The organism is Vibrio sp. Vb1574, assembly GCF_033338675.1.
Genome location: NZ_JAWOTC010000009.1, coordinates 38,078 through 149,491, shown reverse-complemented (window position 1 = coordinate 149,491; position 111,414 = coordinate 38,078). Strand labels below are relative to the sequence as shown.

Below are 111,414 nucleotides of genomic sequence, written 5' to 3'. Positions count from 1 at the left end.
TGAGTAGTTTTACAGGCAAAGCCGAAACGGATGATAACCACCTACTGAAGTAGGTGGTTTAGGGCTGAAAACAAAAAAATCCGATACTCGATATTTTTGAATATCGGATTTTTATTGCGTTATCGAGCTAACCAAATTCTCGCTAGTATTCCTATCGGAGTAGTAACGCCAGTTGTGACGGAGGAAATTTCACCATTTCTTAAAACATAAATGGTTGGGGTCACGCTAATTTTCCATTCACGCATAATATCGCTTGAAGGATCGTTTATATTTTCGAAACGATATTCTTTTGCCCTCATAAACTGCGCCACACGCTCATTCGGTCCCGACGAGCCAGAAATGCCAACTACGGTGTAGTCATCACTCAGCCAGCTCACGCTTGGGCTTACAAATTTACAAGCGGGACACCAAGTCGCCCAAAAATAAACAACGACAGGTTGTTCATAACTTTGCGCGATTGCATCGAAGTATTCACCATCGCTCAATACGGAGCTCAATGGTGGAGCCTCCTGTTTAGGAATATCTTTGGTGCGATACCAATCCATCGCGATAGAAATAACGGTGACAATGAGCACCATCTGTACGATTTGAACGAGCCAATATCGGACTGTTCTACGCTGCTTTGTCGAACTCATTGAATGGATCCCCCACTCGCTTGTTTCACGGCGCTTAAAACAACATCATCAGTCAGAATCACGGGTAACGGGATACCTTGTGGCGCCGCCGGGCCATAGACGATGTTAAACGGCACACCGTAACGCCCATGAGCTCGTAAAAAGTCCGTTACCGAGCCGTCCGGATGTGTCCAATCCCCTTTTAACGTCGCCACATTAGGGCTTTGTAGCAATGAGTAGACAGGATCTTGCCAGATCACACCGATCTTGTTCGCTTTACACGTGACACACCAATCCGCAGTGACATCCACAAACACCACTCGCCCATTATTGACGTGATCTTCAATCGCCGAGTTAGAAAGCTTCTGCCACGCCAAGTCCTCAGGAAGCGGTGTCGCCCATTGGTCGGCAGTGATACTACCAAGTAGCAGCCCGCCAGCAATTAAGATAAGCGATGCAGAGCCGGATAGCACGAGTGCTTTATCGCCATGAACGCGTTTAACGCGAATCATCAGAACAATAAACGCGACTAAACCGGCGAAAATGACCCAAAACACTGGGAGGTGATTGGCCATCAAAGACAGTAGCCAAACGCTGGTGGCCAACATCATCACACCAAATACGTTTTTGACCACGTTCATCCACTGACCCGGCTTCGGCAATTTAAGCGCAATACTTGGGAAAATTGCCACCATAATCCAAGGCAGTGCCATACCCAATGCTAATGCTGTAAAGGTTGCAAATAACGTTAATACGTCGGCACCCAAGGCAAACGCCACGGCCGTTCCTAGAAAAGGCGCGGAGCAAGGCGTCGCAAGCAATGTAGCAAACATACCTTGAACATAGTGACCAACTAGGGAGTTATCACCTTTCGAGGCCAGCCATGTATTGGTACCCGATGATAGACGGACTTCAAACAGCCCCAGCATATTGGCCCCAAACAAAGTGGTGACCAACACCATCAAACCTAAGAACCAAGGGCTTTGAAATTGCACGCCCCAGCCAATGGCATTACCTGTTAGCTTAAGCACCAAAATAAAACCAGCGAGAATCCAGAACGACGTTAATATACCAAGTGACGAGGCAACAAACTGAGCGCGAATTTGACGACGCTCGATACCTTGAGCGGCAACAATACTACTTAGCTTCATCCCCAAAACCGGAAGAACGCAAGGCATAATGTTAAGAATTAAACCGCCGAGCAACGCGAATAGAAAAACACTCGTTAGAGACGTGCTCGGCAACGGTTCAACTATTGCCTCAGCAGTTGCTTGAGTGGTTTCTTCTGCTAGTAAATTGGTGTCTTTGATGGTCACAAACAGCGACTGACCATCTAACTCCACATCGCCCAGCCAAGTATCAACGATATAGCTCGCGGTGACGATGTTTCCTTCTTGATGCATTCCTTCAAGCTTGAAGCTATAGTCTCGCGTTGCTTCATCGACACCATCCACCAGCACTTGTGGTTGTTGCCAACCCTGACTGTTCTGTAGCTTGATTTGTAGTTTCGATTGGTTCGCATCCCAACTCGCCTGAGTAACATCAATAAACGGCGATGGCTGCGGCACGTTACTCACTGCTTGAGCGTAACTGAACATCACGCCTTCATCGACTGTTAGATCAGAAGGCAAGAACGTCAATTGAATTTGATAGTCGGTCAGCACACAAATCGTCGTACAAGAAGAAAGTGTCAGTACCGCATCAATCGTGACAGGTCTGGACATGTCTTCGACGTGCAGCGTCATGGGGAACAAAGTATCGCCTTTATACCCAAGAGTCTCGATACCTAATAGTTCGAATTTTTGTGGGTGCGGCCATTGCCAATCCACTTTGGATAAATTTTGTGAATTTTGCCAATCAATAGATGGTGCTACGCCGCCCTCACCAGGTGAACGCCAGTAAGTTTTCCAGTCTCCGGTTAACTTGACATCCAAATAACCTGTAAGTGTTTTGGCTTGCGGATCTTGTTGACCAGTGAGCACAAAGCGCGTTTGCACTGGAGGATGTTGTGGGTTGGTTAGCCAACCTGTATCAGTAGTTTGAGCTGAAATACTCAGAGAGAGCAAACTCAAAGCAAGCGTCATAAAAAACATGAACGCAAACTGAGTCAGTTTAGTAATTTGATTCATAGTGATTCCTAGTTAAAAGACAAAGGTGCTAAATAACTGACGCTAGTGGTCAGAAAGCACGCTTTTATTCTCGGAACACACAGAAAGTCAGATGGACTCGATACTTACGGCCTATCGGTTCCGTCCAATGTTGCGCACCAATATAGGCACTGCACAACCAAATTGCCGAAGCAAAAAGACCGACAAACAGAACAACAATAAATACATCGAGTTGATGTTGAGAAAACTGAATTAACTTTTCAGACAATTCGCACTTGCTAGTTTCTTTAGTATCAATCGACTTGACGCTCGAACGCTCATCAGCAAGTGAAACCGCGGGCGATTCCGTCTCATATTTCATAGAGCATGACGATGCAAAACCTGAATTTTGCATCAGACACACAACGACCACCCAGCCAATAATCGCCAGTAGCCATTTTGCCCGCTTATGTGGCGTGTGATGTCGTTTAGTCAACAAACTCATAAGAATTCAGATAAAGTAAGAACGAAGAAGATAATACGCGAGTCGTCATAAAGCTCAAGTTGTATCCTCTAAATAGCCTTAAGAGGCTTCACTCGCTAAGCTTTAATCTAACTTGCCATAAATATATGCCAACTCTGCGACGGTTTTTGCCGAGAACTTCTTCAATAGATTAGCTCGGTGTACTTCAACCGTTCGCATTGCTATGCAAAGTTCGTCAGCAATACGAATGTTGCGCTTTCCTTCAATGATCAAACGTAAAATGTCTTTTTCTCTAGGTGTGAGCGATTCATAAGCCGATTTAGCTGCTGCCATATCGAGGTTTGTGGCAGACTGCGCCTGTCCCTGTAAAATGGCTCGTGCCAGTTCATCGCCTTTGACTGGCTTTTGGAAGAAATTGACCGCCCCAGCTTGCAATGCATCGACCGCCATCGGGACATCACCATGCCCTGTCAGATAAATAACGGCTAACGGGCTGTTGGCTTTATTTAAAACTTGGTGCACTTGCTGACCACGAAGGTTGGGCATTCGGCTATCAAGGATCACGCATCCGGCCTGATGAATGTTCACTTTATCGAGAAAAGATTGCCCATCAGCAAAAGTCGTCACCTTGAACTCATGCTCTTCCAGCATAAAAGCGAGCGAGTCACGCACCGATTCATCATCATCGACTACAAAAACAGGTAGCTGCTTTTCACCGCTGCTCATTGAATGCTCCTATGCCTAGTTCAGATTAGTTTGATATGGAAACACAAGCTCAACCAAACAACCATGTGGTGCTGTCGAGCTGATGACAAACTCGCCACCATGCATTTCCATCACATCGCGACAAATGGTTAACCCTAGCCCAAGCCCTTCTTCTTTGCTACTCACAAACGCTTGAGTCGGATTCTCTTGCTGCAACCCTGTACCATTGTCTAACACTCGAATAGAGAGTTGATTGATTTGGTAATCGCAATGCAGGGCAATTTTACCTTGATAACCTGATGAGTGATATTTCTCTTGGAACAAAGTACACGCATCAATCGCGTTGCTGATCACATTAACTAAAACCTGTTGTACGCCAACTGCATCGACAAGTAACGGACGAATGTTCCCTTCTGTACTGGCCACAAGAGAAATGTTTTGCTTCTGCATCCGAAAATGGAGTAACTCAATCGTGTCATCAATGAGTACTTGAAGATCGCACGGCGCTTTGTCGACACTACGCTTGCGGATCAACGTTCTTAAGCGCTGAATAATTGCATCGGCTCGTTCAACTTGGCCCTGTATTTTCTCAAGCACTGGGACAATATCTTCATGAGGGCGCTTTTTGGCCAAGCGAAGTAACCCACCTTCACTGTAATTACGAATGGCTGCCAGCGGTTGATTTAATTCATGAGCCAGACTGCTGCCAATTTCCCCGACAATCGCCACTCTTTGCGAATGTTCTAACTGCTCGCTTTTCTCTTTCAGCCTTAGCGATGTCAGTTCTAATGCTTGTTTGCTTTTGCTAAAACGATACTCAAGCCAAAAGTGGTACGCGTTCAATACAATCACAAACATGAACAGTGCCCACGCCCATTCTTGATGACTGCGCAACCAGCGCAGCGCCTCACTCCACCAAGGTTGCTGCAATGGATGTAGATCCAACGCCTGATAGAGTTTATCGATGCTCAACAAGCTAACTGGCGATGTCCAGCCTGACGCGCCAGCGGCAATAATGGCGGGGTGCTCTGGCGGCATAGCAAGTAAGACTTGCGCGATTTTTTTCGCCAGAAGAGACGAGCCGCGTTCTGTTTTGGCAAACGACCAGTTTGGATATAACGGCGTAGAAACAGCGCACGAAGAATGTTCATTTGGCTGTTGGTTTAAGACTCGAAAATCACCGTGCTGTAACAGACCTTCATTTTGCATCTGTTCCAGTAGACAAGCAGGCACGACAGCGGCTTCAACATTGCCGTCACGTAATTGGTAGAGATTGGCATCAATTGGGAAACCGAGATAGCGAACATCCGCAAAAAAATCATTCGGATCGAGTCCCATTTCCACGATTTGATAGCGCAGGGTCAGATAACCACCAAACGCTTTTTCTGATACCGCCGCAACAGGACGTCCTGAGACATCTTGCACCGTTTGATAACTTGAATTGGCTCGAATCACCAGCGCCGAACCAATGCCGTAATTCGAGTTTTGTGGTGCTCTGCTGGTTAGCGTTGCCATCCACGACAGCGCGTATTGCCTGCCCAACCGCACTGCCTGACCTGGGTTGGTTAAGATGAAATTCATCTTCTGAAACTTCACCGCTTCGCCCATTTCATCCAAGTTAAGGGGATGAAGGACAAAATGCACATCGGAAATTTGCTGATTGAGCCAATCAATGGTCGGTTGCCATCTCTGCTCGGCATAAAGATGGCCGCGTATCGCTAACACGCCCACTTCGACTTTTTTCTTGACCTGTGGCTGCTCTGCTTTTTGCTCTTGCAGATCTGCTTGTTCAGAAACTGCGCCGTGAGCCAAAGATGCAAAGGCAACTAAGCAAAGAATCCAAAGCTGAAGCCACAGTGCTTTTTTCATGATGAGTCGAATCGTTCCGTCAAGAGAGTACGACAAGAATAACAGCTACCTTCCCTAAACCACATTTGTTTTAGATCAAGTTTGATCTGAGTATGTGGAAATCCACAATATAAGCCTCGCAGTGCATTTCTCACAATGGAATCAGTCAATTCAAATACAACAAAAAAAGCAGGTGAGTTATGGATTCCACCAAACGTCGCTTTCTCAGCGCGGTCACAGCCGGAGCCGCGTTAATTCCAGTCGCAGGCATTGGCACGGCAACTGCGGGAAACATTATTCGAAATAACCAGTCCGCTGACCGAAAAGGGCAAGTCGGCAAGCGTTATGCCATGGTGATAGATTTGCGTAAATGTGTCGGATGCCAGGCTTGCACTGTGGGTTGCAGCATCGAGAACCAAGCGCCAATTGGTCAATTCCGAACCACCGTAAAGCAATACGAAGTTACGTTAGATGATGGCTCTACAGCCACGCGAGAAGCAAAAGCCTTTATGCTACCGCGCCTTTGTAACCACTGCGACAACCCACCTTGCGTGGCAGTGTGTCCGGTTCAAGCAACCTTTCAGCGCGAAGATGGCATTGTCATGGTGGATAACAGCCGCTGCGTCGCCTGCGCGTACTGCGTACAAGCTTGCCCTTACGATGCTCGTTTTATCAATGAAGACACCCTCACCGCAGATAAGTGCACCTTCTGTGCGCATCGTCTAGAGCAAGGCCTATTGCCTGCCTGCGTGGAGACCTGTGTTGGCGGTGCGCGTGTGATTGGTGATTTAAATGATCCAACAAGCGAGATTCGCCGCTTAATCACAGAACATCAGGACGACATCAAAGTGCTGAAACCCAATGAAGGTACCAATCCACACGTGTTTTATATCGGCATGGATGAACGCTTCACCAGCCACATCGACGGGCAGCCAGCTATTTACGACCCACAAGGAGAGCGAGCATGAACATCACCGAAGTGTTAGTCCAACCTCAAGCGATGGCTTGGCTCCCGTGGGCGGTACAGTATTTCTTCTACATCGGTTCGGCTTATGCGGCTGCTATTTTATTCCTAATCGCCCTATTATTTGAAAAACACACCAGCCACAGACTGCGCGCTGCGCTTGTGCTGACGCTGGCCATCGGCGCCATCGTGGGGCCATTAGCGTTAACTGGTGATTTACACCAACCGGGACGCGCATGGCATTTTTACGCGCACATCACACCGTGGTCATGGATGTCTTTAGGATCTCTTTTCTTGCCTGTTTTCTCAGGTTTAGCGGTAGTGACTGCATGGCTGTATCTCCGCCAGGATCTGATCAACTTACGTAATCAGCCAGGGAAAGTACTGCCTCTAATTTCAAAGCTGTCACTGGGTGAATGGGTGCTCTCTCGTAGAGCCATGCTTATGGTATCTGCCATCACAGTGCTATCAGGCATCACCATTGCAGTCTACACAGGGGCTGAAATTGCGGTCGTTAAATCGCGCTCTTTATGGCACCAACCCGCGTCACCAATTCTTTGGTTTGTCACTGCATTTATGGGCGCGGTCGGATTTTCTCTGCTGATTTGGTTACTGCTGCCTAGTCAGTCAAAGACGCTGACATCTGGCGATACTAATTTACTGAAAAAATCAGTGGTTACCAGCGGTGTATTAACGCTGATACTGCTACCGATTTGGGCATCCAACGATTCCGCATTTTCGCTCTATTCTAGCGAACAATGGATGCACAACATTGCCCTGCTCACTTTTGTCGTTTTAGGTTGTGTTTTGCTCGCTTTCATCTTCTTGCGCGATACCAAAAAGTCCGCATCAGCCAGATTTCGTCACGTCATAGGGCTCAGTTTTGTGTCTGCTGCCGCACTGGAAAGTGCATGGCTGATTCGCTGGTTTACCATCATGGAAGTGCAAACCATCGCCAAGTTCGATGCAGGGCTGTATCCATACCAACTCACTATGGATGGAAATGGCTGGATAGGCATTATCGGCATGCTCGGATTATGGCTTGCACTGGCACTGCTCGGTTCGGAGCTGGTTCAGCCAAAACAAAAGATCGAAGTAAAAGCCTCATCACCCACCTTAACTGAACGCTAATCAAAGAGGATTTCATCATGGATAACAAACGCCGTCAGTTTTTGAAATCAGGCATTGCAGTGGGTGGGCTTGGCGCATTCGCTGCGGGTTACGCCACCACCACCAAACACATGGTCGAGGGTGCGCTCGAAGGCACTGCGGGAGAAAAAACGCGTGATATTCACCACGGTAACTCGCTTGAACCAGAGTACACGGTCAACAGCAAAGGCAACCTAATCCCTAATCCAAATCAGCGCGTTGCACCATCGATGTGCTTTGGTTGTTGGTCACTGTGCGGATTGCGTGTACGCATTGATAACCGCAACGACGAGATTTTGCGTATTACTGGCAACCCATATCACCCACTCTCTCATCAGCAACACATTCCGTTCGAAACGCCAGTCAAAGATGCTTATTTAAGTTTGGCAGGAGAAGCGGGCCTTGACGGTCGTTCAACAGCATGCGCACGTGGCAATGGGATGCTAGAAATTCGCAACAGCCCGTACCGCATTACTCAGCCACTGAAACGAGTTGGAAAACGCGGCGAAGGAAAATGGATTCCGATCAGCTACGAGCAATTGATAGAAGAAATCGTAGAAGGTGGTGATTTATTTGGTGAAGGCCATGTTGATGGCTTACGCGACATTCACGATTTAACAACGCCCGTAGATCCTGAAAACCCAGAATATGGACCGAAAGCCAACCAATTGTTAATGACCAACGCCGGTAACGAAGGCCGAGACGACATATTCAAACGCTTCGCGTTCAACAGCTATGGTACACGTAACTTTGGGCATCACGGCTCTTACTGCGGCTACGCATTTCGTGCTGGCAGCGGCGCATTTATGAACGACTTAGATAAGAACGCACACTTAAAGCCAGATTTTGATAATGCGGAATACATCATCTTCATCGGTATGTCGCCAGCTCAAGCGGGCAACCCTTTTAAGCGTCAGGCGCGCCAACTCGCCAATGCGCGAACAGAAGGTAGCTTGGAATACTCCATCATCACGCCAAGTTTGCCTGCGGGTTCATCGAGCTTGGCTGCCGGTGACAACAACCGCTGGATACCAATCAAACCGGGCACCGACTCTGCCCTCGTGCTTGGTATGATCCAGTGGATCATCGAAAACCAACGATACAACAAAACCTTCTTGGCGCAGCCGGGGGCAAACGCGATGAAACGAGCCGGCACCGCGCACTGGTGTAATGCTACGCATCTCGTGATAAGCGATAATCAGCACCCGAGAAACGGCACGTTTTTACGCGCGTCGGACTTGAATCTGCCATTCGAGGGCGAAGCGTTGTCTGACTCCGACCCGTACGTCATCGTGGATGAGCAAAGCGGCGAATTTGGTGTTCATACCCAAGCTGAGGAAGCGGCACTGTTTGTCGATAAAACGGTTTCGCTTGCATCGGGCGAAGTGCGCGTAAAATCGTCTCTACAAAGACTCAAAGAAGAGGCGTTCAAATACAGCCTTGCGTTCTACAGCCAACAATGTGAAATCCCTGTCGAACAAATTGTTGAACTAGCAAAGCGCTTTACCAGTCACGGAACAAAAGCGGTGGTCGATACCCACGGTGGCAACATGCACACCAATGGGTTCTATAACTCGTTTACTATCATGATGCTCAATGCGTTGATTGGTAATATCAACATGAAAGGCGGCGCGATGGCCAAAGCGGGTGGCTATCCAACTTCCGCTGCGGGTCCTCGTTACGACTTCACCAAATTTGTTGGCAAAGTCGGCCCGAAAGGCGTCTTTTTATCGCGCAGTAAATTCCCATACCACAAAACCAGCGAATACAAACGTCGCGTTGAGGCTGGTGAATCCCCTTATCCAACTCGCGCGCCTTGGTATCCGTTTGCCGCGCCACTGCTGACAGAGCACCTATCTGCGGCTATTGATGGGTATCCATACCGCGTAAAAGCGTGGATCAACCACATGGCGAACCCAATGTATGGTGTACCCGGTTTGAAAACGCTGCTGGAAGACAAGCTTAAAGATCCAAAACAACTCGGTTTGATTGTGTCTGTTGATGCGTTCATTAACGAAACCACCGCGTTGTCGGATTATATTGTACCTGACACGGTCACCTACGAAAGCTGGGGTATGGCAACGCCTTGGCACGACGTTCCGGTGAAAACCGTCACCGCTCGTTGGCCGATTGTGGAAGCGCGAACAGAGAAAACCGCCGATGGTCGTTCGATTTGCTTAGAAAACTTTTTGATTGATGTCGCCAAGAAAATGCAACTAGGCGGCTTTGGTGACAACGCGATTCAAGATGCGCAAGGGAATTGGCACGCTCTCCACAGCGCTGAAGATTTCTACTTACGTTCCGCGGCAAACTTGGCTTATGTGAAAGGCGGGGTGCCTGAAGTTTCGGCAGAAGACATTGCGTGGTCCGGCCTAGAGCGTTTAATGCCAGCCATGCAGAAGACGCTGACAGCGGATGAGATGAAACGTGTGGCGTTTATTTTTGCTCGCGGTGGACGTTTTGAAAATGCAACCGAAGCGTATCAAGGTGAGCAAATGAAGCACAAATGGACACGACCTGTCGCGATATGGAATGAACGTGTCGGCAGCGCAAGAAACACCATGACCGGTGATTTCTACACGGGTTGCCCAACATGGCATCCACAAAAACTGGCCGATGGCACATCAATGGAAGACCAGTTCCCAAGCTCAGAATGGCCTTTCAGCCTGACGAACTTTAAATCCAACATTCACAGTGCGGTATCCAACCTATCGCCAAGGTTGAACTCGATTAAAGGCGTAAACCCAGTGTACATCCATCCAATCGATGCCGAGCGTGCGGGCATTAAAACGGGTGATGAGTTTGTTATCGAGACACCATCTGCAAGCACCAAAGCACTTGCGATGATAGTCAGCGGGATTAGCCCTAGCACACTCGGATTTGAACATGGGTTTGGTCATACAGAGCTAGGACAACGCTCGCACTGGATCGGCGATAAACAACAACCCGTAAAAACGCGCAGCCAAGATGGCGTCAACATTAACGACATTGGCTTAATTGATCCTACCCGAGAAGGTAAAGGTGTATTGTTGGATTGGGTAGTGGGCGCGGCGGCACGTCAGTCCCTGCCGGCCAAAATCCGCAAAGCGTAACGCCGCACGTTAAGACGTCTCTACCACTTAGAGCTGCCGATTTGTGCAGCTCTTCACCACTTTGTTTTTATCGCTTATAGAACAACCAATAAAAACAAATACGGCCATTTACACTTATTAAATATGTGGAAATCCACAATACCTTTCATTATTGGCAAGGCCGACAATATCGTCCATGTGACTACCAAGTAGCACTTAGACATATTAATAAAAATTAAAGTGAGTCAGCATGTCAAAAATTCTTCCAGTGGTGGTGGCCTGTTTGTTAGCAACCACTATGGGCGCAAGCGCCTCGTCTATTCCGGAAAAAGCCAGCGTATGTAGCGGTTGTCACGGCCAAGATGGCATGGGACAGCCAAATATCGCGCCTATGATCGCTGGTTTAAACGCGAATTATCTCAACACTCAAATCGAACTATTCCTTAGTGGCGAACGCCAAAATGTGGTCATGCAAGGCATGGCGAAGGAACTCAGCGATCCCGCAGATCGGAAGGAAGTGATGGAGTACTTTGCTAACCTCCCGAGCTATGAGTTCACGAATCCAGAACAACGCGGCGACCAAGCTGATATTCGTAACCCGTATCGTAAATTAATTTTCCAAGGCGATTGGGATAGAAACATTCCAGCTTGCGCAACTTGTCATGGAGCCAGCGGTATGGGCGTCGACAAGTTCCCTCGCCTCGCAAGCCAACATGCTGATTACTTAAAAACGCAATTGATGGCATGGAAAAACGGCACTCGCAGTGGTGACCCGCTCAATATGATGGGGACCATCGCAAAAAATCTCACTGACGAAGAGATTGAAAACCTTTCGTACTACTTTGCCTCATTACGTTACTAGGAGCAGACATGAAACGTTTCTATTCTTTGTTCGCATTGCCTTTCATTTCTACGCTCGTACTAGCTAACGATCCGTTACCGGACCGCCAGAAAGAGCTACCTGCGATAGAAAAAGAAAAGCACGGTGAATACTTAAAACCGCGTGATCTCAGTACAATTCCAAACACCGCATTTGGTGAGCAAGTAAAACGCGGTTACTCGCTCTTTGTTAACTCACAACAAATGCGCGGAAAATACGTTGGCAACGAACAAAACTGTGTGAACTGCCATATGGAGGCAGGACGAAAAGCAAACGCTGCGCCACTGTGGGCAGCTTACATGGCATACCCGGCATATCGTAAGAAAAACGATCGCGTAAACAGCTATGCTGACCGTATCCAGGGTTGTTTCGAGTATTCCATGAACGGTAAAGCGCCCGCTTACGATTCGACAGAAATTGTTGCCCTTAGTGCTTACGCCTACTGGTTAGCAATGGGCGGCTTGCTTGACAAACATGGTATGGCGGATGAACCCATTCCAGAGCTAGACGCAAAAACGTTGCAAATTGGTGGAAAAGCAAGAGACTTCCCGTTGCCCGAAGCCATCGCACAAGCATTACCAATTGAAAAGCGGGGTAACCTCTCTGGGCGTGGCTACCCAAAAATCGCCGCCCCTGAGCAAGAACCATCAATAGAGCGAGGCGCATTGGTCTACGAAAAGAACTGTGAAACTTGCCATCGCGCCGACGGTTCAGGCATCAAAGACACCAACGACTATTCATACATTCCACCACTTTGGGGCGAATATGCGTATAACTGGGGCGCAGGTATGCACCGGATTAACACTGCAGCCTATTTTATTTACGAAAACATGCCGCTTGGGAAAAGTGTGCAGCTGACAGAGCAAGAAGCTTGGGATGTCGCAGCATACGTCAACAGCCATGAGCGTCCACAAGATCCTCGATTCAAAGGCAATGTCACCGCAAACGCGGAGAAATATCACCAGCACCAAGGCTATTACGGCAAAACGCTCAACGGTACGCAAGTCGGGGCCAATGCCTTTAAGAGCGGAACGGTCAAGTAAAGTACAACTAAGCACCTTAAATAAAATGCTCTTTTTCCCTGCTCAGATTATCTGGGCAGGGTTACTTACCCTTAAAAACAAGTAATTACCCCTCCACAGACAAGCAATATCACATTATTTTCGGCTTCCAACATACTCATCTTCGCCGTAAAATCTTGTACCAAACGCGACTTCGTTTATGTCTTAGCTCTCCCATATGCTCTAATGCCAAAAGTAAGAAACTCGTAAACTCCTGAATCAAAACAAGCGTGCCTAGTGAAAAAAGAGTATTCTTAAAGCAAATGAATCTAAAACCTACCCGATGAGTATTCAACCTAATTCCCGTCAGTTAATTTCATGCGAAGAGTGCGGCCTTGTTGTTCGCATTCCCGATATCGAACAGGGGCAAAAAGCACAATGTCCTCGATGTTCGCATTCGCTGACTAAGGTGAATGCCAAGCCTTACCAAAGCGTGATCGCCATATCATCGGCATGTTTGATCATGTTAGTGCTAAGCATTTCTTTCCCTTTTATGTCGTTCAGCGTGCAAGGGTTGTCGCAAGAGATCACCTTGTTGCACGCTGCCAAAATGCTGGCTGAGTTTCAAAATGTGCTTTTGGGTGTGCTGTTACTCGCAACAGTTATCGTTTTACCTGCAATCTATGTTGGCCTCATTCTCTTTCTTCACCTTGAAGCATTAAAAGCACGTAAACATACCCCCTCTAAAAAGCAGCAACGAATGGCAAAAGTTTTATGCCGTCTTCTGTTTCGAGTCGAACCCTGGTTAATGGTGGATGTCTTTTTGATTGGCGTGTTGGTCAGCTTAATTAAAATCGCTTCCCTCGCAGACATAGGAATGGGCACTTCATTCTGGGCGTTTTGTGTATATACCGTTCTGGTAGTCAAATGCATATCAATGGTCGACAAAAGCTGGCTCTGGGGACACTTTATTCCAGCTATCGAGCTCTCTGATGTAAAAGAGGGTGACACGCACCATAACCACAACCATATTGGTTGTCATACGTGTCACCAGCTCAACCCTATTGAAGCTAAAAAACACCAACACTGCATTCGTTGTAAAAGCCCTATTCACAAATACAACCCCGCAGATAATTTACAAAAAGCTTGGGCGCTTTTGTTTGCTTCAGTCATTTTCTATATCCCTGCAAACCTCTACCCTATGATGTACACCGTAAGCCTTGGACATGCAGAAGGTTCAACTATCATGGAGGGGGTAATATTGCTTTGGCATTTAGGTTCTTACCCTATTGCGATGGTAATTTTCTTTGCTAGCGTATTTATTCCAATGGCGAAAATGCTGGCACTCGCGTGGCTGTATTACAATGCGCAAAAAGCGCGATATCTTCCGCACGAAGAGAGTATTTCACGCTTAAAGATCTACCGCATAACTGAGTTTATTGGTCGTTGGTCTATGATCGATATCTTCGTCGTCGCGGTCTTAGTTGCACTGGTTCAACTGCAAAACTTAATGGCGATTTATCCAGGTCCTGCTGCGCTCTCTTTCGCGGCAGTGGTCATTTTTACTATGCTTTCTGCAATGATATTTGACTCACGTTTGTTGTGGCAATTGCCACAAAACGAAGTGCAGGAGCCGATTTCTGACAACTTAAACGAGAAAGCCAAATATGAGTGATGAGAACAACGTAACCGCTCAAATAAAACCGCAAAAGCAGATTTCTGCGATATGGATTGTCCCGATCCTTGCGCTAGCCATGGGAGCGTGGATGCTGTTCCAATATATCAACAGTACAGGCCCACAAATTACTCTCCAACTGCCAACCGCAGATGGGATTGAGGTTGGCAAAACCGAAATCCGAGCATTGAATGTAAAAGTCGGACTGATTACTGAAGTCACTCTCAGTGAAAATTACGATCACATCATCGCTAAGGCACAAATGAACAAGGATGCAGAACGCATGCTGCGAGATGACACCATGTTTTGGGTGGTGAAGCCTCGTATTGGCCGTGATGGCGTTTCAGGTTTAGAGACCTTGCTCTCTGGCGCTTACATCCAACTTCAACCGGGTAAATCTAAGATAGAGAAAGAGCGCTTTACGGTCTTAGATGTTCCCCCAGTGGCCTCTCCTGATGCAGAGGGGTTACGCCTTGTGTTAACACACCGCGAGGCTGGTAAGCTAGGCGTTGGTGACCCCGTCATTTATAAAGGCTTTACGGTTGGTCGTGTAGAGAAAACCAGCTTTGATGTTGACACTCGCAAAGCGTTATACCAACTCTTTATTTTCAAGCCTTATGACAGCTTAGTGCGCACTCGTACCAAGTTCTGGCTGAATTCTGGCGTAGATTTACAGCTCAACGCTGAAGGGTTCGAAGTCAAGTTTGGCTCATTAGAGAGCATGCTAACGGGTGGTGTTACCTTCGATACCGTTCCAGGTCTTGAATCCGGTGAACAGCTCACTGAAAATATGGTCAACTTCCGCTTGTACGATGATATTAAACAACTTCGAGAAGGCATGTACGATGATTATATTGAATTCGTTATGCTTTTTGATGAATCGGTACGAGGACTTAAACGTAAGGCACCTGTCGAATATCGAGGCTTGAGAATTGGTACTGTGATGCGTGTACCAATGCGACTTCCAACCCCAGAAGAGAACTTTTCTGCGAAAAAAATCCCTGTATTGGTACGTATCGAGCTCGGCCGTGTTTATGGCGATTTCCAATCCCAATCTTTACCAATGTTAAAAGATAAATTGAAGAGTGAGTTTGCTAAAGGCCTACGTGGTACTTTAAAAACAGGTAACTTATTAACAGGCGCACTGTATGTTGACGCCGACTTCTATCCAAACGACGAGCCTTACGTACCGAGTAAGTTTGCTGATTTAGATGTTTTCCCAACCATGCGTGGTGGTTTTGCGCAGGTTCAGCGCCAAGTGAACGACTTCCTAAATAAGATTAATAACTTACCAATGGAAGAAACACTAGACTCTCTCAATTCAACGTTAAAAACGTCTGAAAAAACGTTAGCTTCAGCAGAACGCGTGGCGGACAGTATTGATAAACTTTTGAATCAAAAAGAGACGCAAGAGATCCCAACAGATATTCGCCAAAGCTTACAGCAATTACAAAAAACACTCGATGGTTATGGGCCCAACTCAACCATGTACAGCGAAATGGAAGCCACGCTAAAAGAATTAGAAAGCGTGATGACAGAGTTTAAACCCGTACTTAAACAGCTAAACGAAAAGCCAAACTCTCTCGTGTTTGGAGAAGATGAAATCAGTGACCCAATACCAGTTAAAGGCAAAAACTAATGAAACGAGTATTCTTTCTGTCTATCGCGCTATTTGTCGGTCTAACGGGTTGCAGTAGCGCTCCGCAAACTAAAGGAGCTATGTACCTTCTACCTAAGGCGGAACCAGTGACGCTGAGCTCTTCTGATATCGCTCAGCGCCCAACTTTAGTTGTTCGTCCAGTGACATTGGCGAGTTATTTGAATGATAATGGCATTGTTTATCGAACCTCTGAGACCCAAGTTATTCAGGCGAAGCACAATCAATGGGCGCACAGTATTTCTGAGCAAATCACTCAGAGAGTCGTCGCGGAACTACGTCACAAGCAAAGTCATTACTGGCCGACTGAAATGAATAATCTGTTGGATCAAAGCGGTGAAGCCAAACTCCAGCTTACGTTAAATAAATTTAATGGCAGCTACAAAGGTAATATCGAAATTGAGGGGGAATGGTTACTCATTAATGCCGAAGGTAAGGTAGAAAACAGCGCGCCAATACAAATCTCACAGCCGCTTCAAGATGAGGGCTATGAAGCGCTCGTCAACGCTTTATCCATAGGCTTAGAAAGCCTAACCTCAGACATTGCCAAACAACTCTAAGTCAATGTTAATTACAGGGAAGCAAGTTGCTTCCCTTTTTTATGCAGAGTGTAGCGACTTCTACTAAGCTGAAAGCTGACGAAAAGCCGAAAAGGAAATTGGATGAAACCATGTAACCTGCTATCACTCTCCTCACTCATTCTTGTATTACCTACATCAGTAGCGCTCTCAGCCGAGACACAAGAATCTCGTTGGCGAAATAGCATAGAAGTGTACATGCTAGGACTGAATATCCACGGGGATACCAGTATTGGTCGCTTTTCATCAGAGGTGGATGTCGATCCTAAGTTCATCGTAGACCACCTCGATATTGGGGCGATGTTGCGATTCGAGAGTATTTACCAAAGTAAGTGGGGCTACTACATAGATTATAGTTTCATGAACTTAAGTGGTGATGTTAATAATATCAAGGGCGCTCTGCCTAACGCTCGTTATCGTGCGGACATCGAAATACGGCAAGGTGTTCTAGAAGCAAAGGCATTCCAACGCGAACAATATTCATTTGGTAAACTGGATTATATGTTTGGATTACGTTGGTGGGACAATGACATCACCGGCAAGCTGTATCGTAATGACAACCGGGTACTAGAAGATAGACTGTCATTACAAGAAGATTGGGTCGATTTTTTAGTTGGCTTGCGACTCATTGATGAATTGAGCGAAAACTGGCGATTTCATGCCAGCATCGACGCCGGACTTGGCAACGATACTCACTTCACTTATGCCATTCAAACTGGTGTTCGTTATAGCTTTAACGAATGGTCTGATCTCAACTTAGCTTACAAGTCGACCTGGGTCGATTACAAAAATGAAGAGGTATTTGAATATGATACGGCTTCTCAAGGGCTTTTAGTCGGACTTGGCTTTTACTTTTGATTAGGTTGAACCCTAGCCTATATTCAAGCGTTGTAACTTGTACCAACTCTAGGTACACGTCTAGTGCCACGTTACAGATGCTTAAATAAGGCAAATTGATCTTCATCAGACTATAAATTGCTCTTCGGTGCTACTCTCTGTCACAAAATATAAAACCCCACTCTATGACCTCATATAGGTCTTGTTGATAAGGTTCCCGAATAGCAATGTCGATTAACATTTCCGATTTAACCACCGCCCTAAATAAGGTGGAGCATATTCATAAAGTGCAGCTTGAAAACGTACATCAGTTCTTCAAAGCAAACGAAGCTTTCTCGTTGCAAACATTCAGCCAGCTGATATCAAGCGACTCGCTTGATGATCGATTTAAAACCATCGATAAAGCGTTCTCTTTGCTTGGTGATGCAAAAACCTACCTTTTAGAAGCGTCTTACCTTATTAAGTAAAAAAGAAAGCCCCGATAAAATTCATTACCGGGGCTATCATTTTCTATCTAAACTACTGATTTACAATTTGTAACGATCATCAATTACCGTTAATTCTGGGAAGGTTTTACCCTCGTCCATCGCTTCTTCTGTCTCTTCTTTTACTTGGTTATCAATCCAGAAATTACCGATATCCATTGGATGAAGCACCCATTCTGTCGCTTTTGTCATGCCATTTTTAGGAATTTTAACCCAGCGCCAATGAGCAACTCGAGAATAAGGCACCATGTAGCCAGGAACGATGATATTCGCTTTGCTGACATAGTTTTGGATTTGATGCGACAAGTCGTAACGTTTCTCCTGATCAAATTCAGAGTCATACGCTTCAATTAACTTGTCTAGCTCAGGGCTGCTGTAGTTGGTGTGAGCATTCGTTTGTGGTCGATTTGCATTATCCGAGTGTAGGTATTCCCAATACGCAGGGATCTCACCAGAGCCCATATTCAAAAACGCTAGCTGATGCTTTTTCTCAAGAATGTATTTAAACGCAGATGAGCCATCCACCAAGTTTAACGTGAACTCAAGACCAGCAAGTTTCGCTTGCTCTTTCAGGTATGCAATACGCGGTGTCCAAGAGTTGTATCCGTAGGTGATGGCAAAGCTCAAGCGTTGACCCTTGTCGTTAACACGAATACCATCTGCGCCCACTTTGTCAAAGCCCGCTTTTTCGAAGTGTTTAACCGCCGCATCAGCATCAAACTTTGGCGGTGTATTGTTAGGATCATCGTATTCGCCATGACCAAAGCCGAGTCCATGCGGTTTACGTGAATAATCTCCACGCATGATGTTTTCAATCATGCCGTCATAGTCAGTGGCTGCCATAACACCTTTACGCACTTCTAGGTTATCCAACATCGGCATCGCTGTGTTCATCCAAAGACCACCAGCTCCTTGCGGTGCTTCGTTAAAGCCCCAGTACTTTTGGATATAGCCTTTTTTGTACACATCACTATTGGTTTTGTCATGCCAAAAGCTTGGTAGCACCATCTCAAAGTAGTCTAAGTTGCCTTTCTCAAAGTGCTTCATGGCAATATCAGGATCGCGAATCACCTTAATGCGAACCTTTTCAACGTTATAACGGTTTTTATAGTAGCGGTTGTTGTATCCCCACCAATCTTCACCGACATGTTTGAATGTCACGCTCTTACCTTTCTTCACTTGATCAATGTAGTAAGGCGCTGCGGTTGGCTCAGATTTAAAGTTAAACTTTCTGACGAAGTTATCAGGCATGCCATCGTTATTTGCGTCCTTTTCTCCTTCAAAGAAGTGTTCAGGACGAGGCTGAAAACCATTACTTGGCATGTTAATCATAACCATAAGTGAGTCATGACTTTGAGCTACAGCAAGGTTGACTTTGATCATGTAGTCATCAATTTTTTCAACACTCACAATACTGTTTGTGAAGAAGTCGTTATACCACGGATCGATAATGTCTTTTGACGTGTAGTACTTCATCATAAAGACGTAATCATCTGCTGTAATTTTTTCACCATCTGACCACTCGGCCGTTTCGTCGAGTTTAAAGAATACGGTTTTGTTGTCCTCTCCAAATGCCCATGACTTAGCAAGTTGAGGGATCCATTTGCCAGTATTTGGATGACGCTGAGCCAGTTTTGGTGAACCATCCATTAAGTATTGGCGCAAACCTGAGTTCGCATCTGGACCAACACTTCGTAATGTTTGCGGAAAGCTCTGAATGTAAGTGCGATAGGTGCCACCTCGTACCGCCTCTTCAGAGGCAAATAGAGGTTCGTTGTTGTTTGAAATCCATTCGATATCAGCTGGCAATTCTGCCGCACTCAGTTGAAAACTGGCAGCGGTCAGTGTTGCTAGTACTGAAAATGGCAGTTTTTTAGTCATGTTTCTTCCTTGTTGTGTTTGCGCACTAAGGTCGTAACAAGGAAGACAGCGTGTGAAAGCTCACAGAAAGCTGCGATTTAAAATACGCAGATAGGAAATAATAGGAACGTAATATGAAGTGACGTCCTGCCAGCTTCTATATTAATTTCAAAGAGTTTCACTAGGTCATCCTAGACCTTACAACGCAGTGAATGCATCTTCGCCATAGTATTCTTTAGACATTTGTAACGCAAGCCATCAATAACACATGGTTGCATTTTCGAGGCATCACAGTGAGTTATGTTACAAAAGTGTGATCGGCATAGTACCAAGCCCTACTTTACTCAGAATAAACCGCAGAACCTTTATCTCAATTGGCCCCGATATACCAGTTAAAGCGAGTAAATGATCAGACATAGCTGGTTAAAAGGAATGGTTGTTTACCGCGATCAGTATTTTCATTCGATGTAAAAAGTGAGGCACCTTAGCCTCACTTTTCTCCATACAATCGAGACAGTGCTTACATTTTAGATAAGCTCTCATTTATCGACTTCAGCACTTCTGCAGGATTTGACGCTTGAGTGATAGGGCGACCAATCACAAGATAATCTGAACCTGATTGGATAGCGTCTACTGGCGTCATGATACGGCGTTGGTCACCTTGTTCTGAGCCAGCAGGTCGAATACCAGGGGTCACTAATTTAAATTCTTGGCCTAGTTCGCTCTTCAGTAATGAGGACTCTTGCGCTGAACATACGACACCATCTAAGCCTGCGTTTTTGGTCAAGGTTGCTAGACGAATAACTTGCTCCTGAGGCGCAACATTCAAACCAATACCAGCTAAATCACTTTGTTCCATACTGGTTAGTACCGTTACACCGATAAGAAGTGGACGATCTTTACCATATGGCTCAAGAATTTCACGTGATGCCGTCATCATACGCTCACCACCGCTCGCGTGTACGTTCACCATCCATACACCCATTTCAGCCGCAGCGCGAACTGCTTTCGAACAGGTGTTTGGAATATCGTGAAATTTTAAATCTAGGAATACAGAGAAACCACGTTTATGGAGTTCACGTACAAAATCAGGACCAAATAGCGTAAACATCTCCTTGCCAACTTTTAGTCGGCATGACGCAGGATCAATTCTATCTACAAACGCAAGTGCATCTGCTTGGTTATCATAATCCAGTGCGACAATAACTTTTTGGTCGATCATTTCATCTCCTAACTGTTTTGGTTCTTATTAAATAAAAAGTTAAAAAAATGCAGCGGACAGAAACTCTGCCAGCTGCATTAAGAATTATTCACCATCCAATCCGCGGATTGGCTTGATCGTCCCCCATCCTTTACAGGACGGACAATGCCAATAAAGGGAATGGGTAGAAAATCCACACTTCCGGCATCGGTAATGCGGTTTCACTTTTAACTGTTCACCCACCATCGCTTGTAGTGTTGATAGGCTGTCTTTCGCTCGACCATCTTCTGCTTCTGCAATGTGGTAGTCTATTAAACGGTAGAAGCCCTTCATGGTTGGGTTTTTCAGCAATTGTTTCGTCAGTAACTCTTGAGCAGCCCCAACGTTCTCGTGATGAGCAACTAATTGAGCCAACATCAACTCGGCTGATACGCCTGCTTTCTTATCAATGCAAGCTCGCAGAAATTCGACAAGTTCATCTTCCTGACCCAGATGATGATAGCATTCTGCAATAGTTGGCAAGACATCACTGATAAAGTCTTTATCTTGCTCAAGTACCCCTGTCAGATATTTGATGGTGTGCTTATAGTCTTCAGACTCTAGGTAAATTCGTCCCAAAGCAATACTTGCTCGAACACACTTCGGGTCTTCCGCTAACGCTTTTTTAAAATGCTGTATTGCCTTATTAGTATTCCCATCAGCTTGGTCGAGCATGGCTATTTCACACCAAAAATGGGCAATATTTGCACGCATCCTTGAGCGTTTATTACCTAACTTAGCCAATTGGTTCGCGTAATAAATCGCCTTTTCCCATTCTCGTGTTTGCTGATAAATGGTCACTAATTGTTGAAGAGCCGCCTCTTTGTAATCTGGCTCTTCGACTAACTGTTCAAAGATTTTCTCTGCACGATCAAGAAAACCAGAGACCATGTAGTCTTTCGCTAACTGTTGAAGGGCGAGGTTCTTTTGGTCCAGTGTTAAGCCTGAACGAGAAATAAGATTTTGGTGAATTCTGATTGCGCGGTCGACTTCACCACGAGACCGGAACAAGTTACCCAACGCAAGGTGAGTATCGATGGTCTCGTTATCAACTTGGAGCAATTCAATAAAGTGATCGACAGCCTTATCTGATTGGTCAGAGAGCAGCAGATTAAGACCCGTCATATACTGACGAGAGATTTGATGAGATTGCTTCTGCTTGTCTTGCTGAGCGCTGCGATGCCCCATATACCAGCCATACGCAGCAGCTATAGGCAACAACAAGAAGAGTAGTTCAAGCATTAAAGTTAAGCCTTATCCTTATGCCTGTTTTTCAATGGCTGGCTTATCAGCAGCGTTGTTTGATTCAGTTGGTTCGTACTTTTTCAGTTTTTTCTTTAAACGACGGACCTGTAGCTGAGTTTTCAGTTGGATGCTACCAAAGATAACCCACGCTAAAGCAAAGCCAACCACAAATACTACACCTAATAGCGTAGATAAGTGGAACTCTCCTTTTGCTAGAAGATAGTTAAAAGTCACGAGCTCTTGGTTTTGGGAACCTAACGCCAATGCAATTAAAAAGAGAGCTAAAACAGCAACGATTTTTATAATTTTCATGTTACATCACCCTTCTAGGAGTAAGTCGGTAAGATTATGCAGGAAAATGCTTCTTCAGACTACGTATATTAGCAATAATCTATACCCAAGTAACCTCAAGATGCTTAGTTTGTAGACATGCTTAGAAGTTAAAGTTATTTGGGTATAGAAAGCAGCAAGGAAAACGGCTGAATCCACAATTAGATTAGTAAACGATCTTGGATGTATGACTAACTTGGATACATTACAAAAAAGCGGCATACACAAACGTATGCCGCTTTTTTCAAACTAATAAGAGTGCATTAACCAATATTTACACGCTCACGAAGTTCTTTACCAGGTTTGAAATGTGGAACGTATTTACCTTCCAATTCCACTTTATCGCCCGTTTTAGGGTTACGACCTACGCGAGGCTCGCGGTAATGAAGAGAAAAACTACCAAAGCCACGGATCTCGATACGGTCACCGCTCTCTAGTGTAGAGGCCATGTGCTCTAAAATATCTTTTACAGCATCCTCTACCTCTTTCGCTGATAAGTGTGTTTGCTCAGCGCAGAGTCTTTCAATCAGTTCAGACTTAGTCATAGTTGCCCTCTTTGAGTATCTTTATCACTTATTATAGTAAGTAATACTAATTCCAACAAACACTTGCTGACAATTCTAGACAAATTTTATGCAAAATGCGCAATGAAGAAATGCCTTTTATTAAGATAGTTTACTGTCATTAGTATTACTACTTAAATATGACCAAATATAAAAAAGGAGCCTTGCGGCTCCTTTTTTGCTTAAGCGAGTATATTATTCGCCTTTAGCAGCTTTGAAAGCGTCAGCCATTGCGTTACCGAATGCATTGTCATCTTGCTTGTTGATAGATGCCATTGCTTCTTGCTCGTCAGCTTCGTCTTTAGCTTTGATAGATAGGTTGATTACGCGGTTCTTACGGTCTACACCTGTGAACTTCGCTTCAACAACATCACCAGCGCTTAGGATTAGAGAAGCATCTTCTACGCGATCGCGTGATACTTCAGAAGCACGGATGTAACCTTCAACGCCTTCTGCGATTTCAACAGTAGCGCCTTTAGCGTCAACAGCAGTTACAGTAGCGTTAACTAGAACACCTTTCTTGTTGTCAGCAACGTAAGCATTGAATGGGTCATTTTCCATTTGCTTGATGCCTAGAGAGATGCGCTCACGCTCAGCGTCTACTGCTAGAACAACTGCAGAGATCTCGTCGCCTTTCTTGTACTCACGTACAGCTTCTTCGCCAGCAACATTCCAAGAAATGTCAGATAGGTGAACTAGACCGTCGATGCCGCCTTCTAGACCGATGAAGATACCGAAGTCAGTGATAGACTTGATCTTACCAGTAACTTTGTCGCCTTTAGCTTGTGCTTCAGCGAATGACTGCCATGGGTTAGCTTTACACTGTTTCAGACCTAGAGAGATACGACGACGTTCTTCGTCGATTTCAAGAACCATAACCTCAACTTCGTCGCCAACATTAACAACTTTAGAAGGGTGGATGTTCTTGTTAGTCCAATCCATTTCTGAAACGTGAACTAGACCTTCAACGCCTTCTTCGATTTCAACGAAGCAGCCGTAGTCAGTTAGGTTAGTTACGCGACCAGTTAGTTTGTGACCTTCTGGGTAACGCTTAGCGATTGCTACCCATGGATCTTCGCCTAGTTGCTTAAGACCTAGTGATACGCGAGTACGCTCACGGTCGAACTTAAGAACTTTAACTTGGATCTCGTCACCAACGTTAACGATTTCAGATGGGTGCTTAACGCGCTTCCAAGCCATATCAGTGATATGTAGAAGACCGTCAACGCCACCTAGGTCAACGAACGCACCGTAGTCAGTAAGGTTCTTAACGATACCTTTAACTTCAGAACCTTCTTGTAGAGTTTCTAGAAGCTCGTCACGCTCAACGCTGTTCTCTGATTCGATAACTGCACGACGTGAAACAACTACGTTGTTACGTTTTTGGTCAAGTTTGATAACTTTGAACTCTAGCTCTTTGTTTTCTAGGTGAGCAGTGTCGCGGATTGGACGTACGTCTACTAGAGAGCCAGGAAGGAAAGCACGGATACCGTTTAGTTCAACAGTGAAACCGCCTTTAACTTTACCGTTGATGATACCAACAACAGTTTCAGCTTCTTCGTAAGCTTTCTCAAGTACGATCCAAGCTTCGTGACGCTTAGCTTTCTCACGAGAAAGTTGAGTTTCACCGAAACCATCTTCAACAGCGTCTAGAGCTACGTCTACTTCAGCGCCAACTTCAACTTCAAGTTCGCCAGCAGCGTTCTTGAACTGTTCAGCAGGGATAGCAGATTCAGACTTAAGACCAGCGTCAACAAGAACGAAACCGTTCTCGATAGCTACTACAGTACCTTTAACGATGCTGCCTTGTTGGAATTCTGTTTCGTTTAGAAACTCTTCAAAGAGTTGAGCAAAAGATTCAGTCATTTAATTAATCTTCAATAAATTAAACTTCCACGGGTATCCTACCGCATGGGGTTATTAAATTCGCCAGTCATCATCCTTGCGACCAACGCTCTTAGCCTAGTCGAGTATTATTACTCAGCTAGCTTCGATTCGATATATTGTAGTGCCTTTTCTACTACTTCGTCGATAGTCATCGACGTAGAATCTAGCACAAGCGCATCCTCAGCAGGGCGTAATGGCGCCACTGGGCGGTTACGATCTCGGTCGTCACGCTCTTGGATCTCGCTTAAAAGGTCAGCAAATCTAACATCTAACCCTTTCTCTTGCAACTGTTTAAGGCGTCGATTTGCACGCTCTTCAGCACTCGCATCAAGGAAGATTTTTGCTTGCGCACTCGGGAATACAATTGTGCCCATATCACGACCATCAGCAACCAGACCCGGAGCGGTCTCAAATGCACGCTGACGACGTAGTAATGCTTCACGAACACGTGGCAAAGCCGCAACTTTAGATGCTGCCATACCCGTTTCTTCTTTACGAAGCTCCCCTGACACGTCTTCGCCTTCTAGAATGACCTTAACTAAGTCACCTTCCGCGATAAATTGAACGTCTAGGTGGGTTGCTAGTGGGACAAGAGCATCTTCTGACTCGGTGTCGACACCGTGGTGAATCGCAGCGAGTGCAAGTACACGATAAATTGCGCCAGAATCTAAGAGTTGGAAACCCAACTTTTTCGCCAGCAACATACATAAAGTGCCTTTACCTGCACCACTAGGTCCATCTACGGTTACAACCGGAGTTTGAGAGGACATGTTCTTCTCCACCAATAGTTTCTTTTCAGCAATTTGCTCGGTTTTCGAGGCGCACATTATACGGGTAATCAGTCTTTGGAGCGAGGAAAAATGTCGTGTAAAGCATTACACCTAATGCGTAATTGGATTCATCAATAAACATAAAGTTCAACAAAAACGGCGAGAGCTTCCGCCCTCGCCGTTTTAAATGTCATGAACTTAAGCTCGATTAAACAATCGGCTTTTGACCACGCTCAGCTAACTTTAAAATCACACTATCAGCGACTTTACCCGCCACACCTGCTAGCTTGTCGGCCAGTTTTTTCTTTTGTACATAATGCACAGAAAGTACAGTTTTATCTTTGCATGCCGCAACAACGATATCATCAGATGTACTAATGTCATCCACCAAACCAAGCTCTTTCGCTTGTGTACCGAACCAGTGCTCACCAGTGGCTACTTTGTCTAGGTCCAAACTAGGGCGACGCTCACGAATGAAGTCTTTAAACAAGACATGTGTTTCTTCAAGTTCTTGCTTAAACTTATCGCGCGCTTTATCGGTATTCTCACCGAACATCGTTAGCGTGCGTTTATATTCACCCGCTGTTAGTTGTTCGTACTCAATGTCATGTTTCTTCAACAGTTTGTTGAAGTTAGGAATTTGTGCGATAACGCCAATAGACCCCACAATTGCAAATGGTGCAGAAACAATCTTATCTGCTACACATGCCATCATGTAACCGCCACTTGCCGCAACTTTGTCAACAGAGATGGTCAGAGGAAGACCCGCAGCTTTGATTCGGTCCAGTTGAGAAGAGGCAAGGCCGTAACCATGAACCATACCACCGCCAGACTCTAAGCGAAGTAACACTTCATCACCTTCACGTGCGACAGCCAAAATAGCGGTGATTTCTTCACGTAGAGACGCGACTTCTTTTGCGTCTATGCTACCGTTGAAATCAAGAACAAATAGGTGTGGTTCACGCTTGCTATCTAATGAACCGTCTTTGCTCGCTTGTTTGATTTCTTTCTCGCGAGATTTGTTCTTCTCTTTTTCTTCTTTCTTGACGGCTTTATCTCGAGCCTTGATGAAAGCATCGTCATGCAAATGATGCTCTAACTGCTCAACAGATTGTTTGTGTTGCTCTGAAAGGTTGGTAATCTCTAACTCCCCTTTCGCCGCACCCGATTTGCCACCAGCCGATTTTGCAATAATGAGCAGAACAATTATCGCAGCAACCACCGTGATAATTTTGGCCAGAAACAGACCATAATCTAATAAAAATTCCAACGAGAGCTCCTTTATCTCATTTCAGATGACGTTAGTATGTTACGCAGAAACATCAGCGAGAAGGCAGCGCGGTTTGTAACCACTTGTTCTGATTGATAGCATACCTAACGAAAGTTCTGGAATTGGTATAACACATGAATTGGTGTATTGTAACCATCTTGTCACGATTACCAAGATTTTCCATTGAGAAACAGGCGTTTTTTAGCGTCAATTAACTATCATGGACCCTCTTACAATAATAAGGATTTATCGCCGTGAACTACTCCGTTTCAGCTGATGCTCTAAAAGGTAAAGTCATTCTTGTTACTGGCGCTGGTAATGGCATCGGCCGTCAAGCCGCGCTTTCTTATGCCGAGCACGGTGCAACTGTTATTCTCTTGGGTAGAAATGTGCAAAACCTTGAATCTATCTATGATGAGATTGAAGCTGCTGGCTATCCACAAGCTGCTATCATTCCATTGGATCTCAAGGGTGCAACTCAGCAGAATTACATTGATATGGCAGAGACAATCGAAGGACAGTTTGGTCGCTTGGATGGTCTATTACACAACGCAGGTGTCTTGAGTTCGCTGTGTCCATTTGATCAAATCAAAGAGGAAGACTTCGACGATATCATGCAGATCAACGTGAAAGCCGAAGTGCTAATGACTCAAGCACTACTGCCTGTGATGCGTAAATCAGAAGCTGGGCGTATTATCTTTACCTCTTCAACCGTCGGCCACTCTGGCCGCGCATTCTGGGGGCCATACGCTATCTCTAAATTTGCCGTAGAAGGCATGATGCAAGTTTTAGCTGACGAGCTGAGTGATACACCGATCCGCGTTAACGCAATTAACCCTGGTGCCACTCGTACTCGCATGCGTGAAAAAGCATATCCGGGTGAAGATGCGAATACTCTCAAAACGCCACTGGATATCATGCCGCTATATTTGCACTTAATGGATCCTGCGGTTACCGATGTGAACGGTCAGTGCATCGACGCTCAACCGAAGCGTAAATAACTCATTCAGGTTACCTCACATAATCGATTGAAAAGGCAGCAAACGCTGCCTTTTTCATTTCTCTCTTCATAAAAATCTTGCGACTTTCTCCCACAGAAATATACTGTATGTATATACAGGTACTTATTATGCAAGATATTATTCAGAACTTAAAAAGCCAACACCTTGTTTGGCAAGCAAATTTAACGAAAGCAGATCCTCAGCAGTTGCAGACTAGTTCCGGTTTTTCTGAATTAGATGATTTGCTCGGCGGAGGCTTTCCACCTCATGGCGTAGTGGAGATGGAATCTATTGGTAGTATTGGTGAATTGCGTTTGCTCGCTCCTTATTTAAAAGCCACCCAGACCAATGGTGTGACTGCATTTATTCAACCTCCCGCGTTAGTGAATTCTCTGTTCTTACACTACATCGGTTTGGATATAAACCAAGTGTGGGTTGTTACTCCAACTCACCCCAAAGATGCTCTTTGGGCTGCAGAGCAATGTCTGAAAAGTGGGGTATGCAGTAATGTTTTGTTATGGCAAGAAGAGCTTGAAATACATCAAGTGAAACGCTTACAGGTAGCGAGTGAACAAGGTACTTGCCCTCTCTTTATGCTTAAAACAGATACTATCAACCGCTTGTCTTTGCCTGTGTCACTCAGTTTAAAACTGAAAGGCGACGAGCAAGGGATTCATGTTGAAGTGCTGAAAAGGAAAGGAGGCTGGAATAGAGGTAGCGTTAGTATCGGATTCCAACACCATTACCCGCAACTGGTGAAACCATCATCTGAAACTGTGCACTCGACTGTGGTCAATTTCCCACTGGCGAACCAAGGTTAGTGATATGGCTCTGTGGATTTACTTGCACTTCCCTCGCCTGCAGCTAGACGCACTCTTTGGTGATAACCAAGAACAACCCGTGGTGATTGTCGAAAGCCAACGTTGCCAGATTATTCAATACAACGAGATTGCCGAACAACAAGGCACTAAGCCAGGTATGGGCCTAGGCAGTGCTGCGTCCTTGTGTCGAGATTTACAAGTGCATCCTTATCATCCGCACACCGAATGGAGCAAGTTACAAGAAATTGCTCAATGGCTGTATTTGATCACATCTGACGTTGTGTTGATGCCAAACCAAGGTATTTTGCTGCGTGCTACTCCAATGCTCGCTCTGTATGAAGGGTTTGAAAACTATTGGAACAAAGTCAGAGCTCACTTATCGGAGCTGAAACTGAGTTTTCAATTCGGATGTGGTTTTTCGCCTTTTGCTGCCAAATTGATGGCATTATCAGGAGCGAACGTCATCAGCGAAGACAAATCTGCCATACAAAAAGCCTTATCACCAATACCGTTAACACTGACAGATTTATCAAACGCTACCGTAGAGAAGTTACAACGTGTAGGTGTCACCACATTGCAAAACCTGCTTGAACTGCCATTGCAAGACATCGCACGACGCTTTGATATCGATTTGGTGAACTATGTTGGTCGACTGACTGGGCAGTTTAAACACCCTGTCGACTTTTATCACCCTACCGAATCCTTCCAAGTTTATTTAGAGCTGTTGTTTGAGATCGAAAACGTTCAGTGGATTGAAAAGCCGTTGGCCAAATTACTTCGTCAACTCGAAATCTTTCTTAAATTAAGAGATAAGGTCGCTTTTGAACTGTGTTTAACACTCCACCAGCGTGAGAAACAAGAGCAACACCTTCAACTCACTTCTGCGCAAGGTGATTACCTATGTCAGCGTTGGCAACAGTTAGCGAGTTTGAGCTTAGAGTCACTCTCGCTTAATGGCCCAGTCACAGGGCTAACGTTAAAAGTCATCCGTCAAGGTGAGCCTCTTAGTGCATCACGCGATCTCTTTGCTGGGCAGAAAGGAAACATGAATGCTTTAGAGCTGCTCTCTTTACTGCAAGCTAAATTGGGAAAAAGTGCCGTTTTAAAACCCAATATTGCTTGCGATCCTAGACCAGAAAAGGCCAGTCAGTATCGCCCTGCTGATGCTCCGGATGAAAAGGGGCACGCCATACCATCCATACTACGCCCAGCAATGCAATTACCGACTCCCATTGTATTGCAAGAGCAAGTTTCTTTGGTCCACGGACCTGAGCGAATAGTTTCTGGGTGGTGGGATGGTGATGAGATCATGCGTGATTACTACATTGCACACACCAAGCAAGGCCGCTGGTTATGGATATTTCGCGATCAGCACAAGCACTGGTTTCTTCATGGCTATTTTTGTTAAATCGACAGTTATTTTTGTTGGGTCATTATGAGTTACGCGGAACTATTTTGTCAGTCTAACTTCTCTTTTTTGACTGGGGCTTCTCATGCAGAAGAGCTGGTACTCCAAGCTGCTTTCTATCGCTATCAAGCTCTAGCTATAACGGATGAATGTTCAGTCGCGGGCGTTGTCAAAGCCCATGCGACCATCGAACAACATAAACTCGATATCAAACAAATCGTTGGAAGTATGTTTTGGTTAAATGATGAATGCCAAATCGTACTGCTTTGCCCTTGTCGCAAGGCTTATGCCGAGTTGTGTCGTATCATCACAAACGCAAGGAGACGCAGTGAAAAAGGCAACTATCAACTGTTCGAATGGGATTTGATGTCGGTTCGACATTGTTTGGTATTGTGGCTGCCCACACATCAAGAGAGTGATCACTATTGGGGGCGCTGGCTCAATCAACACCACGCTAATCGTTTGTGGGTAGCGATTCAGCGCCATTTGAGTAACAACGATACTGAGTACATTGCGCACTGCGAGCAGTTAGCACATGAATTTCAATTACCTATAACTGCCTGCGGAGGCGTTCTCATGCATGATGTTGAACGCTTGCCATTACAGCATGTACTTACTGCTATAAAGCATGGGTGTAGCGTCGATAAACTCGGTTTTGATCGTATTTCGAATACAGAGCGAGCGCTTCGTCCTTTTAAAAAGTTGATTCGGATTTACAAACCAGAATGGCTGGAAGAAAGCACTTACATCGCCGATTTATGCGAGTTTAAGCTCTCAGATTTAAAATACGAATATCCTACCGAGCTGATCCCAGATGGTTATACACCCGACTCTTACTTACGTATGTTGGTCGAGCGCGGTAAAAAGCTGCGTTTTCCTGAAGGCGTGCCAGCAGAAGTCAATCAAACCATCGAGAATGAACTGGCGCTTATTCAAGAGCTGAAATACCACTACTACTTCCTTACTATTCACGACATCGTAATGTTCGCGAAACAGCAAGGCATTCTTTACCAAGGGCGAGGTTCCGCTGCAAACTCTGTGGTGTGTTATTGCCTGGAAATTACCGCCGTCGATCCTCGACAAATCGCTGTCTTATTCGAACGATTTATCAGTAAAGAACGTAAGGAACCGCCGGATATTGATGTGGACTTTGAACACGATCGCCGTGAAGAAGTTATCCAGTATATTTACAAAAAATATGGCCGTGAGCGTGCAGCACTTGCTGCAACAGTGATCAGCTATCGCTTTAAAAGTGCCGTGCGTGAAGTCGGTAAAGCACTAGGGATTGAAGAGACCCAATTAGATTTTTTCATTAAGAACGTTAATCGCCGAGATCGCAGCCAAGGCTGGCAAGCTCAAATTATTGAACTGGGCTTACAACCAGAATCTCTCAAAGGGCAGCAGTTCATCCAATTGGTCAACGAGATCATTGGCTTCCCACGCCATTTATCTCAGCACGTAGGTGGATTTGTAATTTCATCTGGCCCTTTATATGAGTTAGTACCTGTTGAAAATGCCTCGATGGAAGATCGCACTATCATTCAATGGGATAAAGACGATTTAGAAAGCTTGAAGCTACTAAAAGTCGATGTACTCGCACTCGGCATGTTAAACGCCATCAAAAAGTGCTTTCAACTGGTCGAGAAACATCACCAGCGATCCCTCTCGATTTCCGAGATCACTCGCCGACAAGATGATCCACACGTGTACCGCATGATCCAAAAAGCCGACACGATAGGCGTATTCCAAATTGAATCTCGTGCACAAATGAGCATGCTTCCTCGCCTAAAGCCTGCTTGTTATTACGACTTAGTGATTCAAATTGCAATTGTTCGTCCAGGCCCTATTCAGGGTGATATGGTGCATCCTTTTTTAAAACGGCGTGATCACAAAGAGCCTGTCAGTTATCCATCGGAAGAAGTAAAAAGCGTTCTTGAGCGGACTATGGGCGTCCCTATTTTCCAAGAGCAAGTCATCAAGCTAGCCATGGTAGCCGCAGGGTTTAGCGGCGGCGAGGCCGATCAACTCCGTCGAGCGATGGCATCATGGAAAAAGAATGGCGATCTCGCTAAATTCAGACCAAAACTGATCAATGGTATGCAAGAGAGAGGCTATGACTTAGCGTTTGCTGAGCGAATTTTCGATCAGATTTGCGGCTTTGGTGAGTACGGCTTCCCTGAAAGTCATTCAGCGTCTTTCGCAGTGCTGGCATATTGTTCTGCATGGTTAAAATATTATTACCCAGCCGAATTTTACACTGCATTATTGAACAGCCAACCAATGGGATTTTATAGCCCATCGCAATTAGTACAAGATGCTCGCCGGCATGGCGTTGAAGTATTGCCGGTGTGCGTCAATCATTCAAAATATCAGCATCATCTCGTCTCACGTCCGAATGGCAGGCTCGGCGTGCAACTTGGTTTTCGCTTGGTGAAAGGCTTTAACGCAGAAAGCGCACAAAGGCTTATTGAGCGCAAACCACTTAATGGTTACCGAACGATTCAAGAAGTAAAGCAGATATTAAGAAGCCGAAGTGACATTGAATTATTGGCTTCAGCCAATGCATTTCAGGCCTTGTCGGGAAATCGTTATAACGCTCGCTGGGCAGCAATGGATTCCTTATCTGACCTACCATTGTTTCACAAGGTCGAAGAACCCAATGTTAGCTACCAGACTCAACCCTCTGAATATGAAAATTTAATTGAGGATTACGCAAGCACGGGACTATCTCTTAGCCGCCATCCAATTAAATTATTAGAAGAAACGGGCAAACTCCCTCACTTTACCCGCATGAGGCAACTGACAGAGAAACCGCATAAGTCACTGGTCACAGTGGTAGGTGTGGTAACAGGAAGACAATCTCCAGGCACCGCCGCTGGCGTGACATTTTTTACGTTAGAAGATGATACGGGCAACATTAATGTGGTCGTTTGGCAAGCGACAGCACGAGCCCAAAAGCAAGCGTATTTAGGCGCTAAAGTATTAATGGTGAAAGGCATTCTTGAAAAAGAGGGAGAAGTCACACACGTTATTGCTGGCAAGTTGATGGATTGCACGCACTACTTGAACAATCTACAAAGTAAATCTCGGGATTTCCATTAGTACAGAGGAATTAAGGAGAGAAATGTTAAAAATCAGAGAGAGGTGCGCTCCCTCTGATTTCACTAGATCTAATCATGCACTTTTAGAAAGCATCTGGCGTAATCGGTCTTGAGCAACTTCAACCAGCAGATCCGGTTGGAATTTAGATATAAAGCGATCACAGCCTACTTTTTGTACCATGGCTTCATTAAAACTACCGCTCAGAGAAGTGTTCAATGTGATAAACAACTTAGACATACGTGGATCTTGGCGCACTTCATGGGTCAGTTTATAACCGTCCATTTCAGGCATTTCAGCATCCGTAATCATCATCAACAGCTCTTTTTCTACATCTTTACCTTCATCACACCAACGTTTTAAAACCGTTAACGCTTCTAGCCCGTCACGGCACTCGATGATATTCATACCCAATTGAGAAAGCGTATCGCGAACTTGATTACGAGCTGTAGAGGAATCATCCACAATCAGAACATTACGCCCGACCATTGCTTGGGCCAATTCTTGATCGAGAATGTCCTCCGAGATAGTCACGTCGTAATGTACGATCTCTGCTAAAACTTTTTCAACGTCAATAATTTCGACAATTTGAGAGGCATCCCCCTCTTTGATTTGCGTGATAGCCGTGAGGTAATTCGAGCGACCAGACGTGGAAGGAGGCGGCTGAATTTCAGTCCATGCCGTATTAATAATGTTTTTAACCGGACCGACTAAGAAGCCCTGCACCGTGCGGTTGTACTCTGTCACGATCAAATTTTCTTCTTCCGCTTCACCACGTAAAGCAGGAAAACCAATTGCGCCTCGTAAATCAATCACTGGTACCGCTTCACCTCGTAGAGAAGCAACCCCACGAATATTGTAGTGCGATCCAGGGAGCTTGGTTAACGGTGGAAGCTTGATGACCTCTTTCACTTTGAACACATTAATCGCAAATAATTGGCGACTATTTAAAGTGAACAGCAGAAGCTCTAGTCGATTTTCACCAACCAAGTTTGTACGCTGGTCAACCGTATTTAACACTCCGGACATACTACTACCTAAATTATGGATAATTCTTATTTTACTCGAAATCAGTACAGACACAGCAAGGTTATATAACCAAATAACCTTAAAATATTTGGCTTTTCGAGCACAGCTTTAAAGTACAACAGTTTTAGCGTATTACTTCTCTTTGCATCAGACGCAAAGTCACGCAGCACATTGAAAGCCATTTTGTTTATTTACTTGAGCTTTTTAGGAAATTACATGAATGGCGCAGATATAGCAATGCAACATAACTCAAATTCCCTTTCTAGTAATAGGCGATCAAAAAGGGTGAGCCGTTAAGTCTCACCCTAAATCACCTACAAATGCAGTCTCAACAGCCAGGCACATCATCATGTTAAAAAGTACTTAACCTTCCACAACCTTCATCAATAGTTGACCATCGTACAACGCTTGCTTAATCAACGCGGCACCAGGCATTGTGGCTTGCTTATAGAAACGAGACTCCACCAGCTCAAGATCTTGGTGATAAACCGGTAAACTCTGCTCTTCGATACAGCGACGAACCGCAGGATAAAGCACATCTTTTGCTTGGTTAATCACACCACCGATCAAGATTTTCTCAGGGTTAAATAAGTTGATCACAATAGCAATTGCAGAGCCTAAGTAGCGTCCAAGTTTTTCAATCACATCGACGGCCAAAGGATCACCGTTTGCAGCGGCTTCACAAATGCTCTCAATACTCATTTCCTCTTGTTTAGCAAGAATAGAGTCTTCGCCATCAGCGATTCGTCTTACGACTTCTTCACGAATTGCTTGAGAACTGGCAACGGTTTCCAAACAGCCAATATTGCCGCAATGACAACGTTTTCCATTTGGGTCAATTTGAATATGCCCGAGTTCACCAATGTTACCGTGACGGCCTTGCAAAACGCGCCCATCCAGAATGATGCCCGCACCTAAACCGTGGTGGATAGAGATAAGAACGGAGTTGTCATTATCTTGAGAATGACCAAAAAGCTTTTCTGCTAATGCCCAAGCTCGCGTGTCATTGGCAATGAAAACTGGCAAGCCTGTTGCTTTGTATATCTCTGGTCCAAGAGCAAGATTTTCGACATTGTAATGAGGCATCTGCAAAACGACACCTTGCTCTGAGTTCACGAGACCAGGCAGTGTAAGGGCAATACTGGTAACCCGATCCAGTTGATCCGCGTAAGTCTGAAAAAATTCATCAATTTCGTAAAGCAGGCGCTCAAGCACATCGTCTTGGTCAAGCTCGTGTATCTCGATTTTAGTATCGATCAGTACATCACCGCCTAACTCATGCAAAGCAATGGTTAAATAACCCCGCCCCAAACGCATTGACAAAAATTGCCAGCCTTCATTATTGACCTGCAAACCGACAGCAGGTCGACCACGACTCGTCGCTTCTTGTACTGTCGTTTCATGAATCAAGTGCGCTTCAATTAATTCTCGAGTGATTTTGGTGATACTAGCAGGAGCAAGCTCACTCTGCTTGGACAAATCAATTCGAGAAATAGGACCTTTTAGGTCAATTAGTTTATATACACGACCAGCATTGACCTGTTTGATATGATCAATATGGCCCGGTTGAGCCATGTACATCTTGCACTCCGAAATTCTATAACGGGACAATTTTTTTACTTTGCGAACTAATTGTGAAGTGAATTAATAAATCCCCGTGACAAGCATCACGTATAAACCTGTTTGTTTGTGTATTCAATCAAATAACGAAGAATCTACTCCTGTTAAATTGTTTGAAAAATAACTTATTTTTATTCACTAAATTATGAAGTAATGCCTTTAAAGCAGCGTATTTTTATCAATAAGGCCATTGCCTGTCGAATATCTGTCTGTTTTACCGGGGTTACTCTTAATGTAAACATTCTGTGCATATACTTATATTCAAGTAGCTTTAAGGTGTGGGCTAAGCGAGGCTAACCTTGAGAGCGATTGCGTAAAGTAAGGATAGAGTTCAAGTTACCTGTACACACACATTCATCGGAGAATCTATGACTTCCAAATTAAGACGAACAAAAATTGTCACTACGCTGGGTCCTTCAACGGATAAGGACAATATACTTGAGGAGATCATCAAAGCCGGTGCAAACGTTGTCCGTATGAATTTTTCACATGGAACCAGTGAAGACCACATTCAACGTGCGAACAAAGTCCGTACCATTGCAGCAAGACTTGGGCGTCAGGTTGCAATTCTTGGTGACTTACAAGGCCCTAAAATCCGTGTATCAACGTTTAAAGACGGCCAAGTCATTTTGAATGTGGGCGATAAATTCACATTAGATAGTGATTTACCAAAAGGTGAAGGCAATCAAGAATCTGTAGGGTTAGATTATAAAGAACTACCGCAAGATGTTTCACCAAATGACATTTTATTACTCGATGATGGACGCGTTCAGCTGCAAGTTACCAAAGTAGAGGGTAATAAAGTTCATACCCGTGTGATTGTCGGTGGTCCACTGTCCAACAATAAAGGGATCAACAAAAAAGGCGGCGGATTGTCAGCCGATGCGCTCACAGAGAAAGATAAAGCCGACATTCTTACCGCCGCAGCAATTCAAGTAGACTACCTTGCTATTTCATTCCCGCGTAACGGCGAAGACATGCATTACGCTCGACGCTTAGCCAGAGATGCAGGCCTTGAAGCCATGTTAGTGGCTAAAGTCGAACGAGCAGAAACCGTCGCGACCAATGAGTCTATTGACGACATTATTCTCGCATCCGATGTAGTGATGGTTGCACGTGGTGACCTTGGTGTAGAAATCGGTGACCCTGAGCTCATAGGTGTCCAGAAAAAACTGATTCGCCGCGCACGCAGTTTAAACCGTATCGTGATTACTGCGACACAAATGATGGAGTCCATGATTACTAGCCCAATGCCAACGCGTGCTGAAGTGATGGATGTGGCCAATGCGGTTCTAGACGGCACTGACGCGGTGATGCTTTCTGGAGAGACCGCTGCAGGTAAATATCCTGTAGAAACGGTCAAATCCATGGCCGAAGTATGTGTGGGGGCAGAAAAAATGTCGGAGGCAAGTCTATCAACCTATCGCTTAGATAGAACCTTCGAAACCGCTGAAGAAACCATCGCAATGGCAACCATGTACTCTGCGAATCACATGGAAGGAATTAAAGCGATGATCTCGTTAACTGAGTCCGGCAGGACTGCGTTGATGATGTCTCGCTTAAGCTCTGGCTTGCCAATATTTGCCTTATCACGGAATGAATCGACACTAAATCGAGCAGCATTATACCGAGGCGTGACACCTGTATATTTCGAGTCAAAAAGTGATGCGGGTTTACCAACGGCTCAAGCAGCGATTACTAGCCTTAAAGAGCAAGGGTTCTTGCACAAAGGTGATTTAGTCATTATTACTCAAGGCGATGTAATGGATGTTGTTGGCTCAACCAACTGCATGCGCATTCTACAAGCGTAGTCGTTATACCTAACCAGAGTTAACCACAAGAACCCGCAAATAAGGCTCCGAAAATGGAGCCTTATTTATATGCTTTGTATATTGCGCACATCGTGAACGTAAGAAGGTTTATGCACTCTCTCTACCATCAATTTCAACATCTAGCTGGTCATAGAGTTGAACTAGGTTAAACCCAGCTTGAAGCCCAAGTTGATAGTCATGCTCTAGTGACTCTTGGTCACTTAACAAAGAAGAAGAACGAAGTCCCTCTTTAGGCGCAACTTGTAAAATAAAAGTGTCGTCAGGTGGAGCAGATATAAAGGCCTGAGTGAGCTCAAATGTTTGATAATGAATCATCAGCATGTCGGCTAAACCTGAATCAAAATTCTCACCAATCAGATGACTTAAACGATACAAGTTATCGGCACCGAACAACCAACGGCCTCCATTTAACAGCATTTTCCCTGCAAGCTTCGATTGATGTGCTGCATTAATTTTTTGTTGGAAGAACGACGCCCAATCCAGCTTCCACTGATTCACTTTTTGCTGCCATGATTGCTGTACTGAGTTGATAGACTCCCGATACCATTCGACAGGCACATCCCCTACTTCACTTTGGGCTCTCGCTTCAATCTCTGAAAACGGCTCTGTGCGAATGACAATAATGTTGCGAGCATTCTGACGCCACGCTTCTTGTACAGGGATAGAGGCAGACACGCCGCCATCAACAAACTTATTGCCATTTACGTCGACAGGTCCGTGGTACAACTTGGGAATCGCACACGTCGCTAGCATAGTGTTAAACCACGAGTCATCCAAGATTGGTAGATATTGATCTGATAGCGTCTCTATATTCGTTACCGCAGCAAACGCTCCTCGTTTTCCCAATGCACTGCGCCCTAAATCAAGGTCAAGCTTGTATGGGAAATCTTGAATCCGTTCTAATGCCCACTCTAAACCTAAGTACTGCTGCTTTCGGATATAGCGAAAAAGATTAAAAAATTCAGGAGACGTTGTCAGCTCGGTAATAAAAGCTTTGCCCATGCCATGTTGACGACACAAGTAAGAACATAAGTTGAGTGCTCCGGCAGAGGTGCCATAGAATTCATCGAAAGGATCGAAGTTGGAAAGTAAAAAGGCGTCTAAAACGCCAGCGGTAAAAATCCCTCTCTGCCCTCCACCTTGCGTGACTAAAGCAGTTTTACCATGCCTAAAGTGCTCATAAACTTTTACATCAAGCTCTGCATGGCTTTCTGTGATTATACCGCTGTTACGTATCATAGGCTCACGCCATTTTGTTAAAACGTTTGGTAAAAGTGGTTATCTTAAGCTGTTGTAATAGCAATGATGCCAAATGACAAAAGCACTGCAAAAACAGTCACCACAATGATTAATGCGGATTTTAGATCGTGTTCCATAAACACCTCCTTAATATGTAACAAATTAATAACACTGGTGTGAAATATGTTCAAGATTTGCTTAATTTAGTCGCGCAATTTTGACTAACCCATCACAATTAGCTTAGTCATAATAAGGAGATAGGGCATGAACCAAAAACTCAGCTGGCTAGTAGGAATCATGATGATGAGTACTGCTATCAATGCACAAGCGAATATCATCGTTACGCCATACATAGGCTATACAGGAGGCGGCCAAGTAGAGGATGAAAGTAGTAATACATACGATCTCGACCCCGCAGTGAATTACGCTCTTTCAGTCGAGACTCCCTTAGAAAAAGGAAGGATCGGATTGTTTTACTCCAATCAATCGACGGAACTTGAAAAGCTGTCCAACTCGGCAGATATCCATTATCTGCACTTCCAAAGCAGCATGTACTATCCTGCCGCAGAAAATTGGCAAACCTATATCGGTGTAGGTTTGGGCGCTTCTTATGCCGATGTGGATTGGGTAGACAAAAAATACGGATTTTCGGCTAGCGCTTTTGCAGGGCTGGAATATGAATTTTCAAAGAACTTTGCATTAACAGCCCAACTGAGATGGTTAGGAACGGTCGTTGATAACGATACATCTGGCGCCTGTACTCTACCTAATGACGGCTCAAACTGTATCATTAAGTTCGATACTGATTGGATGAACCAATTCCAATCAAATGTCGGTTTTAGTTTCCGCTTCTAATTTTTATGCATGTTCCTTTATAGGACTCGTCACAAAGAACGCTGAACGAGTCCTGCACAGAGCCGATAAAGGATATCGTCTAAACACCATTGTTTGGCAAAGTAACGAAGCATCATCTAGATAGGTGCACAAAAGATAGCCGTACGCCCTAATTAATCAAAATAGTCTTAAACACCAAAGCAATTATTAGATCCCAGTCATTTATTCCAGACAAACAACCACACACCCACATAAAACCACAATCAAACTCAAATTTAACAAGATTAAAACCAGACAACGCATCTGAATTAACATTTAGATTCTATTGCGCTAAGTATTATTAGAAGTTAGTCTGATCAGTGAAAACAGATAAATATTTCAGCTTTATCAAACACACATCAAAATTTTAAGATTAATAATCTACTTTCTCTTACAGTATCCAGAATATAGCTCTATAAAATTATAATAAGTTAGAATTAAGGATAGAAAAGCTGATGGATAACAGCGGTCCTTTCTTCCAACTGTTTGCGCAATTATTACTGTGTTACGTAGAGAGCTTCATTCCTCAGGGAGTCTTATAGGAGTCAAATATGAAGCGAGAACAATGGGGATCCCGGGCGGGATTCATCTTAGCAGCAGTTGGGTCTGCTATCGGTTTGGGAAACATTTGGCGTTTCCCATACATGGCCTATGAAAACGGTGGCGGCGCATTTTTTATTCCTTACATTTTTGCCATGATCACTGCCGGTATTCCATTTATGATCCTTGAGTTCAGTATGGGACAAAAATACCGAGGCTCGGCACCAAAAACACTAGCGAAAATTCATTCTAAATTTGAATGGCTTGGCTGGTTCCAAGTTGGTGTGGCTGCAGTTATTGCCGTTTACTATGTGGCTGTTATCGGTTGGTCGATTTCTTACTTTGGGTTGTCGTTCACTCAAGGTTGGGGAACCGATACCAACGCATTTTTCTTTAGTGAATACCTAAAGCTAGGTGACAACTCACCAACAGACTTAGGCAGTATTCAATGGAAGATTGCTTTATCCATGGTAATTGCTTGGGCAATTACTTACACCGCCATTGCCAAAGGCGTGAAATCAGGAATTGAACGAGCATCTAAAATTATGATGCCAATCCTATTCTTGATGGTGATTTTCTTAATCGGACGTATGATTTTCTTGCCAGGAGCTCTAGATGGCGTGAACTACATGTTCGAACCCGATTTCAGCAAAATTTGGGATGTGAAAGTATGGGCAGCGGCATATGGTCAGATCTTCTTTACGTTAAGTATCGGCTTCGCCATCATGCTAGCTTACTCTAGCTACCTACCAGAAAAGTCGGACATAACGAATAACGCGTTTATGACCGTGTTGATCAACTGTGGCTTCTCGATCCTAGCCGGCATCATGATCTTCTCAGTATTGGGTTACATGGCTCAAGAGCAAGGTAAGCCGTTAACAGAGGTGGTATCTGCAGGCGTTGGCTTGGCTTTTGTTACTTTACCTGCGGCAATTAACCTACTACCTGCCCCATATATTCTTGGTCCACTGTTCTTCTTTGCACTGGTGGTTGCTGGTCTAAGTTCGCATATTTCAATTATGGAAGCCGTAACTTCAGCCATTATCGACAAGCTGAAGTGGAGCCGTAAAAAAGCTGCAAATGTTGTGATTGGTATTGGCTTCGTTGTCTCTATGGCGTTTGCTACCAATGGCGGTCTGCTGCTACTCGATCTAGTAGACCACTTTGCAAACAACGTTGGCATCATGGTTGGTGGTCTGGTTGAGATTGTCTTGATGGCGTGGCTATTGAAGCGCGTGCCAGAAGTACGTAATTACGTTAACGAGCGCTCTGATTTCTCTGTTGGTCAATGGTTCGAGATCTGCTTACGCTTCGTTACACCAATCATGCTCGCCATTATCTTAGCGACCAAGCTATACGCCCTAATTACTGAAGGCTACGGTGGCTATGATCTAACTTTAGGCTGGGCACTTATCGCCGCACTCTTTATCTTTGGTCTAGTGATCAACGCAGTGAACCGCAAGGAGACAGCAAAATGACAATCAGCGCAATTATTATGATGGTTATTGGTTTAGGTATCACTTGGGGCGGCGCTGCCGTTTGCATCAAGCGAGCCATGGATAAACAATAGAACGTTAAGTTCCACATAAAAAACGCCGGTAGTTACCGGCGTTTTTTTATACATACATTAGTTCAATTCTAGAAACTGTACTTGATGCCAACGGCGCCGCCAAGTTGCAAGTCAGCACCTTTGTAAAGATCTAGCTCTGGGTGTATTTGACCATAAAGGTCCCAGCCGCGTGATAAATCCCAGTTCACACCAAGCGGTACTCTCACACCAAACTCGTCATCCCATTCATACCAGCCACCAACGCCGACATACCAAGTCACAGGCATGTTTTGATCGAATGTTCCACGCTTAGTGATGTAATCAAACGCCATACCATCGTTTCCGATAATGCCACGATATTTGTTATCTAACTCTACAACAACACTTAATTGTTGATCGACAGCCATACCAACTGATAGATCCGTTGGTTCGCTTGCCGCCATTGCCGTACTAGAAACTAGTCCCAAAACTAAAATGAATTTGTTCTTCATACACGTTATCAATTATTCAAAAAAACATTATTCGCTATTCAAACATAATGGCATATCAATATGTCAACGATGGGTAAGCTCGATGTATGAAAAAGCTGACAAAAGTAAAGATGAGTTTAGGATCACACTAAAAAAGGAACTGTCAGTTAATAAAATAGGAACTAAAAAAGGAGGCCGAAGCCTCCTTTTATGCATTACTATGAATGACTGCGATTAACCGTGGTTACGAATCCACTCATCCATTTCAGTTTTTAGGTTATCAGACTTAGTACCGAAGATAGCCTGTACACCACCAGCTACAACTACAACACCAGCAGCGCCTAGTTGTTTTAGCTTGTCTTGGTCAACAGCTGCTGTATCTGCAACTGCTACACGTAGACGTGTGATACATGCATCTAGACCAGTAATGTTAGCTTTACCGCCAAACGCTGCAACCAGTTCACCGCCCATATCAGAGCCAGAAGTTACAGCTGCACTTTCCGTTTCATCTTCACGGCCAGGTGTTTTTAGGTCAAGCGCTGTGATTACACCACGGAACACTACGTAGTAAATTACTGCGTAAACTAGACCAACGGCAATCATTAGCACCATCTTCTGAGCGTTACCAGATAGAACTAGGAAGTCGATCAGACCGTGAGAGAAAGAAGTACCGTGTACAAAGCCTAGAGTGTTCGAAACGATGTATGCAGAACCAGCTAGTAGAGCGTGGATACCGTATAGTAGTGGAGCAACGAATAGGAATGAGAATTCGATTGGCTCAGTAATACCAGTTAGGAATGAAGTCAGTGCAGCTGACGCCATGATACCCATTACTTTTGCACGGTTTTCTGGTTTAGCACAATGAGCAATTGCGATTGCTGCAGCTGGTAGACCGAACATCTTGAACATGTAACCACCCGCTAGCTGACCGAAGCCATTACCAGCAGCACGAGATGCTTCATCAGCAACTAGGTAACAAGTTAGTACACCATTTTGAGCTTCACCGGCAGCGTTAACACAAGAACCTGCTTCGAAGAAGAACGGTACGTTCCAGACGTGGTGTAGACCGAATGGGATTAGAGAGCGCTCAACAACACCGTAGATACCGAATGCTAGCTGTGGGTTTTGGTGTGCAGCCCAATCAGAGAATGCAGAAATTGCACCGCCAATTGGTGGCCAGATAACAGAAAGGATAACACCTAGGATGATCGCAGCAAAACCAGTGATGATTGGCACTGCGCGCTTACCAGCGAAGAAGCCAAGGTACTCTGGAAGTTGGATTTTGAAGAAACGGTTGAATGCCCAAGCAGCCACACCACCGACAAGGATACCACCTAGTACACCTGTATCGATTTTCTCAACACCCATAACGCCCGCCATTACACCTAGCGTTGCCGTCATGATGCCGTAACCAACGATAGCTGCAAGACCTGCAACACCGTCGTTGTTAGTGAAGCCTAGCGCTACACCTACTGCAAATAGAAGTGCCATTTGGCCGAATACTGAACCACCAGCTTGTTCCATAAGATTAGAAACGATCTCTGGAATAAAGCTTAGATGGGCAGCACCCACACCTAATAAAATACCTGCAACTGGTAAAACTGATACTGGAAGCATCAGAGCCTTACCAACTTTTTGCAGGTTAGCAAAAAGGTTCTTAAACATGTTTATGCTCCTGATAAATTTATAAGTATTATTTGGGCACTAACGGCACACCCCCGTAGCCTAAAGGTTAGCACCCAATGAAAATGTAACCACAACTGCATTATATTTTCCGGCTCTAAATATATATTGATGACCCTCAAACTTTCCACACAGTTACGAAATTTAGTTTCAAAACAAGTCTTGGATCACACCCAAAAACAGCCGATGAAAAGGTTTGCATTGCACTTATACTACTGTTTTATAAGGAATTAATTATTTATATAATTAATTTTAAGGCGTAAATAAAATACGCCTCAATGTTATTTTTAGTAACAAAATTACATTTGTGATTTTTGAATGTTATTAAATCAACATTTTTAGTAAACATTAAACTCGTGAGCGTATCTGTTGTTTTTATCAACAAAAAAGGAGCCTAAGCTCCTTTTTTATGCTCTTATTATTTTTTCATCGCAAAAAAAGATTTCGGAAGTTTTCGGTGGTTTTTTGTGCCACTTCAGAAAGAGAGCACGATTTGAGTTGCGCAATATAAGAAGCGACTTCGACAACGTAAGCGGGTTGATTCTCTTTGCCACGATGAGGGACAGGAGCCAAGTAAGGAGAATCTGTCTCAATAAGAAGCTTCTCTAAAGGTAGAGTCTTCACCACTTCTTTTAACTCTGTAGCTTGACGGAAAGTAACAATCCCCGAGATAGAAATATAAAACCCCAGCTCCAGTGCAGCTTCAGCAAACGGAAGATCTTCTGTAAAACAGTGGATAACACCACCACATTTCTCTGCCCCACCCTTACGCAAAATATCTAGAGTATCCGCACGTGCGTTTCTGGTATGGATAATTAAAGGTTTGTTGAGCTCCACTGCAAGATCAACGTGTTGCTCAAAGCGCTCTTTCTGTAACGCGGCCGTTTCGGGCTTGTAATGATAATCTAAACCCGTTTCGCCAATAGCGACGACTTTTGCATTCGACGCATGGTGGCGCAATACGTCCATCGAAAAGTCGCTTTCAACATCAAGTGGATGCACACCGCACGAAGCATAAACATTGTCATAAGGCTCGATCATTTCCATCATTTTCGGGAAAGAATCCAGCGTTACTCCAACAGAAAGTAGTTCAGTTACGTTTGCTTGTTTAGCTTTGTTAATAACGTCTTCCACATTGATGTGGAGATCGTCGTAATTCAATTTGTCTAAATGACAATGAGAATCTACGAACATAATGCCTCTCGTGATTCAATTAACCAATTCATTGATAGTAGCTCAAGGTTCAGGCCAGGAAAGGCTTGCACCTGAGCTTTCAGGTTCATCAGCGCCTTCGCTGATGAGTACAAACCGTTATAGTTGTCCGGTTGAAACTTTGTCGCGCCCGGAAGCATTTGAGCTTCTGATACACCAAACTGCGCTTTCTGAGCATCTGTCAGTAAATACCATGCCCAGTCTAGTGATTGCTCTGAGTGTTTAGCGATTAAAGAAGCACACTCAGAAACGTCTGAAACAGGCGAAGACATTGCCTTAATAAAACTGCGTTCAAAAGCCAAGTAAGCTTCGAGCTCACCATTATTTAACGCATCCAATGTTTTTATTGGAGAGCCCATATTCAGTTTTAAGGCATAAGCAGGAACTTGCTTCGCCCCTTGTTCGTGCATCCATTGCATCGCTTGTTCCGCTGACGGAGGCGCAACAACCCAGTGTTGGCAACGGCTACGAATCGTTGGGAGCAGACGCTCCTGATTGTGGGTAAAGAGCAAAAACAAGCACTTTGCCCCAGGCTCTTCTAGCGTCTTTAACAGCGCATTCGATGCCGACTCGTTCATAGAGTCCGCCGGCTCTATTACAAATAGGCGGTAACCATTAAGCTGAGATGATTCCTGAGCAAGACGGTTACAAGCGCGAATTTGGTCCACCGTTATCGCCTTTCCTTCTTTCTCTGGCTTGATCCAGTGTAAATCAGGGTGGTTTTGAGATTGATTTAGCTGGCAGCTATGACAAAAACCGCATGCTTCACTCGCGTAATTTTGGCAAAGAAGTGCTTGGCTAAAAAACTCGATAAGTTTTTCGATGCCCAAGCCCTGCTCGCTTTGTAATAAAAGCGCACCTGGTATTCTGTCCGACTCTAACCCTACTTTGAGGTTATCCCATATTGGCTGTAGCCATGGATAATCATTTAACATGAGTCACCTAAATTTACGTTTCACTTATTGACGAGCTAGCCACTCGTTTAGAGCGTCCCGAATATCACGCGACACGCCTTCAATCGTCTGTTCTGCGTTAATGATAACGATGGAAGGATCGGCATGAGCAATCTCCAAATAACGCTCACGTGTACGCTCGAAGAAACTAATATCCATCTTCTCTATACGATCTAACTCACCACGCCCACGTGCACGCTCAAGCCCAACACGAGGGTCAATATCCATATAGAGAGTGAGAGCAGGTTTAAAATCACCAAGCGTTGTATCCCGGAGATTTTTCATTAACGATGCGTCAATCTGACGGCCACCACCTTGATAAGCTTGCGACGACATATCGTGTCGGTCACCAACCACCCACTGACCGTTTTCCAAAGCTGGTTTGATCACGTTCTCAACCAACTGAACACGTGCAGCGTACAGAAGAAGCAACTCCGTCATGTCCTTAAGTTCTTCGCCTTCGTGCTCTTCTTTCACCAGAGCGCGCATTTTTTCTGCTAGCGGTGTGCCTCCTGGCTCACGGGTATTTACGATATCCTCAATACCGGCCGCTTTTAGCGTATCTAAAACGGTTTTAATCGCAGTGCTTTTACCCGCGCCTTCTAGGCCTTCAACGACAATAAAGTTTGCTTTCATCATTTGTTCTTTCTTAGTTCTCTTAAATAGGCACGAACAGCACGGTTGTGCTCAGCAAGGGATTTCGAAAATACATGTCCGCCCTTTCCACTTGCTACAAAATATAAATAGTTGCTGCTTTCTGGATTCAAAGCCGCTTCAATGGAAGCTTCACCAGCCATCGCAATCGGTGTTGGTGGCAAACCATTGATGGTATAGGTGTTATATGGTGTCGGCGTACGCAAATCTTTCTTACGAATGTTGCCATCGTAGGCGTCACCCATACCATAAATAACTGTCGGATCAGTTTGTAACCGCATGCGTTTGTTCAATCGGTTGATAAACACAGAAGCGACGCGCTCACGCTCAGAATCAATAGCCGTCTCTTTCTCGATGATAGACGCGAGAATCAAGGCATCATATTTGTCCTGTAATGGCAGCTTTTCTTGACGCGCTTCCCAGTTAGCATCCAGTATTTTATTGAGTTTTCGATGCGCTCGTTTTAATAACTGGCTTTCACTCGCACCCGCTGTGTAATGGTAGGTTTCTGCTAAAAACAACCCTTCTAGCTTTTCTCTCTCAATTCCGAGCTTCGCAGCCATTTCTTTTTCTGAAAGATCGGTTAAATCATGCTTTAAATAAGGAGCACTTTTTAGTTGATCTACCCATTCAGAAAAGCGGCTGCCTTCAACAAAAGTGATCGCAAACTGGTATTCTTTTCCAGTATTCAGATGCTCCAATGTTTGCGAAAGTGACATACCAGGCTCAAGTTGGTAAGTACCCGCTCGCACTTGCAACAATTCTGGATATAAGTGAGGAATTAAACGGATGTACTCCGATGTTTCAATCACCTCACCTTCAACTAAGGCGCGCATGACATGATGAAAGCTTGTACCACTTTCTACAGTAAACAGCTGAGGTTGTTCCAATAGAATAGGCTTTTCAACGTATTGTTTAGCCTGTGAAATTATATAAAAAACAGCTGCTGCGCCTATCACTGCGATCAGCACAACAAAAGCCAACAGTTTTTTAATCACGTAGTTAAATTCCCTTGCAGTCGTTGAGTCAATTTTCCTATCGGAAATATAGTCTTAGAGTTCGATGTCACTATGCTGCGAATAGGTGCGACACCTAATATTGAGTTACACATGAAAGCCTCGTCAGCACTCAGCAAATCTGGAAGTATAAAACGCCCCTCGATGACTTCAATATGACTTACTTTAAGTAACTCAAGCACCTTACGACGCATTACGCCCGTAACGCCTGATAAGGTCAGCTCCGGCGTAAATACTTTATTACCTTTAACCCAAAAAAGGTTGGCCATTGTAGTTTCAATGACATGGTTTTGCACATTTAACGTTATTGCATCTGCAAACTCTGTATTGTCGATTTCAGCCTTGGCGAGAATCTGCTCTAAACGGTTGTTGTGCTTATGTCCCGCAAGTAAAGGTTGAATCCCTAGACGAGTATTACAAACGCCCAAGTCCACACCTTGTTCTTGCCAAGATGAATAATGAGAAGGAAATGCAAAATTGGAAATCGTCACGATAGGGCCTTTAATCCCATTAGGGCTATACCCTCGCCCGCCAATACCGCGGCTAACGTGAATCTTCACCCCCGCTCGTGCGTCAGATAAAACCGCTTTGCTTGCCCAACCATGCACAACTTTCCAGTCAGGTGAAGAGATCTTCAAAGCGTCAAGGCAAGCACTCATGCGCTCAGTATGCTCCTGCCAGTAAACCAACTCTCCATTTTGGGTCAGGATGGTGGTAAAGCCTCCATCACCGTATTGGAATGAGCGATCACCTAGCTCTACATGCGTTTGCGGAACTCCATTTACCCAAAACATTCACGTACCTTCAAATTAGCAGACAACAAATAAAACAAAACGGCTCAATGCTAAGCATCGAGCCGTTAGAATACAAGTTTCGCTTATCTAAATAAGGTTAGATAGTGTTACTCAGCGAACTTTTTGAAGATCAAAGAACCGTTTGTACCACCAAAGCCAAACGAGTTACAGATAGCGTATTCCATACCTTCAACTTTGCGCGCAGTGTGCGGCACAAGGTCGATGTCTAGACCTTCTTCTGGATCATCAAGGTTAATCGTTGGTGGAACGATTTGGTCAACCAAAGACATAACCGTGATAATTGCTTCAACAGAGCCTGCTGCACCTAATAGGTGACCAGTCATAGACTTAGTTGATGATACAAGTACTTGCTTCGCACCTTCTTCACCAAGAGCACGTTTCACGCCCTTGATTTCTGCAACGTCGCCAGCAGGAGTAGATGTACCGTGAGCATTCACATAACCTACTTGGGTACCTGTGATGTTCGCGTCACGCATTGCCGCTTCCATCGCAAGTGCACCACCAGAGCCATCTTCGCTTGGAGAAGTCATGTGGTAAGCATCACCAGACATACCAAAACCAACCAGTTCTGCGTAAATCTTTGCGCCACGTGCTTTTGCGTGTTCGTACTCTTCAAGCACCATCATGCCAGCACCATCACCTAGAACAAAACCATCACGGCCTTTATCCCATGGGCGAGACGCTTTTTGAGGCTCTTCATTACGAGTAGATAGTGCTTTAGCTGCACCGAAGCCAGCCATGCCAAGAGGCGTAGAAGCTTTTTCTGCACCACCAGCAACCATCGCATCTGCATCGCCGTAGGCAATCATACGTGCTGCATGGCCGATATTATGCAGGCCAGTAGTACATGCGGTAGAAATCGCGATATTTGGACCACGGAGACCACGCATGATAGATAGGTTACCTGCAACCATGTTTACAATGGTCGAAGGAACAAAAAATGGGCTAACTTTGCGAGGGCCTTTGTCTACTAATGCAGTATGGCCAGTTTCGATAAGGTCAAGACCGCCAATGCCTGAGCCGATAGCAACACCAACTCGAGCCGCATTTTCTTCGGTAATTTGTAAGCCAGAGTTATCAAGAGCTTGAATACCCGCTGCAATGCCGTACTGGATGAAAAGGTCCATCTTACGAGCATCTTTTTTAGACATGTACTCTGTGCAATCGAAATCTTTAACAAGACCTGCAAAACGAGTTGAGAAGTTCGTAGTATCAAAGTGCTCGATATTTACGATACCACTTTGACCTTCTAGCAGGGCTTTCCAAGATGATTCTACTGTGTTGCCTACCGGTGACAACATACCCATGCCAGTGACAACTACACGACGCTTGGACACGATATAATTCTCCGGGAATTGAATATTTCTATGAGAGGATAGAAGAAGTTAGAAAGAACACAGGCGGTCTAGGAGACCGCCTGGGAGAGCTAATTACTGAGCGCTGTTTACGTAGTCGATTGCAGCTTGAACAGTAGTGATCTTCTCAGCTTCTTCGTCAGGAATCTCAGTGTCGAATTCCTCTTCTAGAGCCATAACTAGTTCTACAGTGTCTAGAGAATCAGCACCTAGATCATCAACGAAAGAAGCTTCGTTTTTAACTTCTGCTTCGTCTACACCTAGCTGTTCAACAATGATTTTCTTTACGCGTTCTTCGATGTTGCTCATTTTTCTTTTCCTTTACAGATTTCGCCTAATGCGATGATTCCGTAGTTTATTCGAACTATTGAAAGTTGCAAGGGGGTCCTTGCTGGTCAAACCACAAAATTAGCGAATTTAACCGAATTTCAATACATTTTTGACTTAAATCATGCACAAATCTTGCGCATAAGCATGACAAGTTCATGACAGTTAACTGCAACTATAGGCTATTTTTCACAATGTAAAATAGCTTATTTTGCATAAACTGTCGCATTAAACCATGTACATGCCACCATTTACATGCAAAGTTTCACCAGTAATGTACGCTGCTTCAGGAGAAGCAAGGAAAACTACTGCTGATGCAATTTCACGTGGGTCACCTAAACGACCTGCTGGCACGTTCGACAAAGTTGCCGCACGTTGGTCATCACTTAGCGCCTTAGTCATGTCAGTTTCGATGAAACCAGGAGCAACAGTGTTCACTGTTACACCACGAGACGCAACTTCACGAGCCATTGATTTAGTAAAACCAATCACGCCCGCTTTCGCTGCTGCGTAGTTAGTTTGACCAGCATTACCCATGGTACCAACAACAGAGCCTACGTTGATGATACGACCCGCACGTTTTTTCATCATACCGCGTAAAACCGCTTTAGACATGCGGTAGATAGGCGTTAGGTTGGTATCGATGATGTCGTTCCACTCATCATCTTTCATGCGCATCAATAGGTTGTCACGAGTAATACCAGCGTTATTCACCAGAATATCGATCACACCAAATTCTTCGTTGATCGTTTTTAATGTCGCTTCGATAGACTCGACATCAGTCACGTTAAGCGCTAAGCCTTTACCGTTATCACCAAGATACTCGCTGATAGCAGCCGCACCACTTTCAGAAGTAGCAGTACCGATAACCGTAGCACCTCGCTCGACAAGAAGTTCCGCGATCGCGCGGCCAATACCACGGCTTGCGCCGGTAACTAGCGCGATCTTACCTTCTAGATTCATCATGTTGTGTTTCCTTTTCTTATCGCAAATTTATCGCTTGATGGATTACTTCGCAGCGTCTAGCGATGCGATATCATTCACTGCTGCTGCAGTTAGCGTTTTCACGATACGTTTTGTTAGACCTGTTAAAACTTTACCAGGACCAAGCTCAAGAAGATTTTCTACGCCTTGTTCGTGCATCAGTTCAACTGTTTCAGTCCAACGAACTGGGCTATGTAGCTGACGAACAAGCGCATCTTTGATTTTTGCAGGATCTGTCTCAGCAACCACATCAACGTTGTTGATAACTGGCAGCTGTGGTGAGTTAAATTCGATAGACTCAAGAGCTACAGCAAGTTTTTCCGCTGCTGGCTTCATAAGTGCACAGTGTGAAGGTACTGAAACAGGAAGAGGAAGCGCACGCTTCGCACCGGCTTCTTTACATAGCGCACCAGCTCGCTCTACTGCGTCTTTGCTACCAGCGATAACGACTTGACCAGGCGAGTTAAAGTTTACTGGAGAGACCACTTCGCCTTGCGCTGCGTCTTCACACGCTTTTGCAATCGCATCATCAGCCAAACCGATAATCGCGTACATTGCGCCAGTACCAGCTGGTACTGCTTCTTGCATAAGTTGACCACGTAATTCAACCAGCTTGATGGCTTCTTTAAAGTCGATAACACCCGCACATACAAGTGCTGAGTACTCACCTAGGCTGTGACCGGCTAGGTTTGCTGGTTGCTCTAAGCCAAGTTCCTGCCATACACGCCAGATTGCAACAGATGAAGCTAGCAAAGCTGGTTGAGTACGGAAAGTCTCGTTTAAATCTTCTGCAGGTCCATTTTGAACAAGCGCCCATAGATCGTAACCTAGTGCGTCAGATGCTTCTGCAAATGTTTGTTTTACTACGTCATATTGTTCGCCTAGTTCTGCAAGCATACCTACAGCTTGAGAACCTTGACCTGGAAATACGATAGCAAACTTGCTCATGTTGTTTTCCTTTAAGCAAAGTAAAAAGAAATAAGATGCACCAAGTGCACCTTAAATTTTGAATTCTTGTGAAACTTAGAACTTCACAAGGGCCGAGCCCCAAGTGAATCCGCCGCCAAACGCTTCAAGAAGCAGAGTTTGACCGCGTTTAATACGACCATCACGTACCGCTTCATCTAGTGCTGTTGGCACCGTCGCAGCTGATGTGTTGCCGTGTTTATCAAGTGTAATCACGACTTGGTCTAGTGACATCGAAAGTTTCTTCGCTGTCGCTGAAATAATGCGGTAGTTCGCTTGGTGCGGCACTAGCCAGTCTAGTTCAGACTTATGCATGTTGTTGGCTTCAAGCGTATCTTTTACTAGTTTCGATAGCTGAGTTACAGCGACTTTGAATACTTCGTTCCCAGCCATATGAAGCCATTTATCCGCATCTTGCCCCCGCACAGGTACAGGTAGGCTTAGAAGCTCTCCGAATTGACCATCCGAGTATATGTGGGTAGAGATAATGCCAGGCTCTTGGCTAGCGCCTACGACAACGGCTCCGGCACCATCACCAAATAGGATAATGGTTGAACGGTCTGTCGGATCACACGTTTTAGACAAAGCATCTGAACCAATCACAAGTACGTTTTTGCACATACCAGATTTGATATGTTGGTCTGCAACAGATAATGCGTACACAAAACCAGAACAAGCAGCGGCTAAGTCAAAAGCTGGACAACCTTTAATGCCAAGCTTTGCCTGCACCTGACACGCAGATGAAGGGAAAGTATGGCTACTGCTCGTTGTGGCTACGATAATCAGGTCGATATCGTTTTTATCAATACCCGCCATATCGATAGCGTTTTCAGCTGCGTAGAATGCCATGTCTGCTACAGTTTCGTTTTCTGCAGCAATTCGACGCTCTTTAATACCCGTGCGAGCAACGATCCACTCATCACTTGTATCTACCATTTTCTCTAGATCTGCGTTTGTACGCACCTGAGATGGCAGGTAGCTGCCAGTACCTAAAATTTTGCTATACATGAAGACTAATAATGCCTCTCGAGTAAAACCGCTTCCAAACGATCGCTAATACGGCTTGGTACTTGTCGTTTGACCTCGTGTACTGCCTCGCCAAGTGCATTGACAATCGCAGATACATCCGCACTTCCATGGCTTTTTATGACAATGCCGCGCAATCCTAGCAAACTTGCGCCGTTATACTGGTCGGGGTTCAGTGTTTTTAGTTCATTAAACAGCCTAGAAAACAACTTTCTAGCTATCCAACCCTTTATCGTTGATGCCATTATGCTGGTTTTAATTTTTTCGATAAAAAGTTGAGCTGTTCCCTCACTGGCTTTTAAGCATACGTTGCCGACAAATCCATCACAAACAATGACGTCCGCAACATCATGCAAAATTTGATTACCTTCAATATAACCGACAAAGTTAATCGCATCGGTCTGAGAAAGCATTTCTGCGCAACGTTTGACTAAATCGTTACCTTTAATCTCTTCTGCGCCAATATTGAGTACAGCAACGCGAGGAGGACGACCCAAGTGTTCTTCAGCTAATGCACTGCCCATTACAGCAAATTGGAACAAGCTATCAGCATCGCACGATACATTCGCCCCCAGATCCAGCATCCAAGTACGCTTTCCGGTAATCGTCGGTAAAGCGGAAACTAAAGCAGGACGTTCAATGCCAGGAAGTAACTTAAGAATGAAACGCGATAGTGCCATTAATGCACCGGTGTTGCCACCACTAACACAAGCATCCGCTTTCTGCTCAGAAACCAAATCGATAGCCATACGCATAGAACTATTTTGGCTATTACGTAACGCCAATGAAGGTTTTTCTGAGTTCGAGATAACTTTCTCGCTGTGAAGAATAGTCAAGCGGGAACTGGTCGAGGTACCGAGTTGAGATAATTGAGACGTGATCAGAGATTGATCACCAATAAGAATCACTTTTAGCTCTGGGAAATGAGACAGTGCCTGCACGGCGGCAGGCACTGTTACGCGTGGACCGAAATCCCCGCCCATTGCATCAAGTGCAACGGTAATACTTTGCAAAGGTTCAACCTTACTTGTTGATAACCTTTTGACCACGGTAGTAACCTTCAGCAGTTACGTTGTGGCGTAGGTGAGTTTCACCAGAAGTCGCGTCTACAGATAGAGCAGCTGTAGTTAGCGCATCGTGTGAACGACGCATACCGCGCTTAGAACGAGTTTTACGGTTTTTCTGTACGGCCATTGACCCTACTCCTATACTATTGGGTTAAAAACCTGAAGAAGAATCGGCTACCACACCTATTACTTTTTCAGACTTTTCAAAACGTCGAATGGATTCGGTTTTTCTTCCTCAATTTCTTCAGGAATCTCACCAAAAACCATGTTATTTGAATCAACGCTACAATCCGCTTCATCGTGCATCGCAATTTGAGGTAATGCTAAGATGAACTCGTCTTCAACAAGTTGTATGAGGTCTAATTCACCATATTCATTTAGATCTACCAAATCATAAATTTCTGGTGCTTCCTGTTCTGTTTTCTCACCGTAGTAAGGAGTAGAAAGGAATTCAACTTCGCACTCATGTGCGAATACCTCATTACAACGCTGACACTCTAAATCGACTTCGATGTTAGCTTTACCAGAGATAACAACGAGTCGCTGTTCATCCATCCCAAATGACAATGAGACTTCTGCGTCGCGTTTTACGCCTTCAGTTGTTTCCACTAAGCGCTTGAAAAGACTAGCTTGGATGATGCCATCGTAATCCAATCGTTTCTGTGCAGCTTTAGCTGGGTCAACCGTTCGCGGTATTTTTACCTTTTGCATAGGGCGCGAATATTATCTTCCAAATCAAAATTAGTCAAAGAAAAAGGCAAAAAAGTTGTACTTTTTTACGCTTAACATACAGAGCATTAGCCAGAATCATTTTTGATCTATTATCCTATTGGAAATGCTCCCACGAATTGTAATTCAAAATGAAAAATTACCAACTGGTTTTAGCCTCAACCTCCCCTTTTCGTAAACAACTGCTTGAAAAGCTCTCACTACCATTCGTTTGTTTATCACCTGATTGCGATGAAACACCTTTTGACCAAGAAACGCCAACTGAACTTGTGCAGAGACTGGCCCAAGAGAAAGCAATATCTTGCCAGACGGATAAAGCAAGTTTAGTTATCGGCAGTGACCAAGTTTGTGTCATTAATGGTGAAATCGTTGGCAAGCCTTTAAATAGAGATAACGCGATAAATCAACTTTTGGCTCAAAGTGGAAAAGTCATCACTTTCTATACTGGTCTTGCGGTACATAACACCGTGACAAACCATACAGAAGTCGGCTTTGATTCTTTCGAGGTGCACTTTAGAGATTTAACGCTTGAACAAATCGAACGCTACGTCGACAGGGAAGAACCTTTTTACTGCGCAGGCAGCTTTAAAAGCGAAGGCATGGGAATTTGTTTGTTTACGAAATTAGTTGGTAAAGACCCGAACACACTTGTCGGACTACCATTGATTGATTTGATTGATATGTTGCATGTTCAAGGACTCGATGTCCTTTAACCCAAATACGATAAAAGGGAGCCACAGGCTCCCTTTTGCATCCGCGAGGAAAACATGGTTACGCGTTTCTTAAACCCGCCAACACTTTTTCTAGTTTCGGTTCCATCGGTGCGTTGATTTCCATCCACTCATCATTTGATGGGTGTTGGAACTTGATGTTTGCCGCGTGTAGGAACAAACGATCTAAACCAACTTGACCTGTGTAAGCGTCAAAGCGACGATCACCGTAGCGATCATCCCAAGCGATTGGGTGACCAGTGTATTGCGTATGAACTCGTATTTGGTGAGTTCGACCAGTAATCGGACTCGCCTGAATCAATGTAGCTTGTTCGAACTTTTCCAAAATCTTAAAACGCGTTTCTGACGGCTTACCATTAGGGTTAACACGAACAATACTGTTCACTTCGTTTTTGAGCAGTGGCGCGTTCACAACCTTACAACTGCTTTTCCATTGCCCCATGACAAGAGCTAAGTAAAACTTCTTTACTGTCTTTTCACGAAACTGGGCTTGCAAGTGACGAAGTGCAGAACGCTTCTTAGCAACCAGCAAAATCCCTGAAGTATCACGGTCAATACGATGCACAAGTTCAAGAAAGCGAGCTTGAGGACGCAGAGCCCTAAGCGCTTCAATCGCACCAAACTTTAAACCACTGCCACCATGCACAGCGGTGCCAGATGGTTTGTTTAGAATCAACATATGGTCATCTTCGAAGATAATCATATTTTCCAACTCAGCGACTTTGTTAAGTTTCGTACTTGGTGCGACATCGTCATCTTTTTTCTCGACGGTCACCGGTGGAATACGAACGAGATCGCCTGCTTTTAACTTGTACTCTGCTTTTATACGCTTTTTATTTACGCGCACTTCGCCCTTACGCACAATTCGGTAAATCATGCTTTTAGGAATGTCTTTTAATTGGTTGCGCAAAAAATTATCAATGCGCTGACCCGCCATATCTTCGTCGATGTCGACGAACTGGACTTTTGTTCTTATTTCGTTCATGGGCGGTATTGTAAACTCAATTTCGTGCGACTTCACATTATTCTTGTCGTAAAAGAAACACTCGGTGGCACATGCTGGTCTAAATTTCGCCAAGCTTTTGTTTAAATTATTAAAACTCTCAATCAAGTTCTCAATTTGTTTTCTGTCCTGAACAGTTTGCACATCTCAATTGCTTATGAAACAGCCAGTTATAAATTAGAAATTTTGAGTTTAGCGGCAAATTTTCTATCGTTTGCGTGAAAGCAGATTGCTGATAGCCACGCGCACTGCTATAGTTCACAGCTGCTAAGGAAGGTTTGGTTACATTTTATTCATTACCAATCATTTATCCTCAAGCAATGTGAGTAGATCGTTGAAGGTCGAGTGCAGCATTGGCGTGAGACACATCGAATTCAACACTCTTGCCACCCTACTCCTCGCATATTCACGTTGAGTACCTACCGCCCAAATAGCGGGTCACAAGTCTACGTTTCCAACAGAAACCACAAGAGGCTTGTGATGACTGAAGTGCCCGAGAGCATCCCCTTCCAGCCGGGAGGCTGCAAAATACAAGCCATGGGATCAGGCACCGTGAAAGAGCGAAAAAACAGTGGCAAGTCGACAAGAAAGATATAAAAGAAAAGACAACGAGAATTTTCAATGAAAAGAATGTTAATTAACGCAACTCAAAAAGAAGAGTTGCGTGTCGCTCTGGTTGATGGCCAGCGACTTTTCGATCTTGATATCGAGAGTCCAGGTCATGAATCTAAAAAAGCGAATATCTACAAAGGACGTATCACACGTATCGAACCAAGCTTAGAAGCCGCATTTGTTGATTACGGCGCCGAGCGTCACGGTTTCCTCCCTCTCAAAGAAATTGCCCGCGAATATTTCCCTGAAGGTTACACCTACCAAGGTCGTCCAAGCATTAAAGAAGTGCTAACGGAAGGCCAAGAAGTTATCGTTCAAGTGGAAAAAGAAGAACGTGGAAGCAAGGGCGCAGCTCTTACTACTTTCATTTCTCTTGCTGGTAGTTACCTTGTTCTGATGCCTAACAACCCTCGTGCTGGCGGTATTTCTCGTCGAATCGAAGGTGACGAGCGTACTCAACTAAAAGCCGCATTAAGTACTTTGGAACTGCCTCAGGGCATGGGCCTAATCGTACGTACTGCTGGCGTTGGCAAGAGTGCTGAAGAACTTGAGTGGGATTTGAATGTACTACTTAACCACTGGGGTGCAATCAAAGGTGCAGCGGACTCTAACCCTGCTCCATTCTTAATCCACCAAGAAAGTAACGTTATCGTTCGTGCAATCCGTGACTATTTGCGTCGTGATATTGGCGAAATCTTAATTGATAGCAACACCATCTACGAACGTGCAAAAGAGCACATTCAATTGGTGCGCCCTGATTTCCTTAACCGCGTTAAGAAATATGAAGGCGAAGTTCCACTATTCAGCCACTACCAAATCGAAAGCCAAATTGAATCGGCTTTCCAACGTGAAGTGCGTCTGCCATCTGGTGGTTCTATTGTTATTGACCCGACTGAAGCACTAACGTCTATCGATATCAACTCTGCTCGTGCAACCAAGGGCGGCGATATTGAAGAAACAGCTCTAAACACGAACCTAGAAGCAGCCGACGAAATTGCTCGCCAATTACGTCTACGTGACTTAGGTGGCTTAGTGGTTATCGACTTTATCGATATGACCCCAGTTCGTCACCAACGAGAAGTAGAAAACCGTCTACGTGAAGCCGTTCGCCTTGACCGCGCTCGTGTACAAATCGGTCGTATTTCTCGCTTTGGTTTGTTGGAGATGTCACGCCAGCGCTTGAGCCCTTCTCTAGCAGAAGCAAGCCACCACATCTGTCCTCGCTGTAGCGGAACTGGTGTCGTTCGCGACAACGAATCTCTAGCACTTTCTGTACTTCGTTTAATTGAAGAGGAAGCGCTAAAAGACAACACAGCACAAGTACTTGCAGTCGTACCTGTGCCAATCGCCTCTTACTTATTGAACGAAAAACGTCGTTCAGTAAACCATATCGAACGCATTCAAGAAGTGAAAATTACGGTTGTTCCTAACTCTGATATGGAAACACCGCACTTTGAAGTTATCCGTGTTCGTGAAGGCGAAGAGTTCGATCTGATTTCTTACTTACTTCCTAAGAAACTGGAAGCAATGAAAGAAGCAGAAGGTAAAGAGCCAGCGGAAGTTGACGTAAAACCAAAACGAATTGAAGAGCCAGTTCTTAAAGGCTTTGCTGCTCCGTCTCAAACCGCACCTGCACCAGCAGCTAAACCAGCTCCTGAGGCGAAGAAGAAAGAACAAAACGTTGAACAAGAAGAGAAACCTGGATTGTTCAGCCGTCTGTTTAAAGCACTTGGTAGCTTCCTATTCGGTGGTTCTGAAGAAACAAAAGAAGAACAGAAACCTCAGGAAGAGAAAAAACCAAATCGCGATAATCGACGTAACAAACGTGATCGCAACGATCGTCGTCGCAATAACAACCAGCGTGATAATCGTGATAACCGCGACAATCGCGATAACCGACGTCGTCGTAAGCCTCGTGATGAGCAGGCTAATGAGCAAAACGAAGCTCAACAACAAACAAATAAACCGCAAAACCGTAACCAAAAGCGTAAACCTAAAGCTCAACAGGCAGATAAAGCCCAAGAGCAGAAAGCAAACGCAAAAGTAGCGGAAAAAGGTCTGCAGCTAGCAGCGGAAGCTCGTACTGAAACAAAACCAGAAGAGAGCAAACCGAAGCAGCAAAATGCGAAAGCAGAAAAAGTGAAAGAGCGCCGCCAACGTCGCAAATTGAACAAGTCTGTACGCGTTAAGGACCAAGAAGCTATTGAGAAGAAAGCCGAAGAAACAGCGGTTAAGACTCAAGAAACGGTTGAAGCTAAAGTTGAAAAGCCAACAGAAGCAGCGGTAGAGGCACAGCAAGACAACAAGCAAGCAGAGTCTAAGCAACGTCGTAATCGTCGTTCGCCACGTCACCTGCGTGCAAGCGGCCAGCGTCGTCGCCGTGGCCGTGATCGCCGCCCTAACCCATTCCGCCTACGTAAGGGAGGTGTCGCTTCTCCTGAAATGGCTATGGGTAAAGTAATGCCACGTTACATTCCGAAACCAGCACCTAAGAAGGAAGAGCGAGTTAAGGAAGAAGCTGTAGCAGCAGTACCTGCAATCCAAGGTGGCTTTGCTTGTCCAGAAATGGCAATGGGTAAAGTGATTATTCGTCGCGAGCAGCCTGTCGTAACAGATGCGCCAGTTGTTGAACACAAGGTTCAAGAAACCGTTGAAGCGAAAGTGGAAGCTCCAGTAGTAGAAGCACCCGTTGTGGAAGCACCTGCTGTGGAAACAGTAATCACAGAAAAAGCTGAATCAGCAGTAATAGAAACAGCCTCGGTAGAGCCTATCGTTGAAACTCCTGTAACTGAACATGCTGAACCGGTTGATGCCATTGTAGAAACGGCACCTGCTGAAGAGCCTATCGTTGAAGCAGAAAAAGAGATTGCGGCCGAAGCGCCAGTAGATAAACCAGAGCCTAAAGTCGAAGCCATTAAAGTTGCGGCTAAGCTAAACGCTAGCGCACCGATGACGAAAGCACCTGGCCCTCAAGAGCTACGCGAAATCACGGTTGCAGCAGCACCGTTCAAAACCGAACGTTACCAAGCTAAAGGTGCTGGTAGCCAAGTGGCTAAAAACCGTGCATCGGCAGAGATGACAAAGCCTAACTTTAACTAGGCTAAATCATTACGTTCAACTGCTTAACGGCATAAATAAATTAAAGGCTACCATCTGGTAGCCTTTTTTATCTTCATATTTGCCCAAAAAATTGTTCATATAAATACCAATTCGTGATCACATTTGTACGCCATTATTCGTATCATTCTTGAACTTAATCACACTTTTCGGTAGCATGCGCCGACTCAAGTTTTCGACACCATTCTGATGCTGCTCTTTTAATACTACGGTTTACACTGCAATGTGTGATTAAAATTCAACCTTCCAGTGGCTTGTGCAAATACGAATATGTGTCGGGTTTAACTCATTGCAAAGAGAACTTAAAAACAAACATGTTCGAATTTCCCCAATTTTCTAAGCACTCCGTAAAAAATGATGTGCTATCAGGCTTAACCGTTGCGCTAGCATTGGTTCCTGAAGCTGTCGCATTTGCGTTCGTCGCAGGCGTAGATCCGATGGTCGGTCTTTACGCTGCATTCATCGTTGGTCTTATTACTTCCATTTTCGGTGGTCGTCCTGGCATGATCTCTGGTGCAACAGGTGCCATGGCAGTCGTAATGGTTTCGCTTGTCGCGACTCACGGTGTCCAGTACCTATTCGCAGCCATCATGCTCGCTGGTATTCTTCAAATTGCCGCTGGTATGTTTAAATTGGGTAAGTTCATCCGTATCGTACCTCACCCTGTGATGATCGGTTTTGTGAACGGTCTGGCTATTGTTATCTTCCTAGCTCAGTTGGGTCAGTTTAAAGCGCCAGACATCAACGGCATGCTTACTTGGCTACCACAAGACCAGATGCTGCTAATGCTTGGTTTGGTTGCGCTGACTATGGCAATCATTCACTTTCTACCAAAAATCACAACAGCTGTACCCTCTTCACTTGTTGCGATCGTAACGGTGACGGCTTTAGTGGTTGGCTTGGATCTGGAAACTCGAACTGTTGTTGACTTCCTGCGTACAATGTCTGGTGATGAAGCTGCAACACTCGCAGGTTCACTACCAACCTTCTCTATTCCTGCGGTACCATTTACACTAGAGACACTACAAATCATTCTTCCATACGCGATCATTCTCGCGGCCATTGGTCTAATTGAATCTCTACTAACACTGACAGTTTTAGATGAGATGACGAATACTCGTGGTCAATCTAACCGCGAATGTATCGGTCAAGGTATGGCAAACATGACGTGTTCTGTGTTTGGCGCAATGGGTGGTTGTGCGATGATTGGTCAGTCGATGATCAACGTAAACTCAGGTGGTCGCGGCCGTCTATCTGGTATCGTTGCGGCTATCGCTCTATTGATGTTTATCTTATTCGCTTCTTCGCTAATTGAAATGATCCCACTCGCTGCTCTGGTTGGTGTGATGTTCATGGTTGTCATTGGTACATTCGAATGGGCAACATTTAAGCTAGCACGCCGCGTACCGAAGCAAGACTTCTTCGTTATTGTTCTTGTGACCGTTGTTACTGTTCTTACTGACCTTGCTGTTGCCGTAGCGGTTGGTGTTATCGTTTCTGCATTAATGTTTGCATGGCAACACGCTAAGCACATCTATGCCGACACGTGCTTAAACGAGGAAGGTTCAAAAGAGTACAAGATTCACGGCCCTATTTTCTTTGGCTCTGCGGCTAACTTCCTGGAGTTGTTTAACGCGCCTGAAGATCCAAAAGATGTGATTGTCGATTTTGCAGACTCTCGCGTGACAGATCACTCTGCAATTGAAGCCATTGAAACACTGGCTGAGCGTTACAATGCTCAAGGTAAAACGCTGCACCTTCGTCACCTAAGCCCAGATTGTCGTAAACTTTTGGACAAAGCTGGCAGCTTGGTTGAAATTAACGTGAAGGAAGACCCAAGCTACAAAGTCGCAACCGACATACTAGCGGGTTAACACGAATAAAAAGGGATGAGCTGAGCTCATCCCTTTTTCTATTGTCTTCAAGCCCGGCGATTATAGCTTCTTCAAAATAGCATCTGATGCCTCTTCGATTAAATCAAGCACCAGTTCAAAGCCATCTTCCCCACCATAGTATGGATCAGGGACTTCGTCGTAACCTGACCCAGAATGACTTAAAAATAACGATACTTTGTGTCGATACTTCAACGGACAAATATCCAATAAATCGGCCAAATTTGCTTTATCTGCGGCTAATATAAGGTCAAACTTTTCAAAGTCATCAATGGTGACTTGGCGCGCTTGCATTCCTCTAAAAGAATAGCCTCGCAGCTTTCCTGCTGCCATCGCTCTTGAATCCGGTCGGTTTCCTGCGTGGTAGCCAATTGTACCTGCCGACTCAACCTCTACTTCAACGCCTAGCTTTTGAGCTTTCGCTCTTAACACTGCCTCTCCAGTTGGTGACCGACAAATGTTTCCCATACAAACAACAAGTATTTTCTTCATTTTATTCCCTGAATTATCGGTGGTTTTTCTTCACGATATGTTGGTCTATCATAGCGAGATAAATCAATGAACCCAAATTAGCTTGGGCACAGCACGAAAAGGAATTGAGGAAGTATTATGTCTATCGAAGAAAATAAAGAAGCACGCCATAAAGCTCGCCAACAAAAAGTCAAAGAACAGGTAGACGCAAAAATCGCTGCTGCTCAAGAGGAAAAAGGTCTGCTACTGATCATTACCGGAAATGGTAAAGGTAAATCGACATCAGGATTCGGTACGATCGCACGCGCAGTGGGTCATGGTTTGAATTGTGCTGTCGCGCAGTTTATTAAAGGTACTTGGGACAACGGTGAGCGCAACCTACTTGAGAAACTCGGCGTTGAATTCCAAGTAATGGCGACCGGCTTTACATGGGAAACTCAAAACAAAGCCGCTGATACCGAAGCAGCGCAAGGCGTATGGCAAGAATGTAAACGCATGCTGCAAGACGACTCTATCGATGTCATCTTGTTTGACGAGCTAACTTATATGGTGAGCTACGGCTACATCGACTTAGACGAAGTGGTCGAAGCGCTGAGCAACCGACCTAAAATGCAGTCGGTTATTATTACTGGGCGTGGCGCACATCGAACCCTGATTGAAATGGCCGATACCGTTTCTGAAGTGAAAAATGTAAAGCACGCATTTGAATCTGGCGTAAAAGCCCTCAAAGGCGTCGATTGGTAACACTCGCAGAGTAATTTAAAAAGGGTTGGCAAAATGCCAACCCTTTTGGTTTTCACGCACGGTTAGTTGAAAAGATTCTTCAATAAACCATCGACCGCATCTTTGGTTTTCTCGTCTTTGATTTTGTCCGTTAGCTTCTCCACGCCACGATCGATTTCTTTTTGAGCTTTCTGCTTCAGAACATCATCGAATACGAGCTTGAATTTAGGTTCTGCCCACTTACCAGACACATTGATTGGAATCGTGATGTCTTTCAGCTCATCTATATCTTTACCGCCCTGGCCTTCTAGGCTGCCTACAACTGACGTGCTGATAGTAAAGTCGACTGTTTCATTGATGTAGTTTGCGGTACCTTTACCACGAACACGTAACAATGGAGACTGAGCTTGCATATTATCCGTTGATACTACACCTTTGTTGAGTTTCAATGTCGCCGTCATCGCACTGAAGTCTGTTTTCTTAGCTTCATTGGTGCCTTCAACTTTTTGCCCTTTAAATTTCGCATAGTTTTCACGAATCAACTGAGCAACGTTGATGCCATTCACCGCACCGTCAGCAAAATTGATAACAACCGTACCAGATAGATTCTTCTTGATACCGGTAGGCGTGAGACTCTTACCTGTAACATTCACATCAATGTTACCTGTCCCTTCAAGTTTGTCGTTTTCAGCAACGTCTATAAGTAGCGGTTGAACTTTCACGCCTTTGATTGACTTTTTAACACTGTAAGTCGCTGGTGATTGGCGTGCATCTAGCTTCGCTGTCGCTGAGATTGAGCCTTGGTACAACTTCGAACTAAAAGATGTAAGCTCAAACACGCCACGATTTACAGTGAAGCTCGTTTTTACCGCTTCCATCTTCGCATTTGCCGCTTTGAATTTGTCGATGGTAATGTCACCCTTTACATCTAACGTTTTCAACGCAGACAAATCAGGCTCAACCTCAGGTCCGGCAGGAGCACTCTCGCCACCAGAAGCAGGCTTATTACCTTCGGCAGCTTGCTTATCTAACCCTAAAAACTCATCAAGATCGATATTGGGGCTATGGAGAGCAAAGCGTACTTTAGGAATATCACCGAGTGTCACATCTGCCTTACCATCTAGGGCGATAGCATTCGCTGTTAACTTCTCTAGAACAAAACTCAGATGGTTTTTCGTTAGGTCGAAAGACAGATCAGACACCATGTCGACTTTCATCGGGGACTGAGGTAAAGCATCACCCTCAAAAGTCGATTTAAGAGTTAACTTATCCAACTGTACTTTGCTGATAGCCTTGTCCACGCTAAGTTGACCAGCACCCTGCATATCTAACTTCATACCACCAGCGACACCCTTAATGGCATAAGTCAGGTTATTTACTTTATCGAATTCAAACGTGTCTAAACCGATCGTTGCCGATTCAATTTTATTGGCAGGGTCAGAGTATGTCGCATCAAAGTTGATGTTCTTTAGCGCGTAGTTTGCCAAACCTTTTTCTAGCTTAAAGTCTGCCTGACCTTTCGCGGTGAACTTTTGGTCGTTCATTTCGCCCTTCACGCCAAAATCAGCCGTTGTCCAGTTGTCAAAAGCGAATTCGGAAAGGTTTAATGAAATATCATAAAGTTTGGTGTAACTACCGGCTTGCTTATCCTGCATTTCTAATGAACCGTTAGAAACCGTAACGCCAGCAAGATTAATACTCCAATCAGAACCAGAAGTTTGCGTTTCACCATTTTGCGTAGGCGCAGCATTGCTCTCTTGTTCTGCTTGTTGTGTTTGGGCTTTCGTCAATGCATCAATATTCTTGCTGCCATCTTTCTTGGTTTCAATGTAGAACTCAGCACCATCAAGCGTGACGTTTCCAATTTCAAGCTGTTGACTAAAAAGTGGCATAACAGAGATGTCTACACCAACGGTATCAACTTTGAATAAATTGGGTTTACTAAAGCCTTGTGGGTTTCGCAATTCTGTATGTCCCAACTCAAAGCCAATTGATGGGAAAAATTGCCAACTGATATCCCCTTCAATCACCAACTCTAATCCCGTTTGCTTTTGCGCTTGCTCAACAATAAGGGGTTTAAACTGATTCGGATTGACGAAGATGGTTAACGCTAAAATTGCGACCAAAATGACCACAATCGGTATTGCTAGAATTAAGAGCAGTTTCTTCATTTGTTTTTCCTTGCTCGAGTGTTTTTACAATTATAAGCGCAGACTCCATTTGCCGCTGACAGTTCCACAAAAGCGTGAAAAGTGTCTGGTTTTAACCTGCAACTGACTAATTTAAAAACAAAAAAAGAAGTGGCACTTAAGGTGCCACTTCTTCTCCTAAAAATAAAGCGATATAGCCGTCTATAGGCTTAAGCTTTCAAAAGTCTTGCAATGTGAGCTTTTAATACATCAATTGCGATACGGTTTTTACCACCGCGAGGAACAATAATGTCCGCATATTGCTTAGAAGGTTCGATAAACTGCATGAACATCGGACGTACTGTTTGTTGGTATTGCTTAAGAACAGACTCCATAGTTCGGCCTCGTTCTTCCACATCACGCTTAACACGGCGAAGCAAGCAAATATCTAACGGTGTGTCCATAAATACTGTCGCATGCATCAAATCACGAAGACGAGGGTCTGTAAGAAGAAGGATACCTTCTAGAATGATCACCTTTTTAGGTGTCATTGTGGTGGTGTTAATTGTTCTTGTGTGCTCAGTGTAGCTGTACTCAGGCACTTCTACTGCTTCACCACGTACCAATTTTTCTAGGTGCTCACACAGTAGGTCGTGGTCCAACGCACTCGGGTGATCGTAGTTCGTCTTTACTCGCTCTTCCATGCTTAGGTGGCTTTGGTCGTTGTAGTAGCAATCTTCCGTGATGACACCGATTTGATGATCGCCTACTTTCGCGCGAAGCTCATTATAAATAGTGCTCGCGATCAGACTTTTTCCCGAAGCAGAAGCGCCAGCAATACCTACGATGACGCATTGATTATTATCAGACATTAGTTTGCACCCGATGATGATTTCTAGTCACATAAAAAGATAAACTGCCTGATTATAGGGAGTTCACCCCATAGTTACTAGTTGGAATTAGGGTTTAGTCATAAGTTTCTGCCTGCTCAGAGGATTAACCTCCGAGCAAACGTTAAAATGTGCAATTATCAACCAACAGGCATAGTAAACTTAGTTCACCATTGTAAAGCTAATCGCATCTGGTTTTGCTTTGCCTTGCCAAAACATCGTGCTACATACGCGATCGGCAAGTTGCTTATAATACCCTGCATGCTCACTTTCTGGGCGTCTTGCTACCGTTGGCACGCCAGCGTCAATATCTTCTCTCATAGAGATATGAAGCGGAATTTGTCCTAACAATGCTAAGCCAAATTCTTGCGACATTTTTTCAGCTCCGCCCATACCAAAAATATGCTCTTTCGCGCCACATTGACTACAAATGTGATAACTCATGTTTTCCACAACACCAATAACCGGGACATGGACTTTGTTAAACATTGCCGCTCCCTTCCTTGCATCGGCAAGGGCTAAATCTTGCGGTGTTGTGACTAACACGCTACCTGTTACCGGAATTTGTTGTGACAGCGTCAATTGAATATCCCCCGTACCTGGCGGCATATCAATCACCAAATAATCCAAATCTGGCCAATCTGTTTCAGTTAATAACTGCGACAACGCTTTTGAAGCCATTGGACCGCGCCATATCGCCGCTTCTGATTTATCCACCAAATAACCGATAGAATGAGTATAGATGCCGTGAGCAAAAATGGGTTCCATCCACTTGCCATCACGAACTTCTGGTTTAGCATCTTCTTGCCCCAACATCATAGGTACAGACGGACCATAGATATCTGCATCCAACAATCCCACTTTCGCCCCAGATTGAGCAATTGCCAACGCTAAGTTAACTGCGGTAGTAGATTTACCAACGCCACCTTTCGCAGAACTGACGGCAATGATGTTCTTAACACCCTTAACCGAGTTAGCCACTTGAGTTTCCAAAGCTTTAACTCCAAGGCGAATATTAAATGGGAATTCAGCTACTTTACCCGAGGCTTGCTGCTGTTTGATCCAGTCATGCAGTACGGTTTGAAGCTCATTACTTGCGAATGGCAACTTTATATCAATAGAACCCTGTGTCGTAATCGAAATTGCGCCATGAATATCTGCCCAGTTTTCCACCAACTGTGGATGTTGGAATTGGTTAAACAAGTGACAAAAATCTTGTTTTGAAGTGAACTGATGCATAAGCCCTCCTTTTAGATGTCATGCTACCACCGTCCAGGCTCAACCAGAACCCCAAAAAAACTAAGGCATTCCGCAGTTTGACACCTTGGAGTTAGTCAGTTCATGGGGTAGTATTATCCATCAAAATTTATTTATACCTATCAAGAAAAGCGAATATTAAGTATGGCAAACGATCCAAAAAACTTTCCGTCAAGGAAAATGCTGGTAACTTGTGCCCTTCCGTACGCTAACGGTTCGATCCACCTTGGTCATATGCTTGAGCATATCCAAGCGGACATTTGGGTTCGTTACCAACGCCTACGCGGCAACACTGTAAACTTCATCTGTGCTGACGATGCTCACGGCACGCCAATCATGCTTAAAGCGCAACAGATGGGTATTACTCCTGAAGAAATGATTGCCGCAGTTAGCGAAGAGCACCAAAAAGACTTCGCTGGATTTGATATCAGCTTTGATAACTACCACAGCACACACTCAGATGAGAACCGTGAGCTAGCGTCACACATTTATCTTGAGTTGAAGAAAAATGGCTTTATCTCTAGCCGCACTATCTCTCAGCTGTTCGATCCAGAAAAAGAGATGTTCTTACCGGACCGTTTCGTAAAAGGTACCTGTCCAAAATGTAAGTCTGAAGACCAGTACGGTGACAACTGTGACAACTGTGGTGAGACTTACAGCCCAACAGAACTGATCAATCCTAAATCTGCGGTTTCTGGTGCGACGCCAGTAATGAAAGATTCAGAGCACTTCTTCTTCGACCTGCCTCAGTTTGAAAGCATGCTAAAAGAGTGGACTCGCTCTGGCTCGCTACAAGCTGAAACAGCGAACAAAATGCAAGAATGGTTCGAATCTGGCTTGCAGCAATGGGATATCTCACGTGATGCACCATACTTTGGCTTCGAGATCCCTGGTGAGAAGAACAAATTCTTCTACGTATGGCTAGACGCACCTATCGGCTACATGGGCTCTTTCAAAAACCTATGTGACAAGCGCGACGACCTAGATTTCGACGAGTACTGGAAGAAAGACAGCTCAGCAGAACTGTACCACTTCATCGGTAAAGACATCGTTTACTTCCACAGCCTATTCTGGCCAGCAATGCTAGAAGGTTCCGGCTTCCGTAAACCAAACAACGTATTCGTACACGGTTACGTAACCGTAAACGGCGCGAAAATGTCGAAGTCTAAAGGTACGTTCGTAAAAGCAAGCACTTACCTAGAGCACCTAGACCCTGAGTGTCTACGTTACTACTACGCTGCGAAGCTAAACAGCCGTATCGATGATCTAGATCTTAACCTTGAAGACTTCACTCAGCGCGTAAACGCTGACGTTGTTAACAAGATCGTTAACCTGGCATCTCGTAACGCAGGTTTCATCGCGAAACGTTTTGAAGGCAAACTGTCTGACAACTTTGCAGAGCCTGAACTTTACAACGAATTTGTTGCTGCTGCTGACCGTATCGCTGAGCTTTACGAAACGCGTGAGTTTGGTCGTGCAATCCGTGAAATCACGGCATTGGCAGACAAAGCTAACCAATACGTTGATGAAAAAGCACCGTGGGTTGTAGCAAAAGAAGAAGGCAAAGATCAGGAACTACAAGACATCTGTTCTGTCGGTATCAACCTATTCCGCGTACTGATGACTTACCTGAAACCAGTAATGCCATCGCTAGCTGCGCGTACTGAAGCGTTCCTAAACCAAGAGCTAACTTGGGAAAACATCGCTGATCCACTAACAGGCCACGAGATCACTAAGTTCAAAGCACTGTTCAACCGTATCGATCCGAAGAATGTTGAAGCGATGATCGAAGCGTCTAAAGAAGATGCGGCGGCAGAAATGGCGGCGAAAGAGAAAGCTGAAGCGGAAAAGAACAAGGCTAGCCAAACCGAGTTAGACAAAGAACCAATCGCTGAAGAGATTGAGTTCGATGCTTTTGCTGCAGTAGATATGCGTATCGCTCGCATCATCTCTTGTGAAGAAGTACCAAAAGCCAACAAACTGCTTAAGTTCCAATTAGACATCGGTGGTGAAACTCGTCAGGTATTCTCTGGCATCAAGTCAGCTTACAAACCTGAAGAGCTAGAAGGCAAGCTAACGGTAATGGTAGCAAACCTAAAACCTCGTAAGATGAAGTTTGGTATGTCTGAAGGTATGATCCTAGCGGCAGGCCCTGGTGGTAGCGACCTGTGGATCCTTGAGCCACACGAAGGCGCTCAACCTGGCATGCGCGTAATGTAAGTTGTAGCTTTACGATCAAATTTAAAAAGTCCTCGCCAGTTCAGCGGGGACTTTTTTTGACTGAATTCACACTTTTGGGGAATTTGTGCACCAAACTTGTACAACATCTTTCCCGTCACAAGCCTAACTCACTGTTTTAATAGAATTTAATTAGTGGCATCAAAACTGCAATCTTCCTTGTTAGGTCCAAACACTAACAAGGAGTTGGTTATGTTTGTTTTGATTTCCACACTATTGTCCATCGCTATTTTAGCCGGAATATATCACTTATCTTCTAAACGAGAGCAGCAACATGCGCGCAAATATCAGCTGTTAACATTGTTGCGAGATGTTGTTCACCTTCTGAGACACCACCGAGCTGCTACTCACTACTCGCTTCAATTCCAACAAAACGATCAACAAAAATTGGACGCTCTTCATGATGCTCTGACTAACAAGCTGCATCTTTTAGTCGAAACATCACGGTTTGAAAACAAACCCATGTATCGCGTATTACAGATTAAAGTAGGGAAACTACTTGAACAATGGAATGACCATAGTGTTGCAAGAAACCAGATGGAGCATGGTAAGTTAATTCGTCATTGCTTGTTTTTGATGGATGAAGTAACCATCGCATGGCTAGCGGTTGAGCAAAGAGATGACTTGCATAATGAGTATCACATGAACTGGCAAAACATTATGGATAGCTTGGAGACCCTGACTCAGTTACGAATCAGCATTCAAGATTTAGGAGAACAAGGCGGAAATGAGCGTTTCAAAAACTATGCATCGGTCATGATGCGTAAGCTAAACCAACTAGCGGTTATCGCTCCACTTAGCATTACCTCTCCTGCTTCCACGCGCTCAATACAGACGCTAAATGAATACGTGACAGGGAGTCATGTCGACTTAACAGAAGCAGAGCTTTATGGCGTCACATCGGACTTGTCATTGACCATCTTCAATACTTACGACCATGTCCTTTCAGATGTCGTAGAGTCATTATATCTACCGTTACCCAGACTCTCGCTAGCAGGATAAACGTTCCATGCCTTATTATTGGTGCTAGGTCCGTCGCCGACTTATAAATAAAAACAAAAAAACCGCAGGCCTAAGGCACTGCGGTTTTCGTTTATCCAACTTGTCAGCGCTTAGCTGTCGTCTTCCGTGAAGTTCGTTGGTAATTGCTTTTTCATTTCGTTCCAGATCAACGCACTTTCCATACCATAATGACGAATCACTACTGGTAGTTGCTCACGCTGGCCACTTTCACAAGTTTCGAGCAATTGATGGTAAAACTTCAGAGCTAGCTCACGAGAAGCTGGATTTGAGAAGTAGTAGCTACCGACACGATCGTAGAGCTTCTTCAAACCATTAAAGATCAAACCGTAAATTTGATTTCCTGAATGGAATGCTAGGCGCTGGAAAAGCATATAATCGTAAAAGTTGAACGTTTTAGCAATCAAGATTTCTTGACGCTTCGCTTCATCTTTCTCGTTATCTTCTTTCACATTCTGCAGAACTTTTTCAGCATACGGCGAAGAAGCGATGAATTCGTCCCAGGAAGCCGCATTCATTAAAGATTCACAAGATTCGATTACGTTCTTAATTGTACGCTCAGAGCTCTCTTTGTTCGCTTTAAATGCATAGCGCATAAAGATAGGACTGATGTTAGTACGTGCCGCAAGCAGATCTTCTACAATGTTTGTCGCATTATCAACGTCTAGCGTCATTAAAGTATCCAAAATATGCAGACCAGAGGTCTCCATAAATTGGTTAACTTTCGTAGGTTTGCCGTGCTGGATAGTCAGCCATCCATCACGGGCTAGTCGTTGAAGAACCTCTCTTAAAGTCGTTCGAGTAACACCAATCAGTTCGGACAGCTCGCGCTCAGCAGGTAAAATTGAGCCTGGAGGAAAACGGCCGTTCCAAATGCTCTCGATAATATATTTTTCTGCGAATCCCGCAGGGCTTTTCGCCTTTATGACCATTCTACTTTTTATCCAATATTGATTTCTGAGGGTCGATACTACTCATCATACCACTACTTAGCGGTTTGAGAAAATTTACGATCAATAGTGGAAACGACTCCATAACATAGAGTTAATACTCTATATGTTGTGTCAATTTAAGAGGCTCTAACATGCGAGCGAAAGCAGTAAAATATGAATTTTCATTTAATTAAACAGCTCACAAATCTCGGAGAAATAAAGACAACCGTGTCACATTTTTATATTCAAAATATGAAAAATTACTTTGTATATCACAGTTAATATTCTTTCTTAATTTGCCTTTTCTCGTCACTGACCGTCATTTAAAATCCAAGAGGATTTTTTTAAGACTTTCATGGTATAGTAACGCCGTTTTGATCGCGTTATTACATTTAAAAAGTCATTTTAGTCGGTAGCATCACGTTTTGTTATTGACTAATAAATGCCTGAGTGTAGAGTTTGCGGTCGAAAGTGAGCGGTGCTTGAGTTCAGGGGAAGTAACTTGGCAAGACTACAATAAACAAAGGATTGTTGTTTTACTAAGTTATTGTTTTTAAAGACTAGTTAATAAGTCTAACAAACAGATACTTAAGCACTATTGTAGTGTCTATTCATAATTTTGTTATAAAGAGAATTATCATGCCGATATCGCTCGGAAACGCTTTTATCAAGAACTTCCTTGGTAAAGCGCCTGATTGGTACAAAGTTGCCATTATAGCCTTCTTAATAATTAACCCGATTGTATTCTTCCTAATAAACCCATTTGTAGCTGGATGGTTGTTGGTCGCTGAATTTATTTTCACGCTAGCAATGGCATTAAAATGCTACCCATTACAACCTGGCGGTTTACTTGCTATTGAAGCCATTGCTATCGGCATGACTAGCCCTGCGCAAGTTAAGCACGAATTAGTAGCAAATATCGAAGTACTGCTACTTCTAGTATTTATGGTTGCGGGCATCTACTTCATGAAGCAGCTATTGCTGTTCATTTTTACCAAAATTTTACTTGGCATTCGCTCTAAAACCCTACTATCACTCGCGTTCTGCTTTGCTGCGGCATTTTTGTCTGCATTTTTGGATGCCTTGACGGTTATCGCCGTTGTTATCAGCGTGGCGATCGGCTTTTACTCTATCTATCACAAAGTAGCGTCTGGTAACCCTATCGGTGACCATGACCATACACAAGATGACACGATCACTGAACTAACGCGTGATGACTTAGAAAACTATCGTGCCTTTTTGCGCTCTTTGTTGATGCATGCTGGTGTAGGTACTGCCTTAGGTGGCGTAACCACGATGGTTGGTGAACCTCAAAACTTAATTATTGCAGACCAAGCGGGTTGGTTATTTGGTGAATTCCTAATCCGTATGTCTCCAGTGACACTACCTGTATTTTTCTGTGGTCTCATCACTTGTGCTTTAGTTGAAAAGCTTAAAGTGTTTGGCTACGGCGCGAAGCTTCCTAATAACGTTCGTCAGATCCTCGTCGATTTTGACCGTGAAGAGCGTAAAACGCGAACAAATCAAGATGTCGCAAAACTCTGGGTTCAAGGTCTTATTGCGGTTTGGTTGATCGTTGCACTCGCTTTGCACTTAGCGGCTGTCGGCTTAATTGGCCTTTCTGTGATCATTTTAGCGACCGCATTTACTGGTGTCATTGAAGAGCACTCCATGGGGAAAGCGTTTGAAGAGGCCCTGCCCTTCACTGCACTGCTTGCTGTATTTTTCTCGATCGTTGCTGTAATCATTGATCAAGAGCTGTTTAAACCAGTCATCGATGCGGTGCTTGCCGTTGAAGATAAAGGTACTCAGCTAGCTCTGTTCTATGTGGCGAATGGCTTGTTATCTATGGTGTCGGATAACGTGTTCGTTGGTACGGTTTACATCAATGAAGTAAAAACTGCACTCATTGAGGGCCTCATTACTCGTGATCAGTTCGACTTACTGGCGGTGGCAATCAATACTGGTACTAACCTGCCTTCTGTTGCAACGCCAAACGGTCAAGCGGCATTCCTATTCTTACTCACATCGGCTCTCGCTCCATTAATTCGTCTGTCTTACGGTCGAATGGTTATCATGGCGCTGCCTTACACCGTCGTTCTTGCGATTGTCGGTCTAATGGGAATCATGTTCTTCCTAGAGCCTGCAACAGCTTCTTTCTACGAAGCTGGTTGGATTTTACCTCATAGTGGTGATCTGACTCCCGTAGTATCCGGTGGTCACTAAAATTTGAGTTGATTAGGAAACTTATCCACGATAAAAAGCTCTGAGTATTCAGAGCTTTTTCTATTTCAGACAGGAACAAAAACGTGACTATTTTAAATTCACTTAACCAGTTTTCAAAGGGACGTTTATCGTGGCTACTGCTTCTGCTATTCGTCGTTTTCTTTGAAGCATGTGCCCTCTATTTTCAGCACGTCATGATGCTTGCACCATGTGTCATGTGTATTTATGAAAGAGTCGCGATGATGGGAGTGGGCGTCGCTGCAATGGTTGGTATATTGGCACCCAAGAACCCAATTTTCCGCTGGCTAGGTTTGATAGGCTGGGGATTAAGTGCTTACAAGGGTTTGTTACTTGCGATGCAGCACGTTGACTACCAGTTTAATCCATCACCATTCGCGACTTGCGATTTATTCGTCACATTCCCTAGCTGGGCTCCGCTCAATCAGTGGGTTCCTTGGATGTTTGAAGCATATGGTGATTGCTCTAAGGTTGTATGGCAGTTCCTTGATTTATCAATGCCACAATGGTTAGTCGTAATTTTTGCAGGCAATTTAATCGCTTTGGCATTAATTGTAATTGCACAATTCTTCCCTGCAAAACGCGTTAATCCAATTCGTTAATCCTACTGACGCGTAAAAATTAACAAAAAGCCGACCATCTGGTCGGCTTTTTGTTAAGTGGATAGCGCGGCGATTCGATTTAGCCGCGTGATTGACCACAGCACTGCTTGAATTTTTTTCCGCTCTCACAAGGACAGGGATCATTGCGCCCGATACCTTTGAATGGGTTTAGGCTTTGAGCTTTATTGCCTACCATCAACTCATCCGCGCCCAGCGCGACTTCACCGACCATTAAATCAAGCTGATCGACTAAATCTGTCAGGGCCGGTGGCGTTTCAATACCTGCGTCGCGCATCTGTTGCTGCGTTGCTGGCTCATCGATAGCCAGCATCAAAGTGGTCAGTAATGCTTGCAGCATACGCTGTAACCCATCATTGAGCTCAACGTCTTGCCATTGTTCTTCAATCATTGGCCAAACAGACATAAAGCCTTCGGCAAAATCAGCAAGTTGTTCAGGTTCTTTGCCTGTTAGCTCTAGCACGGAATATTCGTTTCGTTGAATTCGGTTATGCTGCTTGTGAATTTGCTCTTCCACAGCTGGTTGAATCGCTTTGAATCCCTCACCTAATAGCGGCTCTAACCACTTTTCAGGAGCGAGTGGTTTTGTCGTCAGATTCGCAGCTAACACTGCGCCTTCGATAAATAGGCAAGATTCATCGACGTGAACTTCACCTTTTTCAATCAATGTGTATTGCATGACATCTGGTTTCCCATAAATTTGGCGGCATTATACCTCAGAGCTCAAAAGCACGTAACCTAACGTTGTGTGTTTGACTGCACTGGGCGCTTCGACTCTTTTAATGACAAACTTAACTTACATCGCTACAATCGCCCTCCTTTTTACCACCAAACTGTATTAGGCAAGCTATGCGAGTTGTACTAGGCCCAATGGAAGGCGTTTTAGATCATTTGATGCGCCAAATCCTGACCGAGATAAACGACTATGACCTGTGTGTTACGGAGTTTGTTCGCGTAATCGACCAGCTATTACCCGATCATGTATTTCACCGTTTATGCCCGGAGCTGTTGCAAGGTTCTCAGACTGCATCTGGTGTGCCAGTACATGTGCAATTGTTGGGACAAGAACCAAACTGGATGGCTGAGAACGCAATTAAAGCGGCAAATCTTGGCGCCAGAGGTATTGATATAAACTTTGGTTGCCCAGCCAAAATGGTCAACAAAAGTAAAGGTGGAGCAGCGCTACTCCAACATCCAGAGCTCATTCACCGTGTTGTTAAAGCTTGTCGAGAAGCCGTTCCAGAAGCCATTCCCGTAACTGCAAAAATTCGTCTTGGCTGGGAGAACCCTGAAGATTGCTTTGAAATTGTCGATGCCATTCAGTCTGCTGGCGCAAATGAATTGACCGTACACGCACGTACTAAACAAGGTGGTTATAAAGCTTCTGAGATAAAATGGGATTACATCAACCAAATTCGCGAACGTTTCGATATCCCACTGATAGCGAATGGTGAAATTTGGAATTATGAAGACGGTCAACGTTGCATTGAAACGACTGGCGTTAACTCTTTGATGGTGTGCCGAGGCGCTTTCAATATCCCTAACTTAGGCAATATGGTAAAACATAACCACCAGCCAATGTCATGGCCCGAGGTGGTTGAGTTGCTCATCTATTATTCCAAGTTTGAGATGAAAGGCGATAAAGGCTTGTATTACCCAAACCGCGTAAAACAATGGTTCTCTTACTTACGTCAGGCTTATCCTGAAGCAAAAGACCTATTTAGAGAAATCAGAACGTTCAACAAAGCCGCACCAATTGTTGAGCATATTCAACGCTACCGCGATGACTTAAACTCTCAGGTTGCATAATTCCCTAACACAAAAAAGGACGAATATCTCGTCCTTTTTTGTACCTAAATCCTAGTAACAGATCTTATTTTTGCCGGTACTTTTGGCTTGATATAACTTTTCATCCGCCGCTTTAAACAATTCATCAAAGTTTTCTACTCGGCTCTCTTTACTAAACACCACACCGCCAGAGATCGTAAAGCCTTCTTTCGTTACGCGTATCGAGCGCTCATCTATGGCTTTTTTTACTCTGTCTAAAATGAGTTTAATGCCTTCTGAATCTTCGTCATAAATCGCTAAAACGAACTCTTCGCCACCAAACCTTGAGGCAACATCGGTATGGCGAATATTTTCACGTATACATTTTGCAACAAGCTGAATTGCAGAATCACCGACATCATGACCATAGGTGTCGTTGATCTTCTTGAAGTTATCAATATCGAACACTGCTAAAGCAACCTGTTTTTTTGTCATCTTATTACGCCACACGGTTTGCATACCTCGACGATTCAATAAACTGGTCATTGGGTCTCTTGCTGCCAGTTCTTTAAAGTAACGTCGCTCGCTATGCATATTCACATAGAACAAGACGACGGTACTCAGCACGTAAATAAACAGTGCGACAATAAGGCTGTATTTTTCAAAAACCGCTAGGTTCTTAGCTTCATCCCAAAGGTTGTACTCGTAGTACATGCTGTGATTCGCACTCAATCGCTCTAATTCGACTGGTTTGATTCGTGTACTGTTTGAAGGAATGGATTGTAAATTGGAAACCAAATGAAACTGACCAACAAGACCTAGCGACGAAGCCATGAGCGTATTGATGTCAAAATCAATAGACAAAACACCTTGATGTTCTCCTTTCTCATAGACGGGTACCGTCATACTAATGACTTGACCTTCCATCGAGTCCAACACAGGCCCTGGTCCAGCCAAGGTAATGTTCACTTTATCTTGCGCGTTTTTTTGCCAAAAAGGTCGGGCTTTTAGCGTTGACAAAAGTTCTCTCGTGAAATTTTTTGCGTAGGTATCGGGTGAGGAGATAACGTAACCGCGTTTGTCAATGTAATGGATTCCAACAATGTGCGATTCAATATCGTGCAGAAATGACAATGACGGCGCAAAACCCGCCTTTTGTTCAGCTAACTGGTTAATCGTTGAACCTTGCTGGCATAAGCTTTCATCCCCTACGATCATATAATCAAGGTCAACCGCAGGTAACCCTTCACTATAAACACTTTCGAGTAATAACACATCTATAGGCCAAAGATAACAAAGCCCTTCTTTGACTAAAGAATTATGTTCTTCAAACAGTGGGTTAGCGTAATTGGTATAGTTGGTGAAGCTGTAATCTAAAGCCGTGAGTACTTTAATACCGCGAGACATTGCACGCTCGATACGCGAATACTCAGAATCGATATAGCGGTTAACCGCATCATAGTAATTTTTCGTTGTCACGAGTAAAACCACTACAAATAACGCCAGAGGAAAAAAGATGACAAATGAGAGGCTAAATCGCCTTTGGTTTACCATTGAGTACCATGCATATGAAAGGTCAATAGTCTCTTATGACTGCTATTAAATTGATACTCGTTATCTGGTGACGCATGCAATGCAGCACCAGATAACAAGAGACCAAACAAATGTGTGCGCGCTGTTTGAGACCGTTTATATATTAAAGGAGTTTAATCAATATAGAGTGTGGTGTCACTTTAGTCGCCATAATTTGCAGCTCTGTGCCGACATATTGACAGAGATATGACCTTTATAATCAACCTGTTCTGTGTCATCTAACAACGATATAACTTGGCTAACCTCCAAGCCCAGTTGCCACATAGGTAAATCGATTGAACATTCATTACCACTGAGATTAATCATAACAACGACTGCTTCACGACCCAGTACACGTGCGTACGCCAACTGATTGTTAGTGCAATGCAGCCATTGAATACAGCCCGACTGTAAAGGCTTACATTGTTTACGTATCTTGATCCATTGTTGGTAAAGCGATAGCCATTGTGAACTTTCAATTTCATTCCAAGGAAAACAACGACGATTATCCGGGTCTAGCCCTCCTTCTAGACCGACTTCACTCCCATAGTAAATACAAGGCGTGCCAACGTAAGTCATAAGCATTGCTAGCGCGATGTTCATTTTACGCTTATCACCATCAACCAATGTGATAAACCGAGCAGTATCGTGACTATCGAGTTGATTTAGCTGCGATAGCTGATTAGAAAATGGGATTTTTGCTCTGGCTTCGTCCAACCATGCTTTAAACTCCAAACCATCAATGTTGATTGGATCGTACATAATATCTTGTCGTGCGATAAAAGCTCGGACTGGATGAGCAAAACCGTAGTAGTTCATCGCCCCATCTTCTTGATCACCTTGCAACCACTGCGTTGCTTCAAAAAAGTGCTCACCTAACACATAAGCATTCGGGTTTACTGACTTAGTTGCATGACGAAACGCTTCAACATAACGAGCATTGTTTTTTGCTCCCTCTCCTTCGCCAAGCATATGAATGACATCAAACCGCCAGCCATCAACCAAGTACGGTGGCTTCAGCCAATACTTGATGACAGACTCTTCACTTTGGTAGATGTAGTCGCGCACCTGTTCATTTTCAAAGTTCAGAACCGGTAAGTTACCAATGCCTTTCCAACCAATGTAGTGATTGGTTTCACCTTCGAAAAAGTAGTAATCACGGAACTTTGACTGCGGATTGCCATACGCTCCTTCTCCTTTTTGTTGGATATCAAACCAAGGATGATGCACTGACGTGTGGTTAAACACCGCGTCTAAGACAATCTTCATATTCTTACCACGGATTTTCTCACACAGTTCAGCAAACTGATCGTTGGTGCCGAGCATAGGGTCAACAGTGAAGTAATCGGTGGTGTCGTATTTATGATTACTTGGTGAAGAAAAGATCGGGTTGAAATAAAGCGCAGTAACGCCGAGCTGTTCAAGATAGTCCAACTTTTGTTCTACACCTTTGAGGTCGCCGCCAAAGAATTCACGTGCCCCGGTATTTTGGTGAGAGCCTACCGCGTCTCCCCACGCCTTGACGACCGATGCAGAATCATATTGAGCATAAGCGTGGCGAATATCAGACTCACTTTTACTAGCAGAAAAACGGTCAGGAAAGATTTGATAGAAAACTTGCTCTTGGACCCAGCTTGGTGGTTGATGCTCTACATTCAACTTAAAGTGGAACTCTTTGGGTGGAATACGCTTTTGTACGCCTCGTGCATCGAGCCAGTATTGCTGTCCGTCTTTGAGGAGCTTAAACACATAATGTGTGACATCTCGATCTTGATTTGGTCGAAACGATGCCTCCCATAGTAATAATTCACCAGCCGTTCCTACTTGAGCCATGTCGACCAGATATTCTTCGTTGTCCGGCTCAATACGCACATAGACGGAATCAAAATCCAATGTCTCGGTTTTCAGTCTGACTGTAACTTGCTCGTCATTAAAAGCTAAACCATCAATAGTTTGACTATGAAAAATAAATGGCAGGTTCATTATGGGCACTCCTCGTCATCGGATATGCCACTATGTTATTGAAGAATTAGAGACAAGAAATCCTCCCTGCGAGTTGACATATCAGCCAATTTTCCCAAGGAGGATCACACTTAGTAGGCGTAGTGACTTGTCGGATACCGCTTAGTTCAACAAGAGACTGTCATCTGCAAGCTCTTCACCACGCACTTTAGAGAACATATCCAACAAGTCTGGTACTTGCATGTTAGCGCGCTGCTCTCCAGCCACATCAAGCACAATTTCACCTTGGTGAAGCATTACGGTCCTATCGCCACATGCTAATGCGTCTTTCATCGAATGCGTCACCATCATCACGGTTAAATCGAACTCATCGACAATACGTTTAGTTAAGTCGATAACAAACGCCGCCATACGAGGATCAAGCGCAGCCGTGTGTTCATCAAGCAATAACAGCTTACTCTCCGATAACGTCGCCATCACAAGGCTAACGGCTTGTCGTTGCCCACCAGACAGCAACCCAATGCTATCGCCCAAGCGGTCTTCTAAACCAAGACCGAGGATGCTAATTCGCTCTTGGAACAGCTTGCGACGTTTAGTAGAGAGCGCCAACCCCCAGCTGCGTTTTTTACCACGCATGTGCGCTAGAGCCATGTTCTCTTCTATCGTCAGTTCGCCACAAGTCCCGGCCAATGGATCTTGAAACACTCGGGCACATTGCGTCGCACGTTGGGCTACCGTCTGCTTGGTGACGTCTTTGCCGTCAATGATAACCTGACCACCTATCATCGGCGTCTCACCTGTCACCGCACCAAGCAACGTCGATTTTCCTGCGCCATTAGAACCAATCACGGTAAGAAATTGATGCTCTGGAACCTCTAAAGAGACGCCTTTCAATGCACGATTTTCCAAAATCGTCCCAGGGTTGAACGTGACCTGAATATTATTTAGTTCGATCATAATGCCTCCCCAGAACCATTTTTTGATGCCGCTTGTTTAGCATCAGTAACGCGTTGTTTCGCTCTTATGCTCTGTTTTAGCTTTGGAGCAATAAGCGCCACAGCCACCAATACTGCGGTAACCAGGTTGAGGTCTGAAGCTTGTAAACCAAACATGCCAGAGCTCAAAGCGAAAGCCACTGCAAGGCGATAAAGTACCGAACCGATGATGACCGCAAATACCGCAACCCAAATCTTGCGCCCGGGAATAAGGGTCTGCCCCAAAATCACAGCTGCCAAACCAACGACAATGGTGCCCACGCCAGAGGTCACATCCGCAAAGCTGTTCGTTTGTGCAAACAACGCGCCTGCGAATCCCACAAACCCGTTGGATAAAGCCAAGCCAAAGTAGGTATAAAAGCCAGTGCTCGCCCCTTGCGCAGAAACCATACGCGCATTCACACCCGTGGCTCGTAAACCAAGACCAAAGTCGCTGTTCAGCAGGCGAATGACAAAGAAAGCGGACAGAAGAACTAAGACCCCAACAACCAGAGGACGAATAAACATCGCATCGCCCAATGCTTCAAACGGAGTGAGAATCGTATCCTCTCCAAGCAACGCCATATTAGGTTTGCCCATAATACGAATATTAATTGAAAATGCAGCGATCATGGTAAGAATGGAAGCTAACAGGTGTAAAATACCACACCGAACAGCCAGAAAAGCGGTTACCCACCCCGTCATACTACCAGCTATCATCGCCATTATTGTCGCAAGCCAAGGATTAATACCTGCGACAATCGCCGTTGCAGCCACCGCCGCTCCCATTGGAAAGCTGCCATCCACACTCAAATCGGGGAAATCGAGAACACGGAACGTAAGATACACACCCAGAGCGACTAGGCCATAAATCAAGCCAATTTCGAGTGCACCAAAAAAAGCAAATGCAGACATAACTGCTCCTTTCTGCATGCTCAGGCTGGCTAATACCAACCTGAACTTAAGACTTCTAACGTATACTCCCCTTCTTCTCTAGCAGAATGCTCTACACGAGAAATCCGGCGAGTATCAATTTTGGGGCAAGCGTCTACCAACCAACGTGACAGGCTTAACCCCCAAAAAGCGTTACTTATTGCATGCTTGTCGCACGTTCAACCACAGAACTTGGCAGCTTGATACCGAGCTTAGATGCTGCGCTTTCATTAATTACAAGGTCAGAGCCCGTCGCGACTTTTACATCTAGCTTGCCTGGTTCTTGACCATCAAGAATCGCCGCCACGTAATCCGCGGTTTGTACACCAACCTGGTAGTAGTCAAAACCTAAGCCTGCAATTGCACCTTTTTCGACATACGACGTCGCGCCACCAAATACAGGTTTCTTCGCTTGATTCGCTGCCACAATCATCCCTTCAATCGCACTTGCAACTGTATTGTCTGTTGGGGCGTAAAGAATGTCTGATTTCGCTGCAATCGCTTGAGTCGCAGACTGAACATCAGCACTTTTTAGTGCGGTCGCTTCAACCACTTGTATGCCTTTTGCTTTTGCGCTTTCTTTTAGTAATTCAACTAAAGTCACGGCATTAGCTTCACCGGGATTAAATACAACCCCGATGCTTTTCACCTGAGGAAGAATTTCTTGGATGAGATCGACATGCTGAGAAACGGGGGAAAGATCAGACAGGCCAGTTACGTTTTTACCTGGTTGTTCCATCGACTTAACCAATTTCGCACCAACCGGATCTGTTACCGCAGTAAAGACAACAGGAATAGAGCGAGTAGCCGACACCAAAGCTTGTGCCGAAGGTGTCGCGATGCCAACTAACACATCAGGATTTTCACCGACGTACTGACGGGCAATTTGCACCGCAATCGCTGGATTACCCTGTGCGGTCTTATAATCAAATTCTAGATTTTTGCCTTCTTCGTAGCCTTTCGCTTTCAAACCATCAAGCAATCCTTGGCGCGTCGCGTCTAACGCCGGGTGTTCGACAATCTGTGAAACTGCGACAGTTGCAGTGGCGGCCAGTACATTGGTAGAAGAGAAAATAGCAGTAGCTGATAGAACGGCAGTGGCTAATAAACGTTTCGTTTTCATCATAACTCCTTGATGTGACTTCGTCCTTGTTTCACGAGCTTTCAATATGTGTATCGACTCGTGAATTCAAATGTTTGAAGGCGGTATTGTTGTGTTCATATAACTGTGCACTTCTTGCGCATCTTGTTTTTATTATTACTACTAAGTCTTAGTAAAGAAAAGAAAGATTTAACACTAAAGCAACATTTGTGATCGGGGGGACTTCTTCATCCGGAAAGAATCTTTGGTAAACAAAGCTTCGCTCGCTTCATCAACGACCGTCAAAGTAGGTAATAGAGGCAGGATCAAAAATGGAGTGGCCAGTGCACACTCCATTTCAAACAATTTAAATTAGAACCAACGCTCTAATGACGATTTATCGAGCTGGCGAAACGCTCGGTTCAGTATTATCGCAAGCTCTTTGTAACGAGGGCGAGCTTTGACAGGCTCTAATGCAAAACCTGTTTCCACAATTTTTTGATGCAACTCCCGATACCAAGAGGCCAAAGAAGGCGGCAATTTCGTGTTGGATCGAGCACCAAGCCACCAAATGCCTTGAAGTGGCAAGCTAATCGCAAACAAGGCGACAACAATGGATTGAGGTAACGCGTGGTAATTGTTGAATGCCATTTGAGTGAGTACGCTGATCGCAGCAACGGCCGGCATGACTTTAATGCCAAAGCGAGTCGCCTTAATGATACGCTGTTCCGGAAATATGGCGCTTAGCTCTTTACGAACCGGCCAGATCTCCATGTAATTCTGGCCATCTTTCAGGCTATGGATCAATCCGACTTTATTACTCATACCGCTCTCTCACTAAAATATAGTTGAACATTTCAACTGAAGGTACAAAAAATTGATGAAAGTTAATATTCTTTCAAATTTTTTTTGTTATCATTGCTTATTATCGCTATCCTTTGCAGACCCTCAATCTCATTGTTGCTGTTATTTACAATTTAAGCAACTCCGAGATATCTATCTGCACGGATCGCATCATAGTGATGGAAGGGTTCATCACTATTTCTTTATATGGAATTAGAACAATTTTTGACCAGGATTAGTACGCAGCCTTCTGGGTATCGGCTATTCTTGTGATTAATTTTTCATTCTTTAACTGATTTTTTATCAGACGAATAACAGGTAGTCATACATGTCTAAGCTAGTTTTAGTTTTAAACTGCGGTAGTTCTTCTCTTAAATTTGCCGTTGTTGATGCCGAGAACGGCGACGAGCACTTGTCAGGTCTTGCTGAGTGTCTTCACCTTCCTGAAGCTCGCATCAAGTGGAAACTTGATGGCAAGCACGAAGCTCAACTAGGCAATGGTGCAGCTCACGAAGAAGCACTAGCGTTTATGGTAGAAACTATTCTTGCTTCTAAGCCAGAGCTTAAAGCTAACCTAGGCGCAATCGGTCACCGTATCGTTCACGGCGGCGAGCAGTTCACTCAATCTGCACTAATTACTGATGAAGTTCTAAAAGGTATTCAAGACGCTGCAACATTTGCACCTCTTCATAACCCTGCTCACATCATCGGTATCGAAGCGGCTAAGAAAAACTTCCCAGAGCTGAAAAACGTTGCTGTATTTGACACTGCGTTCCACCAAACTATGCCTGAAGAGTCTTACCTATACGCTCTTCCATACAACCTATACAAAGAACACGGTATCCGTCGTTACGGCATGCACGGTACTTCTCACTTGTTCATCACTCGTGAAGTTGCAGGCCTACTAAACAAACCAGTTGAAGAAGTAAACATCATCAACTGTCACCTAGGTAACGGCGCATCTGTATGTGCGATCAAGAACGGTCAATCTGTAGACACTTCTATGGGTCTTACTCCACTTGAAGGTCTGGTAATGGGTACTCGCTGTGGCGACATCGACCCTGCTATCGTCTTCCACCTACACGACGCTCTAGGTTACTCTGTTGATCAAATCAACACGATGCTAACTAAAGAGTCTGGTCTTCAAGGTCTAACTGAAGTGACTTCTGACTGTCGTTTCGTTGAAGACAACTACGGTCAAAAAGAAGAAGCAACACGCGCAATGGACGTGTTCTGCCACCGTCTAGCTAAATACGTTGCTGGCTACACTGCTTCAATGGAAGGCCGTCTAGACGCAATCACTTTCACTGGCGGTATCGGCGAGAACTCTGGCCCTATCCGTGAAATGGTTCTAAACCGTCTTGGCATCTTCGGTATCGAAGTAGATAGCGAAGCTAACCTTAAAGCTCGCTTCGGCGGCGAAGGCGTTATCACGACTGAAAACAGCCGTATCCCTGCAATGGTTATCTCTACTAACGAAGAGCTAGTCATCGCTGAAGACACTGCTCGCCTGACAGGTCTTTAATTGAATTCCTGGCTAGCCACTCGGCTAGCCAGATTTTCATTCAAACGAATTTCTTAGGGGCTCAACTCCTATTCTTCGAGCTTCATGGAATAAGAGTTGAGCTTTTATCCCCCAAATAGCTAAAGGTACTCTACGAATGTCTCGTACTATTATGCTTATCCCTACTAGCGCAGGCGTTGGCCTAACAAGCGTTAGCATGGGTGTTCTTCGCGCTATGGAGCGTAAAGGCGTTAAAGTTTCTTTCTACAAGCCAATCTGTCAGCCACGTTCAGGTGGTGATCAGCCAGATCTGACTTCAACTATCGTTGGTCGTAACAGCGATATGAAGATCGGTGAACCAATGGCGATGTCTGTTGCTGAAAGCCTAATCGGTAACGACAACATGGACGAGCTGCTAGAAACCGTTGTTGAACGTTACAACCAAATCAACAAAGACGCAGACGTTACGCTAATCGAAGGTCTTGTACCTACTCGTAAGCACCCATTTGCAAACCAAGTAAACGCGGAAATCGCGGCAACACTTGGTGCAGAAATCGTGCTAGTTGCGACTCCAGGTACTGATAACCCTGCGCAACTGAAAGAGCGTATCGAAGTAGCATGTTCTAACTTCGGCGGCACTAAAAACAAAAACATCTCTGGTGTTATCATCAACAAGCTAAACGCTCCTGTTGACGAAGCTGGCCGTACTCGCCCTGACCTATCTGAAATCTTTGACGATGCAGACAGCGCAAAACAAAACGAATTGAAAGTGATGGAAATTTTCAACACTTCTCCAATTCGTGTACTAGGTTGTGTGCCATGGAGTATTGATCTGATTGCGACTCGCGCAATCGACATGGCTAAGCACCTGAAAGCAGATATCATCAACGAAGGTGACATCAACACTCGTCGCATCAAGAGCATCACTTTCTGTGCACGTTCTCTGCCAAACATGATTGAGCACTTCAAACCGGGTTCTCTACTTGTTACTTCTGCAGACCGTCCTGATGTTATCGTTGCTGCTTCTCTTGCTGCAATGAACGGTGTGGATATTGGTGCAGTACTGCTAACTGGCGGTTACGATATCCCTAGCGAAATCGAAGGCCTATGTAAACCAGCATTCGACACTGGTCTACCTATCTTCAAAGCACAAGGTAACACTTGGCAAACGTCTCTAAACCTGCAGAGCTTCAGCATCGAAGTACCTGCAGACGATAAAGAGCGTATCGAGTTCATCAACGAACACGTTGCTGGCCACATCGACGGTAACTGGATCGAGTCTATGACTGAAGGCACTCAGAAGTCTCGTCGTCTAAGCCCACCAGCGTTCCGTTACCAGCTAACTGAACTTGCTCGTAAAGCAGGTAAGCGTATCGTTCTTCCAGAAGGTGACGAACCACGCACAGTTAAAGCAGCAGCGATCTGTGCTGAACGCGGCATTGCAGACTGTGTACTTCTAGGTAACCCAGATGAAATCCGTCGCGTAGCGGCTCAACAAGGCGTTGAGCTAGGTACTGGTGTAACCATCATTGATGCAGATGCTGTTCGTGAAAACTACGTTGCTCGCCTAGTTGAGTTGCGCGGTGCGAAAGGCATGACTGAAGTTGTGGCTCGTGAGAAGCTACAAGATTCAGTATTCCTAGGCACAATGATGCTTGAGAACGACGAAGTTGACGGCCTAGTTTCTGGTGCTGTTCACACTACGGCGAACACTATCGTTCCTCCGTTCCAAATCATCAAGACGGCACCAAATGCGTCTATCGTATCTTCAGTATTCTTCATGCTTCTGCCTGATCAAGTACTGGTTTACGGTGACTGTGCAATCAACCCAGATCCAACTGCTGAACAGCTTGCTGAAATCGCTATCCAATCTGCTGACTCTGCAGCAGCATTCGGTATCGAACCACGCGTTGCAATGATCTCTTACTCTACTGGTGAATCTGGTAAGGGTGCAGACGTTGATAAAGTACGTGAAGCAACAAAACTGGCTCAAGAGAAACGTCCTGATCTTATCATTGACGGTCCTCTACAGTACGACGCTGCTATTATGGAAAACGTTGCTGCTTCTAAAGCACCAAACTCTCCAGTTGCAGGTAAAGCGACAGTATTTGTATTCCCAGACCTAAACACGGGTAACACGACTTACAAAGCGGTACAACGTTCAGCTGACCTAGTATCTATCGGTCCAATGCTGCAAGGTATGCGTAAACCTGTAAACGACTTGTCTCGTGGCGCGCTAGTAGACGACATCGTGTACACCATCGCTCTAACAGCTATCCAAGCAGACCAAGAAGCTAAATAATCGCTTCTGACATCTAGTTGGATATAGATACAAAGCCCTCGATTCGTCGAGGGCTTTTTCTATTGCTGGCCAGAACACTTATTTGTTTTTTATACCAATCACTGCACAACCTATAATTACTGGTGCACAAAGCTTTTCTCCCTATCGCCCCCATACCTAATCGACATTGCTCGTGCTTGTTCTTACACCGATTGACCCACTCCCCAAAATGCATTGGCTCCAAAGCAGCACGGTCCCTGTTCAATTTATCGGCATTATTTACGTTTTAGCTAAACTTTTTTGCTAGGAAATACGTAAAAGCTACTGCAATGCACAAACTCATTGACTGCTAAGGAATATATATGAAGGATTTCATCAATACATCACTGATAAAGTTTGGTTTAGCTGCGTTTCTGATTAGTTTTTCTTCATTCAGCTTTTCCGCCCCGAGTATTAAAGGCGTCGATCAAGATATGTCCGGAGGAACGGTGACCGCTGAAATGGCTCATGCTGATGACAATGGGTGGATGGTTGTCCACCGAACAGACGAATCAATGAAGCCTGGTCCTGTTATCGGCTACGCTCCGTTAAAAATGGGAAAGAATGAAAACGTAAATGCAATTTTGATGGAACCAGTAGAATCAGGCGATATGCTGATGTTAATGGTCCACGGAGAGAAAGGTGGCATGAAGACTGGTGTGTTTGAGTATACGCTCGGCGCTAAAGAGGACGGTCCTGTAAAAGTGGACGGAAAGCTAGTGATGGACATCGTACGCGCTAAGTAAGGTGACGATGAATGAAAAAGTAAACTCCTACTCCCGGTATTTAGATGACACAAAAGTACTTAACGGCATTGCTAACCGTTAAGTATTTTTTCATTTGCGATGGAAGCAGCAAACTAGCCAATCCTTTCTCTTCCATGAGGAGTATTTAGGTCTAAATCAGGCCCTTTTGGTACAACTTGCGTCGGATTAATCCCAGTGTGGCTGAAGTAGTAGTGGCGTTTAATGTGATAGAAATCCGTCGTGTCTTCGACGCCTTCAACTTGATACAACTCTTTTAAGTAGCCTTGTATATTTTCGTAGTCTGCGATGCGCTGCTTGTTACACTTGAAATGCCCCACATACACCGCATCAAAACGAATAAGAGTCGTAAACAAACGCCAATCCGCCTCAGTAATTGTGTTCCCTGCTAAGTAACGATGCGTCGCTAGGTGAGCATCGATTTTATCTAACGCATTAAACAAAGAATCAAACGCTTCTTCATACGCCTCTTGTGTAGTCGCGAAGCCACAACGATACACTCCGTTGTTGACATTCGGATAAACAAAATCGTTCCACTCATCAATAACGTGTTTTAGATGTTCTGGATAGTAGTCGTCGTGATTCCCTGTTAACGCATTGAATTCCGAATTGAACATGCGAATGATCTCTGACGACTCGTTTGACACAATAGTATTGGTCTTTTTATCCCAAAGTACAGGCACGGTTACGCGGCCCGTGTAATCGGGTTTGGCCTGCGTGTAAATTTGATACATACGCGTGTGACCAAACAATGGTTCAGGAAGCCCCATTTGCCAACCTTGGCTGAGCATATCAGGGCAAACGACCGTGACATCAATATGTGGTTCTAAACCTTTCAGCTTGCGGAAAATGAGGGTTCGATGTGCCCAAGGACAAGCAAGAGAGACATACAAATGGTATCGACCGGACTCTGGTGTAAACTCCGCATCAGGATCGTTTTTAACCCAGTTACGGAATCCGGCATCTTCGCGCACAAATTTGCCACCATTTGATTTTGTGTCATACCAGACATCTTGCCAAACACCTTCAACCAACTTACCCATGATTGCTCTCCTCTCGTTCTGTTTGTGTCTATATTAGCGTTTCCTATCAAACAGAGAATCATCGAACTTAGGACATCATGTTCAAGAAATTCGAATGTATAAATCAGACACATAAAAAAAGCGCGACCCGATGAAGGTGTCGCGCTTAAGCCCGTCACAGGCTGAATTTATACACTAACGTGTAAACAAGATACCGCGTGAACGTCATTACCTAAAATGGTTGGCTTTGTCTTCGCACACTCTTCGGTTGCTTGTGGGCAACGAGTGCGGAATACACAACCCGACGGTGGGTTGATAGGTGAAGGAAGATCACCCTCTAGCATTTGGATTTTCTTATTGCGCTCAATATCCGGGTCCGGGATCGGAACCGCAGACATCAGCGCACGCGTATATGGGTGCTTAGGATCAGCAAACAGAGCCTCGGCCTCGCCAAGTTCCACGGCATTACCTAAGTACATAACTAAAACGCGATCTGAAATGTGTTTAACGACAGACAAGTCATGCGCAATGAATACCAGAGAAAGCCCTAACTCTTTTTGAATCTCTTTAAGTAGGTTAACCACCTGAGCTTGAATAGATACATCAAGCGCCGATACTGGCTCGTCACAAATGATCATCTTAGGCTTAAGGATAAGCGCACGCGCTATCCCGATACGCTGACACTGACCACCCGAGAACTCGTGTGGGTAACGGTTAATCACGTTAGGTAATAGGCCAACTTTCGCCATCATCTCTTTAACGCGATCTTTCACTTCCTGCTTAGACAGTTCTGGATAGAATGTCTCAAGAGGTTCAGCAATGATATCACCAACAGTCATACGCGGATTCAGCGATGCCAATGGGTCTTGGAAAATCATCTGAATTTCTTTACGCGTCTCACGGCGCTGAACGCTTTTCATTTTAGTAAGGTCTTGACCCAACCAAACTACTTGGCCGTCAGTAGCTTCAACCAGACCAATGATGGCACGAGCAAACGTCGATTTACCACAACCTGATTCACCTACTACACCAAGCGTTTCCCCTTCGTATAGTCGAACGTTCACGCCATCTACCGCTTTCAGGCTCGAAGGCTTTGACCACGGCCATGCCGACTTTGAGGCAATGCTGAAGTGAACTTTCAGCTCAGAAATGTCCAGAATTAGTTTTTTGTCTACTGCGTTCATTTGTTCCAAGCCTCCCATTCAGAAAAACATGCACGCTGACGACCATCACCAAATGGTGTCAGAATTGGCGCCTCGCGCTTACAACGATCCATCACACGGTGACAGCGCTCTTGATAAGGGCAGCCCGGCGGTAGACGAAGCAAGTTTGGTGGATTACCAGGAATGGTCGGCAGAATTTCACCCTCAGTATCGAGGCGAGGAATCGCCTTCAGCAGCCCCTCCGCATAAGGATGGCTTGGATTGTAGAAAATTTCGTTTACGTTGCCGTACTCCATGGTACGGCCTGCATACATCACCAGCACCTTGTCACACGAACCTGCAACCACACCAAGGTCGTGAGTGATCATGATGATCGCTGTGTTGAACTCAGATTTCAGCTCATTCAACAAGTCCATGATCTGTGCTTGTACCGTCACATCAAGTGCTGTTGTTGGCTCATCGGCTATAAGCAGTTTAGGACGACATAACAACGCCATCGCGATCATTACACGCTGACGCATACCGCCTGAAAACTCATGCGGGTACATCGTGATACGCTTACGCGCTTCAGGGATTTTTACCGCTTCCAGCATGCGTACTGATTCTTCAAATGCTTCCGCTTTGCCCATGCCTTTGTGCAGCATAAGCACTTCCATCAACTGATCACTGACTTTCATGTAAGGGTTCAGTGATGTCATTGGGTCTTGGAAGATCATTGCGATCTGTTCCGCACGCACTTTGTTCAGTTCTTTTTCTGGTAAGTTTAGGATTTCTTTGCCTTCAAACTTTGCGCTACCAGAAATAATACCATTCTTAGCCAAAAGGCCCATGATTGCGAATACGGTTTGAGATTTACCTGATCCCGACTCTCCAACGATACCTAAGGTTTCGCCTTGGTTGAGAGAGAAGTTCAAATCGTTTACTGCGGTTACGATACCATCTTGCGTGGTGAATTCGACGCGCAGATCTTTGACATCTAATAAGCTCATCATTGCTTCCTTAATCTTATCTTTTAATTATCTGTCTTTTGGATCCAGCGCATCGCGCAGGCCGTCACCAACGTAGTTGAAGCAGAATAGCGTCACAACCATGAACACTGCTGGGAATGCCAGCTGCCAGATTGCTACTTCCATTGTCTGTGCACCTTCTTGTAGAAGAGCGCCCCAACTTGTCATTGGTTCCTGAACACCAAGACCAAGGAATGATAGGAATGATTCCGTTAGAATCATACTTGGGATAAGCAGCGTAGAGTATACCGCTACAATACCCAGTACGTTCGGTACGATATGACGAGTAATGATTTTCCAGTTGCTTACACCACACACATGTGCCGCTTCGATAAACTCCTTGCTACGTAGACTAAGAGTCTGGCCACGTACGATACGCGCCATATCTAGCCATGCGATAGCACCAATCGCAACGAAGATCAGCATGATGTTACGACCGAAGAATGTTACCAGTACAATCACCAGGAACATAAACGGTACCGCGTATAAAATTTCTAGAATACGCATCATTACGCGGTCAACTTTACCGCCGATGAAACCAGATGCTGCGCCGTAGAGCGTACCAATCAGTACCGCTACAAATGCACCCATAACACCTACCATCAACGAAATACGACCTCCAATTAGCGTACGCACGTATAAGTCACGGCCTAAGCTGTCAGTACCAAACCAATGGTCAGCATTCGGTGCAACGTGCATCGCGTACCAGTCAGTATCATCAAATGTGTACGGTGCGATCATTGGCAGGATAATAACCGCCAACGTCATTAGAACAAGAAGGAATAAGCTCACCATCGCCGCTTTGTTGCGCATGAAACGGATACGAGCATCTTGCCAAAGACTGCGACCTTCAATCTCCAAGTTTTCGGAGAATTTCTCAATCGCTTCTAGGTTTTCTTTTTTCGTTAACATAACCAAACGTCCCTGTTAGTAGCGAATTTTCGGGTCAATCATTGCAAGTAAAATATCTACAATCGCGTTGAATAGAATGAATAGGAAACCAATCAGAATGGTTACCCCCATTACTAGCGAGTAGTCACGGTTAAACGCAGCGTTAACGAATAGTTTACCAATACCAGGCAGACCAAAAATGGTTTCGATAACAACGGAACCGGTGATGATACCTACGAAAGCTGGGCCCATGTAAGAAACAACAGGGAGAAGTGCCGGCTTAAGAGCGTGTTTGATAATGATATAACGGTAACTTAGACCTTTAGCACGTGCCGTACGAATAAAGTTACTGTTTAGGGTTTCGATCATCGAACCACGCGTAATACGAGCAAAGGTAGCAACATACAGTAGCGACATACCAATAACAGGAAGCACTAAATACTGCCAGCTACCATCTTGCCAACCGCCCGCAGGGAAGATATTCCAGTGAAGCGAGAATATGTAGATAAGCGCAGGCGCTAATACGAAGGATGGCATTACGACACCAAGCATCGCAGTCGACATAATGGTGTAATCAATCCAAGTATTTTGCTTGAGCGCAGCAATGGTACCGACGGTAACCCCCATTATCAAAGTAAAGATAAAGGCGATGAAGCCCACTTTAGCCGAAACAGGTAAGGCAACCGCGATCAGCTCGTTTACTGAGTAATCAAGGTATTTAAATGACGGTCCGAAATCGCCTTGGATAACATTGGTCAAATACGTGGTGTATTGTTCAAATACAGGTTTATCCAAGCCATATTTAGCTTCGATATTTGCCATTACTTCGGGTGGCAATGGACGCTCTGTCGAGAAAGGGTTTCCCGGTGCAAAGCGCATAAGAAAGAAAGATACGGTGATCAAAACCAACATTGTTGGGATCGCCTCAAATATCCTTTTTGCGATGAATTTAAGCATAAACTCACTCTTTCAGTCTGTGACAGTTAAATTAAAGAAGTCGTCCAATTCTTTTGGACTAAAGATAGGCGCTACATGCAATTTCTCACATGTAGGGCCTCATTTTTATAGTTCTATCGAGTTACGAATTACTCTGTGATGTAGAGATCTTTAGAGTAAATCTTGTCTTCCGCGTTATTTACTGGGAAGCCACCAACTTTCGGTGATAGTAGACGTGATTTCACGTACTGGTAGATAGGTGCGATTGGCATATCTTTTGCCATCAACTTCTCTGCTTCTAGGTAAAGTGCTTGGCGCTCTTCGTCAGAAGTTGAAGCAAATGCTTTGTTCATGATCGCATCGTACTCTTTGCTGTCGTAGTGAATACCACCAGTAGTGTTATTACTCATCATCAGCGTTAGGAAAGATGAAGCTTCGTTGTAGTCGCCACACCAACCTGCACGAGCAACCTCAAAGTTGCCAGAATCTTTGGTAGATAGGTAAGTTTTCCACTCTTGGTTTTCTAGCGTAACGTCTAGACCAAGTGTCTTCTTCCACATTGAACCCAGTGCAACCGCAAGTTTCTTGTGGTTCTCTGATGTATTGTATAGAAGGTTAAATTCAAGAGGGTTGTCTGCGCCGTAACCCGCTTCTTCCAATAGACGCGCAGCTTCTGCGTTACGCTCTTCTTGCGTCATTTTGCCGTATGCAGGAATTTCTGGGTTGAAACCTGCCGTAATTTCAGGTGTTAGGAAGTAAGCTGGCTTTTGACCTTGACCTAAAATCGCATCGGTCACAATGTTACGGTCAATCGCATAAGAAATCGCTTTACGCACACGAACATCATCAAACGGCTTTTTCTTCGTATTGAAGATGTAGTAGTAAGTACATAAGTTACCGGTTACCGACACTTCTTGTGGGTGCTCTTTCTTCAGACGCTTGAAGTGCTCTGTAGGCAGCTCGTTCGTGAAGTCGATTTCACCCGCTAGGAAGCGGTTCATTTCCGCTACTTGGTTCTCGATTGGTAGGAAAGTAACCTGGTCAAGCGTCGTGTTTTCGTTGTCCCAGTACTGTTCGTTACGTTTTAGAACCAAACGCTCGTTTACAACCCAGTTGTCAACAACATAAGCACCGTTACCTACAAAGTTCTCTGGCTTCGTCCATTGATCGCCGAACTTTTCAACAGTTGCTTGATGAACAGGTTTCACTGTCGTGTGGCCCATCATCATTACAAAATATGGTACTGCAGTATCTAACTCAACCACTAACGTGTGATCGTCAACCGCTTTAACACCTAACTCGCTCTTATCTTTTTTACCCGCAACAATGTCTTTTGCGTTCTTCATCTTGGTGTATTCCATGTACCAAGCATATGGAGAGGCGGTTGCTGGATCGACTGCGCGTTGGAAGCTGTAAACGAAATCACCTGCAGTGACAGGATCACCGTTTGACCATTTTGCGTCTTCACGTAAGTGGAAAGTGTATGTTTTGTTGTCTTCAGTTTCCCAAGATTCTGCAACACCAGGGATAGTGTTACCGTCCGCATCTTGGTTTACAAGGCCTTCAAGAAGATCGCGAATCACGTGGGATTCTGGAACACCTTGAGATTTATGAGGGTCTATTGTCGCAACTTCTGTACCGTTACCACGCACCAATTCTTGAACAGCAGCAAGTTTTGGCTCTTTAGAATCAGATTTAGCTTCAGGGGCTGGAGCCGGAGCAGGCTCAGCAGCTTGTTTCTCCGCAGGCTTTTCACCACAACCAGCTAGAGCGAGAGAAAGACCAGCACCAATAAATAAAGCGCGCGTGATTTTATTCTTATACATGCGTAAAACTCCAAATTTTTTCGTTAGCATCCATGACTTCTTTGTAAGGGCCTGGAACGGTCAGAGTTTTAGATTTTTTTAGTGCACTTTCTGAGCACAAAAGTCTAAAACCTTACAAAGACTGCGGCACACATTAGCAATCATTGAAGTAATTTGCCATAAAAATGTAGCAAAAAAACCAATAATGCTGACTAAACCACACATATCTAGCAGTAAACTCTAACCCCAAAGCATTCACCAGCCAAATAAAGACCAGAAGCGACATTTAACAGGCGAAACTTTCGATTAATCTGAGTTTAAACCATTTACTAGCATCTTATGCTAGATATTTACACATCATTTAACATTTATGACAAATCAAGTCTAACAAATAATTGTTTATATATTGGGCAAAAAACTTTTATTGTGAAGAATATCACCAGACAAAAGATAGGAAATATTGAAACAAAGTGAGCAATACAATGAAGATAAATACAAAAAAAGCTAAGTACCATTAGCACTTAGCTTTTTTCACTAGAATGCGGGTTAGTTCTATTTTTCCCAACGCTGTGCAGCTTGATGATCGGTGTCGCGCGACTCAACCCAACGATCTTCATTCGTCGTACGCTCTTTTTTCCAAAATGGAGCTTGGGTTTTCAGATAATCCATGATGAACTCGCACGCATCAAATGCCGCGCCGCGGTGCGCACTGGAAACGCCCACAAATACAATTTGATCACCGCTATCCATGTCTCCGACGCGATGAATCACGCGTACACCTAATAGTGGCCAGCGAGACTCAGCTTGATCACAAATGTCGCTCAAGCTCTTCTCTGTCATCCCCGGATAGTGCTCTAGATGTAAACCAATGACATTATCCCCAAGGTTCATATCTCGAACTTTACCAACGAATGTAACGACAGCGCCGGCAGCCGTCCCTTCAGATAGACGTTGATATTCTTGCTCAACCGAAAAGTCTTCAATTTGTACAGATACACGAGAATCCATCTTAACCCCCAGTTACCGGCGGGAAAAACGCAACTTCGTCACCTGCTTTTACTTGTGTATCCAAAGGGACGATGGATTGGTTCACTGCAGCAAGTAGCTTTCCTGGCTCGAGCGCTAAATCCCACTTGCCATCTTTCTTAGTGCCTTCTTCCACTAGATGTGCACGAATTGATTCAACCGTTTCAAACGGCCCGTCTAACTCGACACTGTCGATGCCAATCAGCTCGCGAGTTTGAGCAAAGAAAAGTACTTTAATCATGATTCCACCTTAAAGTGACCAGATTTACCACCCGTTTTCTCTAGTAGACGAACTTGACCAATGACCATGTCTTTTTGTACTGCTTTACACATATCGTAAATCGTTAGAGCAGCAACGGAAGCTGCCGTGAGCGCTTCCATTTCCACACCAGTTTTACCCGCAAGTTTACATACTGATTCGATGCGAACTTTGTTTTCTGCTTCGATAGCTTCCAGTTGAACTTCAACTTTAGAGAGTAGTAGCGGATGACAAAGTGGAATCAAATCCCAGGTTTTCTTCGCAGCTTGAATACCAGCAATACGAGCCGTCGCAAATACATCACCTTTGTGGTGCTGGCCAGAGACAATCAGTTGAAGTGTTTCTGGGGCCATGTGAACAAATGCTTCAGCACGAGCTTCACGAACCGTCTCCGTTTTTGCTGACACGTCAACCATGTTTGCTTCGCCAGAAGCATTGATATGTGTAAATTGGGTCATTGTTTTTCCTTCGCTTTTAGGAAAGGTTATACAGATAGGTGTGGCATGAAGTTACAAGGGCGATGACTTGCATCCAACTGCTGTTTAATAATTTTTGTCCAGCCTGTGCGGCACGCACCAGTTGAACCTGGCATTGCGAAGATCACGGTGTGGTTAGCAAAACCAGCAATCGCACGAGACTGAATCGTAGACGTACCGATCTCTTCGTACGACACCATACGGAACAACTCACCAAAACCTTCAACTTCTTTATCAAATAGAGGCTTAAGTGCTTCTGGCGTGCTATCACGTGAGGTGAAACCTGTACCGCCAGTAATCATGATCGCTTGTACGCTTTCATCAGCAATCCATTGAGAAACAATCGCGCGGATCTTGTACATATCATCAATAACAATTTGCTTGTCTACTACGTTGTGACCCGCTTCTTGAGCATGTTCAGCAAGGTAACGACCAGAGGTATCGTTTTCTTCAGTACGAGTGTCAGATACCGTTAGAACGGCAATATTTGCAGGTTGGAATTTGCTTTCAGCGTGACCCATTTGTTCACCTATTCTCTTAATTAGCTTTGATACGCTTGGTATCGATTCGGAAAAAGTTAGAGCCAGCTTATCAGTGAACTCGCTCTAAAAATTGAATGAAGTTAGCCGCCGATAGACGCGAGGTGTGGCGTCATACCAGTATTGCCATCATGCAAGAAATGGCTTACCGACTTGGTTTGTAACTGCGCCTGGATACGTTCAATAAGCTCACTCTCTTGCTCATCACGTTCCAAAAGATCACGCAATTCTACACCGTGGTCTCCAAACAGACATAGGTGCAGCTTACCCATCGCAGAAACGCGCAGTCGGTTGCAGCTTTCACAAAAGTCTTTTTCATAAGGCATGATAAGACCTATTTCACCCTTGTAATCAGGATGAACAAATACTTGCGCAGGACCATCATTATGCGAGCGCACTTTCAGCAACCAACCATTTGCAATTAGCTGGTTACGGATTGCCACTCCGGATACATGGTGCTTATTAAATAGCTCATCCATCTCACCCGTTTGCATCAACTCAATGAAACGCAGTTGGATTGGACGATCTTTTATCCAGTTAAGAAACGCTGGCAGCTCGTGATGGTTCAGATCTTTCATCAACACCACATTAACTTTTACTTGCTCATAACCGACCTCGAACGCACGTTCGATACCATTCATGACTTCAGTAAACTTATTTTCACCTGTGATTTGATGAAACATACGCGGGTCAAGGCTATCCACACTGACATTAATGTGGGTTAAACCCGCTTCACGCCATTCTGCGACTTGTTTTGCCATGCGGTAGCCATTGGTTGTCGTTGCAACTTTTTGAATGCCAGGCGTCGCCGCTACTGAATGGATAATGTCGGTAAAATCTTTGCGTAAGCTAGGCTCACCACCAGTGATGCGCACTTTTGACGTGCCACAATCAGCGAATGCTTTTACGACCCGTTTGATTTCAGGGAGAGATAAAAAAGACGAGTTTTTATTGCCCGAAGGCTTATAGCCATCAGGAAGGCAATAGGTACATTTGAAATTACATACGTCGGTCACAGACAGACGCAAGTAATAAAACTTACGATGAAATTTGTCTTCGAATTGTTGCGCCACGGAACACCTTTCCAAACACGGGAGGCATGGCCATTTCCAATCATGCCCTTGTGACAGTATGCCACTGGCTCAAAACGCCTATCCAAGGACTTAGCAATAGTGAGCTCGGAGTTATGGCAACCAGAGATATGAAATCTCTGATAGCTTTGCGGTGTAAAATACTTAATATTTGTAATGGAATCCAGACTTGAGTGATAAAAAACTCTCTAGAGACACAATTTACCGCTAAGTGAGTACCTTTAAGACACTCCTTAAGATAAATTGTAGCCGTTTTTTATTAGATTATTAGAAGAACATAATGAATATCTACACAGATAAAAAAGTGGTCGCTGTTGGCGGTGGTCATGGCTTAGGTCGAATGCTGGCCGCATTACGAGATTTTGGCAGCAATGCAACTGGGATTGTTGCCACGACTGACAATGGTGGTTCAACAGGAAGAATTCGTCACTGCCAAGGAGGAATCGCTTGGGGAGACACACGTAACTGTATTAATCAGCTCATTACAGAGCCTTCAATCAGTTCGATGATGTTTGAATATCGCTTCAAAGGCACTGGCGAACTTGATGGTCATAATCTTGGTAATTTGATGCTTACTGCACTCGATAACTTATCGGTCAGACCTTTAGATGCCATTAATCTGATTCGCAATATGTTAAAAGTCGACGTTAACATCCTTCCTATGTCCGAACACCCTTCGGATCTTTCCGCGTTATCCGTAGATGGGAAGTGGGTTACGGGAGAAACAAATGTCGACGAAATGAAAGCAGACCTACGACGCTTGGACCTTTCACCAGAAGTGCCTGCCACCAAAGAAGCCATCACAGCTTTGGCGGAAGCGGACGCGATTATTCTTGGCCCTGGCAGTTTTTTAACCAGTATCATGCCTCCTTTATTGCTGCCTGAACTCGGCAAAGCGATTGCAGCAAACACAAAAGCAAAAGTCATTTTTGTTGCTAACCTGAGTCCAGAATACGGCCCAGCGGGACGAATGACGATGGCTCAAAAATTAGAATGGTGTGAACGTGCCTGTCAAGGAAGAAAAATAGACGTGGTTCTAGCAGAGAAAACCGAGCAAGACGTCTTAAGTCAATGGAATGTAGTGACGGAGTCACTCGCCTCCTCTAACCGAGACTGGCGTCACGATAGAAACAAGCTCAAACTAGCGATTGAAAATCAGCTACAACTTTCTATTTAAGAGCACGTTACCTGGTTAGCGCCCTCTTTTAAGGTGTTTATTGATAATGAAAACCCTTCTGTCATCGAAGGGTTTTAGTTCAGGCATCCAGTAAGAACAGATGTTTACTAAGAAAAAATGGTTAATAGGAATAAATAGTTACTGTCGCCAAGAGCGATAAGCATCTCGAGTTTCGTGCAAAAGATCGAACATAGCCTCTAACTCCTCAGACTCCGCAGTCAACTCACCGGCTTTCGCTTTTTTGTCTATGGACATAGCCAGTTCACAAAGGCGATCTGCCCCAAAGCTCGCAGCACTACTTTTCAACGCGTGGCTGATTTCTTTTGAGTAAGCTAATCGCTCTGCCCCCTGCAGTTGGGATAAGTTCTCGATATAGGTATCCATTTCTCCTAGGAAGATATCGAACAGTACAGGTACGTTGTCACTGCCAATTTCCATCGACAGTTCATCTATTTTTTGCTGATTTAATACATTTACACTCATACTTTTTGCCGCTCTTCCTTGCCGTTCCATGCCTGTAACTTGCGGTAAATCGTCGACGGACTGACATCAAGGTATCCCGCCGCTCGAGGAATATTGCCATCACATGCTTCAATCGCTTGCTCGATTGCCATTTTTTCCGTCATCCATAATGGCATAATCTCAGATGCGGTCATCGCTTTCGGCTCAATTAATTTAGCCACAGACGACGGACGGTCAAGCGGTTGATTCAACGGTGGCGGTAACATGTCCAACGTAATCTCTTTACCGTTGTTTAGAACAACGATATTGCGTAGCACGTTTTGTAACTGACGAACGTTACCCGGCCACTCATAGCTGTTGAATCGCTCGATGACATCAGGCGCAAAACGTATGAAGCTTTTTCCTTCTTCGTGTGACATGTAACCTAGCAGTGAGTATGCAATTTCAATAACATCTTCGCCTCGTTCGCGTAAAGGCGGTAAATGCAAAGGAATGACATACAAACGATAGTACAAATCTTCACGGAATCGACCTTCTTGTACCTCTTTCCAGGGATCACGGTTAGTGGCACAAACAAAGCGCACATCCACGCTCTTCATTTTTGAGGAACCCACTTTTTGGAATGTGCCCGTTTGAATAAATCGTAGCAACTTGGTTTGTAAATCCAAGTCCATCTCACAAAGCTCATCTAGAAAAAGTGTGCCGCCATCCGCTAACTCAGCTGCCCCTTGACGATCATTCGCAGCGCCAGTAAAGGCCCCTTTTACGTGACCAAACAGTTCACTCTCAATCAAATCTTTTGGAATTGCAGCACAGTTAATTGCAATAAAAGGTTTGTCACCACGTTTACTTGCTGCGTGAATAGCCTCGGCACATACCTCTTTACCAGTTCCACTTTCACCTGTGATAAAAATACTCGCTTTACTGCTCGCCGCTGAATCTATCGTACGGTAAACCTGCTGCATGGTTTGGCTACTGCCGATAAACCCCTGATAGCTCTGATTGCCTGGATTATCGGCTTCATTTTTTAGCTTGGTCGCTTTACGAATTGCATTGTTAACCGTGACACGTAAACGGTCTGCTTCACACGGTTTAATTAGAAAGTCTTGTGAGCCATGACGCATGGCCTCGACAGCGGTATCGATAGAACCGTGAGCGGTCATAAAAATTATAGGTACGTCGGGATGACTCTTTTTAACGGCATGTAAAACGTCCATCCCCGTCATATCTGGCAGACGGAGATCGAGTAAAATAAGATCTGGAATTCGATGATTTAGGCTCTCAATGGCATCCCTACCTGTGCCGACAATATTGATATCTATGCCAAGCGGTGTCAGGTATGAGCGGTACAGAGCCGCAACAGATGCGGTGTCCTCGACCATTAAAAGGTAACGAGACTTTGGGCCTTCGGGTTTTTGTTGCATAACCTAGCTATTATTTTGTTGTGTTTTAAACAATAATCGCATTACGCTTTGCATTTTGCAAATAACATTAGCTAAATTATGGGCAAAGGAAAAAATTCAAAAATAATATCAATTATTTAAAAAGTGGCACAAACCATGCTGTAACGATAGTGACCCCTCGGGTCACCTAGCCAACTGACGTTGTTAGTGAACGATATGTTCACAAAACAAGCCAATAGACCCGACTGCCTATTGGCTTCTTTTTTTACAAGCGACCTAAAATGCTTGGATAGTTAAATCGGTAAGTTTGTTCAACTATTTGCGATGAACTGCGCTCGTAGTTTTTCAATCTCGTCACGCTTTTGTGCCGCTAACTCAAATTCTAAATCTTGCGCATGCTGATACATCGCTGCCTCCAGTCGATTGATTTCTTTTTCTAGCTGCTGAGGGGACAGTGCCTCGTAAGTTTGCGAAGGCTCCGCCACTTTCGATAATGGTACCTGTTTAGTGTTACGCTGGCGTTTAGACTTAGTGATATCGCCAAGTTCCATGATGTCTTTGATATTTCGTTTGAGCGCTTGTGGCGAAATACCCATTTCTTCGTTGTACGCTTCCTGCTTCTCGCGACGACGGTTAGTTTCATCCATCGCCTTTTTCATTGAGTTGGTGATTCGGTCAGCGTATAAAATCGCCTTACCTTCGATGTTTCGTGCAGCACGACCAATGGTCTGAATGAGTGAGCGTTCAGACCGCAAGAAGCCCTCTTTATCCGCATCCAAAATTGCAACTAACGAGACCTCTGGCATATCCAGGCCCTCTCTCAATAAGTTTATTCCCACCAGCACGTCAAATTCCCCAAGACGAAGGTCACGGATAATTTCCACACGCTCAACAGTATCAATGTCTGAGTGTAAATAACGTACCTTAACATCATGTTCGTGAAGGTATTCGGTGAGATCTTCAGCCATTCGTTTGGTCAGTGTTGTAACCAGAACTCGTTCATCTTTAGCAGCGCGAATACGGATCTCAGACAATAGGTCGTCGACTTGGGTCGCTACTGGGCGAACTTCCAACTCAGGGTCAAGCAAGCCTGTTGGACGAACGACTTGATCCGCCACATCACCCGCCGATTTTTCTAGTTCGTAATTTCCGGGCGTAGCAGAGACGAAAATCGTTTGTGGCGCTAGTGCTTCAAACTCCTCAAACTTCAGTGGACGATTATCCAAAGCTGAAGGTAACCGGAAACCAAACTCCACCAGCGTTTCTTTACGCGAACGGTCACCTTTATACATGGCACCTATCTGCGGTACTGTCACGTGAGATTCATCGATGATCAACAAGCCATCATGAGGTAAGTAGTCAAACAGGGTTGGTGGCGGCTCACCTTCCGAGCGTCCACTGAGATAACGAGAATAGTTTTCGATACCGGAGCAAAAGCCCAACTCATTCATCATTTCGATATCGAATTGAGTGCGCTGGCTAATTCGCTGCTCTTCCAGTAGCTTGTTGTTATCTAGAAGCTGCTTTTTGCGCACTTCTAGTTCGACTTTAATATTTTCAATCGCTTCAAGAATGCGATCTCTTGGCGTGACATAGTGCGTCTTGGGATAGATGGTATAGCGCGGCAAGTCTCGTTGTTTGACCACGCCTGTCAATGGGTCGAACACACTGATGCAATCCACCTCATCGTCAAACATCTCAACGCGCACAGCGTCTTGGTCTGATTCGGCTGGGAAGATGTCAATCACTTCACCTCGAACACGGAATTGGCCACGCTCAAATGCAACGTCATTGCGCGAGTATTGGAGCTCCGCTAGGCGACGAAGCATATCACGCTGATCAATCACATCTCCACGTCGCAAATGAAGCATCATTTGTAAGTAGGATTCCGGATCACCCAAACCATAGATAGCTGAAACCGAAGCAACGATAATAGCGTCTTTCCGTTCCAATAAAGCTTTAGTGGCAGACAGTCGCATTTGCTCAATGTGGGCGTTAACCGAAGCGTCCTTTTCAATGAAAGTATCTGTTGTGGGAACGTACGCTTCAGGTTGGTAGTAATCGTAGTAAGAAACAAAATACTCAACCGCATTATTAGGAAAGAATGACTTCATCTCACCATATAACTGAGCAGCAAGCGTTTTGTTTGGCGCAAGTAATATTGCAGGTCGTTGGGCTTGAGCAATCACATTCGCTAGTGTGAAGGTTTTACCTGAGCCTGTGACCCCCAACAAGGTTTGATGTGCTAGCCCAGCATCGAGCCCCTCAAGCAACTGATTGATCGCTCCTGGTTGATCGCCCGACGGCTGATAATCGGAGACCAATTCATAGACTTTACTCATACCCTTCCTCAATTTTACTGCGCTTTGGCTGTATATATATACACCTTAGCTAATGAAATCTACGTCTATCGAGAATTTAACCATCATTGTTAATAAATTTTCTTGTTTGTCTAGAATGCTATAGCCATACAAAAGTGACTCTGATATAGTACTTCGCCCTAGTTGAAGAGCTACACACATTCTTCACATTATAGTTTCCACAACTTTTCCCCAAAAATTAGCTTAAAACTTTCTTATCCCCAAAAGATTGATTTTTATCCACTTTGAATGCCTTTTGATTAACATCGATAAATCTCTGTTTTATTTGCTTATTTTACGCATAACTCTGACTAAAAATTCATTAAATAAAAACTTAGTTGCATATCAACTTTCTTTACCCAGATCTCATCAACATACTTATCCACAAATTTAGTGGATAACTAACCTCGAGCCTTTACTGGCAAGCCATACAGAAAAGTAAAGCCCTTAACTCAATATTTTTTGCTAAAAATGTATTTTTTTACTGTTGACAGTAGTTTGAGTGCTCGGTAAGATTCGTCCCGCTTTCAAGCAAAGCAATTCCTCCTTAGCTCAGTTGGTAGAGCGACGGACTGTTAATCCGCAGGTCGCTGGTTCGAGCCCAGCAGGAGGAGCCAGATTATAGAAAAGCCGTGTCGCAAGACACGGCTTTTTTTGTATCTTAATCGCCAGGAAATCTAAGCCAATCTAGGCGCCATAAAATCACACCGAAATAAGTTCAAATTACAGAACTCATAACATTGTCATAGATAGTGTTCTCACAGCACCACACATTTAATTCTGTCTCTTTTCTAGCAAAACACAATCGTAAATAGTTGAATCTATTATTAATGCAATTTAATCATTAAAAAAATGAAAAGCATTCATTTTACTCATAATAAATAAATCCATACGATTAAAAGGGTTAAGAATGGTTCCGTCCTACTCGTCGCCTCCATTCTAATTATCAATAACTTAGGGATTTACTTATGACTATTCCGACAACTGACATGCTAGATGCATGGGCTGGATTTACTGCTGGTGAATGGCAAAACTCTGTCAACACTCGTGACTTCATCCAAAAAAACTATACACCCTATGAGGGAGACGAGTCTTTCTTAGCCGAGGTTAGCAAATCCACTTCAGCATTATGGAACCAAGTGCTTGAAGGCATAAAACAAGAAAGCCGCACACACGCCCCTATTGATTTTGACACAGACTTGCCCTCAACAATCACTTCCCACGATGCAGGCTACATCAACAAAGATCTGGAAAAGATCGTTGGCTTACAAACTGATCAACCGCTAAAACGTGCAATCATCGCCAATGGCGGGATTCGCATGGTAAAAAACTCGTGCGAAGTTTATGGCCGCGAATTGGATCCAACGGTTGAAAAAATCTTCACTGAATACCGTAAAACTCACAACAAAGCGTGTTTCGACCTTTACACCAAAGAAATTCTAGCCTGTCGTAAATCCGGCATCATCACGGGCCTTCCTGATGCTTATGGCCGTGGTCGTATCATTGGTGACTATCGCCGTCTCGCCCTATACGGTATCGACTTCTTAAAAGCAGACAAAAAAGAACAATACAATTCAACACAAACGTTCTTAGAACAAGGCAACGATCTTGAGAAAACACTTCGTCTTCGCGAAGAAATAGCCGATCAAGTTCAAGCACTTGAAGACATTCGTCAAATGGGTCTGAAATACGGCATTGATATGTCGCTACCTGCAAAAACAGCACAAGAAGCGATCCAATTTACCTACTTTGGCTACCTAGCGGCGGTTAAATCGCAAAACGGCGCAGCAATGTCACTGGGCCGTACTTCGACTTTCCTAGACGTCTATCTAGAGCGCGATATCGCAAACGATTTGATTGATGAATCACAAGCGCAAGAAATGATTGACCACTTCATCATGAAGCTACGCATGGTTCGCTTCCTACGCACACCAGAATACGATTCATTGTTTTCTGGCGACCCAATCTGGGCAACCGAAGCCATGGCAGGTATGGGTGTTGATGGCCGTACACTAGTGTCTAAAACGACATTCCGATACTTACATACGCTACATACTATGGGCCCTGCTCCTGAACCAAATATGACGATTCTTTGGTCAGAGCAATTGCCTGAAGCGTTCAAACAATATGCTGCAAAAGTGTCGATTGATACCTCTTCGGTTCAATACGAAAACGACGATCTAATGCGTCCTGATTTCGACAATGACGACTACGCGATTGCCTGTTGTGTGAGCCCGCAGGTTGTTGGTCAGCACATGCAATTCTTTGGTGCACGTGCCAACCTTGCAAAAGCACTGCTTTACACCATCAATGGTGGTATCGATGAAAAATCGAAAGCGCAAGTGGGTCCGGTAGTGGACAAAGTTCAAGATGAAATTCTCGACTTTGACGCTTTGATGCCTCGTTTCGACAATATGTTGGAGTGGCTAGCAACGCAATACGTCACAGCGTTGAACATCATCCATTATTCGCATGACCGTTACAGCTACGAAGCATCACTGATGGCATTGATGGATCGCGACGTGCACCGCACGATGGCGTGTGGTATTGCAGGTCTGTCTGTTGTTGCAGACTCTTTAGCAGCAATTAAATACGCAACCGTGAAACCCGTTCGTGATGAAGATGGCATCGCCGTTGATTTTAAAATCGAAGGTGATTATCCAAAATTTGGTAACAATGATGCCCGTGTTGATGACATCGCTTGTGATCTGGTTGAGCGCTTCATGAAGAAAATTCAGAAGATGCACACCTACCGCGAAGCAGTGCCAACTCAATCTATCCTAACGATCACATCTAACGTGGTTTACGGCAAAAAAACGGGTAATACACCAGATGGCCGTCGCGCAGGTATGCCTTTTGGGCCGGGTGCAAACCCAATGCACGGTCGTGATGAAAAAGGGGCGGTTGCGTCTTTGGCATCGGTATCTAAACTGCCGTTTGCTTACGCGAAAGATGGTATTTCTTACACCTTCTCAATTGTGCCTAACGCACTGGGTAAAGATGAATTAAGTCAGAAGAAAAACCTAGCCGCGCTAATGGATGGTTACTTCCATCACGAAGCAAGCAACGAGGGCATTGCGATTGAAGGTGGTCAACACCTTAACGTCAACGTTCTGGACCGAGAGATGTTATTGGATGCGGTTGAACATCCAGAGAAATACCCTCAGTTGACGATTCGAGTGTCTGGTTATGCGGTACGTTTTAACTCTCTAACGACAGAGCAACAGCAAGACGTCATCACTCGTACCTTCACAAGTAAGATATAAACACAGTCCATCAAGCACTCAGAAAGTTTAAATAATTAGCTTGTAAATATGCGTTGCCCGCCTCTCTTTTCTACCTGGAAGAGGCGGGCTTTTTTTAAAATCACACATTAGATGAAAATTAATAGGTAGTATCCTCTCGCTAACAATACATTCAGCAAACGATTCAATTTCTTATTGATTCATCAAAATAGATCAAATAGACGACTATTTTTCCATCGTGTATGTAAAACCACATCGTTCACTGGTTGTTATTGGTGTCACAAAACACGATAATATCAAGATCGGATTTTAAGAACGTAATAACTATGACCGAATATATTTTGTTGTTGGTCGGCACTGTGCTGGTGAACAACTTTGTACTGGTGAAGTTTTTGGGCCTATGTCCTTTCATGGGCGTGTCCAAAAAACTGGAAACAGCAATAGGTATGGGCTTAGCGACAACTTTTGTGCTAACGCTCGCGTCAGTGTGTGCGTATTTAGTGGAAAGCTACATCCTTCGTCCACTGGGTATTGAGTACCTTCGAACCATGAGTTTTATTTTGGTGATAGCCGTTGTGGTGCAGTTCACCGAAATGGTTGTGCACAAAACCAGCCCGACGCTTTATCGCTTGCTTGGCATTTTCTTACCGCTGATCACAACAAACTGCGCAGTATTGGGCGTGGCACTTCTTAACATTAATGAAAACCATAACTTTATTGAATCGATCATCTACGGCTTCGGCGCCGCTGTTGGTTTCTCATTGGTGTTGATACTTTTTGCATCCATGCGAGAGCGCATAGCCGCCGCCGACGTTCCTGTACCTTTTAAAGGTGCATCAATAGCAATGATTACAGCAGGTTTAATGTCACTCGCCTTTATGGGCTTTACAGGTTTGGTGAAGTAAGCGATGAGTACGATTTTAATTGCGATTATCGCGTTAGCGGTTCTGGCTGCGATTTTCGGCGCGATACTTGGTTTTGCTTCTATTCGCTTTAAAGTTGAAGCGGACCCTATTGTGGATCAAATCGACGCCATTTTACCGCAAACTCAATGCGGTCAATGTGGCTACCCTGGTTGCCGTCCTTATGCTGAAGCAATTGCAAATGGCGACCACATCAACAAATGTCCCCCTGGAGGCCAGGCAACAATCGAAAAGCTCGCCGACTTAATGGGTGTTGAGCCAGAAGAATCTGCGCACGATCTCGACAGCAAAATTCCAACCGTTGCGTTTATTCATGAAGACATGTGTATTGGCTGCACTAAGTGTATTCAGGCGTGTCCGGTGGATGCAATTGTAGGCGGAACAAAGGCGGTCCATACCGTAATCAAAGACGAATGTACGGGCTGTGACTTGTGTGTTGCCCCATGTCCGACTGATTGTATTGAAATGATTCCTGTGGCAACGACCACAGAAAGCTGGAAGTGGCAACTTCACTCCATTCCGGTACTTAACATTACGGATGCTGCCGACAATGCAGCGAACGTGAAAGATTCAATTAAGTAAGGTTTCACATGTTGTCTTTGATTGAACAAATTCGTACAGGCGCGCTTTGGGATTTCCCAGGTGGTGTGCATCCGGCAGAAAATAAAAAGCAGTCCAACAAAACTGAACTCGCTCATGCGGCTATCCCGTCAGAAATTGTATTGCCGCTAAAACAGCACATTGGTAAAGCGGGTAACCTACTGGTTGCCGAAGGTGACTACGTATTAAAAGGTCAGCCATTAACGCAATCGGAGACCGGCTTTACGGTTCCAGTGCATGCTCCAACATCAGGTACGCTCACCGCGATTGAGCCACGAACTGTCGCGCACCCTTCTGGGTTAAGTGAGTTGTGCGCAGTCATCACGCCTGATGGGAAAGATGCATGGTGTGAAAGAAACCCCGTCGCAGATTACCAACAAGAAACCCCTGACGCACTGATTGATATTATTCGTCTCGCTGGTATTTCTGGTATGGGTGGCGCAGGCTTCCCTACTGCAAAAAAAATCCAATCAGGTTTTGCTCGTACCGAGATTCTTATCGTTAATGCAGCAGAGTGCGAGCCATACATCACGTCTGATGACAAGCTCATGCAAGAACATGCCGAAGAGCTTATTCAAGGTATCGAAATTGTCGAACATATCCTGACACCAAAGCTCACGATTATTGGCATTGAAGACAACAAGCCAGAAGCAATCAAAGCGCTAGAAGCTGCGGCTATAAACAAAGATATCGTTATTCGCGTTATCCCGACTAAATACCCTTCTGGCGGTGAAAAACAGCTGATCAAAATTTTAACCAATAAAGAAGTACCAAGTGGCGCGATTCCAGCCGATATTGGTATTTTGGTTCAGAATGTTGGTTCTCTTTACGCTATAAAACGCGCAGTCATCGACGGTGAACCGATGATAAAGCGCATCGTGACTCTCACTGGTAAAACCTTCAAACAACCACGCAACGTTTGGGCATTGTTAGGGACACCAGTACAAGCACTGTTGGATGAGTTTGGCTATAAAGCAGATAAGAAGTTACAGCGTTTAATTATGGGTGGGCCAATGATGGGCTTTACCCTTCCTCACTCCCAAGTGCCGATTACCAAGACAGCAAACTGTATCCTTGCTCCGACTCGTCGTGAGATCTCTCCGCACCAGTATGAGATGGAATGTATTCGCTGTAGCCAATGTGCCGAAGCGTGCCCTGCTTCGCTGCTGCCTCAACAACTGCAATGGCATGCAAAAGCTGAAGAGTATGACAAACTCGAAGAATTAAACTTAAAGGATTGTATCGAGTGCGGCGCTTGTGCGTTTGTATGTCCAAGTGAAATTCCGCTCGTACAGTACTACCGTCAAGCGAAAGCAGAAATTCGAACTAGAACACAAGAAGCGGAAGCTGCAGAGCGAGCAAAACTGCGTTTTGAAGAGAAAAAAGCGCGTATGGAACGCGAAAAAGCAGAACGTGAAAATCGCTTCAAGAAAGCTGCCGATCAGCGCCGTAAAGAGATGAAGTCTTCTGGCGGCGATGATGCGATAGCAGCAGCAATCGCACGAGTGAAAGCTCAAAAGACAGAAACCACTGAAAAAGCAGAGCCAGCAGTAAAACCAGCCGTAGCGGCAGCCATTGCCAAAGCGAAGGCTAAACAAGCGGCAGCAGCTAAAGCAGGCTCTAGTGAACCTGATAACTCAGAAATGGCAAAACTGCGCGAAGAACGCAAACGTCTTGCTCGCGAACGTAAAGCGCAAAAAGAACAAGGCGAAACGCCAGACAATAACGCTCATGATAAAAAATCGGCAGTTGCGGCCGCCATCGCCCGAGCTAAAGCGAAAAAAGCACAACAAGAAGATTCAACTGAATCTGTAGAATCGGAAACGTCTGCACAGCAAGACAGCGATCCGAAGAAAGCCGCAGTTGCCGCTGCAATTGCTCGAGCCAAAGCGCGCAAAGCGAAGCAAGCAGACTCAACCGAAGCGGAAGAAGCTGACGCACCTGCCGAGCAAACCGACGATC

94 protein-coding genes, 1 tRNA gene and 1 riboswitch are annotated in these 111,414 nt (G+C 44.6%); of the genes, 36 read left to right on the top strand and 59 right to left on the bottom strand.

Annotated features, from left to right (window positions below; translation table 11 throughout):
* Positions 1–119: 119 nt before the first annotated feature.
* From R7O12_RS09315 to R7O12_RS09295, 5 genes are all read right to left on the bottom strand, one after another.
* Positions 120–635: a protein disulfide oxidoreductase gene (locus R7O12_RS09315; RefSeq protein WP_206953378.1), complete on the bottom strand. Its 516-nt coding sequence runs from the start codon at positions 633–635 to the stop codon at positions 120–122.
* Positions 632–2,743 carry a protein-disulfide reductase DsbD family protein gene (locus R7O12_RS09310; protein WP_318125773.1) on the bottom strand — a complete coding sequence of 704 codons (2,112 nt, stop codon included), beginning with the start codon at positions 2,741–2,743 and terminating at the stop codon, positions 632–634. Before R7O12_RS09310 ends, R7O12_RS09315 begins: the two co-directional genes overlap by 4 nt.
* Before the next feature lie 64 nt (positions 2,744–2,807).
* Complete coding sequence (locus R7O12_RS09305) at positions 2,808–3,206, bottom strand: hypothetical protein (RefSeq protein WP_005376702.1); 399 nt, start codon at positions 3,204–3,206, stop codon at positions 2,808–2,810.
* Positions 3,207–3,308: 102 nt separating this feature from the next.
* Positions 3,309–3,911: a response regulator transcription factor gene (locus R7O12_RS09300; protein WP_033905719.1), complete on the bottom strand. Its 603-nt coding sequence runs from the start codon at positions 3,909–3,911 to the stop codon at positions 3,309–3,311.
* Positions 3,912–3,926: 15 nt separating this feature from the next.
* Positions 3,927–5,759, bottom strand: a complete 1,833-nt coding sequence (locus R7O12_RS09295) for a PhnD/SsuA/transferrin family substrate-binding protein (RefSeq protein WP_318125772.1) — start codon at positions 5,757–5,759, stop codon at positions 3,927–3,929.
* 179 nt (positions 5,760–5,938) lie between these two features.
* Between R7O12_RS09295 and dsrO the strand changes: the two genes are divergently transcribed.
* The 10 genes from dsrO to R7O12_RS09245 all read left to right on the top strand — a co-directional run bounded on the left by dsrO (position 5,939) and on the right by R7O12_RS09245 (position 18,017).
* Positions 5,939–6,706, top strand: a complete 768-nt coding sequence (dsrO, locus tag R7O12_RS09290) for a sulfate reduction electron transfer complex DsrMKJOP subunit DsrO (RefSeq protein WP_318104762.1) — start codon at positions 5,939–5,941, stop codon at positions 6,704–6,706.
* Positions 6,703–7,833 (top strand): NrfD/PsrC family molybdoenzyme membrane anchor subunit, encoded by a 1,131-nt coding sequence (gene nrfD, locus R7O12_RS09285; RefSeq protein ID WP_318125771.1) that lies wholly within the window; start codon positions 6,703–6,705, stop codon positions 7,831–7,833. The genes dsrO and nrfD overlap by 4 nt, the downstream gene beginning before the upstream one ends.
* A 17-nt stretch (positions 7,834–7,850) precedes the next feature.
* Positions 7,851–10,943 carry a tetrathionate reductase subunit A gene (locus R7O12_RS09280; protein WP_318104770.1) on the top strand — a complete coding sequence of 1,031 codons (3,093 nt, stop codon included), beginning with the start codon at positions 7,851–7,853 and terminating at the stop codon, positions 10,941–10,943.
* A 277-nt stretch (positions 10,944–11,220) separates the two neighbouring features.
* Entirely contained in the window at positions 11,221–11,784 is a 564-nt protein-coding gene (locus R7O12_RS09275; protein ID WP_372082336.1) for a c-type cytochrome, read from the top strand.
* Between the two features lie 8 nt (positions 11,785–11,792).
* Positions 11,793–12,845, top strand: a complete 1,053-nt coding sequence (locus R7O12_RS09270) for a c-type cytochrome (RefSeq protein ID WP_318104772.1) — start codon at positions 11,793–11,795, stop codon at positions 12,843–12,845.
* A 301-nt stretch (positions 12,846–13,146) separates the two neighbouring features.
* Positions 13,147–14,478 carry a paraquat-inducible protein A gene (locus R7O12_RS09265; RefSeq protein WP_318125770.1) on the top strand — a complete coding sequence of 444 codons (1,332 nt, stop codon included), beginning with the start codon at positions 13,147–13,149 and terminating at the stop codon, positions 14,476–14,478.
* Positions 14,471–16,117 (top strand): intermembrane transport protein PqiB, encoded by a 1,647-nt coding sequence (gene pqiB / locus R7O12_RS09260; RefSeq protein ID WP_017821656.1) that lies wholly within the window; start codon positions 14,471–14,473, stop codon positions 16,115–16,117. Before R7O12_RS09265 ends, pqiB begins: the two co-directional genes overlap by 8 nt.
* On the top strand, positions 16,117–16,695 hold the full coding sequence (locus tag R7O12_RS09255) for a membrane integrity-associated transporter subunit PqiC (protein ID WP_017821657.1): 579 nt from the start codon (positions 16,117–16,119) through the stop codon (positions 16,693–16,695). Before pqiB ends, R7O12_RS09255 begins: the two co-directional genes overlap by 1 nt.
* Before the next feature lie 102 nt (positions 16,696–16,797).
* Complete coding sequence (locus R7O12_RS09250; RefSeq protein ID WP_031778929.1) at positions 16,798–17,571, top strand: hypothetical protein; 774 nt, start codon at positions 16,798–16,800, stop codon at positions 17,569–17,571.
* A 206-nt stretch (positions 17,572–17,777) separates the two neighbouring features.
* Complete coding sequence (locus R7O12_RS09245) at positions 17,778–18,017, top strand: hypothetical protein (RefSeq protein ID WP_005376679.1); 240 nt, start codon at positions 17,778–17,780, stop codon at positions 18,015–18,017.
* A gap of 60 nt (positions 18,018–18,077) precedes the next feature.
* Here R7O12_RS09245 and R7O12_RS09240 read toward each other — a convergent pair whose 3' ends face one another.
* The 8 genes from R7O12_RS09240 to sohB all read right to left on the bottom strand — a co-directional run bounded on the left by R7O12_RS09240 (position 18,078) and on the right by sohB (position 27,200).
* Positions 18,078–19,916, bottom strand: coding sequence for an extracellular solute-binding protein (locus R7O12_RS09240; RefSeq protein WP_318125769.1), 1,839 nt, complete (start codon positions 19,914–19,916; stop codon positions 18,078–18,080).
* Positions 19,917–20,415: 499 nt separating this feature from the next.
* Positions 20,416–21,117, bottom strand: a complete 702-nt coding sequence (gene pyrF, locus R7O12_RS09235; RefSeq protein ID WP_017821659.1) for an orotidine-5'-phosphate decarboxylase — start codon at positions 21,115–21,117, stop codon at positions 20,416–20,418.
* An 84-nt stretch (positions 21,118–21,201) separates the two neighbouring features.
* Complete coding sequence (gene lapB, locus R7O12_RS09230; protein WP_005376665.1) at positions 21,202–22,377, bottom strand: lipopolysaccharide assembly protein LapB; 1,176 nt, start codon at positions 22,375–22,377, stop codon at positions 21,202–21,204.
* Positions 22,378–22,395: 18 nt separating this feature from the next.
* Entirely contained in the window at positions 22,396–22,692 is a 297-nt protein-coding gene (locus tag R7O12_RS09225) for a LapA family protein (RefSeq protein WP_005376663.1), read from the bottom strand.
* Positions 22,693–22,973: 281 nt separating this feature from the next.
* Entirely contained in the window at positions 22,974–23,255 is a 282-nt protein-coding gene (gene ihfB, locus R7O12_RS09220) for an integration host factor subunit beta (protein ID WP_005385816.1), read from the bottom strand.
* Positions 23,256–23,468: 213 nt separating this feature from the next.
* Positions 23,469–25,139 (bottom strand): 30S ribosomal protein S1, encoded by a 1,671-nt coding sequence (gene rpsA / locus R7O12_RS09215; protein WP_005385817.1) that lies wholly within the window; start codon positions 25,137–25,139, stop codon positions 23,469–23,471.
* A 110-nt stretch (positions 25,140–25,249) separates the two neighbouring features.
* Positions 25,250–25,930 carry a (d)CMP kinase gene (gene cmk, locus R7O12_RS09210; RefSeq protein ID WP_021033981.1) on the bottom strand — a complete coding sequence of 227 codons (681 nt, stop codon included), beginning with the start codon at positions 25,928–25,930 and terminating at the stop codon, positions 25,250–25,252.
* A gap of 208 nt (positions 25,931–26,138) precedes the next feature.
* Positions 26,139–27,200, bottom strand: a complete 1,062-nt coding sequence (gene sohB, locus R7O12_RS09205) for a protease SohB (RefSeq protein WP_005385819.1) — start codon at positions 27,198–27,200, stop codon at positions 26,139–26,141.
* A 254-nt stretch (positions 27,201–27,454) separates the two neighbouring features.
* Here sohB and R7O12_RS09200 point away from each other — a divergent pair, with 254 nt between their 5' ends.
* From R7O12_RS09200 to R7O12_RS09185, 4 genes are all read left to right on the top strand, one after another.
* Positions 27,455–28,201 (top strand): YciK family oxidoreductase, encoded by a 747-nt coding sequence (locus R7O12_RS09200; RefSeq protein ID WP_005372980.1) that lies wholly within the window; start codon positions 27,455–27,457, stop codon positions 28,199–28,201.
* A gap of 128 nt (positions 28,202–28,329) precedes the next feature.
* Positions 28,330–29,022, top strand: a complete 693-nt coding sequence (imuA, locus tag R7O12_RS09195) for a translesion DNA synthesis-associated protein ImuA (RefSeq protein WP_053306608.1) — start codon at positions 28,330–28,332, stop codon at positions 29,020–29,022.
* Positions 29,023–29,026: 4 nt separating this feature from the next.
* Positions 29,027–30,430: a Y-family DNA polymerase gene (locus R7O12_RS09190; protein WP_258483840.1), complete on the top strand. Its 1,404-nt coding sequence runs from the start codon at positions 29,027–29,029 to the stop codon at positions 30,428–30,430.
* Positions 30,431–30,457: 27 nt separating this feature from the next.
* Positions 30,458–33,532: an error-prone DNA polymerase gene (locus R7O12_RS09185; RefSeq protein ID WP_318125768.1), complete on the top strand. Its 3,075-nt coding sequence runs from the start codon at positions 30,458–30,460 to the stop codon at positions 33,530–33,532.
* A 72-nt stretch (positions 33,533–33,604) separates the two neighbouring features.
* Here the strand turns inward: R7O12_RS09185 and R7O12_RS09180 are convergent, their stop codons facing one another.
* Both R7O12_RS09180 and R7O12_RS09175 read right to left on the bottom strand, forming a co-directional pair.
* Positions 33,605–34,558: a chemotaxis protein CheV gene (locus R7O12_RS09180; protein WP_005372976.1), complete on the bottom strand. Its 954-nt coding sequence runs from the start codon at positions 34,556–34,558 to the stop codon at positions 33,605–33,607.
* A 363-nt stretch (positions 34,559–34,921) separates the two neighbouring features.
* Complete coding sequence (locus R7O12_RS09175) at positions 34,922–36,139, bottom strand: ROK family protein (protein WP_005385828.1); 1,218 nt, start codon at positions 36,137–36,139, stop codon at positions 34,922–34,924.
* Between the two features lie 407 nt (positions 36,140–36,546).
* Here R7O12_RS09175 and pyk point away from each other — a divergent pair, with 407 nt between their 5' ends.
* A complete protein-coding gene (pyk, locus tag R7O12_RS09170; RefSeq protein ID WP_005372972.1) occupies positions 36,547–37,989 on the top strand; it encodes a pyruvate kinase in 1,443 nt (480 codons plus the stop codon).
* A 108-nt stretch (positions 37,990–38,097) separates the two neighbouring features.
* Here pyk and R7O12_RS09165 read toward each other — a convergent pair whose 3' ends face one another.
* Both R7O12_RS09165 and R7O12_RS09160 read right to left on the bottom strand, forming a co-directional pair.
* Entirely contained in the window at positions 38,098–39,249 is a 1,152-nt protein-coding gene (locus R7O12_RS09165) for a patatin family protein (RefSeq protein WP_005372971.1), read from the bottom strand.
* Between the two features lie 44 nt (positions 39,250–39,293).
* Positions 39,294–39,386, bottom strand: a complete 93-nt coding sequence (locus tag R7O12_RS09160; protein WP_005372970.1) for a YnhF family membrane protein — start codon at positions 39,384–39,386, stop codon at positions 39,294–39,296.
* A 127-nt stretch (positions 39,387–39,513) separates the two neighbouring features.
* Between R7O12_RS09160 and R7O12_RS09155 the strand changes: the two genes are divergently transcribed.
* The 3 genes from R7O12_RS09155 (at position 39,514) to R7O12_RS09145 (ending at position 42,232) form a co-directional block, all read left to right on the top strand.
* Positions 39,514–40,104 carry an outer membrane protein gene (locus R7O12_RS09155; RefSeq protein WP_318125767.1) on the top strand — a complete coding sequence of 197 codons (591 nt, stop codon included), beginning with the start codon at positions 39,514–39,516 and terminating at the stop codon, positions 40,102–40,104.
* A gap of 569 nt (positions 40,105–40,673) precedes the next feature.
* On the top strand, positions 40,674–42,140 hold the full coding sequence (locus R7O12_RS09150; protein WP_005372966.1) for a sodium-dependent transporter: 1,467 nt from the start codon (positions 40,674–40,676) through the stop codon (positions 42,138–42,140).
* Positions 42,137–42,232, top strand: coding sequence for a MetS family NSS transporter small subunit (locus R7O12_RS09145; protein ID WP_005372963.1), 96 nt, complete (start codon positions 42,137–42,139; stop codon positions 42,230–42,232). The genes R7O12_RS09150 and R7O12_RS09145 overlap by 4 nt, the downstream gene beginning before the upstream one ends.
* A gap of 68 nt (positions 42,233–42,300) precedes the next feature.
* On the opposite strand, the gene R7O12_RS09140 is transcribed toward R7O12_RS09145, so the two are convergent.
* The 15 genes from R7O12_RS09140 to yceD all read right to left on the bottom strand — a co-directional run bounded on the left by R7O12_RS09140 (position 42,301) and on the right by yceD (position 55,450).
* On the bottom strand, positions 42,301–42,702 hold the full coding sequence (locus R7O12_RS09140; RefSeq protein WP_318125766.1) for a hypothetical protein: 402 nt from the start codon (positions 42,700–42,702) through the stop codon (positions 42,301–42,303).
* Positions 42,703–42,915: 213 nt separating this feature from the next.
* Positions 42,916–44,346, bottom strand: coding sequence for a PTS glucose transporter subunit IIBC (ptsG, locus tag R7O12_RS09135; protein ID WP_005372959.1), 1,431 nt, complete (start codon positions 44,344–44,346; stop codon positions 42,916–42,918).
* A gap of 444 nt (positions 44,347–44,790) precedes the next feature.
* Complete coding sequence (locus tag R7O12_RS09130) at positions 44,791–45,558, bottom strand: TatD family hydrolase (protein ID WP_005372957.1); 768 nt, start codon at positions 45,556–45,558, stop codon at positions 44,791–44,793.
* Positions 45,549–46,511: a DNA polymerase III subunit delta' gene (locus tag R7O12_RS09125; RefSeq protein ID WP_258483842.1), complete on the bottom strand. Its 963-nt coding sequence runs from the start codon at positions 46,509–46,511 to the stop codon at positions 45,549–45,551. Before R7O12_RS09125 ends, R7O12_RS09130 begins: the two co-directional genes overlap by 10 nt.
* Before the next feature lie 24 nt (positions 46,512–46,535).
* Positions 46,536–47,168, bottom strand: coding sequence for a dTMP kinase (tmk, locus tag R7O12_RS09120; RefSeq protein WP_005387350.1), 633 nt, complete (start codon positions 47,166–47,168; stop codon positions 46,536–46,538).
* Positions 47,165–48,181 carry an endolytic transglycosylase MltG gene (mltG, locus tag R7O12_RS09115; RefSeq protein WP_318125765.1) on the bottom strand — a complete coding sequence of 339 codons (1,017 nt, stop codon included), beginning with the start codon at positions 48,179–48,181 and terminating at the stop codon, positions 47,165–47,167. The genes tmk and mltG overlap by 4 nt, the downstream gene beginning before the upstream one ends.
* The gene (pabC, locus tag R7O12_RS09110; protein ID WP_042523095.1) at positions 48,178–48,993 is read right to left on the bottom strand and encodes an aminodeoxychorismate lyase; all 816 of its coding nucleotides are present in this window, start codon (positions 48,991–48,993) and stop codon (positions 48,178–48,180) included. The genes mltG and pabC overlap by 4 nt, the downstream gene beginning before the upstream one ends.
* Before the next feature lie 107 nt (positions 48,994–49,100).
* Entirely contained in the window at positions 49,101–50,351 is a 1,251-nt protein-coding gene (fabF, locus tag R7O12_RS09105; RefSeq protein ID WP_005372948.1) for a beta-ketoacyl-ACP synthase II, read from the bottom strand.
* 93 nt (positions 50,352–50,444) lie between these two features.
* Complete coding sequence (gene acpP, locus R7O12_RS09100) at positions 50,445–50,678, bottom strand: acyl carrier protein (protein WP_004406112.1); 234 nt, start codon at positions 50,676–50,678, stop codon at positions 50,445–50,447.
* A gap of 246 nt (positions 50,679–50,924) precedes the next feature.
* A complete protein-coding gene (gene fabG / locus R7O12_RS09095; protein WP_025767222.1) occupies positions 50,925–51,659 on the bottom strand; it encodes a 3-oxoacyl-ACP reductase FabG in 735 nt (244 codons plus the stop codon).
* Positions 51,660–51,704: 45 nt separating this feature from the next.
* Entirely contained in the window at positions 51,705–52,628 is a 924-nt protein-coding gene (gene fabD / locus R7O12_RS09090; protein WP_005387313.1) for an ACP S-malonyltransferase, read from the bottom strand.
* 75 nt (positions 52,629–52,703) lie between these two features.
* A complete protein-coding gene (locus tag R7O12_RS09085; RefSeq protein WP_017821385.1) occupies positions 52,704–53,654 on the bottom strand; it encodes a beta-ketoacyl-ACP synthase III in 951 nt (316 codons plus the stop codon).
* Positions 53,655–53,659: 5 nt separating this feature from the next.
* The gene (plsX, locus tag R7O12_RS09080) at positions 53,660–54,685 is read right to left on the bottom strand and encodes a phosphate acyltransferase PlsX (RefSeq protein WP_017633846.1); all 1,026 of its coding nucleotides are present in this window, start codon (positions 54,683–54,685) and stop codon (positions 53,660–53,662) included.
* Between the two features lie 10 nt (positions 54,686–54,695).
* Positions 54,696–54,866 carry a 50S ribosomal protein L32 gene (rpmF, locus tag R7O12_RS09075; RefSeq protein ID WP_005396978.1) on the bottom strand — a complete coding sequence of 57 codons (171 nt, stop codon included), beginning with the start codon at positions 54,864–54,866 and terminating at the stop codon, positions 54,696–54,698.
* A gap of 59 nt (positions 54,867–54,925) precedes the next feature.
* Positions 54,926–55,450 (bottom strand): 23S rRNA accumulation protein YceD, encoded by a 525-nt coding sequence (gene yceD, locus R7O12_RS09070; RefSeq protein WP_005387307.1) that lies wholly within the window; start codon positions 55,448–55,450, stop codon positions 54,926–54,928.
* Positions 55,451–55,599: 149 nt separating this feature from the next.
* Here yceD and R7O12_RS09065 point away from each other — a divergent pair, with 149 nt between their 5' ends.
* Positions 55,600–56,181 (top strand): Maf family protein, encoded by a 582-nt coding sequence (locus R7O12_RS09065; protein ID WP_005380845.1) that lies wholly within the window; start codon positions 55,600–55,602, stop codon positions 56,179–56,181.
* A 58-nt stretch (positions 56,182–56,239) separates the two neighbouring features.
* Here R7O12_RS09065 and rluC read toward each other — a convergent pair whose 3' ends face one another.
* The gene (gene rluC, locus R7O12_RS09060) at positions 56,240–57,184 is read right to left on the bottom strand and encodes a 23S rRNA pseudouridine(955/2504/2580) synthase RluC (RefSeq protein WP_021033985.1); all 945 of its coding nucleotides are present in this window, start codon (positions 57,182–57,184) and stop codon (positions 56,240–56,242) included.
* A gap of 639 nt (positions 57,185–57,823) precedes the next feature.
* On the opposite strand from rluC, the gene rne reads away from it, so the two are divergent.
* Both rne and R7O12_RS09050 read left to right on the top strand, forming a co-directional pair.
* Positions 57,824–60,913 (top strand): ribonuclease E, encoded by a 3,090-nt coding sequence (rne, locus tag R7O12_RS09055; protein ID WP_167415354.1) that lies wholly within the window; start codon positions 57,824–57,826, stop codon positions 60,911–60,913.
* Positions 60,914–61,245: 332 nt separating this feature from the next.
* A complete protein-coding gene (locus R7O12_RS09050; protein ID WP_005380840.1) occupies positions 61,246–62,805 on the top strand; it encodes a SulP family inorganic anion transporter in 1,560 nt (519 codons plus the stop codon).
* A 60-nt stretch (positions 62,806–62,865) separates the two neighbouring features.
* On the opposite strand, the gene R7O12_RS09045 is transcribed toward R7O12_RS09050, so the two are convergent.
* Positions 62,866–63,315: a low molecular weight protein-tyrosine-phosphatase gene (locus R7O12_RS09045; protein WP_176311094.1), complete on the bottom strand. Its 450-nt coding sequence runs from the start codon at positions 63,313–63,315 to the stop codon at positions 62,866–62,868.
* A gap of 117 nt (positions 63,316–63,432) precedes the next feature.
* Here R7O12_RS09045 and cobO point away from each other — a divergent pair, with 117 nt between their 5' ends.
* A complete protein-coding gene (gene cobO, locus R7O12_RS09040) occupies positions 63,433–64,038 on the top strand; it encodes a cob(I)yrinic acid a,c-diamide adenosyltransferase (protein WP_005380837.1) in 606 nt (201 codons plus the stop codon).
* 62 nt (positions 64,039–64,100) lie between these two features.
* On the opposite strand, the gene R7O12_RS09035 is transcribed toward cobO, so the two are convergent.
* The 3 genes from R7O12_RS09035 to apbC form a co-directional block, all read right to left on the bottom strand.
* Complete coding sequence (locus tag R7O12_RS09035) at positions 64,101–66,188, bottom strand: AsmA family protein (protein WP_025767218.1); 2,088 nt, start codon at positions 66,186–66,188, stop codon at positions 64,101–64,103.
* 188 nt (positions 66,189–66,376) lie between these two features.
* Positions 66,377–67,018: a uridine kinase gene (gene udk, locus R7O12_RS09030; RefSeq protein ID WP_005380833.1), complete on the bottom strand. Its 642-nt coding sequence runs from the start codon at positions 67,016–67,018 to the stop codon at positions 66,377–66,379.
* Positions 67,019–67,198: 180 nt separating this feature from the next.
* A complete protein-coding gene (apbC, locus tag R7O12_RS09025; protein ID WP_318125764.1) occupies positions 67,199–68,275 on the bottom strand; it encodes an iron-sulfur cluster carrier protein ApbC in 1,077 nt (358 codons plus the stop codon).
* A gap of 162 nt (positions 68,276–68,437) precedes the next feature.
* Between apbC and metG the strand changes: the two genes are divergently transcribed.
* Together metG and R7O12_RS09015 are read left to right on the top strand one after the other, a co-directional pair.
* Complete coding sequence (gene metG / locus R7O12_RS09020) at positions 68,438–70,513, top strand: methionine--tRNA ligase (RefSeq protein ID WP_025767217.1); 2,076 nt, start codon at positions 68,438–68,440, stop codon at positions 70,511–70,513.
* A 210-nt stretch (positions 70,514–70,723) separates the two neighbouring features.
* Positions 70,724–71,533, top strand: coding sequence for a hypothetical protein (locus R7O12_RS09015; protein ID WP_017821380.1), 810 nt, complete (start codon positions 70,724–70,726; stop codon positions 71,531–71,533).
* 110 nt (positions 71,534–71,643) lie between these two features.
* On the opposite strand, the gene fadR is transcribed toward R7O12_RS09015, so the two are convergent.
* Positions 71,644–72,483 carry a fatty acid metabolism transcriptional regulator FadR gene (gene fadR, locus R7O12_RS09010; RefSeq protein ID WP_203345872.1) on the bottom strand — a complete coding sequence of 280 codons (840 nt, stop codon included), beginning with the start codon at positions 72,481–72,483 and terminating at the stop codon, positions 71,644–71,646.
* A 639-nt stretch (positions 72,484–73,122) separates the two neighbouring features.
* Between fadR and nhaB the strand changes: the two genes are divergently transcribed.
* Both nhaB and dsbB read left to right on the top strand, forming a co-directional pair.
* Entirely contained in the window at positions 73,123–74,709 is a 1,587-nt protein-coding gene (gene nhaB / locus R7O12_RS09005) for a Na(+)/H(+) antiporter NhaB (protein ID WP_005380822.1), read from the top strand.
* 83 nt (positions 74,710–74,792) lie between these two features.
* Positions 74,793–75,329, top strand: a complete 537-nt coding sequence (gene dsbB / locus R7O12_RS09000) for a disulfide bond formation protein DsbB (RefSeq protein ID WP_017821379.1) — start codon at positions 74,793–74,795, stop codon at positions 75,327–75,329.
* A 79-nt stretch (positions 75,330–75,408) separates the two neighbouring features.
* Here the strand turns inward: dsbB and R7O12_RS08995 are convergent, their stop codons facing one another.
* On the bottom strand, positions 75,409–76,026 hold the full coding sequence (locus tag R7O12_RS08995) for a YecA family protein (protein ID WP_005380818.1): 618 nt from the start codon (positions 76,024–76,026) through the stop codon (positions 75,409–75,411).
* Positions 76,027–76,196: 170 nt separating this feature from the next.
* Between R7O12_RS08995 and dusC the strand changes: the two genes are divergently transcribed.
* Positions 76,197–77,156: a tRNA dihydrouridine(16) synthase DusC gene (gene dusC / locus R7O12_RS08990; protein WP_017633856.1), complete on the top strand. Its 960-nt coding sequence runs from the start codon at positions 76,197–76,199 to the stop codon at positions 77,154–77,156.
* A 51-nt stretch (positions 77,157–77,207) separates the two neighbouring features.
* Here dusC and R7O12_RS08985 read toward each other — a convergent pair whose 3' ends face one another.
* From R7O12_RS08985 to yfbV, 6 genes are all read right to left on the bottom strand, one after another.
* Positions 77,208–78,668 carry a sensor domain-containing diguanylate cyclase gene (locus R7O12_RS08985; RefSeq protein WP_318125763.1) on the bottom strand — a complete coding sequence of 487 codons (1,461 nt, stop codon included), beginning with the start codon at positions 78,666–78,668 and terminating at the stop codon, positions 77,208–77,210.
* A gap of 174 nt (positions 78,669–78,842) precedes the next feature.
* Positions 78,843–80,669, bottom strand: a complete 1,827-nt coding sequence (gene malZ / locus R7O12_RS08980; protein ID WP_318125762.1) for a maltodextrin glucosidase — start codon at positions 80,667–80,669, stop codon at positions 78,843–78,845.
* 141 nt (positions 80,670–80,810) lie between these two features.
* On the bottom strand, positions 80,811–81,605 hold the full coding sequence (locus R7O12_RS08975) for an ABC transporter ATP-binding protein (protein WP_005387275.1): 795 nt from the start codon (positions 81,603–81,605) through the stop codon (positions 80,811–80,813).
* The gene (locus tag R7O12_RS08970; protein ID WP_149192470.1) at positions 81,602–82,537 is read right to left on the bottom strand and encodes an ABC transporter permease; all 936 of its coding nucleotides are present in this window, start codon (positions 82,535–82,537) and stop codon (positions 81,602–81,604) included. Before R7O12_RS08970 ends, R7O12_RS08975 begins: the two co-directional genes overlap by 4 nt.
* A gap of 175 nt (positions 82,538–82,712) precedes the next feature.
* Positions 82,713–83,678, bottom strand: a complete 966-nt coding sequence (locus R7O12_RS08965) for an ABC transporter substrate-binding protein (RefSeq protein WP_170893538.1) — start codon at positions 83,676–83,678, stop codon at positions 82,713–82,715.
* Positions 83,679–84,008: 330 nt separating this feature from the next.
* Positions 84,009–84,461, bottom strand: a complete 453-nt coding sequence (gene yfbV, locus R7O12_RS08960) for a terminus macrodomain insulation protein YfbV (protein WP_005380809.1) — start codon at positions 84,459–84,461, stop codon at positions 84,009–84,011.
* A gap of 346 nt (positions 84,462–84,807) precedes the next feature.
* On the opposite strand from yfbV, the gene R7O12_RS08955 reads away from it, so the two are divergent.
* The 3 genes from R7O12_RS08955 (at position 84,808) to R7O12_RS08945 (ending at position 89,049) form a co-directional block, all read left to right on the top strand.
* The gene (locus R7O12_RS08955) at positions 84,808–86,004 is read left to right on the top strand and encodes an acetate kinase (protein ID WP_005380807.1); all 1,197 of its coding nucleotides are present in this window, start codon (positions 84,808–84,810) and stop codon (positions 86,002–86,004) included.
* 136 nt (positions 86,005–86,140) lie between these two features.
* Positions 86,141–88,285: a phosphate acetyltransferase gene (pta, locus tag R7O12_RS08950; RefSeq protein WP_005380805.1), complete on the top strand. Its 2,145-nt coding sequence runs from the start codon at positions 86,141–86,143 to the stop codon at positions 88,283–88,285.
* A 341-nt stretch (positions 88,286–88,626) separates the two neighbouring features.
* Entirely contained in the window at positions 88,627–89,049 is a 423-nt protein-coding gene (locus R7O12_RS08945; protein ID WP_005380804.1) for a hypothetical protein, read from the top strand.
* A gap of 113 nt (positions 89,050–89,162) precedes the next feature.
* On the opposite strand, the gene R7O12_RS08940 is transcribed toward R7O12_RS08945, so the two are convergent.
* From R7O12_RS08940 to moaA, 11 genes are all read right to left on the bottom strand, one after another.
* Entirely contained in the window at positions 89,163–90,110 is a 948-nt protein-coding gene (locus R7O12_RS08940; RefSeq protein ID WP_042523110.1) for a glutathione S-transferase family protein, read from the bottom strand.
* 167 nt (positions 90,111–90,277) lie between these two features.
* Entirely contained in the window at positions 90,278–91,291 is a 1,014-nt protein-coding gene (oppF, locus tag R7O12_RS08935) for a murein tripeptide/oligopeptide ABC transporter ATP binding protein OppF (RefSeq protein WP_005387265.1), read from the bottom strand.
* Positions 91,270–92,241: an ABC transporter ATP-binding protein gene (locus R7O12_RS08930; protein WP_005380792.1), complete on the bottom strand. Its 972-nt coding sequence runs from the start codon at positions 92,239–92,241 to the stop codon at positions 91,270–91,272. The genes oppF and R7O12_RS08930 overlap by 22 nt, the downstream gene beginning before the upstream one ends.
* A gap of 27 nt (positions 92,242–92,268) precedes the next feature.
* A complete protein-coding gene (oppC, locus tag R7O12_RS08925) occupies positions 92,269–93,171 on the bottom strand; it encodes an oligopeptide ABC transporter permease OppC (RefSeq protein WP_017633861.1) in 903 nt (300 codons plus the stop codon).
* A 15-nt stretch (positions 93,172–93,186) separates the two neighbouring features.
* Entirely contained in the window at positions 93,187–94,107 is a 921-nt protein-coding gene (gene oppB, locus R7O12_RS08920; protein ID WP_005380786.1) for an oligopeptide ABC transporter permease OppB, read from the bottom strand.
* A gap of 128 nt (positions 94,108–94,235) precedes the next feature.
* On the bottom strand, positions 94,236–95,912 hold the full coding sequence (locus tag R7O12_RS08915; protein WP_017633862.1) for an ABC transporter substrate-binding protein: 1,677 nt from the start codon (positions 95,910–95,912) through the stop codon (positions 94,236–94,238).
* A 531-nt stretch (positions 95,913–96,443) separates the two neighbouring features.
* Entirely contained in the window at positions 96,444–96,899 is a 456-nt protein-coding gene (gene moaE / locus R7O12_RS08910) for a molybdopterin synthase catalytic subunit MoaE (protein WP_017821374.1), read from the bottom strand.
* Between the two features lies 1 nt (position 96,900).
* Positions 96,901–97,158: a molybdopterin synthase sulfur carrier subunit gene (gene moaD, locus R7O12_RS08905; protein WP_005388938.1), complete on the bottom strand. Its 258-nt coding sequence runs from the start codon at positions 97,156–97,158 to the stop codon at positions 96,901–96,903.
* A complete protein-coding gene (gene moaC, locus R7O12_RS08900; RefSeq protein ID WP_005380779.1) occupies positions 97,155–97,634 on the bottom strand; it encodes a cyclic pyranopterin monophosphate synthase MoaC in 480 nt (159 codons plus the stop codon). The genes moaD and moaC overlap by 4 nt, the downstream gene beginning before the upstream one ends.
* 26 nt (positions 97,635–97,660) lie before the next feature.
* Positions 97,661–98,173: a molybdenum cofactor biosynthesis protein B gene (gene moaB, locus R7O12_RS08895; RefSeq protein WP_005388935.1), complete on the bottom strand. Its 513-nt coding sequence runs from the start codon at positions 98,171–98,173 to the stop codon at positions 97,661–97,663.
* A gap of 101 nt (positions 98,174–98,274) precedes the next feature.
* Complete coding sequence (gene moaA, locus R7O12_RS08890; protein WP_171344338.1) at positions 98,275–99,264, bottom strand: GTP 3',8-cyclase MoaA; 990 nt, start codon at positions 99,262–99,264, stop codon at positions 98,275–98,277.
* A riboswitch (molybdenum cofactor riboswitch) is annotated at positions 99,253–99,387 on the bottom strand. Its footprint overlaps the gene before it by 12 nt.
* Positions 99,388–99,562: 175 nt before the next feature.
* Here moaA and R7O12_RS08885 point away from each other — a divergent pair.
* A complete protein-coding gene (locus R7O12_RS08885) occupies positions 99,563–100,459 on the top strand; it encodes a YvcK family protein (RefSeq protein WP_005388931.1) in 897 nt (298 codons plus the stop codon).
* A 138-nt stretch (positions 100,460–100,597) separates the two neighbouring features.
* Here R7O12_RS08885 and luxU read toward each other — a convergent pair whose 3' ends face one another.
* From luxU to uvrB, 3 genes are all read right to left on the bottom strand, one after another.
* Positions 100,598–100,942 (bottom strand): quorum-sensing phosphorelay protein LuxU, encoded by a 345-nt coding sequence (luxU, locus tag R7O12_RS08880; protein ID WP_017636054.1) that lies wholly within the window; start codon positions 100,940–100,942, stop codon positions 100,598–100,600.
* The gene (gene luxO / locus R7O12_RS08875) at positions 100,939–102,345 is read right to left on the bottom strand and encodes a quorum-sensing sigma-54 dependent transcriptional regulator LuxO (RefSeq protein ID WP_005380768.1); all 1,407 of its coding nucleotides are present in this window, start codon (positions 102,343–102,345) and stop codon (positions 100,939–100,941) included. The genes luxU and luxO overlap by 4 nt, the downstream gene beginning before the upstream one ends.
* 290 nt (positions 102,346–102,635) lie before the next feature.
* Positions 102,636–104,666 (bottom strand): excinuclease ABC subunit UvrB, encoded by a 2,031-nt coding sequence (gene uvrB / locus R7O12_RS08870; RefSeq protein ID WP_318104790.1) that lies wholly within the window; start codon positions 104,664–104,666, stop codon positions 102,636–102,638.
* A gap of 559 nt (positions 104,667–105,225) precedes the next feature.
* Here uvrB and R7O12_RS08865 point away from each other — a divergent pair.
* The 5 genes from R7O12_RS08865 to rsxC form a co-directional block, all read left to right on the top strand.
* A tRNA-Asn gene (locus tag R7O12_RS08865) sits at positions 105,226–105,301 on the top strand.
* 351 nt (positions 105,302–105,652) lie between these two features.
* On the top strand, positions 105,653–107,950 hold the full coding sequence (pflB, locus tag R7O12_RS08860) for a formate C-acetyltransferase (protein ID WP_213896234.1): 2,298 nt from the start codon (positions 105,653–105,655) through the stop codon (positions 107,948–107,950).
* Between the two features lie 305 nt (positions 107,951–108,255).
* Positions 108,256–108,834: an electron transport complex subunit RsxA gene (rsxA, locus tag R7O12_RS08855; protein ID WP_042523119.1), complete on the top strand. Its 579-nt coding sequence runs from the start codon at positions 108,256–108,258 to the stop codon at positions 108,832–108,834.
* Between the two features lie 3 nt (positions 108,835–108,837).
* Entirely contained in the window at positions 108,838–109,434 is a 597-nt protein-coding gene (rsxB, locus tag R7O12_RS08850) for an electron transport complex subunit RsxB (protein WP_005380760.1), read from the top strand.
* Positions 109,435–109,442: 8 nt separating this feature from the next.
* A partial coding sequence (gene rsxC / locus R7O12_RS08845; RefSeq protein ID WP_318125761.1) for an electron transport complex subunit RsxC occupies positions 109,443–111,414 on the top strand: 1,972 nt, incomplete at its 3' end.

Coding starts and splice junctions, on each gene's coding strand:
- moaB (WP_005388935.1), bottom strand. CDS start 98,173: ATGGGTCACGCTGAAAGCAAATTCCAACCTGCAAATATTGCCGTTCTA.
- R7O12_RS09185 (WP_318125768.1), top strand. CDS start 30,458: ATGAGTTACGCGGAACTATTTTGTCAGTCTAACTTCTCTTTTTTGACT.
- R7O12_RS09270 (WP_318104772.1), top strand. CDS start 11,793: ATGAAACGTTTCTATTCTTTGTTCGCATTGCCTTTCATTTCTACGCTC.
- udk (WP_005380833.1), bottom strand. CDS start 67,018: ATGTCTGATAATAATCAATGCGTCATCGTAGGTATTGCTGGCGCTTCT.
- moaC (WP_005380779.1), bottom strand. CDS start 97,634: ATGACCCAATTTACACATATCAATGCTTCTGGCGAAGCAAACATGGTT.
- R7O12_RS09310 (WP_318125773.1), bottom strand. CDS start 2,743: ATGAATCAAATTACTAAACTGACTCAGTTTGCGTTCATGTTTTTTATG.
- rpsA (WP_005385817.1), bottom strand. CDS start 25,139: ATGACTGAATCTTTTGCTCAACTCTTTGAAGAGTTTCTAAACGAAACA.
- R7O12_RS08930 (WP_005380792.1), bottom strand. CDS start 92,241: ATGAGCTTATTAGATGTCAAAGATCTGCGCGTCGAATTCACCACGCAA.
- R7O12_RS09315 (WP_206953378.1), bottom strand. CDS start 635: ATGAGTTCGACAAAGCAGCGTAGAACAGTCCGATATTGGCTCGTTCAA.
- R7O12_RS08915 (WP_017633862.1), bottom strand. CDS start 95,912: ATGTATAAGAATAAAATCACGCGCGCTTTATTTATTGGTGCTGGTCTT.
- R7O12_RS08985 (WP_318125763.1), bottom strand. CDS start 78,668: ATGGTAAACCAAAGGCGATTTAGCCTCTCATTTGTCATCTTTTTTCCT.
- R7O12_RS09265 (WP_318125770.1), top strand. CDS start 13,147: ATGAGTATTCAACCTAATTCCCGTCAGTTAATTTCATGCGAAGAGTGC.
- fadR (WP_203345872.1), bottom strand. CDS start 72,483: ATGGTCATAAAGGCGAAAAGCCCTGCGGGATTCGCAGAAAAATATATT.
- nhaB (WP_005380822.1), top strand. CDS start 73,123: ATGCCGATATCGCTCGGAAACGCTTTTATCAAGAACTTCCTTGGTAAA.
- R7O12_RS09085 (WP_017821385.1), bottom strand. CDS start 53,654: ATGTATAGCAAAATTTTAGGTACTGGCAGCTACCTGCCATCTCAGGTG.
- rluC (WP_021033985.1), bottom strand. CDS start 57,184: ATGAACGAAATAAGAACAAAAGTCCAGTTCGTCGACATCGACGAAGAT.
- luxU (WP_017636054.1), bottom strand. CDS start 100,942: ATGAGTGTAAATGTATTAAATCAGCAAAAAATAGATGAACTGTCGATG.
- rpmF (WP_005396978.1), bottom strand. CDS start 54,866: ATGGCCGTACAGAAAAACCGTAAAACTCGTTCTAAGCGCGGTATGCGT.
- oppC (WP_017633861.1), bottom strand. CDS start 93,171: ATGTTAACGAAAAAAGAAAACCTAGAAGCGATTGAGAAATTCTCCGAA.
- R7O12_RS08945 (WP_005380804.1), top strand. CDS start 88,627: ATGAAGGATTTCATCAATACATCACTGATAAAGTTTGGTTTAGCTGCG.
- R7O12_RS09305 (WP_005376702.1), bottom strand. CDS start 3,206: ATGAGTTTGTTGACTAAACGACATCACACGCCACATAAGCGGGCAAAA.
- nrfD (WP_318125771.1), top strand. CDS start 6,703: ATGAACATCACCGAAGTGTTAGTCCAACCTCAAGCGATGGCTTGGCTC.
- R7O12_RS08885 (WP_005388931.1), top strand. CDS start 99,563: ATGAATATCTACACAGATAAAAAAGTGGTCGCTGTTGGCGGTGGTCAT.
- uvrB (WP_318104790.1), bottom strand. CDS start 104,666: ATGAGTAAAGTCTATGAATTGGTCTCCGATTATCAGCCGTCGGGCGAT.
- R7O12_RS09300 (WP_033905719.1), bottom strand. CDS start 3,911: ATGAGCAGCGGTGAAAAGCAGCTACCTGTTTTTGTAGTCGATGATGAT.
- pyrF (WP_017821659.1), bottom strand. CDS start 21,117: ATGATCGACCAAAAAGTTATTGTCGCACTGGATTATGATAACCAAGCA.
- oppF (WP_005387265.1), bottom strand. CDS start 91,291: ATGGGAGGCTTGGAACAAATGAACGCAGTAGACAAAAAACTAATTCTG.
- ptsG (WP_005372959.1), bottom strand. CDS start 44,346: ATGTTTAAGAACCTTTTTGCTAACCTGCAAAAAGTTGGTAAGGCTCTG.
- R7O12_RS09045 (WP_176311094.1), bottom strand. CDS start 63,315: ATGAAGAAAATACTTGTTGTTTGTATGGGAAACATTTGTCGGTCACCA.
- yfbV (WP_005380809.1), bottom strand. CDS start 84,461: ATGAGTAATAAAGTCGGATTGATCCATAGCCTGAAAGATGGCCAGAAT.
- R7O12_RS09015 (WP_017821380.1), top strand. CDS start 70,724: ATGTTTGTTTTGATTTCCACACTATTGTCCATCGCTATTTTAGCCGGA.
- yceD (WP_005387307.1), bottom strand. CDS start 55,450: ATGCAAAAGGTAAAAATACCGCGAACGGTTGACCCAGCTAAAGCTGCA.
- dsrO (WP_318104762.1), top strand. CDS start 5,939: ATGGATTCCACCAAACGTCGCTTTCTCAGCGCGGTCACAGCCGGAGCC.
- R7O12_RS09190 (WP_258483840.1), top strand. CDS start 29,027: ATGGCTCTGTGGATTTACTTGCACTTCCCTCGCCTGCAGCTAGACGCA.
- dusC (WP_017633856.1), top strand. CDS start 76,197: ATGCGAGTTGTACTAGGCCCAATGGAAGGCGTTTTAGATCATTTGATG.
- fabG (WP_025767222.1), bottom strand. CDS start 51,659: ATGAATCTAGAAGGTAAGATCGCGCTAGTTACCGGCGCAAGCCGTGGT.
- R7O12_RS08995 (WP_005380818.1), bottom strand. CDS start 76,026: ATGCAATACACATTGATTGAAAAAGGTGAAGTTCACGTCGATGAATCT.
- pqiB (WP_017821656.1), top strand. CDS start 14,471: ATGAGTGATGAGAACAACGTAACCGCTCAAATAAAACCGCAAAAGCAG.
- R7O12_RS09050 (WP_005380840.1), top strand. CDS start 61,246: ATGTTCGAATTTCCCCAATTTTCTAAGCACTCCGTAAAAAATGATGTG.
- R7O12_RS09240 (WP_318125769.1), bottom strand. CDS start 19,916: ATGACTAAAAAACTGCCATTTTCAGTACTAGCAACACTGACCGCTGCC.
- moaE (WP_017821374.1), bottom strand. CDS start 96,899: ATGGATTCTCGTGTATCTGTACAAATTGAAGACTTTTCGGTTGAGCAA.
- cobO (WP_005380837.1), top strand. CDS start 63,433: ATGTCTATCGAAGAAAATAAAGAAGCACGCCATAAAGCTCGCCAACAA.
- R7O12_RS09130 (WP_005372957.1), bottom strand. CDS start 45,558: ATGTTCGTAGATTCTCATTGTCATTTAGACAAATTGAATTACGACGAT.
- R7O12_RS09065 (WP_005380845.1), top strand. CDS start 55,600: ATGAAAAATTACCAACTGGTTTTAGCCTCAACCTCCCCTTTTCGTAAA.
- acpP (WP_004406112.1), bottom strand. CDS start 50,678: ATGAGCAACATCGAAGAACGCGTAAAGAAAATCATTGTTGAACAGCTA.
- pflB (WP_213896234.1), top strand. CDS start 105,653: ATGACTATTCCGACAACTGACATGCTAGATGCATGGGCTGGATTTACT.
- R7O12_RS08965 (WP_170893538.1), bottom strand. CDS start 83,678: ATGAAAACGAAACGTTTATTAGCCACTGCCGTTCTATCAGCTACTGCT.
- moaD (WP_005388938.1), bottom strand. CDS start 97,158: ATGATTAAAGTACTTTTCTTTGCTCAAACTCGCGAGCTGATTGGCATC.
- R7O12_RS09165 (WP_005372971.1), bottom strand. CDS start 39,249: ATGATACGTAACAGCGGTATAATCACAGAAAGCCATGCAGAGCTTGAT.
- ihfB (WP_005385816.1), bottom strand. CDS start 23,255: ATGACTAAGTCTGAACTGATTGAAAGACTCTGCGCTGAGCAAACACAC.
- R7O12_RS09035 (WP_025767218.1), bottom strand. CDS start 66,188: ATGAAGAAACTGCTCTTAATTCTAGCAATACCGATTGTGGTCATTTTG.
- fabD (WP_005387313.1), bottom strand. CDS start 52,628: ATGAGCAAGTTTGCTATCGTATTTCCAGGTCAAGGTTCTCAAGCTGTA.
- R7O12_RS08940 (WP_042523110.1), bottom strand. CDS start 90,110: ATGGGTAAGTTGGTTGAAGGTGTTTGGCAAGATGTCTGGTATGACACA.
- R7O12_RS09155 (WP_318125767.1), top strand. CDS start 39,514: ATGAACCAAAAACTCAGCTGGCTAGTAGGAATCATGATGATGAGTACT.
- R7O12_RS08970 (WP_149192470.1), bottom strand. CDS start 82,537: ATGTCTGCATTTGCTTTTTTTGGTGCACTCGAAATTGGCTTGATTTAT.
- lapB (WP_005376665.1), bottom strand. CDS start 22,377: ATGCTTGAACTACTCTTCTTGTTGTTGCCTATAGCTGCTGCGTATGGC.
- luxO (WP_005380768.1), bottom strand. CDS start 102,345: ATGCAACAAAAACCCGAAGGCCCAAAGTCTCGTTACCTTTTAATGGTC.
- R7O12_RS09250 (WP_031778929.1), top strand. CDS start 16,798: ATGAAACCATGTAACCTGCTATCACTCTCCTCACTCATTCTTGTATTA.
- R7O12_RS09150 (WP_005372966.1), top strand. CDS start 40,674: ATGAAGCGAGAACAATGGGGATCCCGGGCGGGATTCATCTTAGCAGCA.
- R7O12_RS09255 (WP_017821657.1), top strand. CDS start 16,117: ATGAAACGAGTATTCTTTCTGTCTATCGCGCTATTTGTCGGTCTAACG.
- malZ (WP_318125762.1), bottom strand. CDS start 80,669: ATGAACCTGCCATTTATTTTTCATAGTCAAACTATTGATGGTTTAGCT.
- R7O12_RS08975 (WP_005387275.1), bottom strand. CDS start 81,605: ATGATCGAACTAAATAATATTCAGGTCACGTTCAACCCTGGGACGATT.
- R7O12_RS09245 (WP_005376679.1), top strand. CDS start 17,778: ATGTCGATTAACATTTCCGATTTAACCACCGCCCTAAATAAGGTGGAG.
- cmk (WP_021033981.1), bottom strand. CDS start 25,930: ATGTCCTCTCAAACTCCGGTTGTAACCGTAGATGGACCTAGTGGTGCA.
- R7O12_RS09175 (WP_005385828.1), bottom strand. CDS start 36,139: ATGTACATGGCTCAACCGGGCCATATTGATCATATCAAACAGGTCAAT.
- R7O12_RS09225 (WP_005376663.1), bottom strand. CDS start 22,692: ATGAAAATTATAAAAATCGTTGCTGTTTTAGCTCTCTTTTTAATTGCA.
- oppB (WP_005380786.1), bottom strand. CDS start 94,107: ATGCTTAAATTCATCGCAAAAAGGATATTTGAGGCGATCCCAACAATG.
- R7O12_RS08955 (WP_005380807.1), top strand. CDS start 84,808: ATGTCTAAGCTAGTTTTAGTTTTAAACTGCGGTAGTTCTTCTCTTAAA.
- pta (WP_005380805.1), top strand. CDS start 86,141: ATGTCTCGTACTATTATGCTTATCCCTACTAGCGCAGGCGTTGGCCTA.
- rsxA (WP_042523119.1), top strand. CDS start 108,256: ATGACCGAATATATTTTGTTGTTGGTCGGCACTGTGCTGGTGAACAAC.
- R7O12_RS09145 (WP_005372963.1), top strand. CDS start 42,137: ATGACAATCAGCGCAATTATTATGATGGTTATTGGTTTAGGTATCACT.
- R7O12_RS09295 (WP_318125772.1), bottom strand. CDS start 5,759: ATGAAAAAAGCACTGTGGCTTCAGCTTTGGATTCTTTGCTTAGTTGCC.
- rsxB (WP_005380760.1), top strand. CDS start 108,838: ATGAGTACGATTTTAATTGCGATTATCGCGTTAGCGGTTCTGGCTGCG.
- rne (WP_167415354.1), top strand. CDS start 57,824: ATGAAAAGAATGTTAATTAACGCAACTCAAAAAGAAGAGTTGCGTGTC.
- imuA (WP_053306608.1), top strand. CDS start 28,330: ATGCAAGATATTATTCAGAACTTAAAAAGCCAACACCTTGTTTGGCAA.
- tmk (WP_005387350.1), bottom strand. CDS start 47,168: ATGATGAAAGCAAACTTTATTGTCGTTGAAGGCCTAGAAGGCGCGGGT.
- R7O12_RS09280 (WP_318104770.1), top strand. CDS start 7,851: ATGGATAACAAACGCCGTCAGTTTTTGAAATCAGGCATTGCAGTGGGT.
- R7O12_RS09125 (WP_258483842.1), bottom strand. CDS start 46,511: ATGTTAAATGATTATCCATGGCTACAGCCAATATGGGATAACCTCAAA.
- pyk (WP_005372972.1), top strand. CDS start 36,547: ATGACTTCCAAATTAAGACGAACAAAAATTGTCACTACGCTGGGTCCT.
- pabC (WP_042523095.1), bottom strand. CDS start 48,993: ATGTTTTGGGTAAATGGAGTTCCGCAAACGCATGTAGAGCTAGGTGAT.
- R7O12_RS09275 (WP_372082336.1), top strand. CDS start 11,221: ATGGGCGCAAGCGCCTCGTCTATTCCGGAAAAAGCCAGCGTATGTAGC.
- metG (WP_025767217.1), top strand. CDS start 68,438: ATGGCAAACGATCCAAAAAACTTTCCGTCAAGGAAAATGCTGGTAACT.
- R7O12_RS09180 (WP_005372976.1), bottom strand. CDS start 34,558: ATGTCCGGAGTGTTAAATACGGTTGACCAGCGTACAAACTTGGTTGGT.
- R7O12_RS09160 (WP_005372970.1), bottom strand. CDS start 39,386: ATGGAACACGATCTAAAATCCGCATTAATCATTGTGGTGACTGTTTTT.
- R7O12_RS09140 (WP_318125766.1), bottom strand. CDS start 42,702: ATGAAGAACAAATTCATTTTAGTTTTGGGACTAGTTTCTAGTACGGCA.
- apbC (WP_318125764.1), bottom strand. CDS start 68,275: ATGCATCAGTTCACTTCAAAACAAGATTTTTGTCACTTGTTTAACCAA.